Source organism: Paenibacillus sp. YSY-4.3, from assembly GCF_054767475.1.
The window spans coordinates 692059-806730 of sequence record NZ_BAABMC010000001.1 but is presented as its reverse complement, the minus strand read 5'-3'; the positions used below and the strand labels follow the sequence as shown (position 1 = coordinate 806730).

General features: G+C 50.0%; 112 protein-coding genes, 2 tRNA genes, 1 other RNA gene, 2 pseudogenes and 1 other annotated feature (2 of these 118 cut by a window edge). Of the genes and pseudogenes, 47 read left to right on the top strand and 70 right to left on the bottom strand.

What is annotated here, in order from left to right:
* Together ACYUJT_RS03730 and ACYUJT_RS03725 are read right to left on the bottom strand one after the other, a co-directional pair.
* Positions 1-699: the 5' portion of an LLM class flavin-dependent oxidoreductase gene (locus tag ACYUJT_RS03730; RefSeq protein WP_460318903.1), read on the bottom strand. Its footprint begins 318 nt before the window's first position; the window shows 699 of its 1017 coding nt (coding positions 1-699); the start codon lies at positions 697-699; its stop codon lies beyond the left edge, outside the window.
* A gap of 41 nt (positions 700-740) precedes the next feature.
* Complete coding sequence (locus ACYUJT_RS03725) at positions 741-1517, bottom strand: class I SAM-dependent DNA methyltransferase (RefSeq protein WP_460318902.1); 777 nt, start codon at positions 1515-1517, stop codon at positions 741-743.
* A 194-nt stretch (positions 1518-1711) separates the two neighbouring features.
* Here ACYUJT_RS03725 and ACYUJT_RS03720 point away from each other — a divergent pair, with 194 nt between their 5' ends.
* The 3 genes from ACYUJT_RS03720 to ACYUJT_RS03710 are packed head-to-tail and all read left to right on the top strand — an operon-like array spanning position 1712 to position 6133.
* Positions 1712-2674 carry a protein kinase family protein gene (locus ACYUJT_RS03720; protein WP_460318901.1) on the top strand — a complete coding sequence of 321 codons (963 nt, stop codon included), beginning with the start codon at positions 1712-1714 and terminating at the stop codon, positions 2672-2674.
* On the top strand, positions 2661-4409 hold the full coding sequence (locus ACYUJT_RS03715) for an ABC transporter ATP-binding protein (RefSeq protein ID WP_460318900.1): 1749 nt from the start codon (positions 2661-2663) through the stop codon (positions 4407-4409). The genes ACYUJT_RS03720 and ACYUJT_RS03715 overlap by 14 nt, the downstream gene beginning before the upstream one ends.
* Complete coding sequence (locus ACYUJT_RS03710) at positions 4406-6133, top strand: ABC transporter ATP-binding protein (protein ID WP_460318899.1); 1728 nt, start codon at positions 4406-4408, stop codon at positions 6131-6133. The genes ACYUJT_RS03715 and ACYUJT_RS03710 overlap by 4 nt, the downstream gene beginning before the upstream one ends.
* Before the next feature lie 371 nt (positions 6134-6504).
* Here ACYUJT_RS03710 and ACYUJT_RS03705 read toward each other — a convergent pair whose 3' ends face one another.
* Positions 6505-9174: an adenosylcobalamin-dependent ribonucleoside-diphosphate reductase gene (locus ACYUJT_RS03705; RefSeq protein WP_460318898.1), complete on the bottom strand. Its 2670-nt coding sequence runs from the start codon at positions 9172-9174 to the stop codon at positions 6505-6507.
* Positions 9175-9856: 682 nt separating this feature from the next.
* On the opposite strand from ACYUJT_RS03705, the gene ACYUJT_RS03700 reads away from it, so the two are divergent.
* The 3 genes from ACYUJT_RS03700 to ACYUJT_RS03690 all read left to right on the top strand — a co-directional run bounded on the left by ACYUJT_RS03700 (position 9857) and on the right by ACYUJT_RS03690 (position 13758).
* Positions 9857-11620 carry a DEAD/DEAH box helicase gene (locus tag ACYUJT_RS03700; protein ID WP_460318897.1) on the top strand — a complete coding sequence of 588 codons (1764 nt, stop codon included), beginning with the start codon at positions 9857-9859 and terminating at the stop codon, positions 11618-11620.
* Between the two features lie 6 nt (positions 11621-11626).
* Positions 11627-12562: a YqhG family protein gene (locus tag ACYUJT_RS03695; RefSeq protein WP_460318895.1), complete on the top strand. Its 936-nt coding sequence runs from the start codon at positions 11627-11629 to the stop codon at positions 12560-12562.
* 152 nt (positions 12563-12714) lie between these two features.
* Positions 12715-13758 carry a hypothetical protein gene (locus ACYUJT_RS03690; protein WP_460318894.1) on the top strand — a complete coding sequence of 348 codons (1044 nt, stop codon included), beginning with the start codon at positions 12715-12717 and terminating at the stop codon, positions 13756-13758.
* Between the two features lie 86 nt (positions 13759-13844).
* Here the strand turns inward: ACYUJT_RS03690 and ACYUJT_RS03685 are convergent, their stop codons facing one another.
* Complete coding sequence (locus ACYUJT_RS03685) at positions 13845-14063, bottom strand: YqzE family protein (protein ID WP_460318893.1); 219 nt, start codon at positions 14061-14063, stop codon at positions 13845-13847.
* 205 nt (positions 14064-14268) lie between these two features.
* On the opposite strand from ACYUJT_RS03685, the gene ACYUJT_RS03680 reads away from it, so the two are divergent.
* A complete protein-coding gene (locus tag ACYUJT_RS03680; RefSeq protein ID WP_460319758.1) occupies positions 14269-14901 on the top strand; it encodes an N-acetylmuramoyl-L-alanine amidase family protein in 633 nt (210 codons plus the stop codon).
* Here ACYUJT_RS03680 and ACYUJT_RS03675 read toward each other — a convergent pair.
* Positions 14888-15781: a divergent polysaccharide deacetylase family protein gene (locus ACYUJT_RS03675; protein WP_460318891.1), complete on the bottom strand. Its 894-nt coding sequence runs from the start codon at positions 15779-15781 to the stop codon at positions 14888-14890. The genes ACYUJT_RS03680 and ACYUJT_RS03675 overlap by 14 nt on opposite strands.
* 233 nt (positions 15782-16014) lie before the next feature.
* Here ACYUJT_RS03675 and ACYUJT_RS03670 point away from each other — a divergent pair, with 233 nt between their 5' ends.
* The 4 genes and pseudogenes from ACYUJT_RS03670 to ACYUJT_RS03655 all read left to right on the top strand — a co-directional run.
* On the top strand, positions 16015-16938 hold the full coding sequence (locus tag ACYUJT_RS03670; RefSeq protein WP_460318889.1) for a permease: 924 nt from the start codon (positions 16015-16017) through the stop codon (positions 16936-16938).
* A gap of 21 nt (positions 16939-16959) precedes the next feature.
* On the top strand, positions 16960-17934 hold the full coding sequence (locus ACYUJT_RS03665) for a TIGR03943 family putative permease subunit (RefSeq protein WP_460318888.1): 975 nt from the start codon (positions 16960-16962) through the stop codon (positions 17932-17934).
* Between the two features lie 27 nt (positions 17935-17961).
* Complete coding sequence (locus ACYUJT_RS03660) at positions 17962-18963, top strand: CobW family GTP-binding protein (protein WP_460318886.1); 1002 nt, start codon at positions 17962-17964, stop codon at positions 18961-18963.
* 124 nt (positions 18964-19087) lie between these two features.
* Positions 19088-19432: pseudogene (locus ACYUJT_RS03655) on the top strand (helix-turn-helix domain-containing protein); the annotation flags it as partial.
* An 88-nt stretch (positions 19433-19520) separates the two neighbouring features.
* On the opposite strand, the gene ACYUJT_RS03650 reads toward ACYUJT_RS03655, so the two are convergent.
* The 5 genes and pseudogenes from ACYUJT_RS03650 to ACYUJT_RS03630 all read right to left on the bottom strand — a co-directional run.
* Positions 19521-19604: transfer RNA gene (locus tag ACYUJT_RS03650), tRNA-Leu, on the bottom strand.
* A gap of 138 nt (positions 19605-19742) precedes the next feature.
* Positions 19743-20972 (bottom strand): serine/threonine transporter SstT, encoded by a 1230-nt coding sequence (sstT, locus tag ACYUJT_RS03645; protein ID WP_460318884.1) that lies wholly within the window; start codon positions 20970-20972, stop codon positions 19743-19745.
* A 157-nt stretch (positions 20973-21129) separates the two neighbouring features.
* Complete coding sequence (locus tag ACYUJT_RS03640) at positions 21130-22248, bottom strand: NAD(P)/FAD-dependent oxidoreductase (RefSeq protein WP_460318882.1); 1119 nt, start codon at positions 22246-22248, stop codon at positions 21130-21132.
* Positions 22249-22592: 344 nt separating this feature from the next.
* The gene (asd, locus tag ACYUJT_RS03635; protein ID WP_460318880.1) at positions 22593-23678 is read right to left on the bottom strand and encodes an aspartate-semialdehyde dehydrogenase; all 1086 of its coding nucleotides are present in this window, start codon (positions 23676-23678) and stop codon (positions 22593-22595) included.
* Positions 23679-23785: 107 nt separating this feature from the next.
* Positions 23786-24048: a binding site (T-box leader), on the bottom strand.
* Between the two features lie 74 nt (positions 24049-24122).
* Positions 24123-24656: pseudogene (locus tag ACYUJT_RS03630) on the bottom strand (GAP family protein); the annotation flags it as partial.
* Between ACYUJT_RS03630 and ACYUJT_RS03625 the strand changes: the two are divergent.
* The 4 genes from ACYUJT_RS03625 to ACYUJT_RS03610 all read left to right on the top strand — a co-directional run bounded on the left by ACYUJT_RS03625 (position 24652) and on the right by ACYUJT_RS03610 (position 27286).
* A complete protein-coding gene (locus ACYUJT_RS03625; protein WP_460319757.1) occupies positions 24652-24867 on the top strand; it encodes a DUF4097 family beta strand repeat-containing protein in 216 nt (71 codons plus the stop codon). The pseudogene ACYUJT_RS03630 and the gene ACYUJT_RS03625 overlap by 5 nt on opposite strands.
* 153 nt (positions 24868-25020) lie before the next feature.
* Positions 25021-25401, top strand: a complete 381-nt coding sequence (locus tag ACYUJT_RS03620) for a BlaI/MecI/CopY family transcriptional regulator (protein WP_460318878.1) — start codon at positions 25021-25023, stop codon at positions 25399-25401.
* Positions 25398-26681: a M56 family metallopeptidase gene (locus tag ACYUJT_RS03615; protein WP_460318876.1), complete on the top strand. Its 1284-nt coding sequence runs from the start codon at positions 25398-25400 to the stop codon at positions 26679-26681. Before ACYUJT_RS03620 ends, ACYUJT_RS03615 begins: the two co-directional genes overlap by 4 nt.
* A gap of 17 nt (positions 26682-26698) precedes the next feature.
* Entirely contained in the window at positions 26699-27286 is a 588-nt protein-coding gene (locus tag ACYUJT_RS03610) for a copper amine oxidase N-terminal domain-containing protein (protein WP_460318875.1), read from the top strand.
* A gap of 116 nt (positions 27287-27402) precedes the next feature.
* On the opposite strand, the gene ACYUJT_RS03605 is transcribed toward ACYUJT_RS03610, so the two are convergent.
* The 4 genes from ACYUJT_RS03605 to ACYUJT_RS03590 all read right to left on the bottom strand — a co-directional run bounded on the left by ACYUJT_RS03605 (position 27403) and on the right by ACYUJT_RS03590 (position 29805).
* Positions 27403-28176 carry a hypothetical protein gene (locus ACYUJT_RS03605; protein WP_460318874.1) on the bottom strand — a complete coding sequence of 258 codons (774 nt, stop codon included), beginning with the start codon at positions 28174-28176 and terminating at the stop codon, positions 27403-27405.
* An 89-nt stretch (positions 28177-28265) separates the two neighbouring features.
* The gene (locus ACYUJT_RS03600; protein ID WP_460318873.1) at positions 28266-29264 is read right to left on the bottom strand and encodes a DUF4367 domain-containing protein; all 999 of its coding nucleotides are present in this window, start codon (positions 29262-29264) and stop codon (positions 28266-28268) included.
* Positions 29230-29592 (bottom strand): RNA polymerase sigma factor, encoded by a 363-nt coding sequence (locus tag ACYUJT_RS03595; RefSeq protein ID WP_460318872.1) that lies wholly within the window; start codon positions 29590-29592, stop codon positions 29230-29232. The genes ACYUJT_RS03600 and ACYUJT_RS03595 overlap by 35 nt, the downstream gene beginning before the upstream one ends.
* Positions 29593-29805: a sigma factor gene (locus ACYUJT_RS03590; RefSeq protein WP_460318871.1), complete on the bottom strand. Its 213-nt coding sequence runs from the start codon at positions 29803-29805 to the stop codon at positions 29593-29595.
* Between the two features lie 221 nt (positions 29806-30026).
* On the opposite strand from ACYUJT_RS03590, the gene ACYUJT_RS03585 reads away from it, so the two are divergent.
* Positions 30027-31067 (top strand): NADH:flavin oxidoreductase, encoded by a 1041-nt coding sequence (locus ACYUJT_RS03585; RefSeq protein WP_460318869.1) that lies wholly within the window; start codon positions 30027-30029, stop codon positions 31065-31067.
* Positions 31068-31216: 149 nt separating this feature from the next.
* Here ACYUJT_RS03585 and ACYUJT_RS03580 read toward each other — a convergent pair whose 3' ends face one another.
* The 3 genes from ACYUJT_RS03580 to ACYUJT_RS03570 form a co-directional block, all read right to left on the bottom strand.
* Positions 31217-31915: a hypothetical protein gene (locus ACYUJT_RS03580; RefSeq protein ID WP_460318868.1), complete on the bottom strand. Its 699-nt coding sequence runs from the start codon at positions 31913-31915 to the stop codon at positions 31217-31219.
* A 317-nt stretch (positions 31916-32232) separates the two neighbouring features.
* Positions 32233-32469 carry a DUF3977 family protein gene (locus ACYUJT_RS03575; protein WP_460318867.1) on the bottom strand — a complete coding sequence of 79 codons (237 nt, stop codon included), beginning with the start codon at positions 32467-32469 and terminating at the stop codon, positions 32233-32235.
* 103 nt (positions 32470-32572) lie between these two features.
* Positions 32573-32656: transfer RNA gene (locus ACYUJT_RS03570), tRNA-Leu, on the bottom strand.
* Between the two features lie 250 nt (positions 32657-32906).
* Between ACYUJT_RS03570 and ACYUJT_RS03565 the strand changes: the two genes are divergently transcribed.
* The gene (locus ACYUJT_RS03565) at positions 32907-33812 is read left to right on the top strand and encodes a hypothetical protein (RefSeq protein ID WP_460318866.1); all 906 of its coding nucleotides are present in this window, start codon (positions 32907-32909) and stop codon (positions 33810-33812) included.
* A 113-nt stretch (positions 33813-33925) separates the two neighbouring features.
* Here the strand turns inward: ACYUJT_RS03565 and ACYUJT_RS03560 are convergent, their stop codons facing one another.
* The 4 genes from ACYUJT_RS03560 to ACYUJT_RS03545 all read right to left on the bottom strand — a co-directional run bounded on the left by ACYUJT_RS03560 (position 33926) and on the right by ACYUJT_RS03545 (position 35708).
* Complete coding sequence (locus ACYUJT_RS03560; protein WP_460318864.1) at positions 33926-34273, bottom strand: carboxymuconolactone decarboxylase family protein; 348 nt, start codon at positions 34271-34273, stop codon at positions 33926-33928.
* A gap of 69 nt (positions 34274-34342) precedes the next feature.
* A complete protein-coding gene (locus tag ACYUJT_RS03555) occupies positions 34343-34558 on the bottom strand; it encodes a hypothetical protein (protein ID WP_460318863.1) in 216 nt (71 codons plus the stop codon).
* A gap of 153 nt (positions 34559-34711) precedes the next feature.
* A complete protein-coding gene (locus ACYUJT_RS03550) occupies positions 34712-35050 on the bottom strand; it encodes a hypothetical protein (protein WP_460318861.1) in 339 nt (112 codons plus the stop codon).
* 85 nt (positions 35051-35135) lie between these two features.
* The gene (locus ACYUJT_RS03545) at positions 35136-35708 is read right to left on the bottom strand and encodes a xanthine phosphoribosyltransferase (protein ID WP_460318860.1); all 573 of its coding nucleotides are present in this window, start codon (positions 35706-35708) and stop codon (positions 35136-35138) included.
* Between the two features lie 160 nt (positions 35709-35868).
* On the opposite strand from ACYUJT_RS03545, the gene ACYUJT_RS03540 reads away from it, so the two are divergent.
* A complete protein-coding gene (locus tag ACYUJT_RS03540) occupies positions 35869-36906 on the top strand; it encodes a YkvI family membrane protein (protein ID WP_460318859.1) in 1038 nt (345 codons plus the stop codon).
* On the opposite strand, the gene ACYUJT_RS03535 is transcribed toward ACYUJT_RS03540, so the two are convergent.
* The 3 genes from ACYUJT_RS03535 to ACYUJT_RS03525 are packed head-to-tail and all read right to left on the bottom strand — an operon-like array spanning position 36903 to position 42660.
* Positions 36903-40196 (bottom strand): AAA family ATPase, encoded by a 3294-nt coding sequence (locus tag ACYUJT_RS03535; protein WP_460318858.1) that lies wholly within the window; start codon positions 40194-40196, stop codon positions 36903-36905. The two genes, ACYUJT_RS03540 and ACYUJT_RS03535, sit on opposite strands and share 4 nt — an antisense overlap.
* On the bottom strand, positions 40193-41515 hold the full coding sequence (locus ACYUJT_RS03530; protein WP_460318857.1) for a metallophosphoesterase family protein: 1323 nt from the start codon (positions 41513-41515) through the stop codon (positions 40193-40195). Before ACYUJT_RS03530 ends, ACYUJT_RS03535 begins: the two co-directional genes overlap by 4 nt.
* Before the next feature lie 11 nt (positions 41516-41526).
* Positions 41527-42660: a glycosyltransferase family 4 protein gene (locus ACYUJT_RS03525; protein ID WP_460318856.1), complete on the bottom strand. Its 1134-nt coding sequence runs from the start codon at positions 42658-42660 to the stop codon at positions 41527-41529.
* A 227-nt stretch (positions 42661-42887) separates the two neighbouring features.
* Here ACYUJT_RS03525 and ACYUJT_RS03520 point away from each other — a divergent pair, with 227 nt between their 5' ends.
* Positions 42888-44345 (top strand): RsmB/NOP family class I SAM-dependent RNA methyltransferase, encoded by a 1458-nt coding sequence (locus ACYUJT_RS03520; protein WP_460318855.1) that lies wholly within the window; start codon positions 42888-42890, stop codon positions 44343-44345.
* Positions 44346-44756: 411 nt separating this feature from the next.
* On the opposite strand, the gene ACYUJT_RS03515 is transcribed toward ACYUJT_RS03520, so the two are convergent.
* The 6 genes from ACYUJT_RS03515 to ACYUJT_RS03490 all read right to left on the bottom strand — a co-directional run bounded on the left by ACYUJT_RS03515 (position 44757) and on the right by ACYUJT_RS03490 (position 50503).
* The gene (locus tag ACYUJT_RS03515) at positions 44757-45572 is read right to left on the bottom strand and encodes a Cof-type HAD-IIB family hydrolase (protein ID WP_460318854.1); all 816 of its coding nucleotides are present in this window, start codon (positions 45570-45572) and stop codon (positions 44757-44759) included.
* Positions 45573-45598: 26 nt separating this feature from the next.
* The gene (locus tag ACYUJT_RS03510) at positions 45599-46351 is read right to left on the bottom strand and encodes a pseudouridine synthase (RefSeq protein WP_460318853.1); all 753 of its coding nucleotides are present in this window, start codon (positions 46349-46351) and stop codon (positions 45599-45601) included.
* Positions 46352-46356: 5 nt separating this feature from the next.
* A complete protein-coding gene (locus tag ACYUJT_RS03505; RefSeq protein ID WP_460318852.1) occupies positions 46357-47934 on the bottom strand; it encodes an RsmB/NOP family class I SAM-dependent RNA methyltransferase in 1578 nt (525 codons plus the stop codon).
* 164 nt (positions 47935-48098) lie between these two features.
* Positions 48099-48572 carry a DUF309 domain-containing protein gene (locus ACYUJT_RS03500; protein WP_460318851.1) on the bottom strand — a complete coding sequence of 158 codons (474 nt, stop codon included), beginning with the start codon at positions 48570-48572 and terminating at the stop codon, positions 48099-48101.
* Positions 48559-49377, bottom strand: a complete 819-nt coding sequence (locus tag ACYUJT_RS03495) for a GTP pyrophosphokinase (protein WP_460318850.1) — start codon at positions 49375-49377, stop codon at positions 48559-48561. Before ACYUJT_RS03495 ends, ACYUJT_RS03500 begins: the two co-directional genes overlap by 14 nt.
* Before the next feature lie 31 nt (positions 49378-49408).
* Entirely contained in the window at positions 49409-50503 is a 1095-nt protein-coding gene (locus ACYUJT_RS03490) for a quinone-dependent dihydroorotate dehydrogenase (RefSeq protein WP_460319755.1), read from the bottom strand.
* A 187-nt stretch (positions 50504-50690) separates the two neighbouring features.
* On the opposite strand from ACYUJT_RS03490, the gene ACYUJT_RS03485 reads away from it, so the two are divergent.
* Complete coding sequence (locus ACYUJT_RS03485) at positions 50691-50822, top strand: hypothetical protein (protein ID WP_460318849.1); 132 nt, start codon at positions 50691-50693, stop codon at positions 50820-50822.
* A 3-nt stretch (positions 50823-50825) separates the two neighbouring features.
* On the opposite strand, the gene ACYUJT_RS03480 is transcribed toward ACYUJT_RS03485, so the two are convergent.
* From ACYUJT_RS03480 to ACYUJT_RS03470, 3 genes are all read right to left on the bottom strand, one after another.
* Positions 50826-52253 carry a L,D-transpeptidase family protein gene (locus ACYUJT_RS03480; protein ID WP_460318847.1) on the bottom strand — a complete coding sequence of 476 codons (1428 nt, stop codon included), beginning with the start codon at positions 52251-52253 and terminating at the stop codon, positions 50826-50828.
* Positions 52254-52495: 242 nt separating this feature from the next.
* A complete protein-coding gene (locus ACYUJT_RS03475; RefSeq protein ID WP_460318846.1) occupies positions 52496-52738 on the bottom strand; it encodes a ferredoxin in 243 nt (80 codons plus the stop codon).
* A gap of 119 nt (positions 52739-52857) precedes the next feature.
* Positions 52858-54144, bottom strand: coding sequence for a DNA polymerase IV (locus tag ACYUJT_RS03470; RefSeq protein WP_460318845.1), 1287 nt, complete (start codon positions 54142-54144; stop codon positions 52858-52860).
* Between the two features lie 237 nt (positions 54145-54381).
* Here ACYUJT_RS03470 and cimA point away from each other — a divergent pair, with 237 nt between their 5' ends.
* On the top strand, positions 54382-55998 hold the full coding sequence (cimA, locus tag ACYUJT_RS03465) for a citramalate synthase (RefSeq protein WP_460318844.1): 1617 nt from the start codon (positions 54382-54384) through the stop codon (positions 55996-55998).
* 108 nt (positions 55999-56106) lie between these two features.
* On the opposite strand, the gene ACYUJT_RS03460 is transcribed toward cimA, so the two are convergent.
* Positions 56107-56685 (bottom strand): TlpA family protein disulfide reductase, encoded by a 579-nt coding sequence (locus ACYUJT_RS03460; protein ID WP_460318843.1) that lies wholly within the window; start codon positions 56683-56685, stop codon positions 56107-56109.
* A gap of 86 nt (positions 56686-56771) precedes the next feature.
* Here ACYUJT_RS03460 and ACYUJT_RS03455 point away from each other — a divergent pair, with 86 nt between their 5' ends.
* The 5 genes from ACYUJT_RS03455 to ACYUJT_RS03435 all read left to right on the top strand — a co-directional run bounded on the left by ACYUJT_RS03455 (position 56772) and on the right by ACYUJT_RS03435 (position 60507).
* Entirely contained in the window at positions 56772-57287 is a 516-nt protein-coding gene (locus ACYUJT_RS03455) for a M67 family metallopeptidase (RefSeq protein WP_460318841.1), read from the top strand.
* A gap of 52 nt (positions 57288-57339) precedes the next feature.
* Positions 57340-57771 carry a MerR family transcriptional regulator gene (locus tag ACYUJT_RS03450; RefSeq protein WP_460318840.1) on the top strand — a complete coding sequence of 144 codons (432 nt, stop codon included), beginning with the start codon at positions 57340-57342 and terminating at the stop codon, positions 57769-57771.
* 42 nt (positions 57772-57813) lie between these two features.
* Positions 57814-58494 (top strand): zinc metallopeptidase, encoded by a 681-nt coding sequence (locus tag ACYUJT_RS03445; RefSeq protein WP_460318839.1) that lies wholly within the window; start codon positions 57814-57816, stop codon positions 58492-58494.
* A gap of 198 nt (positions 58495-58692) precedes the next feature.
* A complete protein-coding gene (locus ACYUJT_RS03440) occupies positions 58693-59394 on the top strand; it encodes a response regulator transcription factor (protein ID WP_460319754.1) in 702 nt (233 codons plus the stop codon).
* A gap of 6 nt (positions 59395-59400) precedes the next feature.
* A complete protein-coding gene (locus ACYUJT_RS03435; RefSeq protein ID WP_460318837.1) occupies positions 59401-60507 on the top strand; it encodes a sensor histidine kinase in 1107 nt (368 codons plus the stop codon).
* Between the two features lie 50 nt (positions 60508-60557).
* Here the strand turns inward: ACYUJT_RS03435 and ACYUJT_RS03430 are convergent, their stop codons facing one another.
* The 4 genes from ACYUJT_RS03430 to ACYUJT_RS03415 form a co-directional block, all read right to left on the bottom strand.
* A complete protein-coding gene (locus ACYUJT_RS03430; RefSeq protein ID WP_460318835.1) occupies positions 60558-62930 on the bottom strand; it encodes a DUF4097 family beta strand repeat-containing protein in 2373 nt (790 codons plus the stop codon).
* Complete coding sequence (locus ACYUJT_RS03425; protein ID WP_460318834.1) at positions 62927-63802, bottom strand: ABC transporter ATP-binding protein; 876 nt, start codon at positions 63800-63802, stop codon at positions 62927-62929. The genes ACYUJT_RS03430 and ACYUJT_RS03425 overlap by 4 nt, the downstream gene beginning before the upstream one ends.
* A gap of 229 nt (positions 63803-64031) precedes the next feature.
* Positions 64032-64940, bottom strand: coding sequence for a LysR family transcriptional regulator (locus ACYUJT_RS03420; RefSeq protein WP_460318832.1), 909 nt, complete (start codon positions 64938-64940; stop codon positions 64032-64034).
* Positions 64941-65038: 98 nt separating this feature from the next.
* Positions 65039-65641 (bottom strand): rhomboid family intramembrane serine protease, encoded by a 603-nt coding sequence (locus tag ACYUJT_RS03415; RefSeq protein ID WP_460318831.1) that lies wholly within the window; start codon positions 65639-65641, stop codon positions 65039-65041.
* 98 nt (positions 65642-65739) lie between these two features.
* Here ACYUJT_RS03415 and tpx point away from each other — a divergent pair, with 98 nt between their 5' ends.
* Positions 65740-66258: a thiol peroxidase gene (tpx, locus tag ACYUJT_RS03410; RefSeq protein ID WP_460318829.1), complete on the top strand. Its 519-nt coding sequence runs from the start codon at positions 65740-65742 to the stop codon at positions 66256-66258.
* Positions 66259-66329: 71 nt separating this feature from the next.
* Here tpx and ACYUJT_RS03405 read toward each other — a convergent pair whose 3' ends face one another.
* From ACYUJT_RS03405 to ACYUJT_RS03395, 3 genes are all read right to left on the bottom strand, one after another.
* Positions 66330-66722 carry a DUF1499 domain-containing protein gene (locus ACYUJT_RS03405; RefSeq protein WP_460318828.1) on the bottom strand — a complete coding sequence of 131 codons (393 nt, stop codon included), beginning with the start codon at positions 66720-66722 and terminating at the stop codon, positions 66330-66332.
* Between the two features lie 142 nt (positions 66723-66864).
* A non-coding RNA gene (gene ssrS / locus ACYUJT_RS03400) (6S RNA) lies at positions 66865-67055 on the bottom strand.
* A gap of 73 nt (positions 67056-67128) precedes the next feature.
* Positions 67129-67926, bottom strand: coding sequence for a YesL family protein (locus ACYUJT_RS03395; RefSeq protein WP_460318827.1), 798 nt, complete (start codon positions 67924-67926; stop codon positions 67129-67131).
* A 173-nt stretch (positions 67927-68099) separates the two neighbouring features.
* On the opposite strand from ACYUJT_RS03395, the gene ACYUJT_RS03390 reads away from it, so the two are divergent.
* Positions 68100-68204 (top strand): sporulation protein YjcZ, encoded by a 105-nt coding sequence (locus ACYUJT_RS03390; protein WP_460318826.1) that lies wholly within the window; start codon positions 68100-68102, stop codon positions 68202-68204.
* 67 nt (positions 68205-68271) lie between these two features.
* Here the strand turns inward: ACYUJT_RS03390 and ACYUJT_RS03385 are convergent, their stop codons facing one another.
* Positions 68272-69858, bottom strand: a complete 1587-nt coding sequence (locus ACYUJT_RS03385) for a DEAD/DEAH box helicase (RefSeq protein WP_460318824.1) — start codon at positions 69856-69858, stop codon at positions 68272-68274.
* Positions 69859-70135: 277 nt separating this feature from the next.
* On the opposite strand from ACYUJT_RS03385, the gene ACYUJT_RS03380 reads away from it, so the two are divergent.
* The 4 genes from ACYUJT_RS03380 to ACYUJT_RS03365 all read left to right on the top strand — a co-directional run bounded on the left by ACYUJT_RS03380 (position 70136) and on the right by ACYUJT_RS03365 (position 74249).
* The gene (locus ACYUJT_RS03380) at positions 70136-70963 is read left to right on the top strand and encodes a YitT family protein (protein WP_460318823.1); all 828 of its coding nucleotides are present in this window, start codon (positions 70136-70138) and stop codon (positions 70961-70963) included.
* 185 nt (positions 70964-71148) lie between these two features.
* A complete protein-coding gene (locus tag ACYUJT_RS03375; protein ID WP_460318822.1) occupies positions 71149-71337 on the top strand; it encodes a hypothetical protein in 189 nt (62 codons plus the stop codon).
* A 278-nt stretch (positions 71338-71615) separates the two neighbouring features.
* Positions 71616-72809, top strand: a complete 1194-nt coding sequence (locus ACYUJT_RS03370) for a putative glycoside hydrolase (RefSeq protein ID WP_460318820.1) — start codon at positions 71616-71618, stop codon at positions 72807-72809.
* A gap of 69 nt (positions 72810-72878) precedes the next feature.
* Positions 72879-74249 (top strand): MATE family efflux transporter, encoded by a 1371-nt coding sequence (locus tag ACYUJT_RS03365; RefSeq protein ID WP_460318819.1) that lies wholly within the window; start codon positions 72879-72881, stop codon positions 74247-74249.
* 831 nt (positions 74250-75080) lie between these two features.
* On the opposite strand, the gene pfkA is transcribed toward ACYUJT_RS03365, so the two are convergent.
* The 3 genes from pfkA to ACYUJT_RS03350 form a co-directional block, all read right to left on the bottom strand.
* Positions 75081-76052, bottom strand: a complete 972-nt coding sequence (pfkA, locus tag ACYUJT_RS03360) for a 6-phosphofructokinase (protein ID WP_460318818.1) — start codon at positions 76050-76052, stop codon at positions 75081-75083.
* A gap of 194 nt (positions 76053-76246) precedes the next feature.
* A complete protein-coding gene (locus tag ACYUJT_RS03355) occupies positions 76247-77329 on the bottom strand; it encodes a tetraprenyl-beta-curcumene synthase family protein (RefSeq protein ID WP_460318815.1) in 1083 nt (360 codons plus the stop codon).
* A gap of 91 nt (positions 77330-77420) precedes the next feature.
* Positions 77421-77741: a hypothetical protein gene (locus ACYUJT_RS03350; RefSeq protein ID WP_460318813.1), complete on the bottom strand. Its 321-nt coding sequence runs from the start codon at positions 77739-77741 to the stop codon at positions 77421-77423.
* Between the two features lie 163 nt (positions 77742-77904).
* Between ACYUJT_RS03350 and ACYUJT_RS03345 the strand changes: the two genes are divergently transcribed.
* Together ACYUJT_RS03345 and ACYUJT_RS03340 are read left to right on the top strand one after the other, a co-directional pair.
* Positions 77905-79104, top strand: coding sequence for an MFS transporter (locus ACYUJT_RS03345; protein ID WP_460318811.1), 1200 nt, complete (start codon positions 77905-77907; stop codon positions 79102-79104).
* 104 nt (positions 79105-79208) lie between these two features.
* A complete protein-coding gene (locus ACYUJT_RS03340; protein WP_460318810.1) occupies positions 79209-79856 on the top strand; it encodes a nitroreductase family protein in 648 nt (215 codons plus the stop codon).
* Positions 79857-80191: 335 nt separating this feature from the next.
* Here the strand turns inward: ACYUJT_RS03340 and ACYUJT_RS03335 are convergent, their stop codons facing one another.
* Entirely contained in the window at positions 80192-80389 is a 198-nt protein-coding gene (locus ACYUJT_RS03335) for a cold shock domain-containing protein (RefSeq protein ID WP_018750471.1), read from the bottom strand.
* A 213-nt stretch (positions 80390-80602) separates the two neighbouring features.
* Here ACYUJT_RS03335 and ACYUJT_RS03330 point away from each other — a divergent pair, with 213 nt between their 5' ends.
* From ACYUJT_RS03330 to ACYUJT_RS03310, 5 genes are all read left to right on the top strand, one after another.
* Positions 80603-80836 (top strand): hypothetical protein, encoded by a 234-nt coding sequence (locus ACYUJT_RS03330; protein WP_460318809.1) that lies wholly within the window; start codon positions 80603-80605, stop codon positions 80834-80836.
* 40 nt (positions 80837-80876) lie between these two features.
* On the top strand, positions 80877-81047 hold the full coding sequence (locus ACYUJT_RS03325) for a hypothetical protein (protein WP_460318808.1): 171 nt from the start codon (positions 80877-80879) through the stop codon (positions 81045-81047).
* Between the two features lie 265 nt (positions 81048-81312).
* A complete protein-coding gene (pepF, locus tag ACYUJT_RS03320) occupies positions 81313-83103 on the top strand; it encodes an oligoendopeptidase F (protein WP_460318807.1) in 1791 nt (596 codons plus the stop codon).
* 81 nt (positions 83104-83184) lie between these two features.
* Positions 83185-83511 carry a LapA family protein gene (locus ACYUJT_RS03315; RefSeq protein WP_460318806.1) on the top strand — a complete coding sequence of 109 codons (327 nt, stop codon included), beginning with the start codon at positions 83185-83187 and terminating at the stop codon, positions 83509-83511.
* Positions 83492-84529 (top strand): M42 family metallopeptidase, encoded by a 1038-nt coding sequence (locus ACYUJT_RS03310; protein ID WP_460318805.1) that lies wholly within the window; start codon positions 83492-83494, stop codon positions 84527-84529. The genes ACYUJT_RS03315 and ACYUJT_RS03310 overlap by 20 nt, the downstream gene beginning before the upstream one ends.
* 90 nt (positions 84530-84619) lie before the next feature.
* Here the strand turns inward: ACYUJT_RS03310 and ACYUJT_RS03305 are convergent, their stop codons facing one another.
* The 8 genes from ACYUJT_RS03305 to hemE form a co-directional block, all read right to left on the bottom strand.
* Positions 84620-86590 (bottom strand): ABC-F family ATP-binding cassette domain-containing protein, encoded by a 1971-nt coding sequence (locus tag ACYUJT_RS03305; protein ID WP_460318804.1) that lies wholly within the window; start codon positions 86588-86590, stop codon positions 84620-84622.
* A 43-nt stretch (positions 86591-86633) separates the two neighbouring features.
* Positions 86634-87449: a DUF92 domain-containing protein gene (locus tag ACYUJT_RS03300; RefSeq protein WP_460319753.1), complete on the bottom strand. Its 816-nt coding sequence runs from the start codon at positions 87447-87449 to the stop codon at positions 86634-86636.
* 1 nt (position 87450) lies between these two features.
* A complete protein-coding gene (locus ACYUJT_RS03295; RefSeq protein ID WP_460318803.1) occupies positions 87451-88095 on the bottom strand; it encodes a fumarylacetoacetate hydrolase family protein in 645 nt (214 codons plus the stop codon).
* A 37-nt stretch (positions 88096-88132) separates the two neighbouring features.
* Positions 88133-88858, bottom strand: coding sequence for a glycerophosphodiester phosphodiesterase (locus ACYUJT_RS03290; RefSeq protein ID WP_460318802.1), 726 nt, complete (start codon positions 88856-88858; stop codon positions 88133-88135).
* A gap of 26 nt (positions 88859-88884) precedes the next feature.
* Complete coding sequence (locus ACYUJT_RS03285) at positions 88885-90225, bottom strand: CapA family protein (protein WP_460318801.1); 1341 nt, start codon at positions 90223-90225, stop codon at positions 88885-88887.
* Between the two features lie 195 nt (positions 90226-90420).
* On the bottom strand, positions 90421-91842 hold the full coding sequence (gene hemG, locus ACYUJT_RS03280; RefSeq protein ID WP_460318799.1) for a protoporphyrinogen oxidase: 1422 nt from the start codon (positions 91840-91842) through the stop codon (positions 90421-90423).
* Positions 91843-91849: 7 nt separating this feature from the next.
* Complete coding sequence (gene hemH / locus ACYUJT_RS03275; RefSeq protein WP_460318798.1) at positions 91850-92788, bottom strand: ferrochelatase; 939 nt, start codon at positions 92786-92788, stop codon at positions 91850-91852.
* A gap of 38 nt (positions 92789-92826) precedes the next feature.
* A complete protein-coding gene (gene hemE / locus ACYUJT_RS03270; protein WP_460318797.1) occupies positions 92827-93888 on the bottom strand; it encodes a uroporphyrinogen decarboxylase in 1062 nt (353 codons plus the stop codon).
* 209 nt (positions 93889-94097) lie between these two features.
* Between hemE and ACYUJT_RS03265 the strand changes: the two genes are divergently transcribed.
* Positions 94098-95321, top strand: a complete 1224-nt coding sequence (locus tag ACYUJT_RS03265) for an MFS transporter (RefSeq protein WP_460318795.1) — start codon at positions 94098-94100, stop codon at positions 95319-95321.
* 108 nt (positions 95322-95429) lie between these two features.
* Here ACYUJT_RS03265 and ACYUJT_RS03260 read toward each other — a convergent pair whose 3' ends face one another.
* Positions 95430-96059: an O-methyltransferase gene (locus ACYUJT_RS03260; RefSeq protein WP_460318794.1), complete on the bottom strand. Its 630-nt coding sequence runs from the start codon at positions 96057-96059 to the stop codon at positions 95430-95432.
* Between the two features lie 130 nt (positions 96060-96189).
* Between ACYUJT_RS03260 and ACYUJT_RS03255 the strand changes: the two genes are divergently transcribed.
* Positions 96190-97335: a THUMP domain-containing class I SAM-dependent RNA methyltransferase gene (locus ACYUJT_RS03255; protein WP_460318792.1), complete on the top strand. Its 1146-nt coding sequence runs from the start codon at positions 96190-96192 to the stop codon at positions 97333-97335.
* A gap of 80 nt (positions 97336-97415) precedes the next feature.
* On the top strand, positions 97416-99374 hold the full coding sequence (locus tag ACYUJT_RS03250; protein WP_460319751.1) for an LTA synthase family protein: 1959 nt from the start codon (positions 97416-97418) through the stop codon (positions 99372-99374).
* Between the two features lie 102 nt (positions 99375-99476).
* Here the strand turns inward: ACYUJT_RS03250 and ACYUJT_RS03245 are convergent, their stop codons facing one another.
* The 9 genes from ACYUJT_RS03245 to ACYUJT_RS03205 all read right to left on the bottom strand — a co-directional run bounded on the left by ACYUJT_RS03245 (position 99477) and on the right by ACYUJT_RS03205 (position 104456).
* Positions 99477-99707 (bottom strand): DUF1450 domain-containing protein, encoded by a 231-nt coding sequence (locus tag ACYUJT_RS03245; RefSeq protein WP_460318791.1) that lies wholly within the window; start codon positions 99705-99707, stop codon positions 99477-99479.
* 26 nt (positions 99708-99733) lie between these two features.
* Complete coding sequence (locus ACYUJT_RS03240) at positions 99734-100036, bottom strand: iron-sulfur cluster assembly accessory protein (RefSeq protein ID WP_460318790.1); 303 nt, start codon at positions 100034-100036, stop codon at positions 99734-99736.
* Between the two features lie 81 nt (positions 100037-100117).
* Complete coding sequence (locus ACYUJT_RS03235) at positions 100118-100357, bottom strand: YkvA family protein (RefSeq protein WP_460318789.1); 240 nt, start codon at positions 100355-100357, stop codon at positions 100118-100120.
* 100 nt (positions 100358-100457) lie between these two features.
* A complete protein-coding gene (locus ACYUJT_RS03230; protein ID WP_460318787.1) occupies positions 100458-101384 on the bottom strand; it encodes a M14 family metallopeptidase in 927 nt (308 codons plus the stop codon).
* A 39-nt stretch (positions 101385-101423) separates the two neighbouring features.
* Positions 101424-102056 carry a TraX family protein gene (locus ACYUJT_RS03225; protein ID WP_460318786.1) on the bottom strand — a complete coding sequence of 211 codons (633 nt, stop codon included), beginning with the start codon at positions 102054-102056 and terminating at the stop codon, positions 101424-101426.
* A 104-nt stretch (positions 102057-102160) separates the two neighbouring features.
* A complete protein-coding gene (racE, locus tag ACYUJT_RS03220) occupies positions 102161-102976 on the bottom strand; it encodes a glutamate racemase (RefSeq protein WP_460318785.1) in 816 nt (271 codons plus the stop codon).
* Between the two features lie 172 nt (positions 102977-103148).
* Positions 103149-103568: a YtxH domain-containing protein gene (locus ACYUJT_RS03215; RefSeq protein ID WP_460318783.1), complete on the bottom strand. Its 420-nt coding sequence runs from the start codon at positions 103566-103568 to the stop codon at positions 103149-103151.
* A gap of 133 nt (positions 103569-103701) precedes the next feature.
* Positions 103702-104142: a DUF86 domain-containing protein gene (locus ACYUJT_RS03210; RefSeq protein ID WP_460318781.1), complete on the bottom strand. Its 441-nt coding sequence runs from the start codon at positions 104140-104142 to the stop codon at positions 103702-103704.
* A 26-nt stretch (positions 104143-104168) separates the two neighbouring features.
* On the bottom strand, positions 104169-104456 hold the full coding sequence (locus ACYUJT_RS03205; RefSeq protein ID WP_213588889.1) for a Dabb family protein: 288 nt from the start codon (positions 104454-104456) through the stop codon (positions 104169-104171).
* Between the two features lie 179 nt (positions 104457-104635).
* Here ACYUJT_RS03205 and ACYUJT_RS03200 point away from each other — a divergent pair, with 179 nt between their 5' ends.
* Positions 104636-104962, top strand: coding sequence for a hypothetical protein (locus ACYUJT_RS03200; RefSeq protein WP_460318779.1), 327 nt, complete (start codon positions 104636-104638; stop codon positions 104960-104962).
* 40 nt (positions 104963-105002) lie between these two features.
* Complete coding sequence (locus ACYUJT_RS03195; protein ID WP_460318777.1) at positions 105003-105839, top strand: patatin-like phospholipase family protein; 837 nt, start codon at positions 105003-105005, stop codon at positions 105837-105839.
* Between the two features lie 72 nt (positions 105840-105911).
* On the opposite strand, the gene ACYUJT_RS03190 is transcribed toward ACYUJT_RS03195, so the two are convergent.
* Positions 105912-106523 (bottom strand): DUF1266 domain-containing protein, encoded by a 612-nt coding sequence (locus tag ACYUJT_RS03190; RefSeq protein WP_460318775.1) that lies wholly within the window; start codon positions 106521-106523, stop codon positions 105912-105914.
* Between the two features lie 35 nt (positions 106524-106558).
* Complete coding sequence (locus ACYUJT_RS03185) at positions 106559-108454, bottom strand: J domain-containing protein (protein WP_460318774.1); 1896 nt, start codon at positions 108452-108454, stop codon at positions 106559-106561.
* Between the two features lie 155 nt (positions 108455-108609).
* Here ACYUJT_RS03185 and ACYUJT_RS03180 point away from each other — a divergent pair, with 155 nt between their 5' ends.
* From ACYUJT_RS03180 to ACYUJT_RS03170, 3 genes are all read left to right on the top strand, one after another.
* On the top strand, positions 108610-108969 hold the full coding sequence (locus ACYUJT_RS03180; protein WP_460319750.1) for a winged helix-turn-helix transcriptional regulator: 360 nt from the start codon (positions 108610-108612) through the stop codon (positions 108967-108969).
* Entirely contained in the window at positions 108944-109873 is a 930-nt protein-coding gene (locus ACYUJT_RS03175; protein ID WP_460318772.1) for a DsbA family oxidoreductase, read from the top strand. The genes ACYUJT_RS03180 and ACYUJT_RS03175 overlap by 26 nt, the downstream gene beginning before the upstream one ends.
* A 61-nt stretch (positions 109874-109934) precedes the next feature.
* Positions 109935-111626 (top strand): methyl-accepting chemotaxis protein, encoded by a 1692-nt coding sequence (locus tag ACYUJT_RS03170; RefSeq protein WP_460318770.1) that lies wholly within the window; start codon positions 109935-109937, stop codon positions 111624-111626.
* A gap of 69 nt (positions 111627-111695) precedes the next feature.
* On the opposite strand, the gene ACYUJT_RS03165 is transcribed toward ACYUJT_RS03170, so the two are convergent.
* The 4 genes in view from ACYUJT_RS03165 to ACYUJT_RS03150 are tightly spaced (at most 47 nt apart) and all read right to left on the bottom strand, a layout consistent with a single transcriptional unit that may run on beyond the window.
* Entirely contained in the window at positions 111696-112490 is a 795-nt protein-coding gene (locus ACYUJT_RS03165; protein ID WP_460318768.1) for a Nif3-like dinuclear metal center hexameric protein, read from the bottom strand.
* A gap of 47 nt (positions 112491-112537) precedes the next feature.
* Positions 112538-113557: a protein-glutamate methylesterase/protein-glutamine glutaminase gene (locus ACYUJT_RS03160; RefSeq protein WP_460318766.1), complete on the bottom strand. Its 1020-nt coding sequence runs from the start codon at positions 113555-113557 to the stop codon at positions 112538-112540.
* Positions 113558-113577: 20 nt separating this feature from the next.
* Positions 113578-114393 (bottom strand): CheR family methyltransferase, encoded by an 816-nt coding sequence (locus ACYUJT_RS03155; RefSeq protein ID WP_460318765.1) that lies wholly within the window; start codon positions 114391-114393, stop codon positions 113578-113580.
* Between the two features lie 16 nt (positions 114394-114409).
* Positions 114410-114672, bottom strand: the 3' end of a protein-coding gene (locus ACYUJT_RS03150) for a methyl-accepting chemotaxis protein (protein WP_460318762.1). The gene runs 1564 nt beyond the window's last position; only the last 263 of its 1827 coding nucleotides appear in the window; its start codon lies beyond the right edge, outside the window; it ends in the stop codon at positions 114410-114412.

Here is a 114672-nt window from a genome sequence, read left to right as displayed (position 1 = left end):
AAACTTACGGCGAGCAGCTTCCCATGCCTCTCCTGAGTTGGATCTGCTAATCACCGAAACTCTTATTCCTAAGTTAACGGAATCCGTATTGAATCTACTACAATACTCTTCCTTAAATGAATGGATTGGGGCAGGTCTCAATAAAGCTGTATCGCCATGCGCCTGCGCGATACGGATACTGTCCTTCGAGGAACCCGGCACAAATAATTCCGGAATATGCTCTTGTTGGATATAAGGAGCTAATCTTAGCTTATTAAACTTATAATAGTTGCCATCGAAGGTAAGAGGCTCCTTAGAATGCAATAATCCTTTTAAAACTCGAATGTACTCCTCTAGTCTTGCATATTTCATCGTTGGATCCGTCGTCTGATGTACACTTGACAGTTCCATTTCACTGACTCCGGTTATTAGGTTTAAATTCACTTTTCTATGAAGAAGATTCGAGATTGTTGATAGTGCTTTCACTACACTGAAAGGTGGAATGGAATAGGGCTGCGTGGCAACTAGCGGGATGAGTTTTGTTGTCGTATGCAATACTCGAGAAGCTAAATACCAAGGATCCATCGATCCGTGATGATGGAATATCAACGTTCCGGTAAAATGATATTGTTCGGACAATTTGGAAATGCTGTCTATCTTATGTAACGAGTTTTCGTTATCCAAAAAACCGGGCAATTCACTGTAATACGTTAAGTCCATGCTTGATCCCCCGTATCATTTTATGTACCCAATGCCGAGAACTATTTCTTTTCACAAACAAAATAGTATCGCCCTTTATCATCAACCAAATTGAACGTTTCAGACGATTCGAACTTGTTGATATTTGTAAATCCGACTCTGCTAAGTTCTTCTATGATTTCTGAATGTGAGTAACACTTCTCTACAATGCTGACGTCTTTCCTCACCCATTCATCCTGCAGTAGGAATAGAGTTACATTGTTAGTTCCAATTCTTCTATCTTCGTTATATTTAAAGTGTTCTATGCAAACATAATCCTGTTGGACAATTTGATTCGGTCGATTATTCCATCGGCTTTTAAAGCCATCTTCCATGTTTAAATCGAAAATGAATACACCGTTATTTTCTAATACCCCATATATGTTTTTGAAAGCGCATGCAAGATCGTCTAAGCATAGAACGTGATTTAAGCTATCGTAGAATGAACACGCTACATGAAACTTTTCTTGAAAAGGGAACGGGGCTCTGATGTCACCCACGACAAAGTTTCCATCTGTACAATTTTGAGACGCTAGTTGAATCATATCGGATGAACCATCAATCCCAGACAGCTGATACCCGTCTTTCGACAATATCTTCGCCAACTGTCCCGATCCGCAACAAACATCTAAAACGCGAATTCCTTGAGGCAGTTTTCCCAGAACTAATTCTTTTACAATTGGAAGTACCCGCCTTACCGACGTTCGCCCCCAGTATTTGTTCCAAAACCATGCGTAATTATCGTATTCTATATATCTATTTGTATCCTCTGATAAAGCTTGTTCACTAATCGTCATCATTCCGTGACCCCTTTGACAATAGTAATGATTTCATATTCATCAGGCTAACAAACTTCCTTCTTCAGACAAATATCATGAAAAAATACAAAGTAAGATATATATGGAAATATGTTCGACTACATGCTACAATACTCATTATCTTTTGTCAACGAATTGTTATTGTTTTGTAAATTTACAATTTTTCAGGAGGTTCTATGCTTAAGCATGTTACGGTCCGCCAATTTTCACATGATCTAGGCAACGGTCAAAGTAAACCTCTCGCAGTTGTTGCCGATAATAGCATGAAGTATGTGATTAAAACGCCTTATATTTTTAATCAAACTAAACAATTATGGGAACATTGGAATGCTGTCATGATACAAGAAATTTTAGTTTTTCACTTGGCCGAATATCTCGGCATCACAATCCCAACCGCAGTCGTAGCTAAGTTGGACTCATCCATACTTCCGGCTCAATATCAAGGGGCTTATCGCAGCGGCCTCTACTTTGCCAGCGAATGGGTCCCGGATATTGAAGATAACATGCGGGATGGTACCCAACTCAAGCAATCTTGGATGCAGTTCCTATCGGATCTTCATAATGCCGACGAAATACCGAAAATCGTTGCGCTTGACCTGTTAACCGCTAATTTCGACCGATTTGGAAATGGTGAAAACATCATAGTTAGCAAACAAGGGGAACGCCGTCTATTGCAAATTATTGACCAGGGAGATTGCTTCTGGGGGTATACATGGGAGGGGAACTCAAAACTCAATGCGATGAAACTAGCCGGCGACAATGAGCAGTATAAAACCATCTTTTATAGAAAATTAATGGTTTCTAGCGGCAAACGCTATGCAATGTGCGGATTAGGAGAAGTGTTTCGAGCCTTGGATCAGCATATAGATGTTTCTGATTCCTCCAGCCACAGTTTTGTAAGCGTGTACAAAAAAATTTGCTCTTTAACCGTCTCTCAAATAAAAGATTGGTTGGATGATATACCTGAGTCATGGTTTTATGATCATTCTCTTCAAAGCAATCTTTATATTGACTTTCTTGTTAAACAAATCAAACTTCTCCCCGACTTAATATCAACGATGGCAAGTTGTGGTGCCTTTAGCAGCTGGCGCGGGAATGAACTTCATTGGGAAAAGGATGTGGAATATGCTGAAGAATAAAGGGACGATCAAATACAGCGATTTTTTTATCCAATTTTTCCGGCCGCTATTAGCAAAATATATCATGCTTTTCATAGTTGTATTGATTAACATTGGATTACAGCTCTACAATCCTTATTTGCTTCGGGACTTTATAGACGGGGCCTATTCACAAAAGCACTTTCAATATTTGATACTCATTGCCGTCGGTTTTACAGGAGTCGCTTTATCGCAGCAGCTTGTTTCTCTTCTAATTACATATGTCGGTGAGACGCTTGGCTGGAAATCTACCAACTCCCTACGTACAAAATTGGCTTCACACTACTTGCAGCTTGGTATGGTTCATCAGAAAAAATATACATCGGGCGAGATCATCGAACGAATCGATGGAGATGTTAACGTTTTACAAGGCTTTTTCTCGAACTTATTTATTGAGTTATTGGGAAACATTCTTTTAATCGTTGGTATTAACGGCATCATGTTCTCCTTGGATTGGAGAATCGGCACTCTTCTTGCCATATTTACAGTGTCAGCCCTATTTTTGCTATCAAAGGCTAGACAAGTCGGAATTCCTTATTTTCAAAAATTACGAGCTACTTATGGGCATTTCTACGGCTTTATTACAGAGTATTTTGTCGGGTTGGAGGATATTCGCTCGAATGGATCTAGTCCGTTTGTAATGAAGCGGTTTTATAGTTTTCTTCATAAACTTTTGTCGGCGAGCATTGCTGTCAAATTAAGCAGATACTTGATACAGTCTGCTTCTTTATTGTTATTCTCAATCGGCAATATGATCTCCTTTACAATCGGTGCTTACTTATTAAGCACAAATCAAATTACAATTGGTACGCTATTTATGATTATTAATTTTACGAATCTCCTTGTACAGCCAATTGAGAGTATCCGACTGCAATTTGAGGAATGGCAAAAAGCAGACGCAAGTATCCACAGGGTGAAAGAAATATTAGATATTCAGCCTATGACTTTTGGGCACAAGGAGCTTAAGCACGAGGCCAGTGCTTCTGTTGAATTCGAGAATGTCATATTTCGTTATGAAGATGATCAAATCACCTTAGACGGAATCGATTTCTATTTGGAACCACATACAAAGTTAGGTTTGTTAGGACGAACTGGCAGCGGTAAATCCACGTTAACAAAACTGCTGCTCCGATTCTACGATCCTACCGAAGGCAGCGTGAAGATAGACGGTATTGATATTCGTGATATTTCGTTACGATCACTAAGAAAATCCGTAGGGATAGTTACACAAGACGTCAAGTTGTTCCGATCTACTTTGCGCAATAATTTGTCCGTATTTGATCCAAGCATAGCCGATGACCGTATCCACCGGTTAATTGAAGAATTAGCACTAACCAAATGGTATAAATCGTTTCCCCATGGCCTTGATACGCCGTTATTGGATAATGGCATCGGTGTCTCGGCTGGCGAAGCGCAATTAATCTCCTTGATGCGTGTATTTTTGATCAGTCCTAGGGTCGTAATCCTAGATGAAGCATCGTCAAGGCTAGATCCCGCTACTGAATTATTAATACATTCTGCAACTACTAGGCTTTTACATAATCGAACTGCAATTATCATTACACACCGTTTATCAACGGTCGAAAAAGCCGACAAAATTATGATTGTAGAACGAGGCAAAATCGTCGAGTTTGGTTCTCGCGATGCACTGGCAAGAGACGAGCATTCACAGTACCACAAATTATTGATTACCGGTGGAATGGAAGTGTTGGTATGAAGACTTATCAATATATGTGGACAATGATCCGCTATCGCCCATGGTTATATATAATAAACGGAATCGTATGGATTCTTATACATTATGGACCTATCGTTCCAGGCTTAATCATAAGTAAGCTGCTCGACACATTAGCCATTGAATTGACATTGAATTCACATGTTTGGATGCTTACTGCGCTCCTGCTCGCAACAGCGCTCGCAAGAATTGTTTTACTGATTTGCGGAGGATTAACAGATGTCCATCACCGCTTCTCCATGAGTTCTTTATTGCGAAGGAATATGCTGGAGCAGTTAATCACATCCAATTCCGAGAAAAACTCGGTAGGCGACACCATCATCAAATTCCGTGAAGATGCGGATCAAATAGAAACCTCCATTAGTTGGACTCTGGATGTCACGGGCAAAGTGATTTTCTCAACGTTTTCGTTCATGCTTCTCTTTACGATCAGCAGTAAAATCACCATGTTAATTTTCTTACCTTTAATTTTTATTATTACCGTATCCAACTTGTCGAACCGCAAATTGAAAAAATACCGGCATGCGAGCAGGAACTCTTCTAGCGATCTTGCCTCTTTTGTTGGAGAAATCGCAGAAATGACACCGGTTATCCAATCGTTCCAAGCTGAAGAACGGGTAATTGACAGATTCACCAAACTGAACGAAGAGCGCAAAGGCTTCATGATCAAAGACAAAATGTTTTCTTCGTTCTTAAATTTATTGGCATCAAATACAGTAAGCATCGGAACCGGCCTAATCTTGATAGTATCCGCCGGAGACATTCAAAATGGTACGATTTCGATCGGCGATTTTTCATTGTTTGTATATTATTTAGCTTTTATTACAGAGTCAACTCAATTTTTCGGAGTGTTTCTAGCTTCCTATCGACAAGCCGGCATCTCATTTTCAAGAATGGCACAGTTCTTCACGCCACAAAACGAGTCTGCATTGGTAAAGCACCATTCACTCAAAACTGAGAACGTTAGTGAGGTCAAGGTTGATAAACACGATCCTCTTCAACTTCTTGAAATTCACTCATTGTCATATCGATTTAAAGAATCCGACAAAGGAATTTTCGATGTTAGTTTTAGGTTGCCAAAAGGCAGCATCACCGTTATCGCTGGCAAAGTAGGATCAGGGAAGACGACATTACTTCGCACCATACTTGGGCATTTACCTATGCAAAGCGGAGAAATCAAGTGGAATGGCGATATCGTCAAGACGCCGCACTCCTTTTTTGTGCCGCCAAAAAGTTCATACACGCCGCAAACACCGATTCTGTTTAGCGATACCATTAAAGAGAATATATCTTTAGGCATGCATGACGACAACGTCATCGACCGGGCAATCTATACAGCTGTCCTCGAAGAGGACGTACCGGAATTCAACAATGGGCTCGATACTCAAATTGGTCCTAACGGTGTAAAGCTTTCGGGAGGACAAATTCAACGTACCGCGCTTGCGCGTATGTTTGCACGAGATGCCGATTTCTATGTTATGGATGACATTTCAAGTGCAGTGGATGTAGTAACAGAACAAAAAATGTGGGCAAGAATTAAGGATTTATCCAATAAAACCTTCTTAATTTCCTCCAACAGGAGAGAATGCCTTCAGTACGCTGATCAAATCATTGTATTGAAAGATGGAAGAATCATGGATCAAGGGTCTCTTACAGATCTTTTAAGCAGGTGTAAGGAAATGCAAGAATTATGGAACGTTGAATGACCAGGGAATTCTACTGTACGACAGCAACGTGTGACCACGTGAATACGAATTTCTCCTACCGCTACTGACATAAGTTGGACAAATGAGCTCAAGACCTTCTAACTCGTGTAATTAGCCGGTAACCTATCAATATGACAGCTAATTACTTTGATTAGAAGAGCGATTTTTCGGAATCGTTCAGTGTAATCATTTTATCACCCATTTCACCTTTTTTTCCAATCATCATAAATTATAACAAAACAAGCGATCAATCGAGATACAAGGTTAACCGCCTTCTCGATGATCGCTTGTTTACAGTACCACACTTGGCCACTCTTCTAATTTTTCCAAAAACAAAAACCACTTATTTCATCACAATTATTTATTCTAGCTTACGAACACTTGCTATACCCGCAGTTCGCGCAGGTTTTGCAGCCTTCTACGTTCAGCAGCGAGGCCGAGCCGCAAGACGGGCACAGGTCGCGCGAAGTAGTTGGTACGCCGACATGAGAGCCGTTGCTCGTAACGCTGCCCACAGAGCTTGCGCTTGCTTGTCCCAGCTCCTCGTGATGAGCCACAGTCGCAGCTACCGGCGCCGGATCATGATCATCGTAAGGGCCATGCTGTACATGACTTTCCAGTGCCTTGGCCACGGCATCGGCAATCGACTCGACGCGATTCGGTCCGAAGCCGATGGCTCCGGAGCCGCCAATGCCTTTCAGATGCTTGATCAGCAGCTCCACCTTCTGTCCATGGTCGCCGTAGCGCAGGAACAGGGAGCATACGCGGCCTAGAGCTTCGGCCATCGCGAAGACGTCTGAGCCCGCTTTGCCGACATTGAGGAAAATTTCGCTCGGAATGCCGTTCAAGTCGTTAATCGTAATGTACGCCATGCCGAATGGCGTATTGATCTTATACGTTGCCCCGTGAAGGACTTGTGGACGCTTCTTGTACTGTTTATCGAACACCGTCTTCTCGCTTGGGTCCACGCCGGCAGACAGTGTTTGATCCGGTCCGCTTAAGGAAGACTGCTCCGCGCTCGTTGCCGAACCTTCAGCGCCAGCCGAAGCACCCGCAGCAGCTTCACTCTCGGAAGATCCCGTTGTCGCATTTGCTTCCGCTTTATCCTCTTTCTTCTCCGTCTGCAGAACCTGAACGTCGCGGCTGCCATCACGGTAAATCGTTACGCCCTTGCAGCCGAGGTCGAACGCCAGCTCATACAGGCGCTTCGTCTCTTCTACCGTAAAGTCGGCCGGACAGTTCGCCGTCTTGGAGATCGAGCTGTCTACCCAGCGCTGGATGGCCGCTTGCGCGCGGATATGATCCTCGGCGGACAGATCCATCGCCGTCACGAAATAATCAGGCAGCTTCTCGCCCGGATGCGCATCCATCCATTCCTGCGCGATCGGCACAAACTGTTCGTCGAAGCCCAGACGGCTCTGACGGTAATATTTGAACGCGAAGTAAGGCTCGATCCCTGTCGATGTGCCAACCATCGTTCCCGTACTACCCGTAGGCGCCTGGGTAATGATCGTAACATTGCGGACGCCTTTCTCGCGAACCGCTTCACCAACCTCAGGGTATACCTCGGTCATCACCTTCATAAATCCGCTTTGCAGATATTTGTCAGCCTCAAATGCCGGGAACGAGCCCTTCTCTGCCGCAATATCCGCTGAAGCAAGATAAGCTTCCTTCGCAATAAATCCATATAATTTATCGAGAAATTCCAGCGACTCTGGACTGCCGTAACGGATGTTCAGCTTGATCATCAGCTCGGCCAGCCCCATCGTGCCAAGGCCTACACGGCGCTCGTTCTTCTGGTTTTTCTCGTTCTCTTCGAAATGATAAGGCGTCTTGTTGATAACATTGTCCAGGAACCGCACCGAAATACGCGTCGTCAGCGCCAAGTCGTCCCAGGCAACGTCATGCTTGTCCTCGTCATAGAATTTGGACAGGTTCATCGCCGACAGGTTGCACACGCCCCAACCAGGCAGTCCTTGCTCCCCGCACGGATTCGTACAGATGATCGGGTTAAAATACCAGCTGTTCGACATCTGGTTGTAGTATTCCATAAATACGACGCCCGGCTCAGCCGATTTCCAGGCCGATTCAATGATTGTATGCCAGATCTCCCGCGCTTTCACGGTACGGAAATGGTTGACTCTCCGTCCGGCAGCCTTCCATTTGTCCAGGTCGCCGTCCCATACTTCATTGTAATCCTCATAAGTCGTATCCGGGAAGACGAGCTCCCAATCCAGATCTTCCTTCACAGCCTTCATGAAATCGTTGCTGACGCAAACCGACAGGTTCGCGTTCGTCACTTGGCCCATCGTTTGCTTAACTGTAATGAAATCAAGCACATCCGGATGCCAATCGTTAATCATCAGCATCAGCGCACCGCGGCGGCTGCCGCCCTGCTCGATCAGACCGGTCGTATAGCTGAACAGCCCGCCCCAGGATACGGCACCGCTGGATGAGCCGTTTACGCCTTTGACGACAGCTCGGCGCGGCCGCAGCGAGCTCAGGTTAATTCCGACTCCGCCCCCGCGCGCCATAATCTCGGTCATTTCAGACAGCGTCTCCATAATGCCCCCGCGGCTGTCCTTCGGCGAAGGAATTACGTAGCAGTTGAACAGCGTCAACTCATCACTGGCTCCGGCGCCAGCGGCAATGCGTCCGCCCGGTACCAGCTTCCAATCGTCCAGCACGTATCGGAACTTCTCCTCCCAATCCTGCTGCAGCTCTGGAGTAGCCTCCACCGAAGCCATGGCGGAAGCAAGGCGGTCCCACATTTCTTCCGGTGTTTTCTCGATATTCAGCGTCAGCTTCTCTACATCTGATTGCACGAGTTCGCCGGAGCGGGTCTTCACCGTAACCATCCGTCCATCACGAGCTACGACCTCACCTACTTCTTTCGTAGGAAACTTCGGATCATCCTTGGTCAGTACAAGGACCACGTCGCCGACCTCCGCATGGCTCGGATCAGGATTTTTCCAGGCGTACCGGTCCAAAAAGATTTTTTCGCTAAGTCCCTCCAGACGTTGCTTCTGCTCTGTTTTCAAAGAAAACACCCTCCTCGTAATTTATAATTTGCGCCCTTATTCTACATCGTCCGCAGTGAATTGTCGGTTACTGTCGTGACATTCATCACTGCATCCAACCTCTCCTGGACGCAAAAAAATGTCGGTAGCTGCGCAGGTGCCTTACCTGCACAAATACCGCCGATTCCTGTCTGTTCTCTAACCTTTTTCTTATTTATTTATAACCCTCATCCACATCACATAAACGATCTTTATATGTATAAATCACAATATGTAGTGGGCGAGTATCATTATACTACACAACATCTCGATGTTACAGCTTGACTTCTCTGAAAATTAAGGCAGATTAATGGCGTTTGTCCCCTATGATCTCCTCTTTGCTTGGAATCCCTCTATTTTTCGTTCCTTCCTTTGAAAAAAACGCTGAAAATTTTCCACGTCCTACCTGAAACCCCGATCAGCCACCTTCACTTTTAGGGTTGCCTGCTTCCCTATATCTCATCCTAGGCACCCTACTTTGCTTGTCCCCTGATATGCCGATTTCAATCCGCCCAACAACCTAATGAAGCTCCGCACGCCAGACATAATACGACACATCCTGACACAATCACGAGCTCCCGCTCCCGAAGTTATGAATTTCTACTTATTCGTCCATACTACATCTACACGAATTAGAAGATGACAGATAAGGGAGGTTTACATCATGAGTCCGCATCCTCCAAATCCCGTACGTCCTTCCGTGCAGGCCGGTCCCCCGATCGAGTTCGACCGATCCTGGTACGAGGATTTGAACAACCGCCTGAACAAAGGCGGACCCTGGGACGACTGGAAGCTGTTTAACCTCGCTATGGAGGCGGAGAACGCCTCGCTCGTTTCTAGCTTTGAAGAGATCCTCAGCCTCTCTCATATCCACGGAGTAGAACCGCTGGCTCATCAGACGGAGACCGCCCGCAAGGTGCTGTTCGAAATGCGCGGCCGGGCGATTCTTGCCGATGAAGTCGGGCTTGGTAAGACGATCGAAGCCGGACTGATTCTCAAAGAGTACATGATTCGCGGACTTGTTCGCAAAGTGCTGATCCTAGTCCCAGCCTCACTAGTGCTCCAATGGGTTCGCGAGTTGAACCAGAAATTCGCCATCCCTGCCGTGGCCCAGAAGAAGCAGTATTCCTGGGACAACGATATCGTCGTCGCCTCTATGGATACCGCTAAGCGCGATCCCCATAAGGAAATTCTGCTTAACAACGAATATGACATGGTCATCGTCGACGAAGCGCACAAGCTGAAGAATAAGAAAACGACCAACTACCAATTCATGATCCAGCTGCGCAAAAAATACTGCCTCCTGCTCACCGCCACACCAGTTCAGAACGACCTGAGCGAGCTGTTCAACCTGATCAATCTGCTGAAGCCGGGCCAGCTTGGCGGACAAGGCGATTTTGCCACCAACTTCGTCGTCGATAAGCGCATCCCGAAAAATGAGGAGAAGCTCAAGGAAGAGCTCTCCAAGGTCATGATCCGCAACCGCCGCAGCGACGGCGACCTGGAATTCACGAAACGGATCGTCCGTAACATTCATGTCGAGCTGTCGCCTGAAGAGATGCAATTATACGATGGCGTTACTTCCTTTGTCAAAGACCAATATCATGCAGCAGGCGGCGACCTCAGCAGCATGCTCTCGCTTGTTACCTTGCAAAGGGAGGTGTGCAGCAGCCGGGACGCCGTATTCGTTACACTTGTCAATTTATCGAAGAAGCTGGCCCCCGATTCCCCGCTGCGCGACCGCATCTGGGATTTGGTCGGCATCATCAAGACGATCCAGGCGAACAGCAAGGCGGAGAAAGCGATGGAGCTGATCCGGGAAATGGACGACAAAGTGATTCTGTTCACCGAATACCGCGCAACCCAGGAGTACCTGCTGAAATACTTCCGCGATCGCAGCATGACAGCTGTGCCGTACCGAGGCGGCATGAACCGCGGCAAGAAGGACTGGATGATGGATCTGTTCCGCGGCCGGGCCCAGGTGATGATCGCTACCGAAGCTGGCGGCGAGGGAATCAACCTGCAATTCTGCCACCAGATGATCAATTTCGATTTGCCCTGGAATCCCATGCGGGTCGAGCAGCGGATAGGCAGAGTACATCGACTGGGACAGAAGAACGATGTGAAAATATACAATCTATCGACAAAAGGCACGATCGAGGAGCATATACTCAACTTGCTCCACGAGAAAATCAATATGTTCGAACTGGTCATCGGCGGCCTCGACGTCATTTTGGAGCGTTTTGAGAAAGAGCACTCCCTGGAGAAGAGCATCTACAAAATCCTGCTGGAATCACAAAACGACGAGGAAATTTCCAGCCGCGTAGCTTCCCTGGGCAATTCCCTGCACCAAATCAAGGCTGAACTGGGCAAGGAGCCTTCGCACGACTCGTCCAGCGGCAATCTTACTGAACACATGGGGAGCTGATAAACAATGACTATGACCATGGAGCAGATCCAGCAGTATGTGCTGGCCTATCTTAACATTACCGAATGCCAGATACTTGAAAAATCACCCCATCACGTGACCGTCAAGTTGTCTCTCCAAGCGGACAAGGATTTAACGAATCGCCCTTATTATTGGAGCTTCATCGAGCGTACCGGAGCCGAGCCGCAAACGATGTCCTTCAAGTTCGTCTTCGACGCAGAGCGCCATGATGCAGAACTTGCCGCAGCCGAGCAAAATGCGCCGCAGCCGCAGGAGGATCAAATCCTCGGGCGCCATTATGGGGCGCTTCGCCCCCTTCCCGTGCTTGGCCCGGCGAGGATTCAACGCGAGGATCTGGCTTTCGGCAGCCCGCGCCTGAAACAAATCTTCGATGCGGCGCTTCGACGGGGCCGCTGCGTCTATTTATTCGAGAACGCTACGCCAAAACAGCGGATGACCCTGCTGCCTGCGGCTTACGAGCCGTGGCTCGGGGTCAATTTCAAAATCGAGTATTGCTGCGATATGAAAAGAGAAGAACTGCGCTCGCTCGGCATTTCCCTGCTGACCGGGCAAATCGACACCTCCTTCAGCTCGAGACTGCAGTCTCTCTCCCTCGTCCCCCGCGTGCCGGAGAATGTCCATATCGAGCCGACCAAGCTATCCATGGAAGAGGGGCGCGATACGCTCGAGCAAATCATCCGGACGGAAATCGAAGCTTGCGACCAGACCTGGGCCGAAGATGCCAACGAGCGGCTTCAGGAGGAACTGCTGTTGATCGACGGCTATTATACCGATCTTCTCCGCGATCCAGATGAAGAGAAGAATAAGCTGGTTCAAGAGCAATACGAATCGCGCCGTGGAGAAATTCGCTGGCAGTACGAGCCGAGGATTGTCGTATCCGCAATAAACTGCGGCATCTTCCATTTGCGTCTGCGGCGGTAACGAATAATTGACCCTTCTCGCTAAAAGACCGCAAAAATAGAAGTAGTCCGGACCAAGCCCCCGCGACAGGTTGAGACAACCTTCTTGACGACTCTCTTTTAAGATAGAAACAAGTCAAACGCGATAAATTATTCGAAAGCTGGTGATCGTTTATGTTCATGTTCCGCTTTCCTTATAAAATATGCCTTGTTATGCTGCTTGGCCTGGCCCTCCTTGCCGCTCCCTTGCCGAGCCTGCAATTTGTACAAGCCCGCGATCAGGAGGGCTTGCTCATCCCATCGGCCTTACTTGCCCTTGCCCCTTCCGCTCCGGCCCCAGAGGAAGCGGTCCGGTTCGCCGAGCAATTAATCGGCAAGCTCTCCGCCAGTAAACCATTTACGGACTGGAAGGGAGCCCGCCCGGAATTCCAGCCCCTGGGGCCGGGCATGCACGCCTGGCTCGTGACACTAACCCAGGATGGCAAGCCTGTAGGCTATCTCATCCTCGGCGCCCGGCCATCGGGCGGCTACGCCTTAATCGAGTATGGCGCCGGGCCGGAGCCGTTGTTCGACACGGCCGCGCTGCAGCGGGCGATGGCGGCGGAGAGCGACGTGTCCACACACTCCGCTTCGCTCCCGTCGCATCAAGCAGCGCTCCAGGTCGAACAGCTCTACGCCGGGCCAACGCTCGCGGAATGGCGCATCGTTGACAGGACCGGCCAGGCCAAAGGCCTGCAAGCGCAAGCGACGCTCGGCGAGTCGCTGACCCAGCAGTACCGGGATGCCCGCAACGCCGATCCGCTGCCGGATAATGAATCCGTATGGCAGAGGCTGCTGTCCTCACCGCTTCAGCTGTCCTCCGCCATCGTTGCCAGCGGACCTTCAGCGCCCGTCCCTAACCCGCCGACAATTACGGCTGACAGCTTCGATCCAAACGACAATCTGCTGTGGCTGGCAAGCGGCAAGCTCAAGCTCACGGCCGCCTCTCTAACCCGGGAACTTCGCCAGCACCAATCACTTGTCTTCGCAGCCCGCAGCGAAGACCGCAATTATACCCTGCCATTGCCCGTCTACGGTTACCAGACCTGGGAACAAGACAGCGATACCGCTGCCATTGAACGAGTATATGTCATGACTGGCTCGACCGAGTCCCCCCGCTTCATCGCTTTCGACGAACTTGCAAAGGCGGGACAATTTTACAACAGCATAGTCCAGTAAAAGCGCGGAATCGCTAAACGGAAAATCAGCCAAAATAGAGCCTGGAACTTAGCTTCCCTAGCTTAAGCTCCAGGCTCTATTCTGTTTTATTTCGGACTGGCTGTGCCTTTCCCTTTTTTGCTGAACGATGGTTTATGAGCCATCTGGCCCCACCACATACCAAGGCTGAACGGAATCATCCCGAACCACCGGTGGCTCCAAGGCTCCCTCCCCTTTGCCTGACTACGGCGGACATCCTTCGGCGTCTCGATGTAATCCACGACTCGTTCGGTAATGTATTTGACCAGTTCATCTCCCTTAGCCATTTTGCAGCCCTCCTTTTTGTGGGATTGGTCAGACATACTTCTGTTTACACTTAGTTTGCACCGTTTGTCTTTACCATAACCCCATAGCTCCAATGTATGATTTATCAAAATATGGCTCATTCTATAATACATACATCCCCGTGGAGGTGGATCCATGAGACGCAAACGCCTTTCCTTGCTTGCCTTAATCTTTGCCTTCAGTAGTATGTACGGCACACTCGCGATCGCCGGAGATAATTCATTCCAGCACGCTTTTCCCCAGCCCGTTATTCTCATCGATGCAGGACATGGCGGAATCGACGGCGGTACTTCTTATGGCGAAATTCTGGAGAAGGACATCAATTTAGAAATTGGCCGCCGCCTCTATCTCATACTTCGCAGCCACGGATATCGGGCGATACTGAACAGAACCGGCGATTATGCTTTAAGCGACGATAACCGCTGGCTGCGCAACCGCTCGCGCCATATCCGTGATCTGGCCCAGCGCAAGCAGTTGAGCGAAGAGCTTCCGTCGGAAATCGTCGTCAGCCTTCACGTGAATTGGGGCAGGAATAGATCGAAGGGCGGCCCTATCGTGCTTCATCAGGCTGAAGGCCGCAGCGCCATACTGGCTTCCTCGATCCAGAACTCCCTAAACAGCCTATATGCTTCCTCTTCCTTGCCACAGGTCGGCAAGCCCTTTTATTTGCTGAATCATGTGGATTGCCCCGCCGTCATCGTGGAAACAGGCTTCCTTAGCAACGCCAAAGACCGCGCATTGCTGATCAGCAAACGCGGCCAACAGAAAATTGCCGAGGCCATTTATGGCGGAATCGTCCAATATTTTACGGCAATATGAACCCGCCTCCCGGCCATTGTCCGGGAGTTTTTACATCGCGGACCATTTCCGAAACACCTACAAAATCGATGCCCTGCTCCTGAAGCTTTGGAATATACTTTTTAAGCACTGCGGCCGTCTTCTTGCCTTTAGTGCCCACATGGCCGATCGTTATGCATTTTCCTTCGGTTTGCACTTGTTCTGCGACCTTGTCCATTTGCCGGGAAATATGAGCCTCCGTATGCACATCATCGAGAAAAATATCGTTCTTGATCTGCGGCATGCCCTTCTGCCTGCATAATTTAAAGATTATGGATCGATAATTCGTACGGCTATCTACAAAAAATAACCCCCGCTCCCGGCATACATCCAAAATAATGGACATCACGCGTTCATCCCCGGTCACTTTAGATCCCATATGATTATTGATTCCGATTGCATAAGGGACGTTTTCAATTGCGGCTTCCACGTTCTTCCGTATTTCTTCATCGGTCATTTTCGTAAGGATTGCTCCCGGTCCAAGCCATCTCGTTGGTCCTTGCTTCGGCTCCAATGGAAGATGAATCAGCACATCATGCCCGACTTCATGTGCTTTGCGCGCATCCGCTTCCGTCGTTGGCAGGAAAGGCATGACCGCCACGGTTAGCTTGACCGGCAGATTCATGATTTCTTCTGTACCCTGCATCCCGTTGCCCAAATCATCGATAATAACCGCGACCTTTTTGCCATGTTCCAGCTGCTTACCTTCAGCCTCTATAAGTCGAGCCGCATGCTCGAAAATAGATGCACTTCTTTGTTCAGCTGCTGTAAATCCCGGGAACATACTGATCGAACTTAGGCTTAACAATAAACAACAACATATTTTCCCGAATGCCCCCCAATTTGCCGTATTTCGATCCATATGCGCCCTCCTAAGAAGTATTTTCCATGGCCGTGATCGTTCCGTTTCCTTAACGTCTTTCCTATTATGACTGTCCTAGCCCTGATTATTCGTGGTTAAAAATGCATACACTCTTCCCATTTCTTTAACTTCATCATTGTTATCGATCACTTATTTTTCTTGTTATTTGTAATATTTACGATTAAAATGTTTTGTAGATACGCATAAATTACGATTAAAGGAGCTTTTAGTGCATGACGCTGCTTCAATCAAGCTTTACTACGGACTTGCTCACATTTAAAACGATGTTTATCAGCATTTTTCTCGAAGCTCTTCCATTTATTCTACTAGGGGTTATTTCTTCGTCATTACTGCAATTGTTTGTATCGGAGCAGCGATTAGCGCGGATCATTCCCCGAAATCCGCTGCTGGGCATTCTGTTTGCCAGTCTTTTCGGAATTCTCTTTCCGATTTGCGAATGCGGCATGATTCCAGTTATTCGCCGTTTAATGGCTAAAGGCATGCCCGCATATATCGCAACAGTATTCATATTAAGCGGGCCGATTCTCAATCCCATTGTTTTCTTCGCGACCTACACGGCTTTTCGTAATCGTCCGGAAGTGATTTATTCCAGAATGGGGCTTGCTTTGGTCGTTTCCTTCATCATTGGGCTCATCATATACCGTTTTATCCTCTACAATCCGCTCCGCTTAAGCATCGGAACTCTCTACGATGAAGAATCGAAGATTATGGAGCATCCGACCTGGAAGAGCAAATTAACTTCTTTATTTATGCATATGTCCAATGAATTTTTTGAAATGAGCAAGTACCTTACGATTGGGGCCATTATAACAGCAATGATACATACTACAGTCAACACGGGTCAATTGACGGCGTACGGTCAAGGTCCCATTTCGTCTCATCTGCTGATGTCCGGCTTTGCTTATTTGCTTTCGATTTGCTCAACATCGGATGCCTTTGTCGCTTCCTCTTTCGTCAACACTTTCTCTACAGGGTCTCTCATCACATTCCTTGTGCTGGGCCCGATGCTGGACTTGAAAGGAACGCTCATGCTGTTATCGGTATTCAAGACAAAATATGTCGTGACGTTGGGGGCGTTAATCCTCCTGACCGTGCTAGGTTTGAGCATTGGAATGGATCAATTATGGTTCAGATAATATGGCATAGAGGGGTATCCAATGAAAAATCAAAAGTTGATTACACTGCTTCACTATATCATTAGGACTATTATTTTATTGGCCCTATCCGGCTATATCGCCTATTTGGTCGAAACGGGCAGCCTGCAGCTGTATATTGGAGAGCGTATCATGCCGTTGGTAAAATTATCGGCTCTGGTCGTTTACGCGCTAGCTGTCATCCAAGGCTTTATCGCCTACAGAAGCTATAAAGGCGCTATCATCGAATGCGATTGCTGCGGCAGTTCGCCGTCAAACTCATGGCCCAAGGCAAGCTTTCTCTACGGAGTGATCGCTCTTCCGTTATTGTTAGGATTTTTTCTTCCCGATACTGTGCTTGGAGGCTCTTTTGCCAGCAAAAAAGGCATCGTATTGAGCTCGGCTTCTTCCCCCTATGCAGCTCTAGGGCTCCAGCCGCAACAAGAAGAGGCAGAAGTTGACCCCTCAGACGCTCAGTGGGCTGCCGCTCATTCCGAAGGTACGGAAGTAACAGATTTAAGCACCTCCACTGAACCTTCTGATCAGCTGTTTTATGCGGATAACGATTTTGATCGGGATCTGGCCGAGCTGGCCAAGCGGATCTACGATCTGCCTATTATTGAAGTTACGCCTGAAATCTATATGGAAATTCTCTCTAGCATCGTTACGTTCAAGGAGCATTTCCTCGGCAAAAGCATTGAAATCTCCGGTTTCGTTTACCGCGAACCGGATCTTGCAGACAATCAGCTGATCGTGGGAAGAATTGCCGTCCAGTGCTGTACGGCCGATGCTACCCCTTACGGGGTATTAGCCGAATTCATTGGCGCTTCGGAGTTTAAGGACGATACCTGGGTCAATGTGAAAGGCACGATTGGCGAAACCGAGTATAACGGAATCACCATTATCAAAATTGATGTTGCGGAATCGAGCGTGATTAATGTTCCGGATACCCCGTATATTTATCCTAATTTTGATTTTCTAAACGTTAGTATTCCATAAGAAAAACGCCTGTGAGGAGAGGTACCTATGAAAACTCCCGTTATTATAATCAGCGGATTTTTGGGCAGCGGCAAAACCACCCTGCTCCTTGAACTCATCAAAGCGCTGCATGGCCGGAAGATCAGGCCCGCGATTCTCATGAATGAATTAGGCAAAGCGGATGTAGACGGTCTTATCCTAACAGAAGCCGTGAAGGGACTTCAGCTGGAAAAGCTGTTTGATGGCTGCATCTGCTGCAGTAAAAAAAGCGAAATCTCCGGTTCGATCACAAGCTTGCTGGCTCTGGCTCCTGATGTGATCCTGGTAGAGCTTACCGGAGTAGCAAATCCTGAAGAAGTCGTCGATGCCATGGCTGAACCTGAACTGCTAGGCAAGGTTGCTCTACATAAAATCATCACCGTTGTCGACGCGGAAAATGCGCTGGAATATAACAGCATATTCTCGTCTGACAAGCAGCTCGTTCACACGCTTCGCCGGCAGCTGGCTGTTGCCGATGTAATTCTGGTCAATAAGCAGGATCTCGTGCCCGATTCGCATCTGTCCAAGGTTCAACGCTTGATCAAGAAACATAACGAACAGGCCGTCGTCTTTAACACTGCGTTTGGGAATTTCAATCCCGAATCCGTGATTCATGGACTTGGGTCCTTAAATCTTCAAGCCAAAGCACCCAGCCCGTTTAAACTCGTCCGGCAGCACCATTATCATGACGATGCCTCCGCTTCGTTCGGCGGACAAGACTACGCTTCGTTTTCACGTATTCAAAGCATTTACATTCCTATAAACAGACAGGACCAGTTATCGTTGAAGAAGATGGAAAAGTTCTTAAAGGACAAGGACAAACGGGTTCTTCGCGCAAAAGGGTATATCCCCTTAGAGGATCCCTCCTACGCATCGCTTATTCAATTCTCCGGCAAGCAGATTCGCATGGAAAGTGCGGGATACAAAGGACCTCATTACATGATCATCATCGGATACGAACTTGATGAAAATGCATTGCTGGAACAATGGCATGCCAGCGTGTTAAAGTAACTCGACAAATAGCGCACGTCCCCAGGTTATGGGCGTGCGCTACGTGTACCGGAATGATACGTTCATATGTGCAATTCGTGGAATTGGTTTACTGCCGACGAGGAGTTCAAATTTTATATTCAGTATGCATTTGGCAAAGGCTATTTCCTATATGGAGGATAACTATTTGCAGCCGCTATCGCGTGAAGAAATTTCAGCCAAATCAAATATTTCCGTCAGGCACATGAATCGGATTTTTCAATCCTTTTACCAAACAACGCCTTTCGCCTATCTCCAGCAGCTTCGATTGGAACATGCACGCAGACTGCTGAACACAACAAACTTTCCCATTTCGGAAATTTCTTATAAAAGTGGATTCAATGACAGCAACTACTTTACTCGACAGTTTACCAAAGTCTTTGGCATGTCCCCCAAAATGTATCGGAAGAATCGGTTGATAGTTAAATTTTCAAACGAATCCTCACCGTGAACTTTCGCCCGAGAACGAGCATCAATACAAAAAAGCTCCTAAATCTCCATTAGAGGAAAATTCAAGAGCTTGCTCATTGATAGGTTGATGCGGTCGAGAGGACTCGAACCTCCACGGGGGTAAGCCCACACGGACCTGAACCGTGCGCGTCTGCCAATTCCGCCACGACCGCAAATGATGATAACTGCAGGAGTAAATTCCTGAGCAACAAAATATATGTTATCATGTTACTGAACTTGAGTCAATCATTATTTTATCATCAGCTAATTTTTCAGCAAAAAGCAGGGGCGTACACGCCCCTGCTTTTGGTCTAAGCACTAACACTCGTACTATTGGCTTCTTTACGTTTTTTGGCATACTCAGCCGTAGCCGTAAAAAGTACGTCAGAGGATGAGTTCAACGCCGTTTCAAAGGAGTCTTGCAAAACACCAATGATGAAGCCTACGCCAACGACTTGCATAGCGATATCATTTGATATACCGAACAAGCTGCACGCCAGAGGAATGAGCAGCAGCGACCCTCCGGCCACACCTGAAGCGCCCGCAGCGGAGACGGCGGACAGGACGCTAAGAATCACCGCTGTGCTAAAATCCACAGGAATGCCGAGCGTATGGACGGCCGCTAGCGTTAAGACGGAAATCGTAACCGCCGCACCCGCCATATTAATCGTAGCTCCTAATGGGATGGAAACCGAATATGTATCCGGGTCCAATTTTAATTTTTCACATAATCGCATATTAATAGGAATGTTCGCCGCAGAACTCCGGGTGAAGAATGCCGTTATCCCGCTTTCCTTCAGACAGCTCAACACCAGAGGATAGGGGTTCTCGCGGGTATTCAGATATACGATCAATGGATTAACAACAAGCGCTACAAATAGCATACACCCAATAAGCACGAGCAGTAATTTCCCGTAATTAAGCAAGGACGAAAGCCCGTTCGTGGTAATGGAGTCAAAAACAAGCCCCATGATCCCAAACGGTGCAAATTGTATGACCCATTTGACGATTTGCGACACGGCATCCGAGAAATGAGTGAGCATGCTTTTCGTGTGATCATTGGCGCCTTTTAAAGCGAGTCCAAGCAGGATCGCCCAAGCGAGAATACCGATATAGTTGGCGTTCATCAGAGCGTTGATCGGATTGTCAACAATCTGGAAGAGCAGGTTATTCAGTACTTCAACAATGCCTCCAGGAGGAGTCAGCTCTACCGCATCCGCTACTAGAGATAGCTTTACCGGAAAAATAAAACTTGCCCCAACGGCGATAACCCCTGCCAAAAAAGTACTTAAACCATAGAGAGCGATAATCGCCTTCATGTTAGTCTGGCGCCCTTTTTTATGATTGGCTATAGCAGACATGACCAGCAGCAACACTAATATAGGGGCAACCGCCTTTAGCGCGGAAATAAACAAGGATCCGAAAATAGCGATACCTGCTGCCTGTGGAACGGATAGGGCCAAAATAACCCCAAGAATAATTCCTACAAAGATTCGTTTAACAAGACTCAGTCTGTTCCACCTGAGCATCAGTGTCTTCATTTGTTTCTCCTCCGGATACTTATGATGAGAATTGAACTAGCGTCGCCCCGACGCTTTAACGAGACATAGCGCTAGCGCTAGTTTACCATGCATATGATCGTTTGTGAACGAATGGAAATAAGTGTGCGATATTTTTCAATTTGTTCACGGGGGGTTATTAGCCCATGGCCCCTTCTACCTTGTAATCCTCTAGTGCAATATCGATGTCCAGACCGAGAACCAGCTTGGCCAGCTGATATCCGATATAGGGCCCCATCGTTAGGCCCGACGCCCCCAAGCCGTTCGCAACGAAAATGCCTCGCCAACCGGGAAGAGCGCCGATCACTGGCAGAAACCCCGGAGTGAACGGACGAAAACCGACTCTTGCCTCAACAAAGGTGCTGTCGGCTAACCCTGGTGCAAACGCCAATGCCTTATTAAAAACCTCTTGCAAGCCGCCCGCTGTTACACGGGTGTCGAAACCTTCCGGGTCGTTTTCATGCGTAGCGCCGATCACAATCCGGTTGTTGTCAAATGCCAGGATATACTGATCCCCGGGTGGCATGACGACAGGCCAAGTATTTGTATCCATACCGGGATATGCCAAATGGACGATCTGCGCTTTTTGAAAAGTCGCTTTGAATTCCACTCCTAACGGCTTCAGCAGCGGATTGACCCACGCGCCGGCGCAAACGACAACGGCGTCGGCATGGATCGACTCGCCTCGGACCCGTACTCCTGTAACTGAACCGTTGCCAAAGCAGAGCTCCGCTTCTCCATCCAGAATAACGGCGCCCTTTCTGACCGCAGCACGGAGCAGCGCATCCCGGAGAGCTCGTCCATCGACGCGGGCAGCCCCGCTAATATGCAGCGCGGCATAGTCATCGGCAAGCGGCGGAAATAAACGCTTCACCTCGTTAGGGGTGAGCAGCGTAATGTCGCCCATCTCCGGGGCATCATGCCTGCGCTGCTCGGCACGTTTTTGCAATTCAACCAGCTTGTCTTGCTCTTTATGAATGCGGAGTGCGCCGACACGCGCATAGCCGGTTTCTGTCTCACCGTCTCTTTCCAGCTCTTCGATCAATGACGGATAAAAACGTGCCCCTTCCCTGGCCAGTTTATACCAGGCTTGATTGCGCCGCTGGGAAATCCACGGACAAATGATCCCGGCAGCGGCGTCCGTTGCCTGTCCCCGGTCTTTCCGGTCGACAATGATCACTTCCGCCCCGCTTTTGGCCAATTGATATGCCGTAGAAGCGCCTAAAATCCCCCCGCCAATCACGATAATCTTTTGCATACAACAACTTCCTTTAGTTTGAGGTAAATGTGTAAATTTAGATGTATTCCTGGTATCTATTCTAGATCAATGATGGAAAAGCACGAAAAAAGCTGGATTTCATGTATCTAAAACTTGGTTTTCAGCTTTATTAGCCTAGAAGCCTCAGTTTAATGACATGAAATCCAGCTAATTGTATATTCAAACGGCGAACGTGGTTTTAAATACAACCAATCCATCTAGGGGGCAATCACTACGTTAACCACTACAATTCGTGGTACCCCCTATTTTTCTGCGTTTCTCGGTACCTCTACGCTTCACCGAAGCTCAGGTGGGCCCATTTTCCCAAAAGGACAGGCAATGAATTACTTCGGTTGAATGTAACCTTCTGCTTTAAGCAGTTCAGCGATCAGTACAGCGCCTCCGGCTGCTCCACGCAAAGTATTGTGCGATAGCCCCACGAATTTATAATCGTACAGCGAATCCTCGCGCAATCTGCCCGTCGAGACGCCCATGCCCCGCTCGATGTCGCGATCGAGTCCGGTCTGCGGTCTGTTTTCTTCTTCAAAGTAAGTGATGAACTGCTTCGGTGCGCTTGGGAGGTCAAGCTCCTGCGCTCTTCCTTTGTATTGCTGCCAACGCGCAATGATTTCCTCTTTGGAAGGCTTGTTTTTGAACGATACAAAAACAGTAGCCAAATGTCCATCCGTCACGGGCACGCGAATACATTGCGTCGTGATCAGAGGAGCGCTTGCTTTAACGATTTGGCCATCGTCAACACGACCCCAAATGCGCAGCGGCTCCTGCTCGCTCTTTTCCTCTTCCCCACCGATGTAAGGAATAACGTTGTCCAGCATCTCCGGCCAATCGGTAAAGTTTTTGCCGGCTCCGGAAATCGCCTGATACGTCGAAGCGACCACCGTTGTCGGTTCAAAATCAAGCAAAGCATGCAGAGCAGGCACATAACTTTGAATAGAACAATTCGGCTTAACGGCAATAAACCCAGTTTCCGTTCCAAGCCGTTTGCGCTGCGCAGCAATGACTTCAAGATGCTGCGGGTTCACTTCCGGAATGACCATCGGGACATCAGGGGTCCAGCGATGAGCCGAGTTATTGGAAATGACCGGGGTTCCCGTCTTCGCATAAGCCTCTTCCAAAGCTTGAATCTCTTCCTTCTTCATATCTACCGCGCAAAATACAAAATCGACCCCAGACGTAACCTCTTCTACTTTCGCTGCATCCTGAACGACGATATTTTTTACTCCGTCCGGAATTGGCGTGGACAGCTTCCATCTGCCCTGCACGGATTCTTCATATGTTTTGCCTGCAGAGCTTGCGCTAGCCGCAATAGCCGTTACTGTAAACCAAGGGTGCCCATCCAACAGCTGAACAAAACGCTGACCAACCATCCCCGTACCGCCAACAATACCTACTTTTAATTTTTCTCCCATGTCATATCCTTTCCTTTCCATGTCTATTTAGTCTGTACCCGGAACGTTCCTAGCCTATTTTCTCCCATAAATCAAAAAAACCCCACCCCCAAGACTTCTTGATCCGTCTTGGGGGCGAGATTTGTATGCCCGCGGTACCACCCCAGTTTCGTTAATATGTCGCCATATTAACCTTTTCAAGTACAGCGTCCCATTGCGCGCTTATACTCTAGCTCTATAACAGGAGCTCCTGGCACACCACCCCGACGATCGTCGTTCCGATGCGCTGCTCAGAGTCTTTTTTCAATAAAGAAACGCTTTGCTCCTTTTCAGCGGATGGAGCTCTCTGTAAAAGATTTCATTTATCTACTTTTCTCATCATCGCATTTAATATTGCGATTATATTACCAAATAACTGCGCGAACGTAAACCCATTTATGAAATTTACTTTTTAGACCAAGACCATTATAAATAATCCAAACTATTTAAAATGAGAATAAGTCCCACGATACACAGCACCCATGACAAGACTGAGCCGGATTGCTTGGCAATGCTCGCCTGAAGCCGTTCCAGCGGCCTTTGCATCATCCGCCCGAATAACAAATACAACAAGAATAGAATCAACGAAGGCAGTACCATAATCAAATTATAACCTGCCATCACTGGCAGCCACTGATAGAGGGTCAGATCAGCCGTCGTCATCAGACCAATGGCTGCAAAATAAGGAAACGCCGTTCCCACCTCAATCAATGCTGTTGTAAATCCCAGCACAACCATCGCGAATCGGCTTTTGGACTTTGGACGAGGCAATTCCGTTTTACTTTTTTGCGGAGTGTAAAAACTGGCTATAAACAAGCCCGCCCCAATGATGAAGATCGCCCAGCTTACCGCCCTGCTCTGGAAAAGAGAGGCTACCGATTCGAGCAGCACCCCCATGCCCAGCATCAGCATAATCCCTACCAAAAAATAAAAGCCGGCGACCGTCAGCAAATAAATCAGGTCCGTCTACAGCGGGAACGTAATTTTAAACCTGAAGGATAAGGATTCCAACGTAAAATGGCGGCTTAAATCAGGAAGTGGACGACGCTCTGTTGCTATTCCTTGGGACGAACGCCAGGACAAGCAGAAATCGACAGAGGGACTCACGGGGAATGGTTCCTTTGACGTGTATATTGAGACGCGTTCAGGAAATATCAGCATTAAGGAATAATGTAGCAGCCTGTTCATTCGTAAGCGAAGTACTGCAGAAAGTGAAGAAGCTAATTTGAAACATATGGGAATTTAATCGTTGACACCTGCGACAACTTGTCGTATATTCAATCTACGACAAGTTGTCGCAGTAAAGAATTGAGGTGCGCGCCCAATGAAAAACTTAGGAAAACTATCCGAAACCGAGTTGGAAGTGATGGAGGTGATCTGGGAAACAGCAACAACCGTAACGGTCAATCAGCTTTTGGACATTTTCGAACACAAAGACTGGAAAACATCAACGTTGTCAACCATACTGAATCGGCTCATCGAGAAAGGGTATTTGACTAAATCCTTGAGCGGCAAGACAAATTATTACGCTCCCGCTTTGACGTTGAGTGAGTATAAGAAATACGAAACCCGCTCCTTTCTTGGCCGCTTATACAACGGGAAGGTAAAGAACTTTATTGCAGCTCTGGTTGATGATGAAGAACTCAGTCAAGACGATATAGCGGAGCTTAAAGATTGGTTTGCCCGCAAGGATGGCAGGAAATGATGATGGGCTTCGTTTCGTTCCTATTCATTGCCTCATTCGCCGGCACGATCCTTTGGATTTTGCAGTACAGTCTACAGCGCGTCACGCAAAATTACTTCTCCCAAACATGGCATTATTATTCCAGCTTGATTCCCGTAATTTTTCTTCTTGGCGGATCAGAGATCATGAGCAGACTAGTCTCTTTTATTCCCTCTGCCTCTTCTGGTTCAAACCATATTCAGGCTGCCGGAATGATTGCGGAGCCGTACGCCCAAGTCTCAACAATTGAGCAAACCGCGGCCAACGTCTCCTTCTGGATTACACAACGATTTGACGAGCTGAGGCGCTTCAGCAGCACAAAGGAATTTATGCTCATTGCAACACTGATTTGGACTGTTGGAGCCACTGTTTTTATCTTGGTAAATATCCGAAAGTACCGGGCGTTTAAGCGTTCCATCTTCCGAGGGAGCCAAGTACGGCATATTGTACAATGCCCTGTACAAGTCATTGCAAGCCCTCATGCAACCACCCCATTGATTATGGGGTTTTGGAATCCGATTGTTGTACTGCCGGATATCTCCCTTAGTCAAAAAGAGCTTGCCATGATTCTATCCCATGAACTCGTCCACTTAAAACGCGGCGACTTGTTTATCAAGCTGATTGTTTTTGCGGCAAATGCAATTCATTGGTTTAATCCTGCAGCCTACATACTGAACAGGCAGATTTCCATGTTTTGCGAACTCTCATGTGATGAAAAGGTCGTTCAGCACATGGATATAGAGGGCAGAAGAAGTTACGGTGAAACATTGTTATCTATGCTGGAATATGGCGTTATGAAAAAGAATGTAGTTGGCACAAGCGGTCTATGCAGCCCCAAGGAGCATATGAAAAGGAGACTTATTCATCTTATGAATGTGAAAAAAATGAACAAGCCAGTAATGGCACTGTCTATTGTCGCTGCTATCGCTTTGGTTGGCGGAGGCGGTGCTGCCGCTTATGCGGCGGGATCTGCTTCAAAAACCCCGACCGATCAACAAGTTGCAGGTTATAATGTGACCGTTGAATATCCAGATGGAAAACTTGAAGCTTTTGATAAAGACGGAAATCGGGTTGCCGCGAAACCGAAAGAAAGCTATGCCCCTAAGAAGTTAACTACTGAAGAGATTGTGGATCGAATAAAAAAACATATTGAAAAGGGAATTACTGTGCCGCAAGGATATATCGACGAACTTCCGCAACAATACTTGGATGCCATCAATGAGAGTTATCGTTTGAAGCTTCAAAAATCAAATAGGAATTAAAGCTGGAGATGATGATCTTGTTAAAAATAAAATGGAAATTTACCACAACCATCAGTTTACTTGTGATCCTTATGACCGGAAACTTAGCGTATGCTGCTGAGGATTTCTTTTGGTCAGAGGTTGAACCTATCCTTACTTGTTATAAGAACCGCGACGGAAGCGCTGCTGAAATGGGTATAGTGGTAGATGGTAAAAGAGTAAGCCAAGATATTCCCTCTTGTGAAGATGCTAGGAACAATCGTGTATTAGTTCTCTTGAATGGGAAATATCTTAATACCTATGCCGGAACCGGGGCAGATCCGTTTATTGAGAATGGGCGGACTATGATTCCACTGCGAGCACTTGCGGATGGATTCGGCTTTGAAGTGGACTGGGATCAAAACGATAAAAAAATTACATTAAATAAAGATCATAAAAATATCCTTATGCAGGTCGGAAAATCGGAAATGCTGGTTAATGGAGAAAAAGTGAATTTGGAAGATGTCGTGCCCATGGTTAAAAATGGCGTTACATTCTTACCCGTCAGACAGCTTGCTGAAATACTTGATGTTAAAGTGGATTGGGACAACTCAACAAGAATAGCAAAGTTTACGGAAAAATCATAAAGAATAGATTTTACGAATCTTACAAGAATAGCCTTAGTCCAGTAGAACTGAACTAAGGCTATTTTATATCTGAAGTACATTATCCTACTTATATACTAGGCGGTGAACCCTCCGCTCTACTCCTGCAGAATACTTTCCGCAATCGCTACGAGATCTTCCTTCGTCAGAGGACTTTTCTTATAGGTAGCAATCTCATACTCCAGCTGGTTTTCCGCATCTTCCCAGGTTAGCTTGTTCGAGTAGACAGCATTGGAACCCGTAGAATAGATCGCTTCGATCCCGTCCAAGCTCAGCTTTTCAAATTTCTCGCCCTTCCCTGGTACCCGTGTGATTTCCGTAATTAGCGGCTGCACTCTTTTGGCGCTGATTCGGATAATATCCTTCTCTTTAGCGAAGACAATAGCCGCTTCCCCGGCTTCACTCCAATTTAACTTTTTAGCGTAATATTTTTTCCCTTTCGCCTCCGCTTTCAAATCCGCTAGCAAATCTTGATATGCTTGACTAAGAAAATGGAAGTATGGCGGAGAAATTTCGCTCGATTGAAAAACATATCCCTCCGGGAGCCACGCCGGCTGCTTCAGCTCCGGCGCTTTGTGAACGGACAGTAGATTCAAATAATCCTCATAATCCGCGCTTCTTATGGATAGAAAATTATAAGAAAGCGTATTGTCTGTCCCATCATACATGACGGTTAAATCACCCGGTTTTTTCGTACTGGAATGGATGGCCAAAGCCTCTTTTTTCTGAATTTCGAGAGTGCTTTTGCCCGATGCCGCTTTTGTCTTGGACTGTGGCTTTGCTGCGGCAGCTTCCGCAGCGATTCCACTTGCTGAGCTTAGCGCAAGCAGGATGCTTGCAGTGGCGATCATCGTTTTTGTCGTAAGGTTCATGAGTAAATCTCCTTTCGGCCAGACAGGCACATGGTTTGTTTACTTGTATAATGCCTGAGCCTTCCGGAAAGGGACACTCCGGAACAAAGTCATTTCAACATGCTCTCTACAATGCGGACGAATTCAGACTTGGACAGGGTACTGCCCGAGTTGTCGTAAACGGAATAATAGACCTCCGCCTCTTCATCAAGCCATTCCAATTTGTGCTTATAGTGAGCATCTGCCGCCGCTGCCTCCATATAAACCATCTCTTGTCCGCTTGCCGTCAACTTCTCGACCAACACGCCCTCGAGATGCATGGATACTACTGAGGAGGGATGCTTTTTCCGTACATAAGCATTGATATTGATCGTATCCTCCCCATTGGCATATCTCGCATTTGCACTGCCCGCTGTATTCCAGGACAGCGGTTTGATGAACAATTTGGAGTCACTGGTGGAGGTCTCAGCCATATGGATAAATTCCGGCTCCAGCCTTTTCAGATTTTCTAGACTGGCCTCCCCTTCCATCACACTGGGAAATACATTCCCCGCTTCGAAGGAGAACCCTTGCGGCAAGTATTTGGGTTTTAAGAATAGCGGCCCGTTTGTCATTTCAAGCTGTTTCTCAAATGCCTCATAACTGCTGTGCTCCAACGGCTTATATACGGTTTGAACCTTATTTCCGGTGTCGTAAGCATTCAGCGTATCGTCATGGACATAGTAGGCCACGAGTTCACCTGGCTTAAGCATCCCTAAGACATGCTCTCTATAGGCAGACCTCATTTCATGATAAGTCTTGGCATGGGGAGTAAACGCATCCTCCCTGAATTCCTTGGTTTCAACAATAACTTCGCCTTTGGGGTTCAATATTTGCACATACCGGGAAGCCGCGAGGCCTGTTAAAGAGGTCAGCACAATAATGAGGCTGGCGATCATGACTACGGCTCCCGTCTTAGCCCGAACCGTTTTTTTGCCGCTGCTCCGTTCATGGATTTCCCTGACCCGGTTCATTACGCTCAGGCGTACATCGATGGTATCCTGAGCCTCTGTGGTCAAAAGCTCCTTTAGCGTTTCATCTTGAAGAATAGTGCCGTTCTTTCGCATCATACCCCGCTCCCCCTTTCTGCTCCATCAGCCTCTGCAGCTTCACCTTCAACCGGCCGTATTTTTTCTTGACCGCTTCCGTGCTTTTCCCTGAAATTTCTCCAATCTCGGCAAATGATTTCTCTTCAAGCGCCCGTAATACTAGCAAACTGCGCTCCTCTGCGCTTAAGGATGTGATGGCGGACGCGAGCGGCTCTCCGAACAATCGGCTGGTTATCGTTTGTTCCGCGCTTTCAGCGACCGTATTCTGCCGGAACCAGCTCTGAAATTTACGCTGGACGCTGCGCTTGCGCAGCAGATTGAGGCAATGGTAATGTGCAATCTTATACAATCAGGATGAAAAGCTGCCACTGGGCTCATACATTTCTATTTTCTCGAATGCTTTGACCAGAATGTCCTGCACCGCATCCTCCGCCTCTTGCCGATTTCCCAACATACGGCTGCAATAGCGAAAAATCGGAGCCTGGAATGCTTCAACGATATGTACATACTGATTGATTTCGCCTGCTTTGACTTCCATGACGCATTTTTCCACAAACTCCATTAACCGGCCCTCCTCTCTATCTACTGTATAACACTTAAGCATCAGTAAAAGGGACAGTAATAGCGAAACTCATTTTATAAAAAATCACCCTGATTCTAGAGCTTCCGCCCCAAGGTCAGGGTGATTACATTTTCCGCACAGTTACTAGCCTATTTGAAAAGTATAATTATCAGTGCTAATATATTGGATAAATATGGAATAAGAAACCGGAGGTAATGTGAATGAATTCTGATCAATCCATTCAATCGTTGTTTAAACCCTTTTCCTTTGGGGATACGACATTATCAAATCGAATTGTGATGGCACCGATGACAAGACAATTTTCTCCTGATGGGGTTCCGGGAGCGGATGTGGCTGCTTATTATCGCCGCAGGGCTGAAAACGCCGTTGGACTTATCATTACCGAAGGGACAGTCATTAATCACCCAGACTCATCCAATCAAAGCAACGTGCCGCACTTTTTTGGCGCAGATGCCTTGAATGGTTGGGTAAACGTAGTGACAGAGGTACATAACGCTGGCGGGAAGATTATACCTCAGATCTGGCATATGGGTGCTCGAGGCCATGTTAATGATTACTCTGAATCGGATATTGAGGCAATCATCCAAGCCTTCTCTCAGGCAGCATTTGAAGCCAAGCGTTTGGGATTTGACGGTATCGAACTTCACGGCGCGCATGGTTATTTAATAGACCAATTTTTCTGGGAGGAAACGAATCAACGCACGGATCGATACGGCGGGGACTTCGTAGGCCGTACCCGGTTCGGGGCAGAGGTCATCTCAGCTTGCCGTCATGCTGTCGGCCCAGATTTTCCGATCGTGCTGCGGTTCTCGCAGTGGAAGGGAACAGATTACACAGCCAAATTAGTGAAGACGCCAAATGAGCTGGAAAGCTTCTTGGCCCCCTTGATTGACGCAGGCGTAGACGTATTCCACTGCTCCACTCGCCGATTCTGGGAACCTGAATTCGAAAGCTCCCATCTGAACCTTGCCGGCTGGACAAAAAAACTGACGGGTAAACCAACAATTACCGTAGGCTCGGTTGGTCTGGATCGTGATGTGACGAGTTTCTTTACTGAAGGAAAGGGAGCCAGTCTTAGTCGGGTCGACGAATTAATCGAAAGACTTGAACGCGAAGAATTCGATCTGGTAGCCGTAGGCCGGTCATTAATAGCTGACCCTGCTTGGGCCAGCAAGCTCCGCGAAGGCAGAATTGACGATTGGGTTCCCTTTGATCCCGAAGCGGTGAAGAAGCTGTATTAAGTCACCGTAGGATCCATTTCTAACCCAGGCTTCATCTAACGGGATAACCCCGTATCTTCGAGCACTAACAGTCTTGTAAATAAATATAATCGCCAGAATGCCCCCTGATCACAAAATCATCAGGGGGCATTCTGTTAATTAATTCATTCCTACTTCAGTTTAGCTACACTAACAGCGACCTGCTCGATTTGGCTGCTGCTCAGGGAACCGTCAGGGGAGCTAATCGTCACCGTACGGTCATCCAGTTGGAAACCCAGCATCGGTGTATCGGAAGGTGTATACCACTTCGCGATGACGCCATTAGACAACTTGACCTCCTTGGATTCATAATCGGAGGAATAATCCCGTGGCGACACATTAACAATCATATGCTTAAAGATCAAATTGACTCCATCGTCCGTAGCTGCTGCTTTTACGTAGCTGTCGTTTACGGCCATTTGCTTTGGAGCATACGCCGTCTCAAAGGATTCGAAATTGGCGTAAGCCTTTTTGATTGCCTTAATCTGAGCTTCATTATAATTGATGATCGTCAATTCACCTGCAGGCTGGTTATCCCCGCCTTGTTTCGTTTCCAGCCGAATCTGCTGGCTGGCAGCATCGAACTGTACATCGATTCCAGCCATGTTGGAAATGGCTCGCACCGGCAAATACGTCGTATCTTGGTAGGTGATCGGCACCAGCTTATTGCCGTTACTATCTGTTAAGGATTGAACGGCTCCGTTTACTTTAAAGGTAATGCCGTGATTCAGATAAGCGCTGATCTTCTCAAGCTTGCTCCCGGCATACACACCGGCTGCTCCCGATAAAGCCATTCCCACTACGATGAGGAACAAAAGTCTTTTTTTCATAACGCTCTCTCCTTTTCTTCTGCTTTTTCTGAACATAATCATGGTGCGCAGCACATAAGTACAGCCGCCCGGATGCTGCTCTCGTCATTCACCACTTGTTATGAACATCTCCTCGCATGCTTTTGTACCATGTATTATAACAAACAAGAATTTTCTGTAAAAATTTTAGGTGGAGTATATCACTTTCCAAATAGTTTAGGAGAAATTAAAGTATGGGCTACAGCTTTACATGGACTTCAAACCCCTCCGTATATGTATATTTACATAAGGAGTTTTTATTAAAGCTGTTTTCGCAAATATTGTTATTATAGGTAAACTTAAAGGCTTACTATGCCAAAAATGATTTTAAATTCGTTTCGGTTCTTTTTGGTCACTTTTAAACCTTGTTTCAAATCAAAAATTAGTACAGTTTTTCGTATCCAAATTCGTATGTATGCTGATTGGAACTTTATAGGTCGGACTATTCCTTTTTCTTCAAATTCCGTGCCATCACTTAATTCTGTTTCCGTCCTAATGAGCCACTTGTTTCCTATTCCAACTTCAATAAATCTCAAAAAGAGGCACCTCTTTTCATGTTTAATTGATTCTCTTGTATAACAAAAAAGGTTCCCAATCTGCTCAGATAAGCAAATCAGAAACCTTCTGTGTATAACTTGATGCGGTCGAGAGGACTCGAACCTCCACGGGGGTAAGCCCACACGGACCTGAACCGTGCGCGTCTGCCAATTCCGCCACGACCGCATGTTGTCTTGTCTTGGAGAGTGTTCTCCGCAGCGACAAGATATATAATATCACGCTGAACTAAGAGAGTCAACAACCTTTTTTATACTTTTATGACCAGGTTGCAAGGCTTAAATCTGCCGCTATTTCCAGGCTTCTAATAGCTTGCCCCTCATCCCCTAGACCAGTTGGAAAATAATACCTCGGACTGATGCAGCCTTATCTTGCCTTCCTTTACAGTGAGAAATAACTATGGTCTGGAGGTTGAATGATGAATCAAAAATTAACCAGCTTCAACAAAAGTACTACCGTAAAATTATTCGAAGGTGAGTGGGTACTTGTCTGCATCGGTCTACTAGGATTTGCGCTGGCAGCAGCTTGCGGTATTTGGGTATTGCTGTATGGAGGCGCAACATCACCAAACGGCGATGTCTCCAGAGCCATATCCTTTGATGCCGCATTAGGTATTTTTCTAATTTCTACCGCGGCGATTAGCCCTCTTTCCGGAATGAGCTCCAACAAACGGACGTTCTTTCGCTGGGCCTTCGTTATCCTAGCACTATATTCTTATGGAGCAGAGACCATCCAAAATTTTCGCGGCGTCAATCCGCGTTTTGTCAATGCTGGTTCCTTCTTTGACCATTTCGTCGCCAACGGCTTTGGCCTGATCGCGCTCCTGCTCGTTATCGTCTATATCTCCTTCTCCATCCCCTTCTTTCGCAAAAAAGCGGCGCAAACCCGTCCAGACATCGTACTGGCGATCCGATACGCGCTGCTTGCCACGATGCTTTCCTTTGCAGCAGGCATTTGGATTTCCGTCAATCAAAGCCGGTTTACAGGGCTTGAAGGAAATATAATATGGCTACACGGTCTCGGTTTCCATGGCCTTCAGGTTCTTCCGCTTATCGCTTGGTTAACTGAACACTCCACAATAACTACAGCAGTGCGACGCAGAGTCATTCATCTTGCTGGCATCCTTTACTTTCTAGGAGTCCTATTTATCGGATGGCAGACCGCAATTGGAAAGTCCATTTGGGAATGGTCCTGGCTTCCTCTGCTAGCCTGCGGCTGCTTTATCATCACGATAATTATCGGTGCAATTGTGCTATACCAAGCCAAACACATACTATCGCCGGCATATTGGCAGAAGGCCGGAAATAAGAACGTCGCCTCATAATCCAAGCTGGCCTCTCCCCAAGCTTAGCCCTGTAAAAAAGCTGTCCTCGGGGCTTCCAAAGCCTCAAGGACAGCTGATTGAATTACAACGCGCGCTTTAACCAGACCCTCGCGCTACTGGAGCGCTGATTCTGCCGCCAAAGCCTGCTGCACACGGGTGACTCCCTGCGACAGGGCATTACCTGCGAGCGCAGCAGAAGTTACGGCGACGGTCTCCAATATCTCCTCGTCGGACGCTCCCTTAGCTCGCGCCTCATTGACATGATACAACGTGCAAATTTCTTGATTCATGGACAACGCAATGCCTATGGCGATCAACTGCTTCGTCTTGGCATCGAGCGCGCCATCCGCAAAACACTCGCCCGTAAAAGCGTGATACGTCTCCGTCACTCCGGGCATCGTCTCGCCGTAACGGTGGATTTCCTGCTTGTATGCGCCTATTTTATCGCTCACCAGCGACATGGACGGACATCCTTTCCTCAGTAAAGTAAAGTTTCACTTACTACGGTGTCCCGTCCGGTCAAAAATATGCTATCCCTCCGGGGAAATTCGCGGTTCGCGGGAAGGTTGAATGATATAGCTCCGATCCAGCTTGACGACATTGCGATTTGGCCTGCGAATCAGCACATGCGTGTCGTCCCAAGCCACGACGATGCCCCGAATGTCATTCTCCGGTATGGCATCCCGCACGACTCGCACTTTCTCGCCAGATACTCGGTAAGCGTCCAATTGTTCATCCGAAATCACGGGACAATCACCTCCTTCTTTCTATCTTATCACAACCATACAAGACCTATAAAAAAAATTAAACGCAGAAAAAGACCCCGCAGCAATGGCGGAGTCTCACTATATCGTTCACCTTATGACCAAGCTACGAACAAACCAGCAAATTATCCCTAATTAACGCTGTGCATGCTCCCGGCTGTCGTTCTTCTCAAACCAGAAATCAAGTACTTTCGCCGACATTACCCGCTGCTCTAGATAAGCCACCTGCTGCGGGCTGAACTGATCCTTCCATGTTATGGACAGCTCCTCGCACAGACCTGCGATCGTCAGAAGCTGAGACCAGGCCACATAGCGTTTGTACCAGAAGAACTGGGGATGCTCAAGCATATAGGGATAAAGGTCGTCAAATTCCGTATGTTTACAATCCAGGGCACGTTCAAATATAACCTTGGCATCAGACAATTTAGAAATAAAGAAATTCGCGTCTACAACAGATTGATTTTGATCCCCCATCGTGTTTGCCTCCTCTCCCTAGTGCTCCCATTATATCGAAAAAAAGAAGACCTGCAAAGGATTGTTGCAAAATTGGTACAATTATTTATTCGGCAAAAGTGATTTTGCCGCCCTCAAGCGAGACGATCTGCACGAGCGATTCCAGCCGAATTCCCTGCTCGCGAATCGCTTTGCCGCCAGACTGGAACGTTTTCTCGACGACGATCCCCGCTCCAACCAGCTCGGCGCCGGCTCGCTGAATAATTTTGATCAGCCCCCGTGCGGCATCGCCGTTCGCAATAATGTCATCGATAAACAGAATACGATCATTTTCCGAAATGAAATCACGCGAGATCAGAATGTCCGTCACAATTCCTTTCGTAAACGAGGGGACCCGCTCACAGAGCATATTACTCTCGGCAAGCAGCGTCTTTTTCCGCCGTGCGAATACCAGAGGAACCCCAAGCTCGTAGGCGGCAGCAAACGCTACAGCGATCCCGGACGATTCCACCGTAACTACGCGAGTAACGTTATCCTCCTTGAAACGTCTGGCGAATTCCTTGCCCATTTCCATCGTCAGCTTGGGATCGACTTGGTGATTGAGCAGAGCGTCCAGCTTAAGTACCTGCTCCGAGACGATAACGCCTTCCTCGGCAATCCGTTGTTTTAACTTCTCCATACTATTTCCTCCCGGGTCATCTCGTTTGTAACAAATTAACACATTCATTCCTTCGCTTCAAGCGGGGATTTGCTAAAGGCGGCCGGACAAGATTAGTCATGTCCCATTCCCCTGCAACATACCTTGTACTATATATAGCACATCAGCCAGGGGGAAAACTATGAAAAATGCCTTGAATGTACTTAAAATCGCCTTCACTTATGTCGGTACCGTCGTGGGCGCCGGTTTTGCCACCGGCCGCGAAATATTGCAGTTCTTTACCCAGTATGGAAAATGGGCTGTGCTGACGATCCTGCTGGCGACGTTTCTGTTCATGTGGCTGGGCGCAAAAATGATGCTGCTAGCCCAATCCATCAAGGCTACTTCCTATGAAGATTTAAACCGCCACCTGTTCGGGGACGGCTTCGGCCGGTGGCTTAGCTTTTTTACCATGATCGTCTTGATCGGAGTCAACAGCGTCATGCTAGCTGGAGCAGGATCCGTGTTCGTGGAGCACCTTGGGCTGAACTACCAAATCGGCCTCTGGTTTACCCTGATTGGAACCTTTGTGCTGCTCAGAAAAGGGATCGAAGGCGTCATGCAGCTCAACACCATCGTCGTACCCATGATGCTGTTCCTCTCTATGGCCATTATCGCTTCGACGGCAATCTCGCCGACTGCTATGCGCTTTGTCACCCTGACTACCGATAAAGGCTGGTTCATGGCCTGGGCCTCTCCCTTGTTATATACCGCCTTCAATCTCTCCATGGCCCAAGCCGTGCTCGTTCCGATCGGAGGACACACCTCGGATCGGCGCACGATTATATGGGGAGGAATTGTTGGCGGCGCCGGAATCGGCTTCATGCTGATGGCGGCCCATTTTGCGTTATCGGCCTACATGCCGGGAATTAACCAGTACGAAGTGCCGATGGGCAGCATTGCCGCACAATTGGGCAGCGCCGTCCAACTCATTTACATCCTGTTGATTTTCATGGAAATATTCAGCACCTTCGTGGCCGACGTTTACGGCGTAACCCTTCAGCTCAGGCAGCATTTGCAGGTTCGCCCTTACCTCATTTCCATCGCCGTGCTCATGATTTGCTATGTAACGAGCCAATTCGGATTCAGCTCGCTTGTATCCGTGCTTTACCCGGCCTTCGGCGTCTTTTCCCTGCTCTGGATCTACGCGCTTGCCGTCTATAAACGAAAGCAGGGCTAGCCCATATTCACGATTTGTGCTTCGGGGATTTGTGCCTGAATGCCCTGAACAACATGGGAGTGGCAGGTCATCATAATAATCTGGTGTTTGCAGGCAATCTCCTTGAGAACCGCAATAACTCCTTGCAGACGCTCCGCATCAAAATTAACGAATAGATCATCCAACAGAATCGGAATGCTGCGATGATGGGAGACCGCTTCGGCAAGCGCCAGGCGCATGGACAAATACAGCTGCTCCGCCGTCCCCCGGCTTAGCGCTGCGCTGCCTATCGCTCCATGGTCGCGATGTTCGGCCTGCAGCTCCTGACTGCCCATCTTGAGAACGATGCGCTCATACCGCCCGTTCGTCATCTTTCGCAAATAAGCAGATGCCAACCGCAGCACCTCAGGCTGACGCTCCTCTTCATATACGCGCCGCGCCCGGGATATCAACTCCTGACATACAGCCCTTACCGCATATAGATCTAGCGCATCGCGGAGCGCAGCTTGCTGATCCGCAAGCTTCTGGCTAACATCCTCCTGCCTGCCTCGCCGCTCCAACGCCTCCTGCTCCTGCAGCAGGCGCCCCCTGCGCTCCTGCAGCTCCCGCCAGCTCTTTTCCTTCGCTGCCGCCGCCTCTTCCACCGCCAGCAGACGTTCCTGCAGCTCTTCCTCTGAGCAGCTTCTAAGCAGTGCTTCGAGCTGGCTTTGCTGATCGGTAGCAAGCCCGGAGAACATAACCGTTTCCAGCTGCCGGATTTCTCTCTCCAGCTCAGCGCGGCGGCTGGCCTCTGCGCTGCGGCGCAGAAATTCCTCCCCGTTCGCCGCATTCCCTTCCTTCAGCAGCGCCTGCTCCCGGATTTCGATCCGGCTCAGGCGATCATTCAGCCGCTCCAGCTCTTCCGCGAGCGTCTCGAGCTTGGAGGTGAGCAGCTCGCGCTGGGCGTAAATTTTCTCCGCAACTGAAAGCTGAGAAACCGCTTCGATGACCACTCTGCCTAACGAAGCCTTCTGCAGATCCGCAAATTCAGGCAAGGAGCTCGTGTTGAATGTATGGCTGGACGGGGCAGTACCTGAGTCCTTGTCGGAATCAACTACCTCTGCCTGCGCCGCCGCATCGCGGTCCAAATCGCTGCCTATCGCCTTCACCTCATGTTCGTAAGCCTCATTCGCTGCCGATAGCATGGCCGATCTTACTGTCAGCTGCTCGAGCCGATTCTGCCACTCCCTGCCTTGCTGGGCAAGGCGGAACACGTCAAGCGCTGCCTCAGGGGACAGCTCGGCCGATAGCTTGCGCTCCCGCAGCCATAGCTCCCATTCCCGGGCCAGCTCCCCGAAACCGGCTTCCCGCTTGGCCAGCTCCCGCTCCGAATGCTCACAACGGTCCAGCGCGGCAGCAGCCCGCTGGCGAAGCAGAGCGATGTCCTCTCCAAGCGCGGCATGCCGCTGTTCCCATAGCTGCCAGCGCTCCATCAGTTGGCGCAGCTCCCGCTCGCGGCGATCCCACTCCTCGGGATGCAGTGGCGAAGCAGCCCCATCCGTGCGCCCAGCCGCTGCCAACGGATCGGAGACAAGCCTGTCCAGCAGGGCGCGAAGCCTGGCTTCAGCCCGTGAAGAGTCATCCTCCCCGGGATAGCGGCGGGCTCCGCCTCGGCGATTCGAGTGAGCTGTCCGGCTTATGCCTAGCCATAAGTACATATCAAGTCCGGCAAAAAGCACAAAAGCCGCAAGCAGCCCCCATACCGAGCGGGAGGACAGCCAGATCACCCCGGGGACAGTTACCGTTAAAGCAGCACTGCCTATCAGCAGCTTGCGGTACAGTCCATGAACCCGCTGCCCGGCTAAAGCCTCGGCTTCCTTGGCCCGCGTCTCCCACAGCCGGGATGAGGCATCTTCATGCCAGCGCTCCAGCTCCCGGCTTAACTCGCTCCACGCCTGCCGAATTTCGGCAGGACGCTTCGGCACGAGCATGGCAAATTCTCGCCGGCCCGCTTCCGCACTCTCTTCCAGGCGGGACATCGCCGCCGAATAAGCCTCCTTCGCCGCAGCAGCCTCCTGCGAAAGCTTATGCTGCTCGCTGTGCATGAGCTCCATCTCTTTCTCGTAGACAGCAAAGCGCGTGCCAAATTGACGGACGGCTTCCCGCTCGCCCACCGTTCCGGCGAACGATGTAAGCTCCGCCTCCGTCCAATGCGCATCGATGCTGCGAAGACATTCATCGGCAAGACGCTGGCGCAGCATGCGAAACTCCGCCTGCAGCTCAGCGATTTCTGTCTTGCGCGCCTCATACCCCGTCAATTGCCCCTGCAGAGCCCGCACAGCCTCCGCCTTAGCCAGCAGTGCCAGATTCGGTGTAAGCATGCTGATTTCTGCAGTCATTGCCTCAATCTTACGCCTCAGCTCAGCCTGATCGAGCAGCAGCCGCTCCTTCTCCTCCTGCATCGCATTCCAGCGCGCCGAGCCCTCCTCGGGGAATGTCTCGTACTCGGGCAGAGCCTGCAGCTCAACACGAAGCCTCTCGCGGGTGAGCCAATCCTGGCGGATCAGCGACGCTTTGCTCAGCTTCGCCAGCTCGCGACTGCAAGTCCCGCGCTCCTCTTCGCAGACAGCCAGCTCGCTCCTGACCCGCTCCAGCTCGGCGATCGCCTCATTGTAGCGCGGCAGCAGCTTTCTTGCGGCCTCGGCCTCCTGAGCCAGACGCTCATAGCCTTGCAGCAGCTGAGCCATCTCCTGCGTGCGCCCGCGGGGCCTATAGAGCTTGTCCATCTCCTGACTCAGCTTCTTCTCCCCACGAAGTACGGCCGCCCCGCCGCCGATTCCCGCATGGAACAGGAAGCGGCTCAGCTCCTCCGACTGAAGCGCGGCTACTTCCTGCAGCTCGGTCAGCGAGATGGCAAACAACTGCTTGAACATATCGCTGGACATGCCACCCAATAATTCGCGCTGCATTTCTTCCTGCGCCGCTTCAAACAGCCTGCCCTCGGAATCGGTTCGCGTAATCCGCAACCGCTCGCCCCGCGAGCCCGCCGTCCTGCCGTCTCCTTGCTGCGAGTAACGCTCGATGGTCCAGTGATCGCCTTCCTCGCCAGTGAGGATCAACTGACCGCCATGGGCGCCGCCACGGGTCGGCTCATACCGGAGAGGTCCATACGTCCGCGAGGGGATGCCAAACAGCATGGCCCGCACGAAGCCCAGTAATGTGCTTTTGCCCGCCTCATTCGGTCCATACAGGATGGTGACCGGCCCCTGCAGGTCCAGCTCCAGGCCGCTTAAATGTCCAAACCCGCTTACCTGCAGCTTGTCCAGCCTCATCGCTGGGCACCTCCCTTCGCCTCTTGTTCGGTCAGCAGACTGACCGCCATCTCCGCCGCTTGGCGGACAAGCTCCGCCTTCTCTTCAGCCTCAAGCTCACGAACAAGACGGCGAAGCCTGCGGTCCTCGGCCACCGAAGCAAGAGCGGAACCCACGATCTGCTCCAGCAGTTCTTCCTCCCGCTCTGCCAAGTCCGTCATACGCAGCAGCTCGCCAAGAAAGCTGTCCTCCTGCTTCATTGCCACGAGGTCTGCCTCTGCTCCCGTCTTTATTTTCAAACCCGCCGGCCAAACGATGGAACCGGCCGGGTCAACTCTCTGCCCTTCGCCCTCAAGACGCCGGCTTTCCCTGCGCCGCAATTCCTGAAGCAGCTCCTCCCCCTCGGTTCCCGTTTGCAGCATGCCGTGCAGAGTCCCCCTGCCGGTCAAGATGAGACGCACAACCTGGAGCCTCCCTGCGGATTGCTCCCTCAGCTCCTCCAGCAGCTCTTCGGCCAAATCCCGCAATTGCTCCTCGCTGCTTAGGCCAGCGATGGACAGCTCCGCCTCCAGCCAGCGAACATGGTCGAGCGCCCGGAAGTCCAGTTTGGCCCCTCCATGCTCATCAACATCCACGACATAGCAACCCTTCGGGCCGGTCTCCTTCATGCTGCGTCCTTGCAAATTGCCCGGATAGACAATCCAGGGAGACTCATGCAGAATTTGGCGCTTATGAATATGGCCCAGCGCCCAATAATCGTACCCGCTTTGCTGTAAATCCCGGAGCGAGCAAGGAGAATAGGCATCATGCCCCTCCTGCCCGTCCACATTGGCATGCAGCAGCCCGATATGAAACAGGTCGGACGACGGGGCTCTGCGAAATTGCAATGACGTATTCTCCGTCACCGCAGCGGTTGGATACGATATGCCGCTGACGACCGCTACAGGCTGGCCATCGCTGCGCCGCCGCGCTGTCACGCTCTCCGCCACAGGCCCGAACACCGTGACATGCTCGGGATGCGCCAGACGGAGCCTGCCCGCGTTCAGCGGGTCATGGTTGCCATGGATGACATAGACCGGAATGCCATGGCGGCCAAGCCGATCCCAGGCTTCCCGCAACCGCAGCTGCGCCCGCAGCGATGAATCGGAAGCGTCGTATACGTCCCCGCTCACGACGAGGAAGTCCGCCTCCTCGGCAATCGCCAGCTCTATCAAATGATCTAAAGCGGCGAACGTAGACTCCTGCAATTGTCCGCGCAGCACATCCGGGATGCCGGACATGCCCGCAAAGGGACTATCTAGATGCAGGTCTGCTGCATGAATGAATCGAAATGGAATCATATACCCCTCACTCACTCGCTTGATTGCTTATATTGCAAATAAATATTTTTTAGCTCATCCACAACCCTGTCCAGCGAATAGCAGTTCTTGGCTTTATCCAGCCCTGCATCGGCGAGCCGTGTACGATAATCCTCATCGGTAATGAGCTTCTCCAAAGCCCCGGCCAGCGCCGAGTGATCCCCGGTATGAACGAGCAGGCCATTGACGCCATGTTCGATTTGCTCGGCAATCCCGCCGATCTCCGTTCCTACCAGCGCCAAATTGCACAAAGCGGCCTCGGCAAACACCGAGCCGAAAGCCTCTGCCCGCGACGGCAGCACAAAAATATCGAAGAACGGCATAAATTCCTCAGGATGAAGGGTATAGCCGTAAAAAATCGTTTCATCGTAAATTCCCAATTCCGCAGCCAGCTGCTCCAGCTCCTCGCGGATCGGACCATCGCCGATAATATGCAGCACATAAGCGAGTCCACGCTTTTTCAGCTCGGCGCAGGCCCGCAGCAGCACATCCAGCCCTTTCGCGGGCACAAGCCGGCAGACGGTCACCAGTTGCACAACATCATTATGATGTGGAATAGGCTTGAATCTCTTATTATCGAATCCGTTGTGAATGACCCCGATCTGCTCGGGATGGTCGACGTGGGGAGACAAATATCCGCGAAAAGATTCCGATACCGTAAACATCCGGTCAGCCCGATGCTCCAGCTCCTTGTATAACGAACAGAGGAAGCGATGCTCCGGCCCGCCCTCTTTGATTTTCCTGTTCAGAATCAGCTCCCGCTCGTAACTCGAGTGAATGCTCTGGATGACGGGCGTGTCCGGGTAGACCTCCTTCATCGCTAGCCCGGCGATCGGATGATGCGCATGAATCAAATCGTAGGACTGCTGCAGCCGCAGCTTGGTCCACCACAGATAGTCGCGATAGGTTTGCATATATTTCTGAACGATCGTGCTGTGCTCGTACTGGCGCCAGTCAAAGGTATAGAACTTGATTTCATCCGTTCCCTTGCCCCGGATCCGCTTCGGCAGGGAGAACAGCTCTATGTCCCATTCGGGAGGCTCGAACTTGTCTTGCAGGTAGGGAATCATCGAAGATACGCCCCCAGGCTGCTCTGGAGGGAAGAATAAGGCCTGCAGCAGTTTCATACTCGCTCTCCTTTTCATACTTGTATTCTCTAGTATATTTTTCCTCATAATAACGCTAATGAAAAACGTCGATCGACGTACTTTCTGATACCATAATAAAGTCAACGCTCCTTCAATTATGACACAATAAAGAAGGAACATCCATTCCCCTTTTTAGATCAAATCCCCTTGTGGTAAAATTTCCGAAGTACATTTTTATACCAAAAAAAAGGAGTTTTCAGAAGCTTATGTCCATAACTGCATTGCCGGAATGCTTCCGTGAACGCATGATTTCGATGCTCGGAGAGGAAGATGGGCAAACGTTCCTTAACAGCTATGCGATGCCCCGAACATACGGACTGAGGATCAACACGCTGAAAATCAAGCCCGGATCAGCGGCAGAGCGCGCCATCAAGCAGCGCTTCGAACTGGAGGGCATCCCTTGGTGCGAGGAAGGCTATTATTACGATGAGGATAACCGCCCAGGCAAGCATGCTTACCATGCCGCGGGATTATATTATATTCAAGAACCGTCCGCGATGTCTGCCGTCGAGCTGCTGGACCCTCAGCCCGGGGAGACCGTGCTGGATCTGGCGGCTGCCCCAGGAGGCAAGACGACGCAAATCGCGATGAGAATGGGCGGCAAAGGCCTGCTCATCAGCAACGAAATCCACCCCCAGCGCGCGAAAATATTAGCGGAGAACGTCGAGCGCTTCGGCGTACGCAACGCGGTCGTTACGCAGGCGACTCCGGGCGAGCTGTCCGCACGCTTCCCGCTCGCCTTTGACCGGATCATGCTCGATGCACCGTGCTCCGGCGAAGGCATGTTCCGCAAGGACCCGAGTGCGGTTTCCGAATGGTCGGAGCAATCCGTGGAATTTTGCGCGGCAAGGCAATGGGACATTCTGCAGGATGCCGTTGCGATGCTTAAGCCTGGAGGCCGGCTCGCCTACTCGACCTGCACCTTCAACCAGCAGGAGAACGAAGAGACCGTCGCACGGCTGCTCGCGCATTATCCCGACATGACGCTGGTGGAGGAGAAACGGATTTGGCCGCATCGGCAAAAAGGCGAAGGGCATTACGTCGCATTGCTGCAGCGCAAGAGCGAGGTTGACGTAGATACAGGAGCGATACCGGCTTCCTCTCCAACATTCCGCTCCGAACCGGATAAAATTCGTGCCAAGAGCAAACCGCGCGGCAAAAAACACAGCGAAGGAGATAGCGCTGGGAAGAATACGGCGGCCGCGTATGAGGCTTTCACCGACTGGGCGAGAAGCGAGCTTCCCGGCCTCGGCGCACTGCTCGGGGATAGCGAAGGAATGCCGATTTCATTCGGGGAATCCTTGTATTTGCTGCCGTCCAGCTCAGGTTTGCAATTATCCCCTGATAGCCTTGCTGGCCTGAAAATCCCTCGTGCTGGCCTCCATTTGGGAGAGTACAAAAAAGGGCGCTTCCAGCCTGCTCACGCACTGGCCATGGCCATAACCCCTAGCGATGCCGCTCTTACCTGGACGCTGAATCCGGACTCGCCTGAACTGGCTGCTTATTTGCACGGGGACACTTTGGCGGTTCCTGGTAATTACCGCGGCTGGTGCCTCGTTACGGTGGAATGCGATGGAGACAGCTTCCCGCTCGGCTGGGGCAAAGCGAGCGGCGGCCAGCTTAAGAACCATCTGCCGAAGGGGCTGCGCCAGCTGTCGGTGTAACCTGCTACTCTCAGTAGACTGTGGACTAATGCCACTATCCCGCGGCCTTCACCCATTCTAATAGTTCAACATATCTAAATGGATTAATAGTAGTTAGTTTCTGCGGCCAAGAAGGAAATGTTGATTTAAATGTATTTCATGCCGTTAGAAGAAGAGAGATGGCCATTATAGGCTAAATTCTTGATTTTAACTGCATTAAATCCACCTAATCCTCTTTTTCATTAGTTTAGAGCATAATTAGATACATGAATTCCATTTAGTGTCCGACAGTTTATTTAAGGGAAAAAATGGATTCTAGAGAAACGGAAAGCTTTCAGAAAGAAAGGGCCGCCCCACAGTCATCTAAGATGACTTTTGGGACAGCCCCTTTTCACTTGCACAGCGTCAGCCGGCGGCCGAAACTTGTCAAACTTAACGCAGAGATTCCTCGAAGCAGTATTGCTCAAGCGCCAGCTTCACGCCCTCCTCGTTGTTCGAAGCCGTGACCGCTTTAGCAGCCGCCTTAACCTCCAGCGGCGAGTTGTCCATTGCGATGCTGAGCCCGGCATAGGTAAGCATCGAAATATCGTTGTAATAATTGCCGACAGCCATGACGTTCTCCGCCGGAATCCCCCGCTTCTCCGCCAATTTCCGCAAGGCAGCGCCTTTGGAGGAATCTTTGTGGGTGATGTCAATGAAGAAGTCGCCGCTGCGCAGAACATTAAATTCCGAGTTATCCCACTTGCTCCAGTCGGCATACACTTTATCCATCTGTTCCTTTTGGCCGGTCACGGTCACTTTCACGATGGGCTCGCTTAGATCGGCCCAACGCGGCAGCTCCTTAGGCACCATCATGTACTGTTTGTACATATCGAGCGCCTCCTGGCTAAGGCCGGCTGCACCTTGAACATAAAGCGCGAAAGTCGTGTTCACGTCAAAGTGGACGCCGTTATCCCGGCAGTAGTCCAAATAAGGAGTCAGAGCCAGCGGGCTGATCTCGAACTCATGGACGATCTCCAAGGTTTCAATGTTGACCGTTGCCGCCCCGTTATGTGTAATGACATAACCACGCAGACCCATTTGCTTCATGAACGGTATAGAGTTCCCCGGAGCACGGCCGGTGCAGAGAACGAATTCCGTGCCCTGCTCCGCAATTTTCTTGATCGTCTCCGCCGTTCCAGGCGTCAGTTCGTGATCATCGTTCAACAATGTACCGTCTACGTCCAAAGCGATCAGTTTGTATCTCATCTCCATGTCTCCTTTGTTTATCTATACTATTTCTTGTACATCTTGAGCATTTCCACCTCGGCCTCTGTCAGCTCCCGGTACGAACCGAGTACTAAGGAATCATCGAGCTTGAGCGGTCCCATGCTTATACGCTTCAAATATTCGACCTTCGACCCTGCGGCCATGAACATCCGCTTCACCTGATGGAACTTTCCCTCGGAAATGGTCAACCGGATGCGGGACATCATGCCCTCTTCCAGGCGCTCATGCTCCAGCACCTCCAGCTCTGCCGGCAAGGCGACGTAGCCGTCATCCAATGTAACCCCTTCGCGGAACAGCGCGATTTCCCGCTCCCCGATCTCTCCGAGCACATGAGCCTCGTACGTCTTCGGCACATGCTTGCGCGGCGACAACAGATCATGGGCCAGCTGTCCGTCATTGGTCAGCAGCAGAAAACCTTCCGTATCCTTATCCAGACGTCCCACCGGAAAAGGATCGAACACGCGCAGCTCCGCCGGAATCAAATCCAGCACCGTTCGCTCCCGGTAATCCTCCGTCGCGGATATGACGCCTTGCGGCTTATTCAGCATCAAATAAACGAACTCGCGGTACTGGATACCCTCCCCGTCTACATTGATGCTGTCCTCGTAAGGATTGGCCTGAATACCGCTATCCTTGAGAACAACTCCGTTTAGCATGACTCTGCCCTGCTTCACCATCTTCTTGATATCCGATCTCGAGCCATAACCGAGATGGCCGAGTATTTTATCCAACCTTTGCGTTTTCTTGCCTTTGCTCACGTTTCCTATGTCCACCTCCACCCTGCGGGATATTCGTTCTTGAGCATCCCGTCTAGCCATTTCCCCCAACCTAGCGATACGCCGTCAACGCAGACCAGCACGTATCCTTTAGGGAAACCCTGGATACCCCGGCATTCGATTCTTGATGCCGGGACATTCAGGGTTTCCCCTTTAAGATACCTGACGGCTTCGCTGTTCTCTTGGGATAAATTCAATACCCGGTTTGCTTCCCCGGCCGATAAGGCCGTCGCAAGCGGATGACCCGGGGCAAACCGGCCGTTCTTCACCGTGCCGGCATACCAACCGGGGCGCACGGTCTTCAGTCCGGCTAGCTGCTCCTTCATCAGCGGGGACAAATAGACATGGCCGCCGAACAACAGCGGCTGCCCAGGGAGCTTCGCGGTCAAATGCTCGCTCGTAAATTGCTGCCAGCAGTCCAGAAGCTCCCGCTCGCCGGGCACCTTTCCGGCATTCTCCCGACCTTTGGATGTCTTGTCCCTATGATGGCCCGCATGCTTCCGGTTCGTTTTGCCTGCCTTGCTGCCAGTGTCTGCCTGCGGCTCTCTGCCGCACACGGATAGCTGCCCGCCAGCCACTCCTTCGGCCAAACCCTCCCGGCTTACTGCAGGACCCTTATGCTGCAGCACGGCCAGGAAATGCCCCTCGCCTTCAACCTGATGCGGCCACAGCCTGCCGCACTGAGCGGTCAGGCTAGCGGCTTCCGAGGAGAAGGCTGCATCACCGCCTTCCGCATTCAACCGGTACAGCCACTCCGGACGACCTGGCGAGAAGCCGGGTTCCTTCGGCAGCGGAACAAGCTCAAAATCCGTATGCCGACACAGAAACCAGGCGATCATCGCCTCATTTTCTTCAGGAGCAAATGTACAGGTTGAATACACAATTCTGCCGCCCGGCGCCAGCATGGCCGCAGCGGATTTCAGGATGTCCTTCTGCATCATGGTGCACTTAGAGGTAGAGTGAACCTCCCACTGCCGAGCCATATCCTCGTCCTTGCGGAACATGCCTTCTCCGGAGCAAGGGGCGTCGATCAGAATTTTATCGAAATATGCCGGGAAGGAATCGGCTATACGCTCCGGCGACTCATTCAGCACTACGGCGTTGCGGGCACCGTACAGCTCGATATTTTTAGCCAGAGCCTTGGTTCGGTCCGCGTGTATGTCGTTGGCCACTAGCACGCCTTCCCCTTGCAGCTTGGCCGCAATTTGCGTCGTTTTGCCTCCGGGTGCGGCGCATAAATCCAACACTCTCTGACCGGGCGTGACATCAAGCATTTCCACCGGTGCCATCGCGCTGGGCTCTTGAATATAATACAGCCCCGCATGATAATACGGATGCTTTCCCGGCTTCAGGCCTTCCTTGACGTAGAATCCGGTGGGGCACCAGGGCACTGGCTTCAGTTCAAACGGAGAAATGTCAAGGAACGACTCAACGCTTATTTTAAGCGTGTTGACCCGAATACCGACGTAACGGGGATTGTCATAAGAGGATAGAAAAGCGCCGTAATCGCTGCCCAGCAGCAGCTGCATCTTTTCCAAAAAAGCCATCGGTACATGAACTGCCATATATTGAACCATCCATCCTTATTAAGAATATGTCTATTGTAACATACCAATATCATCAGATTGTAAAGCAATACGCCATCCCCGTCCAGCCTTCACCAGACGAACTGCAATCCACAATACAAAAAAGCCCTTACACCATACTTCGCATGAAAGGGCCATATTATTCACTTGGTCTTGCCCTGCATCCTCAGCTCATGCTTGGCGCCTCGCTGAGGCCCCCTGCGCTGGGGAATGTTGGGTTTTATTTCCGATGATGCCTGCTTCACAAGCTTCGATAAGTGCTCATCCAGTATTCCGATCTTCAAATCATAATAAGGAAAGGGGGATTGCTCATAATTCGCCAACTGAGCGGCATACGCCCTAGTCTCGTCAAGCAGCTTGCCAAGATTGATGCCGAGGGAATCCGGAGGATAAGGGCAGAGCCTCTGTGCAGCGGACTCCATCATTTTCCTCCCTCCGGTCACATTCCTATTGCGAAAATGGTACAGACCGACCGCAACCTGCAGCAGCCCCTTATATAGCGGATCCTTATCCCGCTCCAGCCACAGTTCCTCCATAACTTCATGGCATTCGAAGTAATCCTGGTCACGGTTGAAATAGATCAGGAAGGCTACATACAGAGGATCATACGTTGTCATCGTCGAGCTCCAACGCTTTTTTGGCCGTCTTGATTTTTTGCGTGACCTCGGTATGCATGTCCTTTAACCCATCCATATCACGTGCTTCCCATAGCTCGTTGAAACGCTGCTGGGCCTCGATGGCCTCTGTAACCCGATGGTAAAAATAGAGCTGATGGATCGCCCCCAATAGATGGTTCACGATGCTGGACTCATCCTCGAAGCTCTTCTGCGCCAGCAGAATCTCCTCGCGAATGCTGGACATTTCATTATCGAGAACAAAAGCAGCCTCTGCAGCCTTCTTCAGCCTGCTGCGCATGTCATCGGGCAGGCTCTCCCGATATTTGTAATTCAAGGAGTGCTCAATCGTCGCCCAGAAGTTCATGGCGAGTGTGCGAATCTGGATTTCCGCCAGCACGTTCTTGAGTCCTAGGGCAGTCTGGACCGGATATTCGATAATCATATGAAAGCTGCGATAGCCGCTTTCCTTATAATTCGTAATATAGTCCTTCTCGTAGATCACCTTAAGATCCTTACGGGCCCGAATATATTGAGCTACTCTGCGAATGTCCTCGACGAACTGGCACATAATGCGAATGCCGGCAATATCCTCAATCCCCTGCTCCAGCTGATCCATCGGAACGTTCAGTAGCTTGGCTTTATCGAGAATGCTTGATATTTTCTTAACCCTTCCGGTAACAAATTCGATCGGGGCGTACTCCTCCAGCTTCTTGAGCTCGGAGCGCATCGTTTTGAACTTGACCTTCAACTCTTCGACCGTTTGCTCGTATGGCAGCAAAAATGCTCCCCAGTCTCTACTATCCATTCCACTGTGCCTCCTGTCTTCTGTGGCCCGGTTAGCGATGATCTGCTCCTACTGCTTCGGAAATATGGCTAAATCCGTCGCGGCGCAGCAGGTCCAACAAACCGCGATGCACTTCCCGATTCAGCTCGGGACCTTCGTAAATTAAAGCGGTATATATTTCTACCAGACTGGCGCCAGCACGAATTTTCTCATAGGCATCCTCAGCGTTAAAAATTCCGCCGGAACCGATAATCGGAAGTTTCCCTTCCGTCAATCGATAGACATGAGAAATAATCTCCGTCGCTCTCTCCTTCAGCGGCTTTCCACTGAGACCCCCGGTTTCCTGTGCGTGCTGATGCGTAATGCCTTCACGCGAGATCGTCGTATTGGTAGCTATAATTCCCGACACGCCGCTATTCATGATCGTCTGTACCATGAATTCCAACTCCGTCATGCTGACGTCCGGGGCGATCTTCACGAGAACATGCTTCTTCTTGCCATGCTTCGCCGCCTGATTCGCCATCTCGCTTTGCACTGCTTCCAGCAAGGACGCCAGTTCGCTGCCATGCTGAAGATTACGCAGATCGGGCGTATTCGGCGAACTGATATTTACTACGAAGAAATCCGCATGCGAATAAAGCGCTGCAATGCACTTCTCATAATCAACATGGGCCTCTTCGTTGGGAGTGGCCTTATTCTTGCCGATATTGACCGCAACCGGAATCCGTCTGGTCCGCAGTGCTTCAAGCTGCGAGGCCATATAATCCGTGCCCTGGTTGTTGAATCCCATGCGGTTAATCAGCGCTTCCTGCGGTTTAAGGCGGAACAGCCTCGGCTGCTCATTTCCCGGCTGGGCCTTCGGCGTAATGGTCCCGACCTCCATAAATCCAAAGCCGACGGCCGAGAACGCCTCTACCGCTTCCCCATTTTTATCCAGGCCGGCGGCCAGCCCTACTGGAGTAGGGAAATGAATATCGAATAAATCGACAGCCAGCTCCGGAACTTCTTTGACTCCGTACATTCCGTGCAGTAAAGGAATAAATCCCGGCACTCTCGCTGCCTTATGTAATCCTCCGATCATAAGATGGTGAGCCTTCTCAGCATCCAACCGGAAAAATAAATGCTTCCCAATATTGCGATACAACACGTCTAACTTCACTCCGTTCATCACTTATGCCATACAATGCCTTGCTTTTTAGTTTATCGTTTTCTCGCTCAAAAGAAAAGTTCAACCTCATGAAAACGTAACGAATGAGGTGATAGCATTTTAAAATGAAAGCTATTACAATAAATATGTAGCTCTCTGAACAATATAGAAGGGAATGATTGTTGTCATGGCTGCCAAACGCAAACCGCCGACACTCCAGCAGAAAAAAGAGGAAGTGAACAGAAAAGGGCTCATCTGGGCTATTTCCATCGTTGCTGGGCTCATTATACTGTTTACGCTAGCACTCGTATTCAAATAATGGCTAATGCAGCCAGCGATACGTCCGGTGAGGATTGCTCTGATCCTGCCTGTCCCCAAGCGTAAACCGCTTTGCCGGGGTAAGGTCCTGATCGGGCAGCCCTCCCTTGCCTATCGTCACCTTCGTTCCGACCGGAAGCAGGTCGAACAGCTCCTCAACATCCTTTCTCCCCATCCGGACGCAGCCCAGTGATTCATCGCCGCCAATGCTGTCCGGCTCGTTCGTGCCATGGATCGCGTAATTCGTATCGGACAGCTGCATTCCCCGGCTGCCGAACTCCCCGGCTGACTTGCCGTTCGGATTCACGACCTTATCTGTAATGCGAAATGTCCCTTCCGGCGTTTTATCGCCGCCAAGCCCAACCTGGTAACTTCTTAGAATTACCGAACCGCTTACCACTGCCAAACGATAATTGCTTGTATCGACGATCACCTCAAGCGGCTGGGCAAAAAATCTGTCGTTATAATCGGCCTTCTCCGCCATGGTAATGCTGGATTCGCCCTGGCCCGCCTTTCCGCCTGTATGCTGCTCCCGCTGCGCAAGCTTCTGCTTCAGCGGCGCAAACGCTTCCTTCATATGATCATTGGTTCCTGCCAGCCAGTTGTTCGGAAATGGCTGCGTCAGATCGTCCAAACTGCTCGGCCAGTTCCCTTTCTTCTCTTTATATCGCAACATCGCTGAGGAGAGTACGGCCAGAGACTCCTGCCGCCTGATCCACTCCTCCGCCTCCCCCTTCAAATGGCCTGAGTCTGGCGGCTTGCAGAGGCATGCCTCCGGGTCATAGGACTGCACGCTGGTCTGGCCGCCGCCTAGCGGCTCAATTCCATAAACGACCGGCATCTTGTGGGACCAATTTAGCCATTTTCCTTTTTTGTCCATTCCGAGCACAGCCTGATAGCGGCTATCCGTTTCGTTTCCTCGCAGCAGCCCGCCTATATCGCCGGTCACTCCTCTGCCACCAGGGACATAACCGATCGCTGTGAACTTCGGGGTATCCTTCTCCGGCTCAGTAAGAACAGGCGATGTATCCGCTTCCGGTTTGAGCTTATCCGGCTCATCCTGCCCAGAAGCGCTTTCCGCTTGCCCGAGATCAGATTCCGGGACCCTAGCCGCCATTTTACCGGGAGCTTGTGCAGAAGGATGCCACAGAAACAGCAGAAGAAGCAAAATGAAGCCCGCCTTGCGCAGCAGGCGGCTGCGCTGCTCCTGTCTGCGCGACTCCTGAAGGATGCCCGCCTCATACCCCATCCATAAATCCTCGGGTATTTTGCTGGCCTCGAACGCTTCGTATACGCTTCCTGCCTGAATGTAGCAATAATGAGCTTTGCCTTCCTGGCCGCTTTGTTCATATTCTTTGCCAAGCAAATACCAAGCCATTTTATTGTTTGGGTGGTTCTCGACGTATTTTTTGAGGTAAGCCGAATTTTTCATCGTAAACCTCCATTGAGATCAACTTGTGATTGTATGCATGAACAACCTCTTTATTTAATATATCGGCTGCGGAGCGCTTGTTTCAAACCATTCTTTTGAAATGGTCAAATTCATGACCTAATACCTAGTATATCTGCAGCCGTGATAGACCTGAAGCGGTCAAAGACAGCAAAAAGCATCCCGTGCCATCAACGGCGGGATGCTTCTCCAAAAGCGTGATGTAGATCGGTCTTTCTGTGCTGTTAACCTTCCATATTGAACGGAGTATCTGCAATCTTGATGGAATCCGTCGGGCACCCGTCAGATGCATCCTGAAGGTCATCGTGCAAGTCGTCCGGAATTTCCGTTACACCGCGGTTACCATCACTGTTGTAGATAACTTCGGCCAAGCCTTCATCGTCGTAATCGTAAATATCCGGTGCCGTAGCGCCGCAAGCGCCGCAAGCGATACAAGTATCTTTCTCTACCCAAGTATATTTCGCCATCTTTATCTGCCTCCTGATAAACGGTACAAGTGCGGTGAATTGCTACCACCATGACCAATATAATATAAAAAGAAAGCAATTTCAAATCATTTGTTACCATTTTCCATTGATAATTATTATCATTCCTCCCGATTTTCCCGGAGAAAATCCGTTTGAAGCGAAGTTCCGCGGATTTTATGATTCCGAATCAGGGCGGAAGGATCATCGCTGAGCATGCCGGCCGTCAGGATGGCATCCTCGCCGAACTTGTCCCGGAGCAAATCCATCGTTCTGGTCAGCGATTCCTTCTTCGGCTGCTGCTCGTAATCGAACAAATCTAGCTGTAGGGCCGAGTCCTCCCTGGGAACTAAATTTTGCAGCGTAATACCGAGCAGCCTAACCGGCTTACCATGACCCCAGTGACGAAGATACAGCTCGCAGGCCTCCTTATAAATTTCATCGGCCTGTTCTGTCACGTTCCCGAGGGTCTGGGAACGAGTTATCGTCTTCATGTCCGGCGTCCTGATCGTGATTTGCACCGTTTGCGCCATTAGCTTCTGGCGGCGTAGGCGCCTGGTCACCTGATCTGCCAAATTAAGCATGACCCGTTTCACTTCTTCCAGCTCAGTCAGGTCTTTCGGGAGCGTCGTCGTGTGCCCGATCGATTTATTCTTCTCCCGCTCCTCCTGTACCGGCGAATGGTCAATGCCATGCGCAGCCTGCTTCATCCATAGGCCGACGACGCCGAAGCGTTCCGACAACAGCCGCTCGTCGGCCGCAGCCAGCTGACCGAGCGTATATATCCCCATCTTCTTCAGCTTCTCACCCGTTTTGCGGCCGATGCCGAACAGCTCGCTGCACGGCTTGTCCCATAGCAGCTCAGGAACATCGCGCAAACGAAGCACCGTGATGCCATTTGGCTTCTTCATATCCGAGGCCATCTTGGCCAGCAGCTTGTTCGGAGCGATGCCTACGGAGCAGGGCAATCCCAGCTCTATGGCGATGCGAGACTGGATTTCCCCCGCAATCTCGAGCGGGGTGCCGAACTGCTTCGAGCCAGTGATGTCCAAATAGCACTCATCAATTGAGGTCGCCTGCAGCAGCGGGGTATACCGGTATGCAATATCCATGAATGCCCGGGAGTAACGGCGGTACAAATGGAAATCTGGGGCGATCAGAATGAGTTTGGGATATTTCCTTAGACCCTCCCTCACCGTCATTCCTGTGCGGATTCCCATCGCCCTGGCCGCGTAAGAGCAAGTAACGATCACGCCTTTGCGTAATTCCACGCTTCCCGCCACGGCCGTCGGTTTGTTCCGGTATTTCTCCGGCTCCTCGGCCTCATGAACAGAGCAATAAAATGCGTTCATATCGATGTGAAGCACAACCCTGCCGTTCACAGGATAATATTCGTCGATATTCCTCACTAGTGTTCCCTCATTTTATTTAAACTAAAACATGAATGTTCACGCCTTACACCGTGTTTTCTTTTAAAAAAGCATACCTTTAAGGACGGATTGGGTCAACAACCCTTGTGCAATTTCATAAAAACGGTGTTACATTTAAATTACAGATGCTATAATTAGAAATTATACTAAACAGAAGAATTTATACTAATCAGAGAGCTCACACTCAGATGATATCCAAAGGGGGACATTTTCATCATGTCAAAGGCTGTAACCATCTTCGACACAACATTACGCGACGGCACTCAGGGAGAGGGCATTAGCCTGTCTGCGGACGATAAGTTGAAGATAGCCAAGAAGCTGGATCAACTGGGTGTTCATTATATCGAAGGCGGCATTCCTGGAAGCAACAGTAAAGATATCGAGTTCTTCAAGCGAGTTCAGGAACTTGGATTATCCGCAACAGTTACCGCTTTCGGCAGCACCCGGCGCAAAGACAGCATCGCCGAGCATGATCCTAACTTGAAACGCATCCTTGAATCCGGTGCCAAAGCCACATCGTTGGTCGGCAAATCATGGGACTTTCATGTGCATACCGCTCTCCAGACGACATTAGAAGAGAACCTGGCTATGATCTACGATTCGATCGCCTATTTGAAGCGGCAGGGCATGGAAGTTCTGTTCGATGCCGAGCATTTCTTTGACGGCTACAAGAACAACCCGGAGTATGCTCTCGCCGTCATGCGCAAAGCGGAGGAGGCCGGCGCAGACTGGCTCGTCATGTGCGATACGAACGGCGGCACCATGCCGCATGAAGTACATGACATCGTCTCTGTCCTGGCCGGACGCGTAACGACCGCTAGGCTTGGCATCCATACCCATAACGACTGTGAATTGGCCGTAGCCAACGCCTTAAATGCTGTACGGGCAGGTGCCGAGCAAGTCCAAGGCACGATGAACGGATACGGGGAACGTTGCGGCAATGCCAACCTGTGCTCCATCATTCCGAACCTGCAGTTGAAGCTGGGCTACGATGTCATCGAGCCGGAGCAGCTGCAGCAGCTGACCAATACGGCCCGTTATGTTGGCGAAATCGCAAACGTTCATATGCCTGTGGGACAACCGTTCGTCGGAACAGCGGCATTCGCCCATAAAGGCGGCATCCATGTCTCGGCCATTCTGCGCGATTCCCGGACCTATGAGCATATTGCTCCGGAGACCGTCGGTAACCGGCAGCGTGTTCTCGTATCCGAGCTGGCCGGACAGAGCAATATTTTGTCTAAGGCGCAAGAAATGGGCATCAAATTCGACCCGGAGAACGAAGAGACCCGGCAGGTCATTTCCAAAATCAAAGATTTAGAGCACCAAGGCTACCAGTTCGAGGGCGCAGACGCTTCCCTGGAGCTGCTGCTTCGTCAGGCTAACGGCGAGATGAAAGAGCTGTTCGTCTTTGAATCCTTCAAAATGCTCGTCGAGAAGTCTGCAGGAAGACCGGTTGTCTCGGAAGCCTTCATCAAGCTGAACATCGACGGTAATAGCCTTTTTACAGCTGCGGAAGGCAACGGTCCGGTGAACGCGCTCGACAATGCCCTGCGCAAAGCATTGATTTCTTACTATCCTGCATTGAAGAACATTCACTTGTCCGACTATAAGGTCAGGGTGCTCGATGATAAAGATGCGACAGCTTCCAAGGTCAGAGTCCTGATTGAATCGAAAGACGCTGCCAATTCGTGGAGTACGGTCGGCGTATCCGGCAACGTTATTGAAGCGAGCTGGGAGGCGCTTGTCGACAGCCTGCGTTACGCCCTGCTCGGCCAGACCAAAATGGAGCATGAAGAGGTTGTATCTGCAAGCCAAGGTTTAGTCAACCATTAATCCAATGATAATCTGATCGGCAAAACCGATAGAATAGCGCCGGAAGGCCCGGAGTTCCTTTGTTTTAAGGACTCCGGGCCTTCCGGCATTCCATTCTTACGATGGATTTTACGAGGATTGCAGCAGCTTCTTGATTTTGGCCTCCAAGTCTTTCGGCGGAAGTATGCCCACGATTAAATCTTGGATCACGCCGTTCTTGTCAATCAGCACGTTTGTTGGAAAGGCCACGCCGTTGAATTTCTTGTAGGCCTCTTCCTTCTTGTCCAACAGCACCGGGAAATCAATTCCGTATTCCTTGACGAAGGCCTCAGCCTTCTCAACTGTGTCATACGCCGTGACATTGACCCCGTAAATGTCCAGTCGATCGCCGTATTTCTCGTACAGCTTAACGAGATCAGGAGCTTCATCTTTGCAGGGATCGCACCAGGAAGCCCAAAAATTAACCAGTACCGGCTTATCCCGTTCTCCCCCCACCTTATAGGTGTTTCCATCCAGTCCGTTCAAGACGAAGGACGGGGATGAAGAGCCTGGCTTGGGAGCTCCTTCTGCGATCGCAGCGCCCAAGGTTTTCGTTTCTTTATTACTGCCGACGCCCATGAAAGAGAGCAGCTCGTTTCCATAATTTTGGTACAAGGCGACCCCGAGCAAGACGATCAGGAGCGCAAAAATAGGTATATTTTTTCTCATGTATGTTCATCCTTTGCTATTTGTATATGTTATTGTACCCTGTTTACCCGTTTTGTTACAAACCGAGGATTGAGGTATTACGATCTATGAACGAACACTTTCAGGAGCTTGCCCCCTATCCCAAGTGGGTCATCCTTCCATTTGTATATGAGCAGCTTGAAAAAGACAGTCTAGCCCGTTTTCCTCACGAGGCCTGCGGGGTTCTGCTGGGAGAAATGACAGCCGAAGCAGCAGTCATAGCCAGCTATGTTCCGCTAACTAATGCTTCTGCCCAGCCGGACCGGCATTTCTCGCTGGAGCCCCAGGAATGGGTCAAATACTGCTATCATCCGCAGCTGTTAGGCCTGTTTCATAGCCACCCCTCTGCTCCGCCTATCCCTTCGGCGACCGATTTGCAGCAGCTGCCCTTATTTGCCAGCCTTCTCAAATTGTATGTCATCGGTTCTTGCTGGGGAAACGAACCGATAGCCGGACATACTGCCGCGAATAACCGGCCCAGCTTTACGCTGCAAGGGTATGAATTGATAGGCAGTGATAGTAACTATAGATTGGAAAGCATAACGTTTGACTGTATAGTTGCCGATCAGGTATCATTATTTTAGAAATATAAATATATACTAAATATATCCTTAGGAGTGAGGTGAGCCTACCAGGATGAAACTATACAGAATCGGCGAATTAGCCAAAGCTGCCAGCGTAAGCGAGAGAACAATCGATTACTATACCAAGCTGAAGCTCATTGCGCCGGAAGCGCGCACTCAGAAAAACTACCGTTTGTATAGCGCTGAAACCTTGAACCGTTTGAAACGTATTAATGAATTAAAACAGGAGAAGTATACATTAGAGGAAATTCGCTCGAAGCTGGAGTTGTGGAATAAAGTAAGCCACGAGGAGCAGGTTACGGAGAAATTGACCTCCCTCGAAATCCATATGCAAAGACTGGAACGGGAAGTCAAGGAGCTGGAGCCGCTCATTTCTAACATGAAGCCAGGCCAAGCTAGAAAGATGTTCTCCAGTCTCATGCCTCAAAGCCTCGCCTGCATCGATGCATTATATCTTCTAATCAACCAAGGGCCATTTACGTAAAAGTACTGATCAATTATTACAACAGGGGGATTGAGAAAAATCATGAGCTCGAATATCATGTTTATTCCATTAATATTTGCCATCGGCCTATCGATATGGGCGCAGTTTAAAGTTAAGGGAACCTTTAATAAATACGCCAAGGTCCATAATATGTATGGACTAACAGGCCATGAGGCAGCCCGCCGCATGCTGGATGCGAACGGATTGTACGACGTACCGATCGAACCTGTACGCGGCAGCCTGACGGATCATTACGACCCGACCAAACGCGTCGTCCGTCTCTCTGAGCCGGTCTATTACGAGAACTCGGTGTCTGCCGTCGCTGTAGCCTGCCATGAAGTCGGGCACGCCATTCAGCATAAAGAATCTTATTCCATGCTGGTCCTGCGCCACAAAATGTTCCCGATCGTCAATTTAACGTCCCAAGTATCGCCATTTTTAATTCTTGCAGGCATTTTGTTCGGTTCGCTGAACCTCCTGGGCGTAGGCATCGTGTTCTTCTCGTTGGCCGTACTATTCCAGCTTGTCACCTTGCCGGTAGAATTCGACGCCACCAACCGGGCTCGCAGAGGCATGCTCAGCATGGGGTTAGTCTCGCAAAACGACGAGCGCGGCGTAGGCAAAGTTCTTAACGCTGCCGCATTGACTTATGTAGCCGCAGCCCTTATCTCCCTTTTCGAGCTGCTTCGTTTTATCATGATGTACTTCCAAAGCCGGGACTAATTATTTAATTTAATCCGATTCAATACTATCCGCGGAGAGAGTAATCTCTCCGTGTTTTTGTGCTTCCCTGCCTATCTGCATAATCCCCCATATATTGAAATTATTAGGATAAGTGAGTTAAAATAGATTGGTGTTTAAACATAGGAAGTCGTTTTGTTTAGGAGGAATTCCATATTGCTCAGGAATGAGAGAATACTCATGGTCGATGATGAAGAAGGCATTTTGAACCTGCTGGAAATTATTCTGAAGAAAGAGAGATTCCATGCGATTTATTCCTGCACTTCAGGGGAAGATGCGTTAAATTTGCTAGGCCGGCATACCTTTGACGTGATTTTGCTGGATGTCATGCTTCCCGATACTCATGGATTCGACTTATGCAACAAAATTAGAAGCATAACAAGCACCCCTATTATTTTCATTAGCTCATGCTCCAGCGATTTCGACAAATTAACGGGTCTTGGAATCGGCGGCGACGATTACATTACGAAACCTTTCAATCCCCTTGAGGTAGTTGCTAGAATACAGAGCCTGCTTCGTAGACAGAACCTTACCCGGGCCATGCTGCATGAGAACCATGATCATTATAAAGAATACCGCTATGGCAACCTTGCCTTAAAGCCTGCCGACGCCCAGCTTGTTGTGGATGAACGAGTCATCGAATGCACGGCCAAGGAGCTGGAACTACTGCATTTTTTCTTCAAAAATCCAAATCGCCTTTTTACCGCTACGCAAATCTATCAGCTCGTATGGGGCGAAGAACCATACTATGGCGAGGAGAAAACCGTGGCCATGCATATTTCCAAAATTAGAAAGAAGCTTGAAAGCAAGCCGAAGTCTCCCGAAATCATCGTTAATTTAAAGGGAATTGGTTACAAATTCGTCCCCCCCATTGAAAGGTAACCCGCCATGAATATTAAGCTTCGCTTCAGCATTCATTTTATCATCGGATTATTCACCTGGATGGTAGGTATGGGATTCGTTGTCATGCTGATTGTTGACGGCATTTTGCCGAGACTTGGCCTATATGAAGGCATGGCTGGCTACGACTCGATTCTGCTTATTTTGTTTGCGGTCAGCATCATTGTGTCGAGCCTTATCTTCAGTTGGTATTTCAGCAACCCGATCTGGTTCATCATCTCCTGGATATCCCGCTTATCGCGTGGTCATTACCAAGAACCTGCCGTCAGCCATAAAATATATACGAAAAGGGATAAGCTAAAGAGACCTTACCGGCTATACAGCGAAATCATAACCAATATTCATGAATTATCTATCCATCTCCGAAAATCCCAGCAAGAAAGAGAGAAGCTGGAGCAACTGAAAAAGGACTGGATCGCCGGCATCTCCCATGATTTAAAAACGCCGCTTACCTACATATCCGGCTATTCTGCCCTGCTCCTGAGCGAGGAGTATTCCTGGAGCGAGGAAGAGAAGATTTCCTTCATGCAGGAAATTCTGAAGAAGAGCAAGCACATGGAAACCCTGATTCAGGATTTCAACCTGTCCCTCCAGCTCCAGGAAACAAAGTCGCAAATCCCTCTGCGGCTGGAAGAAGGGAATCTGGTGGAGTTTCTGAAGAGCCTTTTGGCTGATACATGGAATGATCCGGACCTTCAGGAATACGATTTAAGCTTTCACTGCGATGAGGACTCGATCCTGTTTTCCTTTGACAGACGCTTACTGTACCGGGCGATTCAGAACCTGCTCATCAATGCGGTAATGCACAATCCCCCCGGCACGGCAATTTCGGTGCAGCTCACATATGTACAGAACCAATTTATCAAAATCACAATTGAAGATAACGGGGTCGGAATGGACCGCCATACTTTGGAGAATCTGTTCAAGAAATATTATCGCGGCGAATCGGCTGTTTCGCCCACCGCCCGTTATGGGATGGGCCTTGGCATGTCGATCGTGAAAGACTTAATTCTCGCCCACGGAGGGCATATTTCCGTAGACAGCATCGTAGCGAAGGGAACTTCCTTCTACATCACCATACCCTTTGGCAAATAAACGCCCGCCCTTCTCCGTCAACAGATGACAATCGGGAAGGGCGGGATGTTTTATTTGATATAAATACTTCCTGCAGAAGATTTAATGGTTAGATTCGGCGCGCCGGCAGAAGTACCAATCGTAGCTTTCAATTCCTGCCCTGCTCCTGTAGCGTTCACGTCGGACGCCGAAGTCAGGGACGACTCGATCTTGCCCGACTCAGTCGAAGCATCAATCTCCAGGGCGTTAGGTGCATTCTCAAATGTCATCTCGACATTGCCTGTTTCGGTCCTAATACTGCTTTCGTGAGCTAGCTGCCCATTATGGGATACTTTCACATTCCCCGCATCGTTCTCAATGATAAAGTCACCAGCAATCCCGGTAAGCTCAATGTCTCCTGCGGCAATTTTGCCTTGGATGCGTTTCCCTTCAAATCCGTTAATTTCAAGACTTCCCGAATCTCCTGTAAACATAAGCTCATCGGCCTTTAATCCCTCGCCTTTAATTTGCCCGGCAAACGTCGTCAGACTGATTTTGGCGAACTGCTTATCCGGCAGCTCGATCTGCAAGGTGTCTGTCTTAAAGTTGACCAGAGCCGACGAGCTGCCATAGTTCACATCCAGCACCCCGTCGTTTAACTCGGCGCTGATTTCTTTCCCTCCCTTCGTACTGACTTTAATTTCTGCGCTGCTTGCAGGCCGTATTTCAATATTTTGGCCATCCGTTTTAATAACGATTTCCTCCACCTGTTTCCCATCAAAGATCTTGCCTGCACTATTAGCGCTTGGTTTGGAATCGCAGCCTGAAAGAAACAGGACCATGACCGCAGCAAACACCATAGTCATCATTTTTATTTTTCTGTTCGTGACGCCCACCCCCAGCGCCCCGGCTTTGATCTGCTGCCAAACAAGGGCAACGATCAGTAGGACGCATGTCAATATACCGTACAGGAGGGCATAATTTGTCGCGGTGCCCAGGAAGTTAAGATAAGGGAGGTCATTTACCGCCCCCATATACCACCACAAAATATAGATGACTTCAAACATTTTCCTCGTTCCGCTAATCGTTCCCAAAAACATCGCCAATGTCGGAACAAATAATACGCTCACCAGCCAGGCCGTCAAATGCGCCCACTGTCCATCCAGAATGAAGTGAACTAACGCAGCCGAGAATACGAGAAGTGTGATGAGAATCCCGGAAATCCAACCCGCAAAAAATCTTTTTAGCGGAGGACAGCTGGACATCAATAGCTCCCGGGTAAAATAATATTTCTCCCGCGTGCCCATTTGCGACCAGATAGCAATCGGCCATAAAGCTAGAACAGGCAGCCAGCTCTGCACGTTTTCCAGCGAGATAAGAAGGCTAGCAGCCATACTGCCGAGCACAAGCAGGTACCACCATATTGAACAATCTTTCAGCATGATGAACATTTCCGCCCGAATTAGTCTCGTCATACGAACCCTCTTCTCTCTCTTGACAGGAGACAGCTTATACTCATGGCTATTTTCCGGCTTAGCGGCAGCATCCTTCTTCGATTCATAGATTACAAGTACGTGATTGCGATTGGCATTCTCTTTCATTCTAAATCGGTTGAATACGAGGGAAGAAACGAGAATGACCAGCAGGGCGATGCCTGCCCAGGCCAATCGGTAGATGAGCAGGCTCCGGCTCCATTCAACGCCATGCCAGACAAACGTTGGGCTGGTGCCTTCCACCGGATAATATCCGAAGCTTCCCCCTTCCTCACTCATGGACAGGAATGCATATTTCAGCGTGGCTTCCCGAACCATGTCCGAACGAATAATATCAAGACCGAATACATCCAACAGACTACTCGGCGCAGCGATCGACACGATACTGAAGAATACCCATAGGGCAAAAAAGATGATATTCCCCACGACGCCTTTCAAACCGGGCATCACGTCGAATAATACGGTCCATGCCGCCAAGACGAGCAGCGAGGGCATGACAATAAAGACGAACGGCTTCAGGTAATCGGCGATATGAATGAAATCGTCTTCCCCGTGGATCAACTGCATTCCCATAAACGCCAGAAACAAAATCAGCTCGATCACAAGCAATACGACGTAATTGGAGATCACTTTACTAAAGATATAGCGGAAATTAGAAACCGGCGTCGAAGCAATGATCTGACCGACCTTAAGCCTTTGATCCTCGGAAACCTGGCTGCGCAGCATAAAAAAGGCAAACAGCCACAACAACAGCGTAGACATCATCGTGACTATTCCGCCTAACCATGCGGAATTGTAAATGCCGCGCACCCCGCCAATATAGAACACCTGATACCCGCTGGAGGGTGAGGGAACGCTGGCATATCCCAGGAGCAACGTCAGCAGGACGACAACGAGGAAGGAATAGCTTCTCATTTGCTTGATCAGGTTGTTCTTAACCAGACAATAATAGATGCCCCATACGTTGCTCATGACGCCCCTCCTAATGGAGAGACAGCGTAGAGGTACGCATCCTCCAGCGTAGAAGGAAGCGGGGTAGCATTTGGGGCAGGGCGGAAATCAGAAACGATCCGGGCATGCACGCCGTCACTCCGGTGTATGGCGCTGCTGATAATATATTTCTCCTGCATTTCCCGCAGCTCGGAAGAAGGGATAATGCTCTGCCACACCTTGTTATCTGCCCCCTGGATCAAGCTCTCCGGCGACGTAAAGTTCACGAGCCTCCCCTTGAACAGAATCGCGATATTCGGCGCAATCGACTCGATATCCGTTACAATATGCGTGGAGAGAATAACAATCCGGTTAGAGGACATCGTCGATAGCAAATTTCTAAAGCGGATCCGTTCCTCGGGATCAAGACCCACTGTCGGCTCATCAACGATGAGCAGCGAAGGATCATTTAACAATGCTTGGGCGATTCCTACACGCTGCTTCATTCCACCGGAAAATCCCCCCAACAACTTTTTGCGGTGATTGGATAGATTTAAAATTTCTAACAGTTCATCAATTCTCTTTCTTGCTGATTTTAACGTCAAGCCCTTCATCGCGGCCATATACTCCAGAAATTCAATAGAATTCATATTCGGGTACACACCAAAATCCTGAGGCAGATAACCGAGTTCAGTGCGCAATACATCAGGATGCTGCGCGATATCCACACCGTTCCAAGTTATTACTCCGGAAGTAGGCTTTTCTATGGTCGACAGCATTCTCATCAAGGTAGATTTACCCGCACCATTCGGTCCCAGCAATCCTAGAATACCCGGCTTTAGATGCAGGGTGACCTGGTTAAGTGCCTGTTTTGAGCCATAGGATTTAGTTACATGCTCAATCTTCAATTCCATTGCTACTCTTCACCACGCCTCATCTGATATTTATACAATCATTATTTCAGCTCTTGAGCCTAGTATACTGTTCGAAAGTAAAAGAATGGTAAAATAAGAGCAAAACTAACATAAAATACATCCAATTCGCAACTAAAGTTCTAATGGAATTAAACAAAAAGACGGCTGCTCACGGGGTTAAGCCCGGGAAACAGCCGTCTTCTTAATTAGAACAAACGCCGCCAGTCTATTAACTTGGCGGCGTGTCCGGTTGTAATCCGAAATATTCTAACAGAAATATGCGGAATGATTGCGCGACCAGCGGGAGTTTATCGTCGGCTCGATGAATCAGCCCGATCGTTCTCGTTACTTTCGGCGTCGAAATTCGGACTCTGGCTGGCTGCAGCGAGAAGCTCTGGAATAACGCCACTTCAGGCAGAAGGCTAACACCCATGCCGGCAGCGACTAGGCCGCGAATCGTATCCGTCTCCTCGCCTTCAAATGCGATTTTCGGCGTGAAACCGGCTTCCAGACAAGCATGCCACACGATAGGTCTTAAGGAATAACCTTTGCTGAACAGAATGAATTTATCATCTTTCAATTGGTTAAGTTTGATGCTCTGCTCGTTAGCGAGCGGATGGCCCGGCGGCAGTATCGCTACCAAGTCCTCCGTCAAAACAACGTTTCCCGCAACTTGGTTATGGTTCTCCGGAAAAGGAGAGATAAAGGCCAAATCCACTTCGGCCGATACGACATCGCGAATGAGTGTCGGGTACATCCCCTGCTTGAATCTGAACTTTACATTCGGATACAACTTACGGAACTCGGCAACTACACTCGGAATAACATGAACGCCGAGGCTATGTGGAAATCCGAGACGAATTTCGCCTTGCTCTGGATCAATAAACTCGTGAACTTCATTTACGGCGCGATCCAAATCTTTAAGGATCGTCTCCACCCGGCTGCAAAATAGCTGTCCTACCGCAGTCAAATGCAGATTTCTTCCCTTTTGCATGAACAAGTCAACGCCAAGCTCCTGCTCCAATTGGTGGATTTGCCTGCTTACCGCGGACTGGGCCACATGAAGTTCTTCGGCAGCCTGTGTGACATGCTCCTTTTTCGCCACCTTCACAAAGTATTGCAATTGTCTTAATTCCACGAATCTGATCGCTCCATTTCGATTCCTGTCATAACCCATCTGGGTAACTTGCCATCATTTGTACTCTAACATAACTTTACCATTTACCTTCATGGGGTTCAACGTCGTTTTAACAGGCGAATGATCAAGCCATAGATGAAGAAGCCGCCGACAAATCCGCCAAAATGGGCGATCCAGTTGATCTGAGGCACGATGAGCGAGAAAACAACACCGACGATGAGCAGACTGTACAGCGTCTTGCGGGAAGCTTCGTCCATGAAGTGCCGCTGAAACAACGCGACATAAAGGAAGGCCCCGTAAATACCGTAAATGGCGCCGGACGCCCCTGCAGAAATATGCGTAATGGACGAATGCTGATAGATTCCTGCCGTGATCAGATTGCCGACGACACCGCTCCCTAAATATAACAGAACATACCGCCAGGAGCCGAGCAGCCGTTCCATCGGAGGCGTAAAGATCAGTATCCCGAAGCTGTTAGAGAACAAATGCCCGAAGTTGAAATGCAGGAATATCGCAGCTACATACCGCCACCATTCACTGGCAAAAGGCTCTTTATTCACCATAGCGCCATAATCAAGGATAGCTCCCTCCGGCCCTACGGCAGTTAGAACAAACATTACAATATTAATTGCGAGAATGAAGCAGGTAACAGGGTACGACTTCAAATAAGTTTTCCAATTCTCATAGCGAATAAATATCATACGATCCGAACCTTTCTCCCTAATGTTGGACAATCTCTTTCTAAAAAGATTATAATTAAAATTAGGTGCTTTCACAAAATTGTTAGGAGGAGATACATTTGGCACAAGAACGTACTAATGCAGCAACATTTAAAGGGAATCCGATTACTCTGGTAGGTCCTGAGCTGAAGGTTGGCGATACGGCTCCAGACTTCCGTTTAAGCAAAAATTTGCTTGAAGAAGCAACTCTTCAGGACTTTGCAGGTAAAGTTAAACTGATCAGTGTCGTTCCTTCCCTGGACACAGGCGTGTGCGATGCGCAGACTCGCCGCTTCAACGAAGAAGCTGCCAGCCTTGGCGACGACGTCGTCATCCTGACGGTCAGCGCAGATCTGCCTTTCGCTCAAGCCCGCTGGTGCGGTGCCGCAGGCGTTGACCGCGTAGTAACCCTGTCCGACTATAAAGACAATTCCTTTGGTCAAGCCTATGGTGTATTGATTAAGGAATTCAAATTGGATCAACGCTCTGTATTCGTCATCGACAAAGACAACAAAATTACTTATGTCGAATACTTAAGTGAAATGACCGAACATCCGAACTATGATAATGCAATTTCTGCAGTTAAAGCACTTTTGTAATAAGCTGCGGTATCCATACTGAACAAGAAAAGCGAGTAGAAGGCTATGCCTCCCTGCTCGCTTTTGTCTATTTATGAAGTTACTTTATAAGCCCCCAGCTTCTTGTCCAGCGATGCATAAAGGTTGAGGATATTGCGATAATTGCTGCCTAAATCCCCCAATGAACCCCTGGTCGCCGAGTAAATGTCCACCGCACTGCGAAGCGGCCCCGTCGACACGATCGATACGGTAATATCCATCGTACGGCCGAACGCGGTCTTCTTCTCCAGCGTAATTTCGCCAACAGATTGCACCTCGTGAAGCACTTTATATCCTGGAATTTTCTTTAGCGTCGAGGAGACTTCCTCCCAAATTTTATCTTTGGATAGCTGATAATACCTCGTTTTCATCTCAGGCGTTTTCGCACGGTCACTCGTACCTTCCTGGCTGCGGAATATACCGATAAGAGTTCTTTTGATTGACACTCTACTTCCTCCTTCATTACTCGTCACGAGACATAGGGTGTATGTACTACATTTGTATCTAGTTTAACATTGTTGCGTAACAAACAAAAGCACCCTGTTACCTTTACTCCATAAAGGGACAGGGTGCTGTCATCATTGAATATGTAGACCCGCCTATGCCGTCCGGTTACACTGTCTCGAACCTGCATTAGCAGGTGGGTGACCGCAGCATCGCCTTTGAAGTCCCCTTATCATAAGTGATAGGGCCTTTCAGCAGCGAGGCAATATAAGTCTCCCGGGACATTGTCATTGGTTCAAAACAACTTGAAACCGAAACGTACATCGCAGGACGTAAACCTATTATAGTCCTTCTACTTTCAAATGTAAACCTAATATAGGGCGTTTGTAAAATTTGTAAACGCTCAGATTAGGATTTACGGTCATCACGATCAGCCTCGGCTTGATCGTCCCCCTCGGTGTCGTCCTTGCTGTCCTCTTCGCCGTCTTTCGAGCCTTCCTCTGCTACACGCATCTTCTCGACCTTCTCCTGAAGTTTGTTATAGCTGATATTGAAATTGTAGAAGGCAACGAATGCAGCAAGCGTACCGAAGCCGAACAAGATCAGCCATGTGAAGCGCATGGTGATGAATCCCAGAGCGATGACACAGAGCACTGTCGATAACACGCGGAACGGACGTAGGATGGTCAGCAGGATCGCATTCTTAATAAGAAGCGAAGTCTTCAAATGATAATGGGCAACCAATGAAAAGAAATTGAACAAGGAAACCGACAGCAAGATTAAGAAAATCAACATGATAATGCCGATAATCTGCATGTTGGCGAATTGCTTCATATATACGTTATAGTCAACGATCATCACGATGATCAACAACGTATAGAAGATTCCGCCGATCATGCTCTGCTTATAGTTCTCTTTGTACCCTTTGAAATACACTTTAATGACGCTCACATCCGTATCGCCCATCACCCATTTACGAGTCACGGAGAACAAGGCCGCCGTAGCCGGGAACAATGTAAACGGTGCCAATATGGCTAAAATCCAGGCGATTTGAATCCACATTTCGATGTCCGGGCTTAACAATCCCGTTAGCACGAAAAACCAAAAAGGCGACGAACAGAGAAGCCAAAGCAAATTGCTCCCCGATATTCTCATGATCCACTCGGTAACTTTATAGAAACCGCTCATTAGTCCTTTGTATTCCAAAAAAAATCTCCCTCCAGTAAGGTTTATGTCTATTAATAATACTATACATGATTAAATGAGCACTATCCAGCGCCTATTTTATCATGTTCTAGGTAAGCGTCTAATCTAGATGAACGATTACTCCATAGTATATACCGTAACTTCTAAACAACATCCTTAAAGGAGGTTATCTCATGTCTGGTGTAGGTGGATCTTGTGGCGGTTTCTTCACTTCCACAGGTACAATTCTGGTGTTGTTCATTCTGCTCGTCATTGTAAGCCGCACGTTCCTGTACTAATTTCCCATAGCAAGAAGACGGAGCGCCAATGGGCGTCTCCGTCTTCTTTGCTGAGGATTCTGTTTCATTAACCGTCATACGAAGGATTATCGCTGCGTCTTGGCGGTCTGCGGTCCCCGCCGCTGCTTGGACGCGGCTTGCGATCTGAGGAAGATTGGTAGTCCCTTCCCCCATCTCTGTTGTATCCGCCTTTACTGCCATAACCTCCACGGCCGCCGCCGTCGCGGTTATCTCTCCGGTATCCGCCGCCACCGCTGCCGCTGCCACTGCGATTGCCGTATCCATACGGCTTGCGGCCGCTGGAACGAATGTCCGGCTTGCGGCGTTTTACACGAATCGGTTCTTCTGGAGTCAGCTCGATACTCGCCTTATCCCCTTTTTCTCCAGTAATGAGCCTAAACGCGGCTGCCAGCAGATTAACCGAATCGTATTGCTCCAGCAACGAAATGGCGATTCCTTTGTATTCGTTCAGCTCGCCTGCTTCCACAAGTTCGATCAGGCGCTCTGCTGTGATGCGCTGCTTCCCTTCGATTGCCTCGGCAATGGATGGCAGCGGCTTGCGGGCGATCTTCTGGCGGGTAATCCGCTCAATGAAGTGAAGATGGTCGATCTCACGCGGCGTAACGAAAGACCAGGCTACGCCCTCCTTGCCCGCCCGTCCTGTACGGCCGATACGGTGCACATAGCTCTCCGGATCTTGCGGCAAATCGAAGTTGACGACATGAGTTACGCCAGATACGTCCAATCCACGTGCCGCCACATCGGTAGCCACAAGCACGTCGATGCTGCCGTCCCGGAACTTGCGCATCACGTTATCGCGCTGGTTCTGGGACAAGTCGCCATGAAGGCCGTCCGCAGAATAGCCGCGTTTCTGCAAAGCTTCCGCCAGCTCATCCACACGGCGCTTCGTCCGTCCGAACACGATAGCCAGTTCAGGTGATTCCATATCCAGCAAACGCGTAATCGCGTCGAATTTCTGGCGCTCATGCACTTCAATGTACGCCTGATCGATTAACGGTGCGCTAACTTGCTTTGGAATAACGGAAACATGCTCCGGGTTTTTAAGAAATTGCTGGGCAAGCTTCTGGATATTTGCTGGCATTGTAGCGGAAAATAGCATTGTTTGGCGCTCTTCGGGGACAAGCTTCAGAATCGACTGAATATCCTCCATGAAGCCCATATCCAGCATTTCATCGGCTTCATCCAGTACGACAGTCTGTACATCGTCAAGCTTAATCGTCTTGCGATTAATGTGGTCGAGCAAGCGGCCAGGGGTGCCGATAATGATTTGAGGCTTCTTCTTCAATGCGCGAATTTGGCGAACGATGTCTTGTCCCCCATAAATCGGCAGGGAACGAATGCCTTTGAAACGGGACAGCTTCCCAATTTCTTCCGCAACCTGAATAGCAAGCTCCCGGGTAGGGGCCATGATCAGCGCTACGATCCGATCCTCATTAGCTGGAATTCTGTTGATCAGCGGAAGACCGAACGCCGCTGTCTTACCTGTTCCCGTTTGTGCTTGACCGATCAGGTCGCGACCTGTCATCGCAATGGGAATCGATTTGGTTTGAATCGGGGTTGCCTCTTCAAATCCGAGTTCTGTTATTGCCTGTAGAACTTTAGGCTCTAGGCCGAAATCTGTAAATGTGCTCAAAATATTCATACTCCTTCTATACAGTGGACTTCCCACCATCTTGACTGTATTCTTAAGTAGCATTGGAACGTTTATAGGCTGTCCAATCAGCCCATAAAATTTACATAGCATACGGATCTTCGTAAGATTCGGTTCAGATCACTAATACATTCTTTCCCATTTTGCATGGAAAAGGATACCTACTCAAGAATATCTCAAACATTATAGCACAAAACATGAAAAGAACACCAGCAAGCTACTCGGCTTATTTTCAAAACCATTAAGAGGTGATTTTACGATGCTCAAAACAATCTGGAACAGCTTAGTCATCGTATTCGGAGCGGCATTGATCGCAGCCGGCTTCAATCTATTCCTCGTCCCGCATCATCTGCTTAGCGGCGGAGTCTCCGGATTATCCATGCTGACCGGTTATTTCACCCCCCTAAACATCGGGACGATGTACTTGGTATACAACATCCCTATTCTCATAGCCGGACTGTTTCTTCTCGGACGGCGCTTCATTCTGCTGAGTATTCTCTCCGTCGCGGCGGTAACCTGGTTCATCGCCCTGATCCCCGTTCACGAAAATCCGGTTGCGACCGATGCTTTTCTGTCCGCGGTCGTCGGAGGCGTACTCGTCGGGGCCGGCAGCGGAATATCGTTTCGGGCCGGGGGATCCTCCGGCGGCTTTGATATCGTGGGTTCGATCATTACGAGATACCGTGATTTCCCAGTCGGCAGCGTGCTCGTCTCCATGAATGCCATCGTCATCTTGGCCATGGGCTATATCGAAGGAGACTGGAATCTCGCCCTCGCTTCAATGGTATCGATTTACCTCAGCGGCAAAGTGGTGGATCTTCTTCATGTCAGCCATATTAAAGTGACCTTGTTCATCATAACGGACAAGACCGATGAATTGCTAAGCAAACTATTGAAGCTTCCGCGCGGAGTTACTCTCATTAAGACGCAAGGCGCCTTCTCCCACAAAGAAAAGGACATGCTAATGACCGTAACGACCCGCTACGAGCTGACCGAGCTTAGAAATATCATTAAAACTACCGACCCTGCGGCATTCGTCAATATTGTAGAAACCGTGGGCGTCATGGGTTCATTTAGAAAAAAGTAAATTTTTCTACCAGCTTGTACGCGGTGCCAAACGGTATCGCGATATGGTATAATAAATTATGCGCGGTTCCTTCGTCAATTTCATAAGATTTCAGCTTTACCTGATTTCACAGGCTTTGTGCTTTTCCGTTTAAGAATGATTCTCTACGCGAATGATTCGAGAAGGAAAGGGTGATTGATGTGGAAATGGAAACGGTAAAACTGGCACAAATCGTCATGAAGTGGTTTCCCGACATGCTTCCCTTCTTTAACGAGAAGGAGCTTGACTCCATGATCATCCTTCGGGACGGTATGAACATATTGGAACCGAATGATGCAATGGAGATTATTCAATTTAGCATTTGCGAGCTTCAAGATACTAATTTCCTTCATTAATATTAGTTTCGGCGAGCTTCAGCTTTATAGCAGCACCCACAGGCCGCTTTCTTTTGTCTTGACAGAAGAAGCGGCCTTTTTTCGGAATATTAAGTTTGTATTTCATGAAGATGCCCTGTGCACATTTCTGGGATTCCGTTTCAAACCGGCATTGCCGTGTTAATGAGTAAGGCTGCAATCAATCTTTTTTTCGCAAAGAATAACAAATCTGTTTATTATAAACAACAAACATCCTTTATAATCATCTTAGAACGTGTATCTTATGGGGAGAGAAGACGATGAACATCATTTGGACGATTTTACTGCTGGTTCTGAGCACAGGTAACGGCGGGGATACTCCTCCGGCTAACACGGACGCTTCGTACAGCAAAATGCCAGGCATAATGCAATCAGCCTATCATACCTTCCTGGCCAATGCCGCTGAGGGACGGCTGGATGATCCGCTTCCGCCTTCAATGATGGCGGTGAAACCTCAGACTGCAGCACCGGTCGTAAAAGGGATTTACGTGACGGCTTACAGTGCCGGCGGTTCCCGCATGGATCAACTGATCGACTTGCTGGACAGCACCGAATTGAACTCCATGGTTATCGACTTGAAAGATGATCATGGCTACATTACTTATAAGACGGACAATGCGAAGCTGCAAGAACTAGGTCAGCCTCAGCCTTTCATTCGCGACATGGACGCGCTGATGGCCCGTCTGGATAAGCATGAAATATACCCTATAGCGCGCGTTGTCGTGTTCAAGGATAGCGTTCTTGCGAAGAAGCGTCCAGAATTATCGTTTGTACATAACGACGGCTCCGTCTGGGCCAACGGCAAGGGAGAGGCCTTCGTCAACCCGTACAGCAAGGAAGTATGGGAATATAATGTAGAAATAGCCAAAGAAGCCGCTAAGCTGGGCTTTAAGGAAATTCAGTTTGATTACGTGCGGTTTCCTGAAGGGTTCGAGAAAAGAGCTGACACTTTAAAATATCGCAAAGATGAGCGCAGCCGCGTGGATGCGGTAACCTCCTTTGTAAAATATGCAAAAGAAGAGCTCGATCCGCTCGGCATCAAGATATCCGTCGATATTTTCGGTTATGCCGCATCCGTCCCTGCGGCCGAGGGGATCGGCCAGGATTTCGTGAAAATCTCGGAAAATGTGGACATCATCTGCCCCATGATATATCCTAGCCATTATACAACGGGATGGTTCAATGCCAAGGACCCTGACATGGCTCCTTATCAAACGATACGTGGAGCAACAATCGATACGCAGAAGAAGCTCGAGCCGTTAGGCGATAAACAGCCTGTGATTCGCCCTTGGATTCAGGACTTTACGGCAAGCTGGCTTGGCAAAGGCCACTATATCAAATACGGCAAGCATGAAGTTGAAGAACAAATCCGCGCGCTCAAGGAATTAAACGTCGATGAATATCTGCTGTGGAATGCATCCAACCGGTATACATCCGACGTAACATATAAATAAATGCCATCCAACATGGCCCGGGCGATCCGCCCGGGTTTTGGTTTGGGTGTGCTAAGGGAGAAATCTGGCTTGAAAGAAACCATCAATCTTAGACAAAAATATGCTCAATTTATAATCATACTCATCCCTATTCTAGTCACACAAATTACGATGTCCCTCATGACCTTCTTTGACACGATGATGTCGGGCCATGCCAGTCCTGCTGATTTGGCTGGCGTTGCGATCGGCTCCAGTCTTTGGATACCTGTCCAAACCGGACTCAGCGGAATTTTGATGGGACTGATTCCGATCGTATCGCAATTAATCGGTGCCGGGCAAAAAGATAAAGTCGCCTATCATGTCATTCAGGCGCTATGGCTCTCGATCGCCATAGCCGCAGCAGTCGCGCTTATCGGCATATTCACCGTATCCCCAGTGCTCGATGGCATGAAGCTGGAGCCGAAAGTGCATCATATCGCCCTCTATTTCCTTGTAGCGATATCGACCGGTATCCTGCCGTTGTTCGGTTACATCGTTATGCGCTCATTTATTGACGCGCTCGGCCAGACTAAAATATCGATGATCATTACACTGATTTCCCTGCCGCTGAATGTCGGAGCCGGGTATGTGCTTGTTTTCGGAAAACTCGGTTTCCCAAGACTAGGAGGGATCGGCTCAGGGATTGCAACAGCCTTTGCTTATTGGTGCATTTTCTTGATATCGGTTGTTATCGTTCACAAGGCGGAACCCTTTGCATCCTATGGCGTGTTCCGCAAATGGTACGGCGTATCGCTCGCGAAGTGGAAGGAGCTCATGAAGCTTGGCGTGCCGATCGGGTTCGCGATTTTCTTCGAAACTGCCGTCTTCGCAGCGGTAACGCTGCTGATGAGCCGTTTCGACACGCTCACGATCGCCGCGCACCAGGCAGCCCTTAACTTTGCTAGCACCTTGTACATGATTCCGCTCAGCATCTGCATGGCCTTGACGATTCTAGTCGGCTATGAAACAGGCGCTTCCCGTTTAAAGGATGCCAAGCAATATTCGTACATTGGTATAGGATCGGCTGTCGCCCTATCCGTGGCCACCGCCCTGATCATTATGCTGTTCCGCCAAAATGTGGCACTAATTTATTCCAGCGAATCTGAGGTCGTACAGCTGATCATGCACTTCCTCATTTACGCGATTTTCTTCCAGCTGTCCGATGCCATTGCCACGCCGATTCAAGGCGCGCTACGCGGGTACAAGGACGTAAACCCTGCTTTTTGGATCACCTTGCTCGCCTTCTGGATCATCGGTTTGCCGCTGGGCCATGTGTTGGCCAATTACGCAGATCAAGGCGCCTATGGTTATTGGGTCGGCCTCATATCCGGATTGGCCGTAGCCGCTGTGCTCCTCACCTGGCGTCTTCTGTCCGTCCAGCGCAACTTCGCCAAGCGGGCCCTTCAGCCGGAGTCGAAGTAATGAACTAGCCTAGCAGAGTTCAGGCCCAAGTTGACGGATTCATTCATGCATAATACTGCAATAATGCAGCTTTTGGACGGAAGAGCCAGCTCCCGACGAGATTTGTTGCGAAGATGGCTCGGTCCCTTATTAATAGCAGGTATGGGTTTCACCAAGTTTATACGAGTCTTAAAGGTGTTTTCTAAAATCTGTACAACGTGATTAACTTTACAATCAGTTCCCCAGTTGTCGCTATCCATAACTCGATCGAATTCGTCAATAATGCTCAAGAGGATAATGTACCAGTCCACCGGCACATTATTCCAAAGACACTGGGAAGCAACTTGTACCCGTATGCATTTTCTTCGCTCGCGAGAAGCTCAAGTAACCATTTTTTGTTGATTTAAAAACTAGATGTATTTTATACATCTAGTTAAGCTCTTTTATAAAAAAATACATGTGCTAAATGCAAAACATGCAGTTAGTTTGCCTGAATAGAGCTATTCATCGAAATAACTTAAAACTAAATGTATGTTTTGCAGTTAATTCCCTCTAACACGGCCTTAACCGATGAACTAACTGCATGAAATACATCTAGTTACCTTGTCCTGACCATCTAGTAGTTTAAAATTTATTGGAGAGAAAGACTCCAGTCCCGTTCAATTAAGGGGCCTGAGGCTTTTGTTTCATTTTCTCCGATTTAAGTCTCTTTGGGAGAGAATTGATGCACTTTTGCATAAACCGCATGACGAGAAACACAAAAAGGGAAATCCAGTGAATGATCATCACATGGATTTCCCTTTTGCATTTCCGTTTTGACTACGGCTATGCAATCAATCTACATCGAGCTGATTACTGCGATAGACGGGATGCTAGCTCGTACAAGTTCATATCGAACGTTTTTTTAGTGGAAACGACCTTCTCGATATCGGTCAGGATCATTTCGCCGCCAATCATGCCGCAGGCTTTGTTCGATTCGCCTTCAATCAGCTTGCGTACCGCAAAGTCTCCAAGGCGGCTTGCCAGGTTGCGGTCGAAAGGAGTCGGAGATCCGCCGCGCTGAATATGGCCGAGAACCGTTGCGCGAGGCTCAAGGGATGGCTGGCGCTCCTTGATGGCTTTGACGACTTCCTCTCCCGTTCCTACGCCTTCCGCAACGATAACGATGCTATGTCTCTTGCCGTTATCGAAATTCGCTCGCATCCGGTCTGCAACCTCGTTCAAATCAAACGGCATCTCTGGAACAAGAATCGTCTCCGCGCCGGCGGCCAATCCCGCATGCAGGGCAATGTCTCCGGAGTGGCGTCCCATAACTTCAACGACGGATGCCCGTTCGTGAGAGGACATCGTATCCCGCAATTTATTGACGGCGTCAACTACGATGCCAACCGCCGTATCGAAACCGATGGTGTAATCGGTAAAGGAGATGTCGTTGTCGATCGTACCTGGAAGGCCCATCGTTTTGATTCCCAATTGGCTAAGCTTCGCTGCGCCATGGTAAGAGCCGTCGCCGCCAATGACGACCAAGCCGTCAATGCCGCGATCGCGCAAAATTTGAGCACCCTTCTGCTGGCCTTCGGGCGTTTTGAATTCCACGCAGCGCGCCGATTGAAGAATCGTACCCCCACGCTGGATAATATCGCCTACGCTTCTAAGATCCATGGAGAAGATGTCATTATTGAGCAGTCCCTGATACCCCCGTTGAACCCCGAATACTTCAAGCCCGTAATACAACCCGCTGCGCACGACTGCGCGTACGGCTGCGTTCATGCCTTGGGAGTCACCGCCACTGGTGAGAACTGCGATTTTTTTAACTGCTGACATAATGATTCCTCCTAAAAGTTTTGTAAAGCAAAACTTGCATCGTAAGCATCCGCTTAGTTTTGTAAAGCAAAACTTGCTTCGTAAGCATCCGCTTAGTTTTGTGAAGCAAAACTTGCTTCGTAAGCATCCGCTTAGTTTTGTGAAGCAAAACTTGCTCCGTAAGCATCTGCTTAGTTTTGTGAATTAAAAACAAGCTATTTCAAACGTTTGCGGATCCAGCGGCTGTTCACGAAGAAGAACAATCGCATGAGCGAGCTTCGTCTCATCAACTGCCTGGAAACCCCTCGAATTTCTTGCTGCTCACTGACTTTAGGATCGGACAGATACAAAGCCAGCAGTCCCTCGATAATCATCACGTGAAACGACGAAGCCGGAAGGACGGCAACGTCCCTCCTAGCTCCATCGACCATAAATACAATGCGCTGAAGCATAGTTTCTTTATTATCGTAATAGCTGCAGAAATTCAAATCTCCGCCAATTTCATCTTCTGCCTGATCTATCAAATAGTCAAGCATAATATGTACTCCGCATACATAAGGAAAATAAGCATCCTGGATCATCCGGGCGCTCGGCTCGCTGAGATTCTCGTCGCTTGCCGACAGAAACAGCATGAATACGCCTAGCGTTGAGCCCGTCGCCGCAGCAAACTCGTTCCACTTCAATTGGGGCGCTCGTGACTGATGAAGCTCCCACCATGAGAGAAGTGCAGCTTCGCGAAGGCTTGGATCGATATGCTTGTACACCTGCAAGTCCGTGTACAGCTGCACCAGTTCGGCAATGAACGGCTGGGCTGCGTGATATCCAGGCAGCTCCCGAATCCGTTCTTGGCAGGTTAAGACGAGACGGTGCAAATATCCCCCGTCCTCGCGTTCCTCTCGGAGCGCGTAATAATCCGTCAACTCTGCCTGCGGGTCAATGGCGTCCAGCATGCTTTGATGGAGCAGGCGGAAATCTCCCTCGTCCATCGATGTACTGCGGTCACAAAGATTATCCAAATAATCACTGATCGTTTGAAAGGCTACGATTAAAGGGATCAGAACATGGCGCTTCGGCAAATTGGCAGCCGCATAAACCGCGCCCCCCTGACAGTGGAACTCCTTCGTCTCAATACTAGCAAGCGCTTGTCTTCTTAGCTCAGGGTCGGGGATCATTCCCGCTTCCTTCCTCCAGCCGTTAAGTTCCTCGCGAACGTCGGGCAAAATGAACTTATATACACGGCTCATCAGCCTGATCGGCTCTTTAGGAAACTGGTTTCGACTTTGCTTAAGTTCAATCAATGGCCTGCCTCCACTAGGTTGTTTAGATATAGCGAGTTTTAAACCAGTCTATATTATAATATGATCCCTCTCTTTGTACAAATTAACTAAATCACAGATGCGTTTTGGCCGTAGGCTCATCCTGAGAAACCCGGTACCATATTTGGAGATCATGAATCTGACTGGCTAATTCCGCGATTTCCCCGTTGATTTGACAGCTCTTCTCAAAATCATTCTCATTCCCCATCTCGGACAGTTTCCGCTCGATCAGACGCTCCAGCACCATAACCTTGGTCGGTATTCGCCCCCTAATGCTTTCCCAGCTTTCGATCATTGCCAGCCTTTCCTCCATGCCGTAGTCTTCAAAGGGCTGGTCCAGAGACGGTACATGCATATCCAATCTTTCATCGTATACAAAGCAGGTTTGATACACGCTGATCCTCCCCTACCCGAGGTTGTATAATGCTAACTATATTATAACTAATTTAATAGGTTAACAAAACTTATTTAGTTACGGTTATGATATACTATCCATGTTGCATGTCAACCTAAGAGATTTACGATCTAATTTACCGGAACGGAGTACGGATCCAAAGATGAACTCACAACCCTTGGCCCGCTCGGAAGTATCCTGGCTCAGAGCCCTTATTTTTACAATTTACGGAACCAGTGCGCTGGTGGCTTCTTATTTCCCTTTGTTCTATGCAGACCTGGGATTTTCTAGAACACAGATCGGCTACATCTATGCTGTAGGCCCGATGATCTCGTTGATATCCAATCTGCTGTGGAGCTATGCAAGCGATCGCTTTCGCACCATTAAGAAAATACTCTTCATCCTGCTGACGGGCCAAATATTGATGTCGTTTTTCCTTTCGATGACGACGCAGTTTGCGGTCATTATGTTTATTATTACATTATACTATTCCTTCTTCTATCCCGTCCTTCCGCTATCCGATTCAATTGCGATTTCGACCGCAAAGCGCCACAACAAAAATTTTCTGTCGATCCGCATCTTTGGTTCGATCGGCTATGCCATTTTTGCGCTGCTGATCGGTTATGTATTGTCTGCCATACCTTCCATCACAACGATGGGGGTATCGATGATCATAGCGGGAACGGCGCTGTTCTTTACGCTCTTCGTCAAAGATCAGGCGACCAGCGTAGCGAGGGTTAATTTCTCCGGCATCTTATCGATCCTGAAGCAAAAAGAGCTGCTCTGGTTTTTGGGCTGTGTATTTTGCCTGGCCCTCGGCATGAGGATGAATGATGCTTTCCTGTCCATCTCGCTGCACGATCTTGGAGCCGGACAAGAATTGATCGGCTGGGCCATGCTCTTGTCGGCCTTCTCGGAAATTCCGATCTTTTTGCTGCTGACCAGATACGGCGCTAATTTCAAGGAGCTTCCCCTCATGCTGCTGGCAAGCCTGATGTTCGCCTTAAGATTCATGCTGGTAGGAATATCAGATTCAGCAACCAGCATACTGCTCATTCAACTAATGCATGGAGTCTCCTTCGGCATATTCTATGTCACAGCCATACGCATGCTCTCTCGCCTCATTCCCGCCCAATTCCAGGCCACCGGGCTAGCCCTGTTTACGGTCATGTGGTCAAGCTTGTCGGGACTATGCAGCGGGGCCTTTGGCGGTATGGTATTCGAGCATTTCGGCAGGGAAAATTTCTATTTTGTGGCGATGGGCACCGCGTTACTGGCTTTTATCGGCTTTGCTAGCCGTTATTTTTACAAATCCAAGCCAAAGGTGCAAAGCAGTAATTCTACGACTCACCACGACTTATAATGATTATGCCAAATAAACCGTCTTCTGTTCAAAGACTGACTCATGCGTTATAATTAAGAGCAGATTATAGTACCTAGTGTTAATTGAAACGAAGGTGGGATATTATGGATTTTAATCAATTCCGGGACATCGTCACTACCCGCCGAAGCATACGGGACTTCACGGAGGAGCCTGTTGCCATTTCGGATATCGAAGAAATCATCGATTGTGCCCGCTATGCGCCTAGCGATACGAACTCGCAGACCTGGGAATTCATCGCCGTGGTCAATAAGGAGAAAATCAAGCATATCGAGGACTTTACCTGGGAGAAGCTGCACGAAATTGCCGCGCGCGCCGAAGGAGAAGGTCTAGCAAGAGAGGCCAAGCTGCTCGTTAAATCCTTTGGACCGTACGCCACCGCCTTCTCGGGTGCGCCTGTGCTGATCGTCTGCCTCTCCACGCCTTATGCGTCTAAATTCAGGGAGCGGATCTTCGATCCTATTTCTTTCGTAAAACCAGAAGTTTGGACGGAGGAAGGCTTGAAGAGCAGTTGCCTTGCTACGCAGAACCTAATGCTCGCAGCTCACGCGAAGGGACTGGCAACCTGCCCGATGACGGGACCTGTTCTGCTGGCGGAGGACAAGCTTCGGGAATACCTTGATATTCCGAAGGACCGCGGAGTGAACATGGTCATTGCGCTAGGCCATCCCGCCATCTCGCCAAAAGCGACTCCCCGTAAGGAAGTCGCGGAAATTCTGCGCATTGTGGAATAAGAAATTACGACGGACTGATCAGAGATGCATCCTCTGGCCAGTCCGTTTTTAATTAAGATAAAAATGTTACACATACCTATCCTGGAAGAGGCATAATCATGCAATTACTCGACATAGCCCTCGGTATGCGGGTCGGGCTCAATAACGTCTGAAGAACTAAGCCATTCAACATGCACAGAATAGAGGCCTTGCTGCTCTAACTATTGCAACCCCAAGCTCCCTCTCCCCCATCATTCAGACAACAAAAAAACACAGCCCGTTAAGAGCTGTGTCTTTCATATTTAAGCCTTCTTGAAACCAAACTTTATAAGTGATCCGCTAATACGGAAGATATCTTATAATTTGATTACGTTAGCGGCTTGAGGACCACGGTTACCGTCGGTGATTTCGAACTCAACGGCTTGGCCTTCTTCTAGTGTTTTGAAACCGTCGCCTTGAATCGCGGAGAAATGCACGAATACGTCTTCGCCGCCTTCAACTTGAATGAAGCCATAGCCTTTTTCTGCGTTAAACCATTTAACTGTACCTTTCAAATGAACAACCTCCTAAAAATAATCGCCATCATTGACGAATATCCATATTATACTCCATGGTTTGATACATTGCAACGTATCATTTGCCCGGCTGGCAAGCTATTTTTTCAGGGAGGCGCTCCCGTTGTTTTTATTTGCTTTCGGACGGGGCGTGAGTTATCATTTTACATAAAAAATACAACTGCCAATAAACATGATCGGAGAACAACACATATGATCAAAAAACACGAAATATACAAAACAGACAAATGGAATATGATGACTGTAGAAGTTCAAGGCAAATACATCGTCCTTCGGGAAATTTCCGATCAATGGGGCGAGGAGTGCCATACGTTTCTTAGCCGGCCTGCTCTGATGAACTGGGCCGAGAACCGCTTCCCTAAAGAGGAGTACACCGGCAGGGAAGAGGAATGGAACGACATCATGAACGCCTTCAAGCAAATCTAATGCGCCTTATTACCTTTATAAAGGAGAAACTATCGAGCCCATGGACAGTTCAAACCATCTGATCTTTATCATTTCCGCATTCGCGCTTGGTGTCGTGCTGATCCTGAGCAAGAATCAAGTTCAACCCAAAATCCGGCGTTGGCTTGCCATTTTTGCCAGCCTGATGATTGCCTTTGCGTTTGGTCTTATCATTTACAGCTTTTTGGTATAGACGCCTTCATTATTGGAAGAGGACAGGAGCTAAAACGGGGAGCATCAATTTCCCTGTTCGTTCTTTTCCGGAGTAGATTCCGGGGCAGGAGGACATACTAGGACAATCTCCATAAGTGATTCTGAGGGAGGTTCCTATGAAAATAATAAGCATTCCCCTGCTCCCCCTCCTGCTGTCCTCCTCCCTGCTGATAGCGGCTATACCCGGCGACATGGCCGGCACAAACACCCGGCCGAAGGCTTATCCAATTCAAAGGAGGATACCTATGACTACATTACCGAAACGTTCCGAAGTTCAGCCAGAGAACAGCTGGCAATTAGAAGATTTGTTCACGAGCCAGAAAGATTGGGACGGTGCATATGAAGAGCTGAAGCAGTTGAAGAATAAAGCGGCGGATTTCGAAGGCAAGCTGAATACGCCCGATAACGTCAAAGCGGTATTCGCTTTAGAGGACGATCTTTCCCTGCGCATTGAACGGCTGTACGTATATGCCCATCTGAGCCATGATCAGGATACGACGAACCCTACATATCAAGCTCTTGTCCAAAAAGCGAAAAAGCTCAGCGTCGAAGTCAGCGAAGCCCTGTCTTTCGTTACGCCGGAAATTCTTGCTCTGCCTGAGCAGCAGTTGGACAGCTACATTAGCGATCCGCAGCTCGCCGACTACAAATTTACTTTGCAGGAAATCAAGCGCGAGAAAGCGCATGTTCTCAGCAAAACCGAGGAGGCCCTGCTTGCCCAGGTCGGCAATCTATCACAGGCGCCGCAGCAAATTTTCGGGATGATCAACAATGCCGACATGAAGTTCCCAAAAATCAAAGACGAGCACGGCAAGGAAGTGGAACTGACCCACGGCAGCTATATTCAATTTCTCGAAAATCCAAATCGGGAGGTTCGGGAGCGTGCCTTCAAAGCCGTATATGAAACCTACGGCAAGCAGAAGAATACGATTGCCGCTACGCTGAGCGCCAACATTAATAAGAACATGTTCTATTCCCGGGTCCGCAAATATCCTTCCGTTCTGGAAATGTCCCTGTACGGCGACAACATTCCGAAGGAAGTTTACACGAACCTGATCGATACGATCCACGAGAGCCTCCCTCTGCTTCACCGCTATTTGAAGCTGCGGAAGAAGCTGCTCGGCGTCGATGAGCTGCATATGTATGACCTGTTCGCGCCGCTTGTGGAAGAATACAAATGGGACATCTCTTATGAAGAAGCCAAAGATATGCTGATGGATGGCCTGAAGCCGCTGGGCGAGAACTATCTGAACGTGCTGCGCGATGGCTTGAACAACCGCTGGATCGACGTATACGAGAACGAAGGCAAACGTACAGGAGCCTACAGCTGGGGGGCCTACGGCACGCATCCATACGTGCTCCTGAACCACAAGAACAACCTGAACAGCATGTTTACGCTGGCGCATGAAATGGGTCACGCCCTGCATTCCTATTTCTCGGACGAGAGCCTGAAATACCGGGATGCGCAATATACGATTTTCCTGGCTGAAGTAGCCTCAACGACAAATGAAGCGCTGCTCATGGATTATTTGTTGAAAAAATCGACCGATCCGAAGCAAAAGCTCTACCTGCTCACCTACTATGCCGATCAATTCCGCACCACGGTGTTCCGCCAGACGATGTTTGCAGAATTCGAGAAGCTTATCCACGAGCGGGCGGAATCCGGCGAGTCTTTGACGCCGCAGGAACTGTCCAAGATCTACTATGATCTCAACGAGAAGTATCACGGCAAAGAGATGGCCGTCGACCAGGATATCGAAATGGAATGGGCTCGGATTCCACATTTCTACACCAGCTTCTATGTGTACAAATACGCTACCGGTTTCAGCGCGGCCACGAGCTTCTCCAAACAGATTCTGGAGGAAGGCCAGCCTGCCGTAGACCGCTATCTCGGCTTCCTCAAGAGCGGGGGCAGCGACTACTCTATCAACATCCTGAAGCAGGCCGGCGTCGACATGTCTTCACCGGAACCGATTCGCGAAGCGATGAGCGTATTCGGAGAGCTAGTCGAACAAATGGAGAACTTAACGAAATAACCGGTTCATTGAATGAATAAATCCCTTGCCCTTTTGGGGTAAGGGATTTTACACTGTATACAAGAAGGAAGGTGCGCAAACATGAAAATACAATGGTCTCTCATTCTCGCTCTCGTCTTCGCACTCATCACGGCAGTATTTGCCGTCATTAACGTGGAGCCGGTCCAAGTCAACCTGCTGTTCAATTCCGTACATATCCCGCTCATTCTGCTTATTTTGGGCTCGACCCTGCTCGGTGGAATTATTGTAGGCTCCTTCGGGATTTATCGGGGCTACCGGCTGCAGAAAGAAGTCAAAATACTCAGCGCCAAACTGGCGCAAATTCAGGAAGCTACGGGCTACGAATTCCCCGAAAACGGAAAATCTGATGTAGCAGAGGAGGCCGATCATGAACATTCAACCCAATGAAACATATATGTTGGACTTACTGACCAAGCTGCTTACTACCCCGAGTCCCAGCGGCTTCACGCATCGCATCATGAAATTGATTGAAGCCGAAGCCAAAGCACTAGGCTTTACCGTTGCGCAAAACGAAAAAGGCGGCGCCATCATCACCCTGAAAGGGAAAGATTCCTCACGGCGCATTGCCCTCAGCGCACATGTCGATACCCTAGGAGCCATGGTTCGTTCTATTAACTCCAATGGGACGTTGGCGATCACCTCCGTCGGGGGCTTTATGATGCAGAGCATTGAGAACGAATATTGCACGATCCATACGCGGAGCGGCAAGACTTATACCGGAACGATCCTGACATCCCGTCCTTCCGTTCATGTGTATAGCGATGCCCGTGATTTCAACCGTGAAGAGAAGCATATGGAGATCCGCATCGACGAGCTCGTAAGCAGCAAGGAAGACGTCGTAAAGCTGGGCATCATGGCCGGCGACTTCATATCCTTCGATCCCCGTCCGGTCATTACGCCGAGCGGCTATGTAAAATCCCGCCATCTCGACGATAAGGCGAGCGTCGCCGCCCTCTTCGGGCTGCTTGAGTCGAGCCGCCGCGAGGGCTGGCAGCCAACGCACGATGTAGTGCTGCTCATCTCCAACTACGAGGAAGTCGGTCATGGCGCTTCGTGGATACCTGGCGGCATTCATGAAATGATCGCGGTGGATATGGGAACAATCGGCGATGACCTCAGCTGCAAAGAAACGGACGTATCGATCTGTGCCAAAGACTCCACCGGTCCCTACGACTATGAAATGACGGGCAAACTAATCCAGCTCGCCGAGGAGCTGAACATCCCTTTTGCGGTCGACATTTATCCGCACTATGGCTCCGACGCGTCTGCAGCACTGCGCGGCGGCAGCAACATTCGCGCCGCATTGATCGGTCCGGGAGTGCATGCTTCGCATGCCATGGAACGGACGCATAAGCAAGCGGTCTTGAATACGGCCCGGCTGCTGGCCGCTTATGTGACAAGCTGACGGCGACGGCGCAAGAAAGTCCGCCAGACAATTAAAAAGAGCACCCTGTCAGGAGATTTCGGCTCCTGACAGGGTGCTCTTGATTTTCCCTCAACTTCGCTGCTGCTCGATCTTCTCGGCCAGCTCGTTTAAATACGTCCAGCGATCCATCAGCCGCTCAAGCTCAGCCTCCGCTTCCTGCTGCTCCTTCATCAGCTCCTGCAGCCGAGAAGCATCGCTTACAGCCTGCTCCATGGCCGAGGCGATATCAGCAAGCCGCTGCTCTGCCGCTTCAACGAGGCCATCGATCGCTTCATATTCCCGCTGCTCGTTATAGCTGAACTTCACTCGCTCGGCGCGGGATTGATCCTTTTGGCCTCCTGAACTTCCCGCAGCCCCGCCTCCGGAGTCTCCCGAAGCCCAAGCCGCCGCAGCTTTGCCCTTCACGCCATCTGAATTGGTTCCAGCATCGGCAGACTTGGCGAACTGCTGTACCCGATCAGCATAGTCGCTGTAATCGCCAACATGAAGCGCTACAACGCCCTCTCCCTCGAACGCCATAATTTTATCCACGGTACGGTCGAGGAAATAGCGGTCATGGGATACGACGAACACGGCGCCCGGGAATTCGTCCAAATAGGCTTCCAGGACGGTCAGCGTCTGGATGTCGAGATCGTTCGTAGGCTCGTCCAGCAGCAGCACATTCGGCGCGCCCATCAGGACGCGTAGCAAATACAGCCGGCGCTTCTCGCCGCCCGACAGCTTTGCTATCGGCGTCCACTGCATCGTCGGAGAGAACAGGAACCGCTCCAGCATCTGCGCCGCGGTAATCCGCGAGCCGTCGGCCGTCGAGACGACCTCGGCCTCCTCTTTGACATACTCGATGACCCTTTGCTTGTCATCCATTTCTTGATGCTCCTGCGTGAAGAAGCCCAGCTTCACTGTCTGCCCCAGTTCGACATAGCCCTGATCCGGCTCAATGCGGCCCGCGATCATGTTCAGCAGCGTCGATTTGCCGCTGCCGTTCGGGCCAACAATGCCAACACGATCGCCGGGAACGGCGGTGTAGGTCAGCTCACGAATCAGTAGGCGCTCCCCGGCCGACTTGCTTAACTCGGAAATTTCCACGATTTTTCGCCCCAGCCGTGTGGAGGCCACCGAAATATCAAGCTGATCGCTTTTATATTCGGTTTTCTCCTGCTGCAGCTTCTCGAACCGTTCAATTCTCGCCTTCTGCTTCGTCGTCCTTGCCTTTGCCCCACGGCGAATCCAGGCCAGCTCGGTGCGCAGCAGGTTCTGCCGTTTCTGCTCCGCAGACGCCTCCCGCTCCTCCCGTTCGCTCTTCAGCTCCAGGAAACGGCTGTAGTTGGCCTCATAGCGGAACAATCGCCCATGGTCCAGTTCCAACATGACATTACATACCCGATCCAGGAAATACCGGTCATGCGTAATAAGAAGCAGCGCGCCGCGCCGTCTTTGCAAATAAGACTCTAGCCAAGCCACCGAGTCATTATCGATATGGTTCGTCGGCTCATCGAGAATCAACAGCTCAGACGGTACAATTAGTGCCGAAGCCAAGGCAATCCGCTTGCGCTGTCCGCCAGACAGTTCCCCGACCTTCGCGCCGAAATCCGTAATCCCGAGCTTGGATAGCACGCTCTTCGCTTCGCTTTCCAAGCTCCAGGCCTGCAACTGGTCCATCTCCTGGCTCAGTCTCGTTACCTCGGCCTGCAGCCGTTCATCGGCCGGGTTCAGCTCAAGCCGCTCCACCGCTTCGATATATGCGGATACAGTCTGCAGCATCGGGTCGCCGCCCTGGAACACCTGCCGCAGCACCGTCGTCTCCGGATCGAAGTCTGGATTTTGAGGCAGGCAGGAGATCCTAACATCATTGTTTACCGCGATGCGGCCGGAATCCGGCGCCTCCAACCCGGCAACGATGCGCAGGAAGGTGGACTTGCCCGTTCCATTGACGCCGATTACGCCGATTTTGTCATGCTCCTCCATCCCGAAGGACGCGTCCTGAAATAGCACCTTTTCCCCGTAACTCTTTGATATTTGTTCAACCGTTAAAATATTCATTTTGTTCCCTACTTTGCATGAAATACGTAGCTTAAAGCAACCTTCAGTACAGCCAGCTTCCCAAAGCCAGAGCAAGACCGCCCGCCGCGAGCGAGCTGATCATGTTCACCATATCGTTATTCATCCAGCTCCAGCCCCGCAGAGGCACAGTATCCTCCCCGCAGTGACTGGCCGCTTCAACGCTGCGGCCGCAGACCGGACAGCGATACATGCTTTGCAGCGACGCCCCAAGATAAGAATCCAGCATCGCTCCGGCAAAGCCAGACAAGCCGCCGATGACGATGAAGCCTAATAGCGGCAAATGCACATATGACACCAGGCCGCTCCATAGTCCAAGCAGCCCGGCCGCCCCGCCAATAAATACCGCTCCCGCCAAAGCCGCAGAACTTCCCAGCAGTGATACCCCTCCCGACGTGCCCGGAGTTAGCAGCTGGCCGTTAATAATCGATCTCGGCGGCTTCCTGCTAAGACTGCCCCACTCCGTCGCCCAAGTATCCGCTGTTACCGAAGCCATCGTTCCGACAAAAAACAAGGCCCATCCTGGATTGGGCCAGAGCGCATTGCCTATGCAGGCTGCCATCCCCAGCCCCCCGTTGGCCATCACTTGTCCGGCGTCCCTTGTGCCTGATTTGGCGTAGCTTTTCTCCGCCTCCGACTTCCGGCTCGCCTTCAGCTTGGAGAATGCGCTTGACGAAATAAAGAATAAGAGCAATACCCCAAACCAGAACAAATCCCCGGCTCCGAAGTATACGGTGCCCATGATGGCCGCAGCCGCCAGGCCCGACAGGCTGAGCGACCGTTTCCAATAAGCCGCCGCTGACACAGCCAGCGCACATACCGCTCCAATGATCCAGTTCATATTATGAATTCGAGCTTGAGCCAAGCTGGACGGTGCAGCTGCCGAGTACCTGGCCGCCGTAGTCCAGCTCCAGCTTGTCCCCGTCCACAACGGGTCCAACTCCCTCAGGAGTGCCCGTGAAGATTAGGTCGCCTTCGCCAAGCCCGTAATTTTTCGCAATATAATCGACGATTTGCTGCAGTGGAAAAATCATGTTCTTAATATTGCCCCGCTGAACGACCTCGCCGTTCTTGCGCAGCACGAAGTCTTGCGCTGCCGTGTCCTCCACTCCTGGAAAAGCCATGTAAGGCGTCAGCGGCGCCGAATTCAGGAACGCTTTGGCCGCTGTCCAAGGATGCCCTTTGTCCTTCAGCTTGTTCTGAACATCGCGAAGCGTAAAGTCGATGCCGAATGCGACTACGTCGACCAGATCATCGACGGCAATCCCCGGCGTGTATTCCCGGCCGATCCGCAGTACGAGCTCAGCCTCATAATGAACTTCCCCGCGTCCCTCCGGCAGCTCAATCGTGCTGCCGTCCATCGGCACAACCGCATGCGAAGGCTTCATGAAAATCATCGGCTCGGATGGAACATCATTCCCCAGTTCCTCGATATGCAGCCTGTAATTTCGTCCAACACAATATATGTTTCTGATTAATTGTTTCATCTAAGGGAGCGCCTCCTAATAGTTCATTTCGATCAATCTAAAGCATAGCCCCTTGCCATATATCAGGCCGGTTCGTACATATGAGAATATCATCATGCAGCGCGGCAACCCGCCGCATCGTACGCGCATCGTCGATCGTCCAGGCCATAACTGTAATCCCCAGCTTTGCCGCCCGGGAAGCGAGCTCAGCGGTTAATTGGCGATGGCTGATCGAAAGAAAGGAGCAGCGCAGCAATTCCAACCGCAGCAGCAAATCCTTAGGCCTTTCTTCGACGATGAGTCCGGTGCGAATACCGTGCGCAATCTCTTTGATCTTGGCCAATATGCGCGGCTCGAAAGATGTGAGCACCACATCATGCTCCATTTGATGACGTTTGATCTCCGCGACTACCTTCTCTTCAATTTCCGGGTACATATTCCCCCGGGTCTTGATTTCGATATTGGCCCGCAGCCTTCCGCATATCGCCCTCAAGAACTCATCGAGCGTAATCAGCCGTTCCCCGCTAAACACCTTAGATTTCCAGCTTCCGGCATCCAGCCGCTTCAGTTCCTCTATCGTTTTCTCCCTTACGGGACCGCGTCCGCTAGTCGTCCTGTTCAACGTGAAATCGTGGATGAGTACCGGAATACCGTCCTTGCTTAGCTGTACATCAACTTCAACCCACTGCACAAAAGGATACTGCATAGCCATTTGCATCGCAGCCATTGTATTCTCCGGCGCCTTGCCTGAGAAGCCCCGGTGTGCTACGCATAAGTTGTTCATTCCTGAGGCCTCCCTTCAGCCATTCATCAACCATCAATTAGACTGCGTACCGCTCCGCTGGCGTCAATGGCGATATTCTTGGACAAGCTCTCCACTTTGCTGAAGACCTGTGCCCCTTCCTCGCCCTGCAGTGGAACCGGCTGGCCGATTTCCGTACGAAACGGCAGCAATTTCATGTGGCAATCGCCCTTCTTCGTGCATGTTGCTTCAAACACGGCAGTATCCCACGTGTCGGGAGCCGATGATTTCTTGGTGAAAATAAAATTTCCAGTGCTGTAGATAATCCATTTGCCTTTATAATACTCCATGCCTTGAAGTACATGAGGGTGGCCGCCGACGACCAGATCTGCCCCGGCATCGATGAAGGCGTGAGCTAGTGAGCTCTGATGCTTCTCCAGCTCCGTCGTCCGCTCCTTTCCCCAGTGGGTCACGACGATGACAAGGTCGGCATTTTGCCTAGCGCTCTGTATCGCTTTAACGGCCTCCGCCGGATCATAAGCAACGGCCAGGCCCGGCTTATTTTTGCCTGCCGCCCAGTCTGCCTGAGGAATGACGCGGCTGAACCCGCAGAGCGCAATTTTGATCCCTTTGCGTTCTAGGTATACAGGGGCATAGGCTTCCTGCTTATTTTTCCCCGCGCCGAAGTAATGGATTTTGTTGTCCTGCAGATGCTTCATCGTATCGAGCAGTCCTTCAATGCCCTGGTCCAGCGTATGGTTGTTGGCCAGGTTGACGGCGTCGACGCCCGCTTCGCGCATCGGGGACAACGCTTTGGGCGGCGCCTTGAATACGAAGGATTTATCCTCCGCAGGCGTTCCGCGGTCCGTAACCGGAGTCTCAAGGTTCAGCACGCTTAAATCGTCGCCTTCGAACAATTCACGAATATACTCATAAGGATAATGATAGCCTTCCTTCTCCAGCTTCGATGCAATGCTTCCCGAGAAAATGGTGTCTCCGGCGAAATGTAGATGCAGCATCTCCTCCTCAGGCTCCTGCTCGCCTGGCGTGTATAGTTCCCCCTCATCGGAAGGAAGCTGGCTTGAATCCGTCCCCTCGCCAGCCTTGCCGCCAGCCGGATCGACGCTTTGCGTCGGATCCGCATCATAGCCAGACTTGTTTTCATCCATCCTGGACAGGTCGTCGCGTTCGTTCGGCGGATCCGCCACGCGATCGGCAGGGTGTTGGACAGAAGCCGGATTCTGGCTGCCCTCCGTGTTCGGAGCAATTCGCTCTCCCACGTAGTAATAAGCGCCCAGAGCAATGATCGCTATGATCAGCGATACGTTGAGCGTAAGCCAGAATCGACTCTGCCTGCGCTGCTTCTCCTGTTTTCGCTTCCGGTATTTATCTGTTCTTGGTGGGTACATCGCAAACTCCTTTATTTCTCGCTCAGAGCCCGGGTGGCCTGAATGCTCATTCTTTATCTTGCCAAAAAAAATGAGGAGCAAATTCATTGCACCATTGATTTTATTATATCAGGTAACCTCAAATAAATAGAACCCCTCGCCTATTTTCAAGCGAAAGGGTTCCTTATTTCAACGGTCATTCCTGTTCAGCCATTTCTAGTGGGCAAGCCTATCCGCCATTTGTCCGGATAGCTCCTTGGCTTGGCGGATGCAATCCGGCAGGCCGACGCCTTCAAAGGCCGCACCGGTAGCGTAAACGCCGGGCAGCATCTCATCCAGCCGGTTCCTGAACTCGGCAATATGCCGCAAATGATGCACGGGATACTGCGGCATGGATTTCGGCAGGCGGGTAATTTCCGCGAACAACGGCTCCGCTGTAATGTTCATCAGCTCCCGCAAGTCTTTCCTGACCAACGCAATCAGCTCATCGTCCGGATAAGACACTTTCTCCTCATCGCCAAAGCGTCCAACATAGCAGCGAAGGAGCATCTTGTCCTCAGGACTCGTGTGCAGCCATTTCACGCCCGTCCACGTACAGGCCGTAATATTTCGTCCTTCCTTGCGGGGAACGAGGAAACCCGAACCGTCAAACGATCCACTGACGTCCTTCCGTTCGAAAGCAAGTACGACGTTCGCTACGGATACGTAGTTGATGGCGTCTAACTCGCTTACGTCAACGAGCGGCCGCAGCAGATCAGCGGCGGCAAATGCCGGCGTCGTTACAACAACGTCATCGGCTGAAATTCTTTCGCCAGAAGCGAGAACGACCTCATAGCCAGTTTGATCGCCGCTGCTCTGCTCAATCGCACTAACCGTTGCTTCCAGCCGCTGTTCCACATCGTCCAAGTCATGCACGAGGGCATGCACCAGGCTTTGCAGTCCTTGGCGGAAGGTCAGGAAGGCGCTTTTCTTCGTTCCGGTATGCGTCTCTACGGGCTTCTTGCCCGTCATCATGCCCTTGATCAGGCTGCCGTATTTACGCTCCATTTCACCGAACTGCGGAAACGTCGATTGCAAGCTGAGACGATATGTATCCCCTGCATAAATGCCCGCGAGCAGGGGCTCCGTCATATTGCTCAGCACTTCCGCTCCAAGGCGGCGTTCGATAAAGTCCCCAAGCGACTCGTCCTCCGTGCTCTGCCGCGGAGCACGTACGAGATCCGTAAGCGCCCGAAGCTTGCCGCTCCAACTGACGAGCCCGGATTTCAAAAAGGGGCCGATCTCCGTTGGAACTCCGAGCACTAGTCCCGATGGCATCGGGTGCAGCCGCCCCTGGTTGACGATATACGTCTTCTTCGCTTCGGGATTTGTCGAGACCAGCTCGTGGTCGATTTCGAGCTCTTTCGCCAGGTCGACCATCGCCGTCTTGCGGGCCAGGAACGAATCCGGCCCTTTCTCGATGACGAACCCGTCGCGATGCAAAGTTTCGATCTTGCCGCCAAGGACTTTCTCCTTTTCGACGATCGTAATTTCCGGTTTGCATCCTTTTTCTTTATAAAATTTGCGGATATAGAAGGCCGCGCTAAGTCCGGTCAAGCCCCCGCCAACAATGACTACCTTGCGGGACGAATCGCCCATATGCTACTCATTCCTTTGTCCAAGTGTTAAGGATGACCTCACTTAATGTCTCCATGTATAACGGATCAGTATTTAAAGAATCAATCCGCTCCAGCCGGATATCGAGCTCCTTGGCGATTGCCTTCGCTTCGATATCCAGGTCGTACAGCACTTCCAGGTGATCGGATACGAAACCGACCGGAGCTACGAGTACATCCTCGACCTGTTCCTGGCTAAGGGTGCGGAGCGTATCGAGAATATCCGGCCCGAGCCAAGGCACCGCGGTACGACCCGCGCTTTGCCAAGTAAACTGCCAAGAGCCTGCTCCTGCCTGCTCCGCAACGGCTGCGGAGGTCTCCATAAGTTGATCCTGGTAAGGATCGCCCATGGCGAGGATTTTCTCCGGCAAGCTGTGCGCGCTGAACAAAACTTTGACCTTGCTGCGCTCGGCTCCCGCCTCCTCGAACAAATCCAGCTTGGCGGATACGCGTTCGGCAAAGGCCTGAATCAGCTTCGGATGAAGATGATAGCTCTCGATGAACTTCATTTTCACGCCGCATTCCTCGGCTTTGGCTTGGGCACGCTTGATATAGCCGCCAACGCTCATCACGGAATAATGGGGAGCTAGGACGATGCCGATCGCTTCCGTAATTCCATCTTCAGCCATTTTGGCTACCCCGTCCTCGATAAATGGGCGCGCATGCTTCAACCCCTGATAGCATACGAATTGTTGATCCTTGTTCGGATTAAGCCGATCCAGCGTCTCCTGAAGTCCTGCCACCTGGCTGTCCGTGTTGGCCCGAAGAGGAAACACACCTCCAACGATCGCTTCGTAACGGTCTTTTAGCTCCTTCAGTTGTTCTTCCGTAGGCGGATTACCCCGGCGTATATGCGTATAATAGGCCTCTACCTGGTCCAAGCTCTCCGGTGTTCCGTAAGACATTACCAATACACCAATTTTGCTCATGACTCTCTTCACCTCTGTCTTTGTCTTCTAAATATAATTTATACCGTTTGCTGTTTCTGTCGGGCGATAGCTTCAGCGGAGTACTCATGAACGTACTCTGTCAGTTCGCGGAGCTTGTCCAGGGATGCTTCTGGGAACAGTCCATGCCCCAAATTGAAAATGAATCCCGGCGACTCGACGCCCTGATCGATGATTTCCCGGGCATATTCTTTAATAACTTCCATTGGCGCGGTTAATACTAAAGGATCTAAATTGCCTTGGATAGCATATTTACCGCCCGTCCGAAGGCGGCCTTCGCGGATCGGAACGCGCCAGTCCACGCCGATCACGTCAGTCTCAAGACCCGTCAATGTCGGCAGCAGTTCTCCCGAACTCACGCCAGGAAAATAAATTTTCGGTACATCTAAATCCCGCAGTTCGGCAAAAATACGCTTAATCGTCGGCAAAACATAGATTTCAAAATCCTTGGCCGACAATGCGCCTACCCAACTGTCGAACACTTGGAAAGCCTTGCCTCCGTTCTTGATATGGGCGCGCAAATAGGTGATCACCATATCGCCGAGCTTCTCCATCAGGCTATGCCACAGCTGCGGTTCACCATACATCAGGCTTTTCGTACGGATGTAGTTCTTGGATGGACGGCCTTCGATCAAATAGCTGGCGAGCGTAAACGGCGCTCCGGCAAACGTAATGAGCGGAACGTCCAGCTCCTTGTCCAGGATCGAAATCGTCTTCAGAATATGGGACAAATCTTTCTCGACGTCAATCGGCTTCAGCCGGTCAATATCGGCTTTCGTCCGAATCGGATTATGGATAACTGGACCGACATCCTTGACGATATCAAAATCAATTCCGATAGAAGCAACCGGATTCATAATATCTGAATATAAAATGGCGGCGTCCACGCCTAGCTTTTTGACGGGCATAAGCGTTACTTCAGCAGCTAGCTCAGGCTGAAGGCAAATTTCAAGCAAGCTGTACTTTTCCTTGATCTTGCGATACTCCGGATCGTATCTCCCCGCCTGTCTCATATACCAAACAGGAGCACGATCAACTTCCTGCCTAAGACAGGCACGAATAAACCGGTCATTGTAACTCATGTAAGCAAGCCCCCAATATTTAAAATTTCCCTAAATTACATTATGCCCTTTTTAAAAGTAAGTAACAACTGTCACACTTCATTATCCGATGACAATACTATGACATCCTTTACCGGGCTGATGCCGTCATTATGATATACTTGAATAAGTTTGTGCACAATAATGAGGTACAACGAGACCGTGCGGAAAGAGAAAGGAAGTGAGGACAAGTGAAGGACAATACCTGGAAAGTGAACGTCCTTGTACTATGGTTCGGCCAGTTCCTTGTCAACGCAGGAATGACCATGATCACTCCGTTTCTGTCTCTATACCTGGCAAGAGATTTGCATGTGCACGGCGAGCAAGCGATCGGTTTGTGGGCAGGCTCGATCTTTGCCGCGAACTTTGCCACAGCTTTTATTTTCCAGCCGATCTGGGGCAAGCTCGCCGACAGATACGGCCGCAAAATCATGTTGCTGCGTTCCGGCTTCGGAATGGCGATCGTCATCACATTGATGGGCTTCGCTACTCAGCCTTGGCATCTGCTGGCCCTGCGCATGCTGAACGGAACGATTTCCGGATTCAATCCGGCCGCGGTCGCACTCGTCTCGGGAACCGCGCCCAAGGAGCGGATGGGCTTTGCGATGGGCGTGGTGCAATCCGGCATCGTCGCCGGGACGATTCTCGGTCCGCTGATCGGCGGATTGCTGGCCGAATGGGTCGGATTCAGGCCGATATTTTATATCACGGGCATACTGCTGTTCGCCGCCTCCGTTCTCGCCATGCTGTTTGTGCGCGAAAGCTTCGATCGTGAGGAAGCGGCTCATGTCCCGCAAATCTCTATTCTGCAAGGATTCATGGAACTGAACAAAACGCCTCAGCTGACGGCGCTGTTTGCGGTGACCTTCCTGCTGCAATTCGCCATGCTGAGCCCGATGTCACTCCTGCCAATTTATGTGGAGCATCTGCACGGCATCGCCGCCAACGTGCCGTTCTGGGCGGGCGTGGTCACCGCCGCTACTGGCATATCGAACATGATTACCTCGCCCGTACTGGGAAGGGTCAGCGACAAGGTCGGAGCGCACCGCATTTTAACATACTGCTTGATCGGGGCCGCCGCGACGCTGATTCCCCAGGCCTTCGTGCAAAGCGTCTGGCAGCTCATCATCATCCGCTTTCTGATGGGGGTATTTATGGGCGGACTCCTGCCCAGCGTCAACGCGCTTATCCGGCATTATACGCCCGATGGCATGGAAAGCCGGGCCTTCGGCTTCAACAGCAGTACGCTGGCCCTCGGGAACATGCTCGGCGCTTTGATCGGCGGCTTTTTGTCCGGTTATATCGGCATCGAGGGCATCTTCATCATTTCCGGCGTGCTTCTCCTATGCAACACGGTCTGGGTCCGGTTGAAGCTGTACGCGAAGCCGAAGCAGCCCTCGCTGAAGCAAGGCTGAGAAACATGTCTCCCTTCCATGCAAAATAACCTCGCCGCTTTGGCGAGGTTATTTCTTTGTACCGTACATATTCACCACGCCTTCACCACGCCGCAGAATAAATATCTGCTATTTGACCAGCGCCAAGGCCAGCCCGTCAAAGGCCGGGAGGAAAGTACTGAGCAGGCGCTCGTCACGGGCTATCATTTCATTGAATTTGCGCATGGCGAGCACGGCGGGGCCGTTTTTGTCCGGATTCAGGGTACGGCCGCGAAGCAGCGTGTTGTCCCCGGCGATGATCGCTCCGGGCAGAGCCAATTTAATCGCATACTCCAAATATACCGGATAGTTCTCTTTGTCCGCATCGATAAAAAAGAAGTCGAACCGCTGCCCCTGCCGCTCCAGCTCGATCAGGCTGTCCAAGGCCGGACCAACCAGGTAGTCCACGATCTCCCCGTACCCGGCTGCCGCCATATTGCCGCGGGCCAGAGCCGCATTCTCCTCCTTGAGCTCCAAAGACAGCAGCTTCCCTCCCTCGGAAATCCCTCTTGCCAGGCATATTCCGCTGTATCCGCCCAGCGCGCCGATTTCCAGAACCGCTTTGGCCCCGGAGGACTTGACCAGCAAGGTCAGCAGCCTGCCGTAACCCGGGACGACCGATACGTCTCTGATTCCGCTCTCTTCAATCGATTGCTTCACTTTATTCAACTGTTCATCCTCAGCGTATAATTCCTCGCTGTATTGTTCAGGGGTTAACATAAAAATCAGATGCTCCTCTCAGCCGAATTCTTGCTGAATCCGTTTGTATCTTCATTGACATTGTCCTATACTGAATTGTATGGTTTTTAGACGATGACTACAACTGATAAAACGGAGTTGATATTTTTATATGCCAGGTCCACTGCAATTAATCGCGACCTCCCCCATGGGACTCGAAGCCGTCGTAGCTAGGGAACTAAAAGAGCTGGGGTACGAAGACACGAAGGTCGAGAACGGGCGAGTGAATTTTACCGGAGATTTCATCGACATTTGCCGCTGCAATTTATGGCTGCGCACATCAGACCGCGTGCTGATCAAAATGGGCGAATTCTCTGCGGTCACGTTCGACGAGCTGTTCGAAGGAACGAAGGCGCTCCCTTGGCAGGATTGGATTCCAGCCCATGGCGAGTTTCCCGTCGAAGGACGTTCCCACAAATCCCAGTTGAGCAGCGTTCCTGCGTGCCAGGGAATCGTCAAAAAAGCGATTGTCGAGAAGCTCAAGGAATCCTACCGTACCGAATGGTTCGAGGAAACAGGACCCCGTTACGTCATTGAAATCAACCTGCTGAATGACATAGCCCTGCTAACGCTCGATACGACCGGACCTGCATTACATAAACGCGGTTATCGCAAGCTGGCAACCGAGGCTCCCCTGAAGGAGACTATGGCTGCCGCCATGATTTTGCTCAGCCGCTGGAACCAGAATCCGTCGCGCCCCTTCTATGATCCTTGCTGCGGATCAGGAACATTGCCTATCGAAGCCGCGATGATCGGCTGGAATATCGCTCCCGGGCTGCGCCGCTCCTTCAATGCTGAAGGCTGGCCCGTTCTGCCCGAGAAACTGTGGCAGCAGGCGCGCGAGGAAGCATTCGACTCAGTACAGGATGATATCCCGCTGAACATCGCCGGCAGCGACATCGACCCGAAAGCGATCGAAGTAGCCAACGCTGCCGCCAAGAGCGCCGGGCTCGGCAAGGAGATCATTTTTGAGACTCTGCCCGCGGCCAGAATACAGCCGCAAGGCGACTACGGCTGCCTGATCACGAACCCGCCGTACGGCGAACGGATCGGTGAGGAGAAGGAAGTCCGCAAGCTGATTTCCCAGCTTGGCCGGGTGGCTGCCGGGCTTCCGACCTGGTCGTTCTTTGCGCTCACGCCTACTAAGCAATTTGAGCATGATTTTCAGCGCAAGGCAGACAAACGCCGCAAACTGTTCAACGGCCGAATCGAATGCCAATACCTGCAATTTCTTGGTCCCCTTCCTCCGCGGCAATAATGCCCGGGAAGGGGTTTCCCTTTAAAAGGAGTTGAAGACCTGTGCCGAGGCATCCAAACTATTCATCGAAATCCAGCTTTATGCGTCTGCTGCGGAAGCTGAATCTGGGCGTGGTACGCTATTGCCATCTCGAGTATCCGTTGTTCGTCTTCGCCTTGTTCTGGAAGCTCCGCTATCTGCATCACAACTTAAATGCCAACAATATTGACATGAATCGGCTGGATAATATGATCGCGATCGGATCGCTCATCCTCGCCTCCTTCTGGACGCTATGGCTGAGTGCCCGTGCCCGTTCGACAGCCCTTGCGCTGCTGAATGTCCTGCTTACGGGCGTTATATTCGCTGACCTTGTGTACTACCGGTACTTCCGCGACTTTATCACGGTGCCAGTCCTGCTTCAAGCGGGACAGGTTGGAGAGCTTGGAGAGAGTATATCCTCCCTGATTCTCCCAAGCGATTTATGGCTTGCTGCCGATTGGCTCATAGCAGCTGCAATAATAAGCGCCCGGCTGCTTCGCCGGCGGCTCAAATCAGAGCATTTAGGTCATGACAGTAATGCCGGGATTCACTATGCCGCTGCAAAAGGAAGAAAACGGCCGATGATCCGCCTGCTTACGGGAGTGCTGGCCTTTGTGCTTGGATATGTCCTGACGATGGGACCTATCCAGCATTACAAGAACACCTGGGCTGGCAATTTGTTTACGGGCAACTGGTGGAATTTGTCCCTGTATAACATCACCGGGCTGCTCGGGTTCCATTATTACGATGCCTACCGCTACGCCAAAGAGCACCTGAGCAGCAGGCCTGCGCTAAACGCAGAAGAACACGAGGAAATCAAGCAATGGTTCCGCGGAGCAGCAGAGAAGCGCAAGGAGCATAATGATACTTTTGCAGCGTATAAGGACAACAATGTCATCGTCGTCCAGGTAGAAGCCTTGATGAATTTTGTGATCGGGAAGCAGATCGGCGGAGAGGAAATTACGCCTCATCTCAATAAACTCATGAAGGACAGCATGTACTTTGCGGGCTATTACCATCAGACAGGGCAAGGACGCACCTCGGATGCTGATTTTTCCTCAAACAGCTCCCTGCACCCGCTGCCCACAGGCTCGGTATTCGTCCGCTTTCCGAATCACGATTACAATATGCTCCCGCAAATACTCGGCGAACACGGCTACGAAACAGGAGCCTACCATGCGTACGAAGGCAGCTTCTGGAACCGCAATGCGATGTACAAGGCGATGGGCTATGATCATTTCTATAACAAAAAGCACTACGTGATGGATGAACCGCTCGGCTGGTCGCTCGGGGACAAATCCTTCTACCGCCAGTCACTCGATTTCATGACTCGGGACAACCGGCAGCCGTTCTATGCCTTTCTCGTAACTTTGACGAGCCATCACCCCTATCAGTTGCCTGCTTCAGAACGCAAGCTTGATGTCGGCGAACTCAAGGGAACCATCTTCGGCAACTATTTAGAATCCGTGCACTATGCCGATGAAGCCTTGGGGCAGCTCATCGAAGGAATGAAGCAAAAGGGGATTTGGGAGCATACGATTCTATATGTATACGGGGATCATGATAATTCCCTTAAGGATAAAGAGCCCTACGAGCAGTTCCTGGGCAGAACTTTATCGGAACTCGACATGCATCAAATCATGAATCAGGTGCCCCTCATTATTCATCTGCCGGACAACGGACAAGCTGGCGTATATCAGGAGCCGGCGGGACAGCTGGATATGGCCCCCTCTCTTCTTCATCTGCTCGGGATTAAGGCCGATTCCTACTACATGATGGGCAACGATTTATTCGGAAACGGAGACCGTTTCGTCGTGCTGCGCTCGGGGGCATTTACCGACGGGCGCGTGTACTATACTCCTTCCGCCGATGGCCTGTTCGAGCACGGGGAATGCTACAGTCTCGACACTAGAGAGCTAACGGGTTTAGAGCAGTGCCGTCGAGGTCATGAGGAAGCGAAGCTGCGCCTGTCCATATCGGATCGGGTCATCCAATACAATCTGATCCACGAGTATCGCTGAGCTTATCCTTTCATGTCCGCGCCTTGTTCCAAATAAGAAGAGCTGCTTATCTCGCTAAGAGAAATAAGCAGCTCTTCTTATTGGACAGCTTCTTTAAACGCTTTATTTGGGCTTCTTCACAAAAGGAGCCGCTTTGGCCAGCACCTCGTCCTCGGTCGGGGCGCTGATGTAGCGTCCGTTAATATATACGAACGCCCGCTTGCCGCATGGACCGCAATAAGATTTGCAGCCGATTTTGATTTCCGCATCCGGCGCCAGCTTCTGCAGCTTGGGCACGAACGTCTTCATCCGTATATGATTACATTTTTCGCATATGCGAATGTCATTAGCCATGTTGAATCCCTTCTTCTTTCAAAGTGCTAGTGGTCGCCGTGATTCCCTTTGGATGGATTCGTAATAACGAAGCCTTCCTGCGGGAAATATAGATAGTCGATCTTCACGCCTTCAAGAAGCGGTTCGTTCAGATCAATAATGACGTTGATTTCTTTATCCGTAGCAATGATGGAGTCCGTCTCGGCAGGCTTGACCAAATCGAGGCCGTAATGGGCGTGATCCCCATGAGCATGGGTGATGAACACTTTCAGTGCAAGACCCTTGTTCTCTTCCTTATCCAATTCCCTCTTTATCACCTTCGCCGCATTGCGGGTAATTTTTACGCTCATATGATCGCTCCTATCTTCTTATGACTACCTAACATTCCTATTGTAAAGAATGTCAACAGTTCACGCAAGCATGTATCCCCTCTAGGTCAGCGGGTGCTTGCGCTCGGCCCTCTTGACGAACCAGTCCATCAGCAGCATGGTTACGGCCATATCGTCTATCGGAATAAACGGCAGTACGTCCGGCAGCACCCAATAGGCCAGGGCAGGGACGATAAGCAGCAGCTTGTCCGATACAGGAACCCGCGATGAAGCCAGCAGCCTTGGAACACGGCGGAATATATGCGACCAATGCCGAATCGACCACAATCTTCTCCAATTCATAGCTGCTTCCCTCCTCTTTGCACCTTTGCATTCATTATTGCCTGCCATGCTTACCAATACAATACCCTAAACTACGCCAATTTAAAAAACAAACCCGGGGTTACCCCCGGATAAACTCGGCCAGCAGCGGCTTAATTTCTCCATAAATCGTCTCGAACTGCTCTGTCGGCAGCGGGTTGACGCCAACCCCCGCTTCGATCGTAAAGCCGGGACGGCGGAATTCGCTGATGAACCAGTCCTTGTAACCCGCATCGCTGCCTGTAAGCTTCACCGCTCTATATCCGCTGGCCTGGGCTAGCCGGTCGGCCAAAGCTTCGGAGCCATCCGGCTCAAGATCCCTGTAATTCCAATAGATTTCACGGCCTTGAGTATGAAGCGACGCTACTCTGCTGAACCGCAGCCTTCGCGTTAGGCTGGCGAGCGCAGCAGCTTCCGGCTCGCATAGCGGCGCGATTCCCCCATAGTCCTGGGAAGCTGGACCGACTGTACTGCGCCGGGCGCGCTCCTCCTCCCAGCCCGCGGGGAATTGATCGTTAAGGTCGACGCCGCGGATATTCGCCTTCCAGCGGCTGAAGTCTTCCACGCCGCCGTTCCACGATAACAGATGCTCCCTGTAGGGACATTCCAGCCATACACCATCCTGCGACAAATTCATGCCGTCCGGATTGGCCATCGGTACCGCCCATAGCGTTATTCGACCCAGCAGATCTTCGGTCAGGCTGCTGGCAACTCCGTTACAGGCTGAAGCCCCCAGCTCAGCCGCCAGTTCTTCGATGAAACGGAGCAGCAGCGGCGTAGTAATCCACTCATTGGCATGCACCGAGGCGTTCACATGGACGCACTCCTCGCCGCTCCCTAGAACGAGCGCATCGATAGATTTGCCGAGCACACTTTTGCCGATCTCCACGCGCCTCAAGCTGTCGTAACGATCCTGCATTTGTCTCATATCGGCTATGCCGTCCTCATAGCGATACCCTTCATGGACTTGCACGATGAACTCCTGGTTCTTGCTTACTGACGTCAACACCTTTTTTCCTCCTTTATCGAACGCCGGGTCAGCCTGCAGCTACTCGCCAATAAAGTGAACGATCACAGCAAGCACGGCCAAATGCGCCGGGTAGAACGTTCTCCAGAGCCAGCGAGGCACGCGCCACGACTCCAGCCTTCTCCATAAATTCGGCCCGTACGCAATGATCATTGTCGGAATGATGCTGAAGAGCTGAATGACCCAGCCATAGGCAATTAGCGCAGCCAGATTCAGAAGCAAATGCATTCCGACGAGCATCGAACCAGGCTTCATATAATTGAATATAAGCATGAGAAGCAGTCCATATGCCCCATATTCGAACGGAAAGACTTCGAACAAGGCGCACATCAGGGCAATCAGCGCGAAGGATATCCAGCCTGGAGACAGTCTATCGAGTACGCGGAGCAGAATTGCCGCAACGCACAGCGAGGCGACGACATTCAAATTGTTCGTATCGAAAGCCAGCTGATACGGAATTTGCGACAACGCCGCAATGCCCAGCATCCGGAGCACATATTTGCGGTGCGAGGATGTATGCCGATGCCCTTGCACCAAAGCGTAAGCGTATAAGGGAAATGCGATACGACCAATGATTCTCCAGAGGGGCTGATCGGGAAAAAAGAGCAGTCCTACATGATCGATCAACATCGTTAACATAGCGAGCAGCTGCATCCTAATCCTCCTTCATCATTTTGGGATGTTCTTTTCTTGTAATATTACAAAAAAACCTTTGCCGGATAGCCTCCTACCGGCAAAGGTTGTTCGCATTTTCCAGCTTAGGAAGGCGTGGAAACCTGCCATACGATGGGAGTAAGCTCGATCTGCTCCCCCAGCCACTGGCGGGCGATTTTGCTAAACATTTCAGAATCCCCGCTGCAAAAAAACTGATGAATCGGAATTTCATTGCCCCGGGCCAGCTGCCCCTTCTGGTATAGCACCGTACTGATCTCACGCGCGGTCTCGTCTGCGGAACTGATCAGCTTCACCTTCGGTCCCATAACGTCCTGAATCGCTCGCTTCAGGAAAGGATAATGCGTGCATCCTAGGATCAGGCAATCGATCGGACGCTGCTTCATCTCCTGCAGCGATTGCTCCACGACCAGCTTCGCCTCCGGCGTCTCAAATTGCCCCTGCTCCACTAGGGGGACGAAATTCGGACAGGATTCGCTCTCCACGTCAATCGCGGGATTCAGCTCCTTCAAGGCTGAGGTGTAGGCTCCGCTATTGATCGTGCCGATCGTGCCGATTACGCCGACCCTGCCCGTCTTCGTAGCGCTGATCGCAGCCCTTGCTCCAGGATGTATTACCCCGATGACCGGGATGCTAACCTTCTTCTTAATATGCTCGAGTGCAGCTGCTGTTGCAGTGTTGCACGCGATAACAATCATTTTCGGATTGTATTGAATCAAATAGTCCACGATCTGCTCGGTAAATAACGTGACCTCTTCCGGAGATCGCGGCCCGTATGGAGTTCGGGCGGTATCCCCGAAATAGATGATCTTCTCTCTAGGGAGCTGTCTCATGACTTCCTTGGCCACGGTAAGACCGCCAACCCCCGAGTCTAATATTGCGATGGCTTGCTGCACGAACATACCGCTTCCTTTTATTATAGTTTAGATGCTCTACGTTACTTTATGACCGTTCATCCTAAAGTGTACTAATTAATATTACCCGTGACAAGGAACGAACCCGGGAGCCTGTCCCGCTAAATGCGAGAAAAAAGACCCTGCAGGGTCTTTTTCATCATCATATCCGGCTATACGATTATGACTGAAGCTTATCCTCATCCGTAGCCGCAACCGTCTGCTCAACAGCTTCAGCCACTTCAGCCGCTTCGGAAGTGAATGCTTCCGCTTCTTCAGCCTCGTTCTCCACAATGATCGCGGAGATCTGCACTTCCTTGCCTTCGCCCGAGCTCTCCTCCTCGCCTTTGCTCTCGCGCCAAGCCTGAATGTCCTGAATGAGATTTCCAGCGGTTTCTTTCACAATCTCGGCCAACTGAGCGCTCTGCTCAGTAACCTTGCCGGCAATTTCACCCGTTTTCTCTCCGACCTGACGCGCCCCGTCGGCAATATCCTTGCGGAGCTCTTTTCCCGGCTTGGGAGCAAGCAGCAGCGCCGTAACCGAACCAACGACCGTACCGATGGCTGCGCCCCATATCCATCCTTTGTTCCCTTTGCTCACGATACATCTCTCCTCATGCGGACCGCCCGTACATCAGGGCTAGTGCCTATATAGTTAATTCATTATAAGCAGCAGATGCTTGTTTCGACACAACTAAAGAGAAGACATTTTGGGCTAATTTCCTGCAGGCCGGTTAGATCTCGATTCCTTCCTGATCCAAATATGCGCGGACGCGATCAGCAAAGGCAGTAAGCGCCCCTGCTTCCTTCAGCTGCTTCAAGAGCCCTGAGGCCGCCCCGCGGTCGACAGCGAAGTATTCCTGCACCAAAGGCTTGCGAAGGCGTACCAGTTCGATCAGGACGGCATGCAGGCTAGCGTCCACCACTTTCTCGTCCAGCATAATATCGATGATGTCTTCATAACTGCTTGCATCCCTCATAATAAAGCCGTCGATTAAATAGCTCCCTACGTCCGTAACGATTTCTAGCGCCAAATGAAGCGCTCTCTCAATGGCGTAGCGTTCAAGAAGCCCTGCATCCTGAGCCTCTAACGAATCCGACGAGTTCAGGACTTGTACAATTTCCGGCAGCATATGTAATCTGCGCTCGATTTGTTCTCGATTGACGTAATACACGAAAGTCTCCTCCTTCCATGTGCCGTTTAGAATTCGAAATCAACGGCAACCTGGCTTTCTCTGGCTTCCGCCATATGCTCGATCACTTTCTTGTGTACAGGGTGTACCTGATAGCCCTGCAGATCCTCGAGGGAATCAAACGTAGTAACGAGCGCAATATCGTAAGAGCGCGGGGATTTAACGACGTCGATCCCCACCTCAATGCTGCGAAGCTGCTCGATCTTTCCTTCCATATCGCGAAGAACGCCAGCCGTTCTCTCAATGCTCTCCGGCGAAGAATCCTTTAGCTTGAACAATACAATATGCTTAATCATGGCCTGCTTCTCTCCTTAGAATTAATGACTATCAATATATATATCATACCGCATTTTTACACTTACTAATATCTTAAAATAACTTTTCCCGCTTAACAGCACTCTTGTCCAAACTCTATGAATCTACTGAGCATACGATATATTGCGATTCACATCAAAACAGCAAGGAGGGATCCGTGATGGGCATCTTCAGCCGTTTGTTCAGACGGCGCAGGCTGGAGCTCCGCCTGCTGCATGCTGGGCTAGAGCTTCTGGAGCAGCGGGTCGGACATTTGGAAAGCCTGCTTGCCGCGGCTACCTTCCCCGATTCCGAGACGGTAGATCGGCTCGGTAAATTCGCCGGCGAGTCCCTTGCCATTCAGACGATCAGCTTAAATATTCCCGGAACGCTGGTGGCCGTTCATAGTGACAACTTCGAAATCCGCGATACAAACAAAAGGCTTGTCTTTATTCCCGCAGCAAAAATCATATCCGTCACGTTTGATAATAAACAGCTGCGACATTAAACTATGAATATAAGTGTGTACCTGATGAGGTGAGTAAAAAGTGCCAAGCTTGATATTGGAAGGGGGAACCCTGCGTCCGATTTTCAGCGCAGGCGTTATGGACGCGCTGCTGGACGAGGAAGTCATGTTCCCTTATTGCATTGGGGTATCAGCCGGAATCAGCAACGGATTCTCCTATATATCCCGTCAGAAGCGGAGGAACCTGGATATTGTAGAGCAATACCGCAACGATCCCCGCTACATTGGATACCGGAATTTTATCCGCCATCGCAGCCTGTTCGGGCTGGATTTCATATTTGGCGAAATTCCGGGCCAATTGATCCCTTTCGATATGAAAACATTCAACAGCTATGAGGGCAAGTTGCTTGTCGGCGTTACCAACGCGATGACCGGCCGGCCGGAATATATGGATGGCCTGCAAATCGACGAAGCAATGACCATGCTCAGAGCTACTTGCGCCATCCCGATGTTTTTCCCGGCAATCGAAATGGGCGGTTCCAAATACTATGACGGCGGGTTAACGGACCCGATTCCGATCCGCAAGGCAGTCGAGGACGGCAATGATAAGCATTTAATCATTTTGACCCAGCCGAAAGGCTACGTAAAAGCATTCAGCAAGCAAAATGCAGTAGTAGCCAGATTATTAAAGCGCAAATACCCGCTGTTGGAGGAAATATTGCTGACGAGACATGCACGTTATAATGAGACGGTCGCCTACTGCGAACGATTGGAGCAAGAAGGGCAAGCGGTCATTATACGTCCGAAGGTGCCGCTTAACAGCTTCGAGAAGGATGTCAGCAAGCTGCGCGATACTTGCCAGCATGGTTATGACCTGGCGATGGAGCATATGATAGACATCCACAAGCTGTTCCATTAAGCGCCCATGGAATGAGTCAGCAGCATCATCGCAAGAGGCATGATCCAATGGATCATGCCTCCTTGTTGTTTGCTACAATCTGGCACGCCAACTAATCCATCTGCTGGGACTGAGCCTCCGGGACAGCATTCGCGTGTGCATATACGTGCTGTAATCATCGTCTTGAGATCTATCGTTGCCGCTGAGATATTGCATTCCGGCGATGCAGGCAAGATGATATTCGTCCCAGCTCTCATACTGGCCCTGAGCCAGCTTGGCAATTTCCCGGGAGAATACTCTGGCTTCATTAAAAGCCAAATAACCCAATCTGACGCCAGTCTGAGCGACGGCCAGATATAGCGCGTAATCATAAGCCGCAATCCCTGACGGAATTAAAAAAGGCATGAGCCGATTAACCCGCAACAATTTGCTTTTCCGCTCATCCGAATCGGGCAGAGCTGCAATGTACAGATCGCGCTCCGTCATTGGCAAGGCAGCCAGACTAGCCCTCAATCGGTTGAACTCTGATCTGTATCCCTCGTACAGCAGCCATTTCAGCTTTCTGTCGCAAGTAATCGAATTCTTGATCCCGTAGTGATGATACATCCAATTGTCGAGCAAATGACTGGGCAACACACTAAGCCGATTCAAGCTCCCAACACTGTGATCATTCAGCGGGTCATTCAAAAACAGTGCGTCCGTCATCGCACAATAAAAAATTCTACTTCTCAATACTCCGATCATGGGCTAGTCCTTTCCGAATAAGCAGCTTCCGGCACTCTTTTCTTCTTAAAATGCAAACGAAGACTCCAAGTTACAAAACATAGAAATAAGTAGAAAGCGAACGAATTGCCCCTGCCGACCATAGACTTATTTTTAAGCTGCGGGCTTTCTTCGATATATTTCGGATAGAGCTCCTGCGGCTTCTCGGTATTGGCGGGCAGCTCCTTAAGATAAAAAGATACAGCAGAGTCAACATTCGTGGATTTTAGTATACGGGTATACCCGGAGATGGTCACGGGTCGCTCTAGGAGCGATCCGCTATTTCCAAGCCATTTTTCCGATAAAAATACGACATGCTGCCCTTCAAAGTTTCCAATGTAAATATAGCTCTTGGCAGAGCCATAATATTGCGGATTCTTCTCCGTGGTAGATCTCCCCTGAATCATTGTAGTTCCCTGCATTTTGCCCATTTGCAGTTCATATACGCCTAACCCAATGTCCAGTACGTCCGTTAGAGTTATGGATACATAGTTGTTTTTCCCTGCACTCTCCAGCTCTTCAAGGCTAACAATCGGAGCAATCTCCTTTATGTTTGTCTCCACTATTAGGGAATGCACGTACCAACCGAAGATGAGTAATGTGAATGCAAGTACGCATATTTGCAGCCACGAAAATTTCAGCTTGATTTTCCGCCGTCTAGCTGCTTTCCGTTCGCCGTACAACTTCCTTACATGCTCCGGTTGAACCTTAGCCAAGCCTTGCAGCGCCTGAGCTCCCTCCAGGGAGGCAGGTTCTGCTTGCCCTGCTACCTCCAGATAACATGCTCTGGCCCTGTCTTCTTGGCCTAGTTTCAACCAGCAATAGCCGAGTGCAAGCTTGGCATCCATCAGAGTCGATGTATGGGCCAGCACCCATTGATAGTCCTCGGCGGCCCGGGCATATTGTCCTTGCCGGAAGCAAATCCGGGCCCGAGCAAAATAACCCTCCATCTCCTCCGGCACGACTCTGATCTGCCTCTCGTAAGCCTGCAGCGCTTGTTCTTCGTTCCCCATTCGCCAGTAATATTCGCCCAGCAAACGGATCAGATCGGGATCATCTGCAAAAATTCCATAGGCTTCTTCAAGAAACTTCCCTGCTTCTTTCAAGTCATTGACGAATAGCGCTTGAAAGCCCTTATAACGGCATCTTAAAAATCGATCGTAGTCGATATCGCCTGCTCCTAGCAGAAATTCATATCTCAGCCCAGGTTCAATCAACTGTTTGGCGTAGTACTCCAGAAAAGAAACGGCTCCGGGGTATTCTTGCTCTTCCCGACGCTCCGTAATCTCGTGTCTCCAACCAAAGAAGCCCTCAAACAGCTGCCACACTTCTTGGGGCAAATAGCGGCGGCTTTTCAGTACCTCGAACAAGCGCTGGTTAATTTCATCCTTATTAAAGATGTTCCAAGCTATCCTGGAATTGAGCAGCTCGATCCAAGCGTCTCTTGAAATCCGGGTTGGAAAATGGTCATATATAGCGATCGCTTGCGCAATGAACTCATCGACATTTCCAATGGAATCCCCAGATTCATGAAGCTCCGTTTCCGACAACGCGACCCTGGCATCACGCGGAAGCCTAGAGGGAACATTGAAAGCCCCTGCGTTCTCATCGTCCTCCTGACCCTCTTGTCCTTCTCGCTCCCGCTCTTCTTGCTCTATGGATTGGACCGGGATGTAATCTTCTTCATGACCCATCCGCTGCCTGGCTAGCTTTATTGCCCGGTCATAAGCCTCGCGGAGCGCCTGGTACCCTTCGGCGTTCTCTTCCGGATGATTAACCTGAAGCCGCTTTGCATAAGCCTGTTTAATTTCTTTGATATCGTTTGTGGGCTCGATGCCAAGCCGCTGCCAAATTGTCACAAAAGATTCTGCCATTCCGCACACTCCATGCAAATGTAAATTTTTCGGATATATCCCCTATTTTTATCGGAGCGAGTACAATACTGTATTAATTTTTGTATATTTTTTATACTTGCTTTATTTTTTTATATTAAATATAATAAATATATCGAAGTGAGGAGGCGATAATTATTCAAGTTTGCCCGTACTTAGAGTACTCCTTCCGCATTCTCGGAAAGAAGTGGAACGGATTGATCCTGCACTATCTGTCCCTGTGCGCGAATGGTTCGGCTCATTTCTCGGATATGAAGCGAGATCTGGCGGACATCACTTCAAGGGCCTTGTCTTTGAAGCTGGCGGAGCTGATCGATTACGGTTTAATTGAGAAAAAGGTTACGGCTAATCCCGTGGTCACTATCTCGTACGAATTGACGGAGAAAGGCCGTTCCTTATCGGCTGCGCTAGCGCCTATCCAGAAATGGGCCCAGCAATATGAGAATCTACACGGAAAAGAGGAAGATAACGATGACAACCCAGAATATGATGTGTGATTTACAGACGGGAGTATGCGGAGAAGCTGGTGATGACACACTGGAGCTTATTGATTTAAATGAGCCTGAGAAGAAGATCCAGCTCTACTACGTTACCGACCCAATCTGCTCCCATTGTTGGGCACTTGAGCCTGTATTGCGGCAGTTTCAGGAGCAGTACGGCCATTATTTCCAAATCCGCACGGTGATGGGAGGTTTGCTGGAGAGCTGGAATGGCTTTGCCGATGTAAAGAACGGAATTAACAGCCCGGCAGACGTGGCCGGTCACTGGCGTGAAGTAGGGGAGCATTCCCGCATGCCAATCGATGGCTCGTTATGGCTCGATAATCCCGTGCAATCCTCATATATCCCTTCTCGAGTATATAAAGTTCTTCAGCAGCAGAATGAGCAGCTGGCGAACACGTTTTTGCGGCGGGCGAGAGAAGCTGTATTTGCCTTTAATAGAAACATCGGGGCGGACGAGGTTCTGGCCGATATCGTCAGCCAGATGGGATTGGATGGAGCCGATATTGTAGACCAAGCCGCAACGTCGGCTGCACAGAGCTTGCTGGAGGAAGATTTCGAGCTGTCCCGGTCGCTTGGAGTGCGGGGCTTCCCAACGATAATCATGGTCAATAAAGACAATAAGGGCGTGAAAATCGTTGGAGCAAGATCGTTAACCGACTATGTGAAGGCTCTGTCGCAAGTGTTGGAATCAGAGTCCCTGCAAGCGCGCGCCGTTCCGGATATGGCAGCACTCCTGATGAGAGAACAGCGCCTGTTCTCTAAAGAAATAGAAGTCATGTATGATCTTGAGCAGCATGAGGTAGAGATGTTTCTGGAAAAATCGCTCCCTGCGGGCGAGTATATGCTTTCGCAAGTTATCGGAGAGTCGTACGTAGAGTCCAAACACTCCTCTAAATAATAACGCGAATTATGTCGATATATAAGGAAAATATCGATTCGATTCATTTAGGAGGAACAGCATGAAATCAGTCAGAGCCAAGCTTATCGGGTCATTTTCCATCATTTTATTGTTTGTTGCGGTCATGGCCGTAGTAGGGTTATTCCAGATTAACAAAATGGCGAATTTCACGAAAGAACTCACCCATCGATCGATGTACGGTATTGCTACGATCGATAGGATCAACTTAAATATCGAACTATTCCTGAGCAGCTATTATCAATCTCTAACCGCTAATGATCCGGAGCAATCAAAGCAGCTTCAGGCCGCGATGGATTCCCTGTTGATCCAAATCAATGAAGGAATAGCCAATTACGAGAGCGTGGTTCAAACTGATGAGGACAGAAGATTGTATGCAGAGCTTGACGGGGCGTGGAGCAAATTCATGACCGGCATTGACAAATTAAACAGCGGACAAGGCAGTAAAGAAGAGCAGCAAAAATATTCCGAAGATGTCTCAACCGGGTTTGAGCAGGCTAAGGCCTCGATTGCACATTTATATGAAATTAATCATGCAGCCATCGAGCAGAGCAACGGCCACATTGAGGAAGTTTCGGTCAGAACCTCGATCATTATTTTTAACCTCGGGATTGTCGTACTAGTTATCGTTGCTGTGCTTGCTTGGGCACTTATCCGCAATTTAACTCGGCCGTTGAAGGTGACAACGGCGGCGATGAATCGCATTGCCGCCGGCGACTTGACCGTTCAGCCGATGGAAGTCAAGCGCAAGGACGAATTTGGAATCCTAGTGGAAGCCGTCAACCGAACCATCGTTAACTTGCAGCGGTCCGTCAAGCAAATGCAAGACTCATCCCATACCATAGCCGGCGCTTCCGCCCAATTGTTCTCCAGCTCGGAGCAAAATTCGGAAGCGGCGCGTCAGGTGGCGGAGATGATCCAAGAAGTGGCTTCCGGCTCCGATGATCAAGCGACAATGGCCATGGAATGCGGCATCGTCGTTGAGGAAATGGCCCAAGGCGTGCAGCGAATTGCCGAGTCGGCCGGAGAGGTTTCGGAGCTGTCCAGGCATGCTGCACTGCAAGCGAGCGTGGGGGCCGAGAAAATCGTAGAAGTATCCGGCAAGATGAAGCAGCTGAGCGACACGGTCGAAGACGCCAGCCAAACCATTCACAAACTTGAACAGCAATCGCAGCAAATCAGTGAGATTTCATCCCTGATCAGACAAATTGCCGCGCAAACGAATCTGCTTGCTCTCAACGCGAATATCGAGGCTGCCCGAGCCGGGGAGCACGGACAAGGATTTGCCGTCGTTGCGGGTGAAATCCGCAAACTCGCAGGCCAAAGCGATGAGTCTTCCCAGAATATTAGCGAGCTGATCGATACGATTCAGCAGGATATGCTGCATGCCGTTTCCTCCATGAGCCGAAGCCTGGAAGACGTTCGCGAAGGCACAGCCACGGTCGCCCAAGCAGAGGAAGCATTTAAAGAAATCGCAGCATCGACCGGCGATGTCTCGCTTAGGGTTCAGGAGACGGCTGCCGCGACAGAGCAGCTGTCGGCCTCAACGGAAGAGGTCGCCGCTTCAATCGCCAATATGGGCCATATTGCCAAGCAGACTGCCGAGATGTCACAGCAGGTAGCAGCCTCAACGGAAGAGCAGCTGGCTTCCAGCGAAGAGATCACGAGCTCATCCCAGAACTTGTCTTCAACTTCAGTAGAATTGAAAGATCTGGTGAATACATTTACGCTGTAACGCACAATCAAAGACGGCACCGCGATGAACCTCGCGGTGCCGTCTTTTTAATGCAATAAATAGGCATCATTATAAGATTTGATAAAGTGGCTGCTCCTCCAGGAAATGAACGGGAACCGCCGGAAACAACACTTGCAGCCGCATCGCTAAAGCTCTCATGCCAGGCGCTTCGCTCTCGGCATGGCCAAGCATGATCAAGGCCTGGTGACTTCCCTGCTGCCGGGCGTCTCTTACATATTCCGGCGTCTCCCACTCCGGCCCCTCCCCGGCAATGATCAAATCCAAGCGCTCTTGGACAAATAATGGGATTGCATTTGCACCGCCTCCGCGATAGCCGACCAATATCCCTACCCGTCTGCAGCGCATCGCCATATCCCCGACTACGCGGACGTACGGGACATTCAGCTTCAACTTTAAATGCTCCGCGATCTCGGCTACAGTCATCTCCGGCAGGTCAAGGATCATTGAAGCCGGGTGAACGCGATCAATGCAGTTCTCCCAATCCAATGCCTGCACTAAACCGGCCGTAATTCCGTCGGGCTTGTATTTATGAATGTAGTCATGCAGCCGAAACATCGCAAGCCCTGAAGCTTCAATCAATCCTTGCTTCTGCGCGTAGACGGAATCCTGCTGCAGCCAATCTGTCTGGCTATGATGGCTGTAATAGGGGCCTTCATGGGTAATCAATAAATTGACTCCCAATTCGACGGCTTGCTGAATCACTTGATGCGTCGGCATGAACGTAATGCCGATGCCAGTTACGGAGGTGCCCGGATCTCCCGTTAGCAGCCTGTCTACAGTATTCTCCAAAGACGGCGCGGGAGCCGTCAATTGATCCAATACTTGCTGTATCGTTATCGTCATTTGGAGTCCTCCCTCGATACATTGCTCAATCCATAATTCCAATCCGATTATAGCATGGTGTCGATCAGGCGGGGAATGCTCTTTAAAGCAGCCTGCTTCTCAACAGCGCCCAGCTCGTAAGCCGCCCGGGGCATTCCGTATACGACAGAGGAATCCTCGTCCTGCCCGATCGTCCGCGCTCCTTTCCTGCGCATAGCGAGCATGCCTCTCGCCCCGTCATATCCCATACCAGTCAAAATCACGCCAAGCGCCTCCTTGCCTGCTTCCTTGGCGACGGATTCGAACAACACGTCTACAGAGGGACAATGGCCGCTCACCTTTTCCCCTTGAGAACAAACGACCTGATAATCGCTGCCAAATTTCTTGATCCTAATATGGCGGTCGCCTGGTGCCATCAACACCCTCCCAGGCCCGATGATATCGCCTGTCTCCGCCTCCTTGACCGTCCATGAGGTGAACCGGTTCAACCGCTCTGCAAACATCGCGGAGAACACCGGTGGGATATGCTGGACAATGACAAGCCCGGGATACCGCTCCGGCTGCATCATCTTCAGCAAATTATGTATGGCCTCCGTCCCCCCCGTAGAGGCGCCGATAGCAATCAGCTTCTTGTCTGTATTCTTCTTCTCCGAATATGGAGCAGGTTCGATGCCCGGAATGGAGGGACTAACAACCGTTGCCTTGACAGCGATATGGATTTTCTGAATCAATTCCTCCACGAACGGCTCGATCCTGCCGAGGGCGTTCATGTCCGGCTTGGTCATGAAATCCACCGCCCCTACGCTCATCGCTTCAAACACGGCCTGGCTCACCGCGCTGACAATGACGACGGGCAGCGGGTGCTGAGGCAGAAGACGGCGCAGAAATTCAATCCCGTTCATCCTCGGCATCTCCACATCGCAGACCATCACATCCGGGTCGTATCTGATGATTTTATCCCTGGCGTCAAAGGGATCGGTCGCAGTCGCCACCACTTCCAGAGCCGGGTCAGTGCAGATTCCTTTGCTTATAAAAGTGCGAAACAGCAAAGAGTCATCGACGACCAATACTTTAACCCTGCTTTTCATACGCATTCCACTGCTTTCCCTTAATTCTTGCGGAACACCGCAGGCATAACATAATTGAATCGGCTCCGCGTTTTGTCAATCGTCTCCGAATGTCCGATAAACAAGTACCCTCCCGGCTCAAGCCAATCATAGAAACGCTGAATGAGCTCCGTCTTTGTACGGTTATCGAAATAGATCATGACATTTCTGCAAAAAATCACATGAAACTTCTTGCGAAAAGGAAATCGGAGCGACATCAAATTAAACCGCCTGAAAATAATTTCCTTGCGGATGCCTTCAGCGATTTGAACCCGATCCTCGTCCATCTTCGCAAAGTAAGTGCTCCTCCAATGTTTGGGCAGAGTCTCGATCATTCCTTTTTCGTAAATGCCCTCTCTCGCCAGACCGAGCACCTTGTCCGATATGTCGGTGGCCAACAGCTTCGTATCCCATTCCTTCTTGCTCAAGCCGAAGTATTCGTCCATCAGCATAGCGAGGCAGTAGGGCTCCTCCCCTGTTGAGCATCCGGCGCTCCATATGCGCAGATCCTTGCTGGCCACCGTCTGTTTTAAATACGGCAAGATATGACTTTTGAAATAATGGAAATGATTCGCTTCCCGCATAAAAAAGGTATGGTTGGTCGTGATTTTATTGATCAGCGTCCCCATCGCGGTTCCGCTCTGATCCGAGACCAGGTACTCATAATAATCGGTAAAATTATCAAGGCCAAGCTGCAGAAGAACCTGGTGGAGCCTGCCGAGCACCAGCATTTTTTTCTCCGGTTTCAAATGAATGCCGCTATTTGAATGAATATAAGAGGCGAGCTGCACAAATTCTTTATCCGTTATCGTAAACATTGGTTTTCATGCATCCTCAATATTTGCCAAAGTCGTGATCCGACAGCATAATTTTACGAGGCCCGGTTCCGGATGCTGCATAGACGCTTTCTTCGGCAGATGCCTGCATTCTTTTCTTCTCCGACATCGAATCCAGCAGCTTCATCACTTCTGGATTCAGCTGCCCGTTCTCCCGGTAAGCTGACAAAGATTGGCTTTTGATCTTGAATCTGCCGACCTGCTCTCTAAGCAACTCTGCCTGATCCGATAGTTCTTCGCTCGCAGCCGCGCTCTCTTCCG

Excerpts from the sequence above, each read along its gene's own strand:
- ACYUJT_RS03155 (WP_460318765.1), bottom strand. The coding sequence starts at position 114,393 with ATGTTTACGATAACGGATAAAGAATTTGTGCAGCTCGCCTCTTATATT.
- racE (WP_460318785.1), bottom strand. The coding sequence starts at position 102,976 with ATGTTCGTGCAGCAAGCCATCGCAATATTAGACTCGGGGGTTGGCGGT.
- ACYUJT_RS03340 (WP_460318810.1), top strand. The coding sequence starts at position 79,209 with ATGGATTTTAATCAATTCCGGGACATCGTCACTACCCGCCGAAGCATA.
- ACYUJT_RS03590 (WP_460318871.1), bottom strand. The coding sequence starts at position 29,805 with ATGGAGTTTGTGGAAAAATGCGTCATGGAAGTCAAAGCAGGCGAAATC.
- ACYUJT_RS03225 (WP_460318786.1), bottom strand. The coding sequence starts at position 102,056 with ATGCAGCTGCTCGCTATGTTAACGATGTTGATCGATCATGTAGGACTG.
- ACYUJT_RS03480 (WP_460318847.1), bottom strand. The coding sequence starts at position 52,253 with ATGAAAAATTCGGCTTACCTCAAAAAATACGTCGAGAACCACCCAAAC.
- cimA (WP_460318844.1), top strand. The coding sequence starts at position 54,382 with ATGTCAAAGGCTGTAACCATCTTCGACACAACATTACGCGACGGCACT.
- ACYUJT_RS03695 (WP_460318895.1), top strand. The coding sequence starts at position 11,627 with ATGACTATGACCATGGAGCAGATCCAGCAGTATGTGCTGGCCTATCTT.
- ACYUJT_RS03205 (WP_213588889.1), bottom strand. The coding sequence starts at position 104,456 with ATGATTAAGCATATTGTATTGTTCAAGCTAAAGGATTCTTCGCCGGAG.
- ACYUJT_RS03245 (WP_460318791.1), bottom strand. The coding sequence starts at position 99,707 with ATGGCTAATGACATTCGCATATGCGAAAAATGTAATCATATACGGATG.
- ACYUJT_RS03580 (WP_460318868.1), bottom strand. The coding sequence starts at position 31,915 with ATGAAAAAAAGACTTTTGTTCCTCATCGTAGTGGGAATGGCTTTATCG.
- ACYUJT_RS03685 (WP_460318893.1), bottom strand. The coding sequence starts at position 14,063 with ATGGCTAAGGGAGATGAACTGGTCAAATACATTACCGAACGAGTCGTG.
- ACYUJT_RS03175 (WP_460318772.1), top strand. The coding sequence starts at position 108,944 with ATGACAACCCAGAATATGATGTGTGATTTACAGACGGGAGTATGCGGA.
- ACYUJT_RS03170 (WP_460318770.1), top strand. The coding sequence starts at position 109,935 with ATGAAATCAGTCAGAGCCAAGCTTATCGGGTCATTTTCCATCATTTTA.
- ACYUJT_RS03435 (WP_460318837.1), top strand. The coding sequence starts at position 59,401 with ATGAATATTAAGCTTCGCTTCAGCATTCATTTTATCATCGGATTATTC.
- ACYUJT_RS03605 (WP_460318874.1), bottom strand. The coding sequence starts at position 28,176 with ATGAACCTTACGACAAAAACGATGATCGCCACTGCAAGCATCCTGCTT.
- ACYUJT_RS03380 (WP_460318823.1), top strand. The coding sequence starts at position 70,136 with ATGCTCAAAACAATCTGGAACAGCTTAGTCATCGTATTCGGAGCGGCA.
- hemE (WP_460318797.1), bottom strand. The coding sequence starts at position 93,888 with ATGAGTTACAATGACCGGTTTATTCGTGCCTGTCTTAGGCAGGAAGTT.
- ACYUJT_RS03485 (WP_460318849.1), top strand. The coding sequence starts at position 50,691 with ATGGCTGCCAAACGCAAACCGCCGACACTCCAGCAGAAAAAAGAGGAA.
- ACYUJT_RS03460 (WP_460318843.1), bottom strand. The coding sequence starts at position 56,685 with ATGAGAAAAAATATACCTATTTTTGCGCTCCTGATCGTCTTGCTCGGG.
- ACYUJT_RS03160 (WP_460318766.1), bottom strand. The coding sequence starts at position 113,557 with ATGAAAAGCAGGGTTAAAGTATTGGTCGTCGATGACTCTTTGCTGTTT.
- ACYUJT_RS03500 (WP_460318851.1), bottom strand. The coding sequence starts at position 48,572 with ATGACAACGTATGATCCTCTGTATGTAGCCTTCCTGATCTATTTCAAC.
- ACYUJT_RS03665 (WP_460318888.1), top strand. The coding sequence starts at position 16,960 with ATGAAAAATCAAAAGTTGATTACACTGCTTCACTATATCATTAGGACT.
- ACYUJT_RS03475 (WP_460318846.1), bottom strand. The coding sequence starts at position 52,738 with ATGGCGAAATATACTTGGGTAGAGAAAGATACTTGTATCGCTTGCGGC.
- ACYUJT_RS03185 (WP_460318774.1), bottom strand. The coding sequence starts at position 108,454 with ATGGCAGAATCTTTTGTGACAATTTGGCAGCGGCTTGGCATCGAGCCC.
- ACYUJT_RS03165 (WP_460318768.1), bottom strand. The coding sequence starts at position 112,490 with ATGACGATAACGATACAGCAAGTATTGGATCAATTGACGGCTCCCGCG.
- ACYUJT_RS03295 (WP_460318803.1), bottom strand. The coding sequence starts at position 88,095 with ATGAAACAATTAATCAGAAACATATATTGTGTTGGACGAAATTACAGG.
- ACYUJT_RS03725 (WP_460318902.1), bottom strand. The coding sequence starts at position 1,517 with ATGATGACGATTAGTGAACAAGCTTTATCAGAGGATACAAATAGATAT.
- ACYUJT_RS03200 (WP_460318779.1), top strand. The coding sequence starts at position 104,636 with ATGGGCATCTTCAGCCGTTTGTTCAGACGGCGCAGGCTGGAGCTCCGC.
- ACYUJT_RS03240 (WP_460318790.1), bottom strand. The coding sequence starts at position 100,036 with ATGAGCGTAAAAATTACCCGCAATGCGGCGAAGGTGATAAAGAGGGAA.
- ACYUJT_RS03550 (WP_460318861.1), bottom strand. The coding sequence starts at position 35,050 with ATGGGGGATCAAAATCAATCTGTTGTAGACGCGAATTTCTTTATTTCT.
- ACYUJT_RS03330 (WP_460318809.1), top strand. The coding sequence starts at position 80,603 with ATGATCAAAAAACACGAAATATACAAAACAGACAAATGGAATATGATG.
- ACYUJT_RS03455 (WP_460318841.1), top strand. The coding sequence starts at position 56,772 with ATGAACGAACACTTTCAGGAGCTTGCCCCCTATCCCAAGTGGGTCATC.
- pepF (WP_460318807.1), top strand. The coding sequence starts at position 81,313 with ATGACTACATTACCGAAACGTTCCGAAGTTCAGCCAGAGAACAGCTGG.
- ACYUJT_RS03300 (WP_460319753.1), bottom strand. The coding sequence starts at position 87,449 with ATGAACTGGATCATTGGAGCGGTATGTGCGCTGGCTGTGTCAGCGGCG.
- ACYUJT_RS03310 (WP_460318805.1), top strand. The coding sequence starts at position 83,492 with ATGAACATTCAACCCAATGAAACATATATGTTGGACTTACTGACCAAG.
- hemH (WP_460318798.1), bottom strand. The coding sequence starts at position 92,788 with ATGAGCAAAATTGGTGTATTGGTAATGTCTTACGGAACACCGGAGAGC.
- ACYUJT_RS03560 (WP_460318864.1), bottom strand. The coding sequence starts at position 34,273 with ATGTCGCTGGTGAGCGATAAAATAGGCGCATACAAGCAGGAAATCCAC.
- ACYUJT_RS03545 (WP_460318860.1), bottom strand. The coding sequence starts at position 35,708 with ATGGAGAAGTTAAAACAACGGATTGCCGAGGAAGGCGTTATCGTCTCG.
- asd (WP_460318880.1), bottom strand. The coding sequence starts at position 23,678 with ATGGGAGAAAAATTAAAAGTAGGTATTGTTGGCGGTACGGGGATGGTT.
- ACYUJT_RS03345 (WP_460318811.1), top strand. The coding sequence starts at position 77,905 with ATGAACTCACAACCCTTGGCCCGCTCGGAAGTATCCTGGCTCAGAGCC.
- ACYUJT_RS03715 (WP_460318900.1), top strand. The coding sequence starts at position 2,661 with ATGCTGAAGAATAAAGGGACGATCAAATACAGCGATTTTTTTATCCAA.
- ACYUJT_RS03290 (WP_460318802.1), bottom strand. The coding sequence starts at position 88,858 with ATGAACAACTTATGCGTAGCACACCGGGGCTTCTCAGGCAAGGCGCCG.
- ACYUJT_RS03260 (WP_460318794.1), bottom strand. The coding sequence starts at position 96,059 with ATGTTAACCCCTGAACAATACAGCGAGGAATTATACGCTGAGGATGAA.
- ACYUJT_RS03255 (WP_460318792.1), top strand. The coding sequence starts at position 96,190 with ATGCCAGGTCCACTGCAATTAATCGCGACCTCCCCCATGGGACTCGAA.
- ACYUJT_RS03720 (WP_460318901.1), top strand. The coding sequence starts at position 1,712 with ATGCTTAAGCATGTTACGGTCCGCCAATTTTCACATGATCTAGGCAAC.
- ACYUJT_RS03390 (WP_460318826.1), top strand. The coding sequence starts at position 68,100 with ATGTCTGGTGTAGGTGGATCTTGTGGCGGTTTCTTCACTTCCACAGGT.
- ACYUJT_RS03430 (WP_460318835.1), bottom strand. The coding sequence starts at position 62,930 with ATGAGCAACGTATGGGGCATCTATTATTGTCTGGTTAAGAACAACCTG.
- ACYUJT_RS03530 (WP_460318857.1), bottom strand. The coding sequence starts at position 41,515 with ATGATTCCATTTCGATTCATTCATGCAGCAGACCTGCATCTAGATAGT.
- ACYUJT_RS03370 (WP_460318820.1), top strand. The coding sequence starts at position 71,616 with ATGAACATCATTTGGACGATTTTACTGCTGGTTCTGAGCACAGGTAAC.
- ACYUJT_RS03620 (WP_460318878.1), top strand. The coding sequence starts at position 25,021 with ATGAAAAACTTAGGAAAACTATCCGAAACCGAGTTGGAAGTGATGGAG.
- ACYUJT_RS03525 (WP_460318856.1), bottom strand. The coding sequence starts at position 42,660 with ATGAAACTGCTGCAGGCCTTATTCTTCCCTCCAGAGCAGCCTGGGGGC.
- pfkA (WP_460318818.1), bottom strand. The coding sequence starts at position 76,052 with ATGTCAGCAGTTAAAAAAATCGCAGTTCTCACCAGTGGCGGTGACTCC.
- ACYUJT_RS03190 (WP_460318775.1), bottom strand. The coding sequence starts at position 106,523 with ATGACGGACGCACTGTTTTTGAATGACCCGCTGAATGATCACAGTGTT.
- ACYUJT_RS03495 (WP_460318850.1), bottom strand. The coding sequence starts at position 49,377 with ATGGATAGTAGAGACTGGGGAGCATTTTTGCTGCCATACGAGCAAACG.
- ACYUJT_RS03680 (WP_460319758.1), top strand. The coding sequence starts at position 14,269 with ATGTACGGCACACTCGCGATCGCCGGAGATAATTCATTCCAGCACGCT.
- ACYUJT_RS03640 (WP_460318882.1), bottom strand. The coding sequence starts at position 22,248 with ATGCAAAAGATTATCGTGATTGGCGGGGGGATTTTAGGCGCTTCTACG.
- ACYUJT_RS03600 (WP_460318873.1), bottom strand. The coding sequence starts at position 29,264 with ATGATGCGAAAGAACGGCACTATTCTTCAAGATGAAACGCTAAAGGAG.
- ACYUJT_RS03325 (WP_460318808.1), top strand. The coding sequence starts at position 80,877 with ATGGACAGTTCAAACCATCTGATCTTTATCATTTCCGCATTCGCGCTT.
- ACYUJT_RS03425 (WP_460318834.1), bottom strand. The coding sequence starts at position 63,802 with ATGGAATTGAAGATTGAGCATGTAACTAAATCCTATGGCTCAAAACAG.
- ACYUJT_RS03305 (WP_460318804.1), bottom strand. The coding sequence starts at position 86,590 with ATGAATATTTTAACGGTTGAACAAATATCAAAGAGTTACGGGGAAAAG.
- ACYUJT_RS03690 (WP_460318894.1), top strand. The coding sequence starts at position 12,715 with ATGTTCATGTTCCGCTTTCCTTATAAAATATGCCTTGTTATGCTGCTT.
- ACYUJT_RS03700 (WP_460318897.1), top strand. The coding sequence starts at position 9,857 with ATGAGTCCGCATCCTCCAAATCCCGTACGTCCTTCCGTGCAGGCCGGT.
- ACYUJT_RS03445 (WP_460318839.1), top strand. The coding sequence starts at position 57,814 with ATGAGCTCGAATATCATGTTTATTCCATTAATATTTGCCATCGGCCTA.
- ACYUJT_RS03535 (WP_460318858.1), bottom strand. The coding sequence starts at position 40,196 with ATGAGGCTGGACAAGCTGCAGGTAAGCGGGTTTGGACATTTAAGCGGC.
- ACYUJT_RS03565 (WP_460318866.1), top strand. The coding sequence starts at position 32,907 with ATGAATCAAAAATTAACCAGCTTCAACAAAAGTACTACCGTAAAATTA.
- ACYUJT_RS03540 (WP_460318859.1), top strand. The coding sequence starts at position 35,869 with ATGAAAAATGCCTTGAATGTACTTAAAATCGCCTTCACTTATGTCGGT.
- ACYUJT_RS03585 (WP_460318869.1), top strand. The coding sequence starts at position 30,027 with ATGAATTCTGATCAATCCATTCAATCGTTGTTTAAACCCTTTTCCTTT.
- ACYUJT_RS03505 (WP_460318852.1), bottom strand. The coding sequence starts at position 47,934 with ATGGCAGTTCATGTACCGATGGCTTTTTTGGAAAAGATGCAGCTGCTG.
- ACYUJT_RS03250 (WP_460319751.1), top strand. The coding sequence starts at position 97,416 with ATGCGTCTGCTGCGGAAGCTGAATCTGGGCGTGGTACGCTATTGCCAT.
- hemG (WP_460318799.1), bottom strand. The coding sequence starts at position 91,842 with ATGGGCGATTCGTCCCGCAAGGTAGTCATTGTTGGCGGGGGCTTGACC.
- ACYUJT_RS03520 (WP_460318855.1), top strand. The coding sequence starts at position 42,888 with ATGTCCATAACTGCATTGCCGGAATGCTTCCGTGAACGCATGATTTCG.
- ACYUJT_RS03710 (WP_460318899.1), top strand. The coding sequence starts at position 4,406 with ATGAAGACTTATCAATATATGTGGACAATGATCCGCTATCGCCCATGG.
- ACYUJT_RS03450 (WP_460318840.1), top strand. The coding sequence starts at position 57,340 with ATGAAACTATACAGAATCGGCGAATTAGCCAAAGCTGCCAGCGTAAGC.
- ACYUJT_RS03415 (WP_460318831.1), bottom strand. The coding sequence starts at position 65,641 with ATGATATTTATTCGCTATGAGAATTGGAAAACTTATTTGAAGTCGTAC.
- ACYUJT_RS03285 (WP_460318801.1), bottom strand. The coding sequence starts at position 90,225 with ATGTACCCACCAAGAACAGATAAATACCGGAAGCGAAAACAGGAGAAG.
- ACYUJT_RS03315 (WP_460318806.1), top strand. The coding sequence starts at position 83,185 with ATGAAAATACAATGGTCTCTCATTCTCGCTCTCGTCTTCGCACTCATC.
- ACYUJT_RS03660 (WP_460318886.1), top strand. The coding sequence starts at position 17,962 with ATGAAAACTCCCGTTATTATAATCAGCGGATTTTTGGGCAGCGGCAAA.
- ACYUJT_RS03670 (WP_460318889.1), top strand. The coding sequence starts at position 16,015 with ATGACGCTGCTTCAATCAAGCTTTACTACGGACTTGCTCACATTTAAA.
- ACYUJT_RS03675 (WP_460318891.1), bottom strand. The coding sequence starts at position 15,781 with ATGGATCGAAATACGGCAAATTGGGGGGCATTCGGGAAAATATGTTGT.
- ACYUJT_RS03235 (WP_460318789.1), bottom strand. The coding sequence starts at position 100,357 with ATGAATTGGAGAAGATTGTGGTCGATTCGGCATTGGTCGCATATATTC.
- ACYUJT_RS03375 (WP_460318822.1), top strand. The coding sequence starts at position 71,149 with ATGGAAACGGTAAAACTGGCACAAATCGTCATGAAGTGGTTTCCCGAC.
- ACYUJT_RS03615 (WP_460318876.1), top strand. The coding sequence starts at position 25,398 with ATGATGATGGGCTTCGTTTCGTTCCTATTCATTGCCTCATTCGCCGGC.
- sstT (WP_460318884.1), bottom strand. The coding sequence starts at position 20,972 with ATGAAGACACTGATGCTCAGGTGGAACAGACTGAGTCTTGTTAAACGA.
- ACYUJT_RS03440 (WP_460319754.1), top strand. The coding sequence starts at position 58,693 with ATGGTCGATGATGAAGAAGGCATTTTGAACCTGCTGGAAATTATTCTG.
- ACYUJT_RS03515 (WP_460318854.1), bottom strand. The coding sequence starts at position 45,572 with ATGAGATACAAACTGATCGCTTTGGACGTAGACGGTACATTGTTGAAC.